This window comes from Ruegeria sp. CDSC054, from assembly GCF_059610645.1.
The window spans coordinates 170114-281752 of the sequence record NZ_JBXWOA010000004.1 but is presented as its reverse complement, the minus strand read 5'-3'; the positions used below and the strand labels follow the sequence as shown (position 1 = coordinate 281752).

The 111639-nt window shown below is 58.2% G+C and carries 116 protein-coding genes, 1 tRNA gene, 1 pseudogene and 1 riboswitch; of the genes and pseudogenes, 49 read left to right on the top strand and 69 right to left on the bottom strand.

The features are described 5' to 3' along the window. Positions 1-187 precede the first annotated feature (187 nt). On the top strand, positions 188-1000 hold the full coding sequence (gene map, locus AC2FGC_RS11215) for a type I methionyl aminopeptidase (RefSeq protein ID WP_058274999.1): 813 nt from the start codon (positions 188-190) through the stop codon (positions 998-1000). Here the strand turns inward: map and AC2FGC_RS11210 are convergent. From AC2FGC_RS11210 to AC2FGC_RS11195, 4 genes are read right to left on the bottom strand one after another with little or no spacing between them, the layout of a single operon-like run. Continuing rightward, the gene (locus AC2FGC_RS11210; protein ID WP_496782342.1) at positions 988-1155 is read right to left on the bottom strand and encodes a hypothetical protein; all 168 of its coding nucleotides are present in this window, start codon (positions 1153-1155) and stop codon (positions 988-990) included. The genes map and AC2FGC_RS11210 overlap by 13 nt on opposite strands. A 35-nt stretch (positions 1156-1190) precedes the next feature. Further along, positions 1191-1826: an HAD family hydrolase gene (locus AC2FGC_RS11205; RefSeq protein WP_496782340.1), complete on the bottom strand. Its 636-nt coding sequence runs from the start codon at positions 1824-1826 to the stop codon at positions 1191-1193. A gap of 1 nt (position 1827) precedes the next feature. Beyond that, the gene (gene rsmD, locus AC2FGC_RS11200; RefSeq protein ID WP_496726397.1) at positions 1828-2385 is read right to left on the bottom strand and encodes a 16S rRNA (guanine(966)-N(2))-methyltransferase RsmD; all 558 of its coding nucleotides are present in this window, start codon (positions 2383-2385) and stop codon (positions 1828-1830) included. Then, on the bottom strand, positions 2382-3593 hold the full coding sequence (locus tag AC2FGC_RS11195; RefSeq protein WP_496726398.1) for an NAD(P)/FAD-dependent oxidoreductase: 1212 nt from the start codon (positions 3591-3593) through the stop codon (positions 2382-2384). Before AC2FGC_RS11195 ends, rsmD begins: the two co-directional genes overlap by 4 nt. Before the next feature lie 99 nt (positions 3594-3692). On the opposite strand from AC2FGC_RS11195, the gene AC2FGC_RS11190 reads away from it, so the two are divergent. From AC2FGC_RS11190 to AC2FGC_RS11175, 4 genes are all read left to right on the top strand, one after another. Beyond that, complete coding sequence (locus tag AC2FGC_RS11190; protein WP_496726399.1) at positions 3693-4178, top strand: peroxiredoxin; 486 nt, start codon at positions 3693-3695, stop codon at positions 4176-4178. A 104-nt stretch (positions 4179-4282) separates the two neighbouring features. Beyond that, positions 4283-4528 carry a glycine zipper 2TM domain-containing protein gene (locus AC2FGC_RS11185; protein WP_496726400.1) on the top strand — a complete coding sequence of 82 codons (246 nt, stop codon included), beginning with the start codon at positions 4283-4285 and terminating at the stop codon, positions 4526-4528. Positions 4529-4538: 10 nt separating this feature from the next. Continuing rightward, on the top strand, positions 4539-4889 hold the full coding sequence (locus AC2FGC_RS11180) for an EF-hand domain-containing protein (protein WP_496726401.1): 351 nt from the start codon (positions 4539-4541) through the stop codon (positions 4887-4889). A 33-nt stretch (positions 4890-4922) separates the two neighbouring features. Then, on the top strand, positions 4923-5231 hold the full coding sequence (locus AC2FGC_RS11175) for a hypothetical protein (protein ID WP_496726402.1): 309 nt from the start codon (positions 4923-4925) through the stop codon (positions 5229-5231). Here AC2FGC_RS11175 and AC2FGC_RS11170 read toward each other — a convergent pair. Genes AC2FGC_RS11170 through AC2FGC_RS11155 form a run of 4 tightly spaced genes read right to left on the bottom strand, consistent with a single transcriptional unit; the run spans position 5228 to position 7970 of the window. Then, positions 5228-5521, bottom strand: coding sequence for a 4a-hydroxytetrahydrobiopterin dehydratase (locus AC2FGC_RS11170; RefSeq protein ID WP_170411625.1), 294 nt, complete (start codon positions 5519-5521; stop codon positions 5228-5230). The two genes, AC2FGC_RS11175 and AC2FGC_RS11170, sit on opposite strands and share 4 nt — an antisense overlap. Continuing rightward, positions 5518-6705 carry a GNAT family N-acetyltransferase gene (locus AC2FGC_RS11165; RefSeq protein WP_496726403.1) on the bottom strand — a complete coding sequence of 396 codons (1188 nt, stop codon included), beginning with the start codon at positions 6703-6705 and terminating at the stop codon, positions 5518-5520. The genes AC2FGC_RS11170 and AC2FGC_RS11165 overlap by 4 nt, the downstream gene beginning before the upstream one ends. Before the next feature lie 45 nt (positions 6706-6750). After that, entirely contained in the window at positions 6751-7518 is a 768-nt protein-coding gene (locus AC2FGC_RS11160; RefSeq protein ID WP_496726404.1) for a glycerophosphodiester phosphodiesterase family protein, read from the bottom strand. Further along, positions 7515-7970, bottom strand: a complete 456-nt coding sequence (locus tag AC2FGC_RS11155; RefSeq protein WP_496721130.1) for a RidA family protein — start codon at positions 7968-7970, stop codon at positions 7515-7517. The genes AC2FGC_RS11160 and AC2FGC_RS11155 overlap by 4 nt, the downstream gene beginning before the upstream one ends. A gap of 291 nt (positions 7971-8261) precedes the next feature. Here AC2FGC_RS11155 and AC2FGC_RS11150 point away from each other — a divergent pair, with 291 nt between their 5' ends. Next, positions 8262-9089, top strand: a complete 828-nt coding sequence (locus AC2FGC_RS11150; protein ID WP_282119606.1) for an MlaA family lipoprotein — start codon at positions 8262-8264, stop codon at positions 9087-9089. Then, on the top strand, positions 9079-9678 hold the full coding sequence (locus tag AC2FGC_RS11145; RefSeq protein WP_496726405.1) for an MlaC/ttg2D family ABC transporter substrate-binding protein: 600 nt from the start codon (positions 9079-9081) through the stop codon (positions 9676-9678). The genes AC2FGC_RS11150 and AC2FGC_RS11145 overlap by 11 nt, the downstream gene beginning before the upstream one ends. Before the next feature lie 71 nt (positions 9679-9749). Here the strand turns inward: AC2FGC_RS11145 and AC2FGC_RS11140 are convergent, their stop codons facing one another. Genes AC2FGC_RS11140 through AC2FGC_RS11125 form a run of 4 tightly spaced genes read right to left on the bottom strand, consistent with a single transcriptional unit; the run spans position 9750 to position 13916 of the window. After that, complete coding sequence (locus AC2FGC_RS11140) at positions 9750-10847, bottom strand: ABC transporter ATP-binding protein (RefSeq protein ID WP_058275012.1); 1098 nt, start codon at positions 10845-10847, stop codon at positions 9750-9752. A 3-nt stretch (positions 10848-10850) separates the two neighbouring features. Continuing rightward, positions 10851-11750: a carbohydrate ABC transporter permease gene (locus AC2FGC_RS11135; protein WP_496726406.1), complete on the bottom strand. Its 900-nt coding sequence runs from the start codon at positions 11748-11750 to the stop codon at positions 10851-10853. Further along, positions 11743-12615, bottom strand: coding sequence for a carbohydrate ABC transporter permease (locus AC2FGC_RS11130; RefSeq protein WP_058275014.1), 873 nt, complete (start codon positions 12613-12615; stop codon positions 11743-11745). Before AC2FGC_RS11130 ends, AC2FGC_RS11135 begins: the two co-directional genes overlap by 8 nt. A 56-nt stretch (positions 12616-12671) precedes the next feature. Continuing rightward, positions 12672-13916: an ABC transporter substrate-binding protein gene (locus tag AC2FGC_RS11125; RefSeq protein ID WP_496726407.1), complete on the bottom strand. Its 1245-nt coding sequence runs from the start codon at positions 13914-13916 to the stop codon at positions 12672-12674. Between the two features lie 217 nt (positions 13917-14133). On the opposite strand from AC2FGC_RS11125, the gene AC2FGC_RS11120 reads away from it, so the two are divergent. Further along, a complete protein-coding gene (locus tag AC2FGC_RS11120; protein ID WP_058275016.1) occupies positions 14134-14865 on the top strand; it encodes a response regulator transcription factor in 732 nt (243 codons plus the stop codon). After that, positions 14862-16304 (top strand): sensor histidine kinase, encoded by a 1443-nt coding sequence (locus AC2FGC_RS11115; protein ID WP_496726408.1) that lies wholly within the window; start codon positions 14862-14864, stop codon positions 16302-16304. Before AC2FGC_RS11120 ends, AC2FGC_RS11115 begins: the two co-directional genes overlap by 4 nt. A 4-nt stretch (positions 16305-16308) precedes the next feature. Here the strand turns inward: AC2FGC_RS11115 and fliP are convergent, their stop codons facing one another. Genes fliP through fliF form a run of 4 tightly spaced genes read right to left on the bottom strand, consistent with a single transcriptional unit; the run spans position 16309 to position 19505 of the window. Next, a complete protein-coding gene (fliP, locus tag AC2FGC_RS11110; protein ID WP_496726409.1) occupies positions 16309-17040 on the bottom strand; it encodes a flagellar type III secretion system pore protein FliP in 732 nt (243 codons plus the stop codon). Continuing rightward, a complete protein-coding gene (locus AC2FGC_RS11105) occupies positions 17040-17327 on the bottom strand; it encodes a FliM/FliN family flagellar motor switch protein (RefSeq protein WP_282119613.1) in 288 nt (95 codons plus the stop codon). The genes fliP and AC2FGC_RS11105 overlap by 1 nt, the downstream gene beginning before the upstream one ends. After that, complete coding sequence (locus AC2FGC_RS11100) at positions 17320-17916, bottom strand: FliH/SctL family protein (RefSeq protein ID WP_496726410.1); 597 nt, start codon at positions 17914-17916, stop codon at positions 17320-17322. The genes AC2FGC_RS11105 and AC2FGC_RS11100 overlap by 8 nt, the downstream gene beginning before the upstream one ends. Next, complete coding sequence (gene fliF / locus AC2FGC_RS11095; protein ID WP_496726411.1) at positions 17916-19505, bottom strand: flagellar basal-body MS-ring/collar protein FliF; 1590 nt, start codon at positions 19503-19505, stop codon at positions 17916-17918. Before fliF ends, AC2FGC_RS11100 begins: the two co-directional genes overlap by 1 nt. A gap of 119 nt (positions 19506-19624) precedes the next feature. On the opposite strand from fliF, the gene AC2FGC_RS11090 reads away from it, so the two are divergent. From AC2FGC_RS11090 to AC2FGC_RS11070, 5 genes are read left to right on the top strand one after another with little or no spacing between them, the layout of a single operon-like run. Next, positions 19625-20122, top strand: coding sequence for a flagellar basal body-associated FliL family protein (locus AC2FGC_RS11090; RefSeq protein WP_496726412.1), 498 nt, complete (start codon positions 19625-19627; stop codon positions 20120-20122). 9 nt (positions 20123-20131) lie between these two features. Next, the gene (locus AC2FGC_RS11085; RefSeq protein ID WP_496726414.1) at positions 20132-20593 is read left to right on the top strand and encodes a hypothetical protein; all 462 of its coding nucleotides are present in this window, start codon (positions 20132-20134) and stop codon (positions 20591-20593) included. Beyond that, complete coding sequence (locus tag AC2FGC_RS11080; protein WP_496726415.1) at positions 20590-21165, top strand: MotE family protein; 576 nt, start codon at positions 20590-20592, stop codon at positions 21163-21165. Before AC2FGC_RS11085 ends, AC2FGC_RS11080 begins: the two co-directional genes overlap by 4 nt. A gap of 46 nt (positions 21166-21211) precedes the next feature. After that, on the top strand, positions 21212-22081 hold the full coding sequence (motA, locus tag AC2FGC_RS11075; RefSeq protein ID WP_496726417.1) for a flagellar motor stator protein MotA: 870 nt from the start codon (positions 21212-21214) through the stop codon (positions 22079-22081). Then, entirely contained in the window at positions 22078-24216 is a 2139-nt protein-coding gene (locus AC2FGC_RS11070; RefSeq protein ID WP_496726418.1) for a hypothetical protein, read from the top strand. The genes motA and AC2FGC_RS11070 overlap by 4 nt, the downstream gene beginning before the upstream one ends. An 87-nt stretch (positions 24217-24303) precedes the next feature. On the opposite strand, the gene AC2FGC_RS11065 is transcribed toward AC2FGC_RS11070, so the two are convergent. The 3 genes from AC2FGC_RS11065 to betB form a co-directional block, all read right to left on the bottom strand. After that, a complete protein-coding gene (locus AC2FGC_RS11065) occupies positions 24304-25647 on the bottom strand; it encodes an MmgE/PrpD family protein (RefSeq protein ID WP_496726419.1) in 1344 nt (447 codons plus the stop codon). Beyond that, entirely contained in the window at positions 25644-28088 is a 2445-nt protein-coding gene (locus AC2FGC_RS11060) for a GcvT family protein (protein WP_496782337.1), read from the bottom strand. Before AC2FGC_RS11060 ends, AC2FGC_RS11065 begins: the two co-directional genes overlap by 4 nt. A gap of 129 nt (positions 28089-28217) precedes the next feature. After that, on the bottom strand, positions 28218-29672 hold the full coding sequence (gene betB / locus AC2FGC_RS11055; RefSeq protein WP_496726421.1) for a betaine-aldehyde dehydrogenase: 1455 nt from the start codon (positions 29670-29672) through the stop codon (positions 28218-28220). Between the two features lie 164 nt (positions 29673-29836). On the opposite strand from betB, the gene AC2FGC_RS11050 reads away from it, so the two are divergent. Continuing rightward, positions 29837-30166, top strand: coding sequence for a hypothetical protein (locus tag AC2FGC_RS11050; RefSeq protein WP_496726422.1), 330 nt, complete (start codon positions 29837-29839; stop codon positions 30164-30166). A 7-nt stretch (positions 30167-30173) separates the two neighbouring features. Here AC2FGC_RS11050 and AC2FGC_RS11045 read toward each other — a convergent pair whose 3' ends face one another. Then, the gene (locus AC2FGC_RS11045) at positions 30174-30674 is read right to left on the bottom strand and encodes a potassium channel family protein (RefSeq protein ID WP_058275022.1); all 501 of its coding nucleotides are present in this window, start codon (positions 30672-30674) and stop codon (positions 30174-30176) included. Positions 30675-30750: 76 nt separating this feature from the next. Further along, positions 30751-31656 (bottom strand): oxygen-dependent tRNA uridine(34) hydroxylase TrhO, encoded by a 906-nt coding sequence (trhO, locus tag AC2FGC_RS11040; RefSeq protein ID WP_496726423.1) that lies wholly within the window; start codon positions 31654-31656, stop codon positions 30751-30753. Positions 31657-31752: 96 nt separating this feature from the next. On the opposite strand from trhO, the gene pncA reads away from it, so the two are divergent. Next, positions 31753-32346 carry a bifunctional nicotinamidase/pyrazinamidase gene (gene pncA, locus AC2FGC_RS11035; RefSeq protein ID WP_496726424.1) on the top strand — a complete coding sequence of 198 codons (594 nt, stop codon included), beginning with the start codon at positions 31753-31755 and terminating at the stop codon, positions 32344-32346. Here pncA and AC2FGC_RS11030 read toward each other — a convergent pair. Next, positions 32343-32867 carry a hypothetical protein gene (locus tag AC2FGC_RS11030; protein WP_496726425.1) on the bottom strand — a complete coding sequence of 175 codons (525 nt, stop codon included), beginning with the start codon at positions 32865-32867 and terminating at the stop codon, positions 32343-32345. The two genes, pncA and AC2FGC_RS11030, sit on opposite strands and share 4 nt — an antisense overlap. A gap of 165 nt (positions 32868-33032) precedes the next feature. Here AC2FGC_RS11030 and pncB point away from each other — a divergent pair, with 165 nt between their 5' ends. After that, a complete protein-coding gene (gene pncB, locus AC2FGC_RS11025) occupies positions 33033-34325 on the top strand; it encodes a nicotinate phosphoribosyltransferase (RefSeq protein ID WP_496726426.1) in 1293 nt (430 codons plus the stop codon). A 3-nt stretch (positions 34326-34328) separates the two neighbouring features. Here pncB and AC2FGC_RS11020 read toward each other — a convergent pair whose 3' ends face one another. Genes AC2FGC_RS11020 through AC2FGC_RS10995 form a run of 6 tightly spaced genes read right to left on the bottom strand, consistent with a single transcriptional unit; the run spans position 34329 to position 41827 of the window. Beyond that, a complete protein-coding gene (locus AC2FGC_RS11020; protein WP_496782335.1) occupies positions 34329-35780 on the bottom strand; it encodes an aldehyde dehydrogenase family protein in 1452 nt (483 codons plus the stop codon). Between the two features lie 33 nt (positions 35781-35813). Continuing rightward, positions 35814-37412: an ABC transporter ATP-binding protein gene (locus AC2FGC_RS11015; protein ID WP_496782333.1), complete on the bottom strand. Its 1599-nt coding sequence runs from the start codon at positions 37410-37412 to the stop codon at positions 35814-35816. Next, complete coding sequence (locus tag AC2FGC_RS11010; protein ID WP_496739501.1) at positions 37409-38224, bottom strand: ABC transporter permease; 816 nt, start codon at positions 38222-38224, stop codon at positions 37409-37411. Before AC2FGC_RS11010 ends, AC2FGC_RS11015 begins: the two co-directional genes overlap by 4 nt. Next, the gene (locus tag AC2FGC_RS11005; protein ID WP_058279087.1) at positions 38221-39168 is read right to left on the bottom strand and encodes an ABC transporter permease; all 948 of its coding nucleotides are present in this window, start codon (positions 39166-39168) and stop codon (positions 38221-38223) included. The genes AC2FGC_RS11010 and AC2FGC_RS11005 overlap by 4 nt, the downstream gene beginning before the upstream one ends. Before the next feature lie 40 nt (positions 39169-39208). Then, the gene (locus AC2FGC_RS11000) at positions 39209-40279 is read right to left on the bottom strand and encodes a ligand-gated ion channel (RefSeq protein WP_496726431.1); all 1071 of its coding nucleotides are present in this window, start codon (positions 40277-40279) and stop codon (positions 39209-39211) included. Positions 40280-40339: 60 nt separating this feature from the next. Beyond that, entirely contained in the window at positions 40340-41827 is a 1488-nt protein-coding gene (locus AC2FGC_RS10995; protein ID WP_496726432.1) for an ABC transporter substrate-binding protein, read from the bottom strand. Between the two features lie 169 nt (positions 41828-41996). On the opposite strand from AC2FGC_RS10995, the gene panB reads away from it, so the two are divergent. The 3 genes from panB (at position 41997) to glpK (ending at position 45220) form a co-directional block, all read left to right on the top strand. Beyond that, the gene (panB, locus tag AC2FGC_RS10990; RefSeq protein ID WP_496726433.1) at positions 41997-42836 is read left to right on the top strand and encodes a 3-methyl-2-oxobutanoate hydroxymethyltransferase; all 840 of its coding nucleotides are present in this window, start codon (positions 41997-41999) and stop codon (positions 42834-42836) included. After that, complete coding sequence (panC, locus tag AC2FGC_RS10985) at positions 42833-43675, top strand: pantoate--beta-alanine ligase (RefSeq protein WP_496782331.1); 843 nt, start codon at positions 42833-42835, stop codon at positions 43673-43675. The genes panB and panC overlap by 4 nt, the downstream gene beginning before the upstream one ends. Positions 43676-43741: 66 nt before the next feature. After that, positions 43742-45220 (top strand): glycerol kinase GlpK, encoded by a 1479-nt coding sequence (glpK, locus tag AC2FGC_RS10980; RefSeq protein WP_496726435.1) that lies wholly within the window; start codon positions 43742-43744, stop codon positions 45218-45220. A gap of 13 nt (positions 45221-45233) precedes the next feature. Here the strand turns inward: glpK and smpB are convergent, their stop codons facing one another. The 10 genes from smpB to AC2FGC_RS10930 all read right to left on the bottom strand — a co-directional run bounded on the left by smpB (position 45234) and on the right by AC2FGC_RS10930 (position 53441). Beyond that, a complete protein-coding gene (gene smpB / locus AC2FGC_RS10975; RefSeq protein WP_058272887.1) occupies positions 45234-45710 on the bottom strand; it encodes an SsrA-binding protein SmpB in 477 nt (158 codons plus the stop codon). A gap of 47 nt (positions 45711-45757) precedes the next feature. After that, positions 45758-46300, bottom strand: a complete 543-nt coding sequence (gene idi, locus AC2FGC_RS10970; RefSeq protein WP_058272886.1) for an isopentenyl-diphosphate Delta-isomerase — start codon at positions 46298-46300, stop codon at positions 45758-45760. Between the two features lie 208 nt (positions 46301-46508). Continuing rightward, positions 46509-46922, bottom strand: a complete 414-nt coding sequence (locus AC2FGC_RS10965) for a c-type cytochrome (protein ID WP_496782327.1) — start codon at positions 46920-46922, stop codon at positions 46509-46511. A 113-nt stretch (positions 46923-47035) separates the two neighbouring features. Next, positions 47036-48049 carry a P1 family peptidase gene (locus AC2FGC_RS10960; protein ID WP_496726437.1) on the bottom strand — a complete coding sequence of 338 codons (1014 nt, stop codon included), beginning with the start codon at positions 48047-48049 and terminating at the stop codon, positions 47036-47038. A gap of 81 nt (positions 48050-48130) precedes the next feature. Then, positions 48131-48877, bottom strand: a complete 747-nt coding sequence (locus AC2FGC_RS10955) for an SDR family oxidoreductase (protein WP_496726438.1) — start codon at positions 48875-48877, stop codon at positions 48131-48133. A 60-nt stretch (positions 48878-48937) separates the two neighbouring features. Then, the gene (gene arfB / locus AC2FGC_RS10950) at positions 48938-49357 is read right to left on the bottom strand and encodes an alternative ribosome rescue aminoacyl-tRNA hydrolase ArfB (RefSeq protein WP_496726439.1); all 420 of its coding nucleotides are present in this window, start codon (positions 49355-49357) and stop codon (positions 48938-48940) included. Between the two features lie 263 nt (positions 49358-49620). Beyond that, a complete protein-coding gene (locus AC2FGC_RS10945) occupies positions 49621-50265 on the bottom strand; it encodes a queuosine precursor transporter (RefSeq protein ID WP_058279096.1) in 645 nt (214 codons plus the stop codon). Between the two features lie 91 nt (positions 50266-50356). After that, positions 50357-51241, bottom strand: a complete 885-nt coding sequence (locus AC2FGC_RS10940) for an esterase-like activity of phytase family protein (RefSeq protein WP_496726440.1) — start codon at positions 51239-51241, stop codon at positions 50357-50359. Then, a complete protein-coding gene (gene mepA / locus AC2FGC_RS10935) occupies positions 51214-52077 on the bottom strand; it encodes a penicillin-insensitive murein endopeptidase (RefSeq protein ID WP_496726441.1) in 864 nt (287 codons plus the stop codon). The genes AC2FGC_RS10940 and mepA overlap by 28 nt, the downstream gene beginning before the upstream one ends. Then, positions 52074-53441 carry an MFS transporter gene (locus AC2FGC_RS10930; RefSeq protein WP_496782324.1) on the bottom strand — a complete coding sequence of 456 codons (1368 nt, stop codon included), beginning with the start codon at positions 53439-53441 and terminating at the stop codon, positions 52074-52076. The genes mepA and AC2FGC_RS10930 overlap by 4 nt, the downstream gene beginning before the upstream one ends. 129 nt (positions 53442-53570) lie before the next feature. Here AC2FGC_RS10930 and AC2FGC_RS10925 point away from each other — a divergent pair, with 129 nt between their 5' ends. The 3 genes from AC2FGC_RS10925 to yaaA all read left to right on the top strand — a co-directional run bounded on the left by AC2FGC_RS10925 (position 53571) and on the right by yaaA (position 56782). After that, positions 53571-53858, top strand: coding sequence for a YggT family protein (locus AC2FGC_RS10925; protein WP_058272877.1), 288 nt, complete (start codon positions 53571-53573; stop codon positions 53856-53858). 78 nt (positions 53859-53936) lie between these two features. After that, positions 53937-55976: a DNA helicase RecQ gene (recQ, locus tag AC2FGC_RS10920; RefSeq protein WP_496782323.1), complete on the top strand. Its 2040-nt coding sequence runs from the start codon at positions 53937-53939 to the stop codon at positions 55974-55976. 35 nt (positions 55977-56011) lie between these two features. After that, on the top strand, positions 56012-56782 hold the full coding sequence (yaaA, locus tag AC2FGC_RS10915; RefSeq protein ID WP_496765650.1) for a peroxide stress protein YaaA: 771 nt from the start codon (positions 56012-56014) through the stop codon (positions 56780-56782). On the opposite strand, the gene AC2FGC_RS10910 is transcribed toward yaaA, so the two are convergent. Further along, positions 56773-57234 carry a VOC family protein gene (locus AC2FGC_RS10910; RefSeq protein ID WP_496782320.1) on the bottom strand — a complete coding sequence of 154 codons (462 nt, stop codon included), beginning with the start codon at positions 57232-57234 and terminating at the stop codon, positions 56773-56775. The two genes, yaaA and AC2FGC_RS10910, sit on opposite strands and share 10 nt — an antisense overlap. A gap of 9 nt (positions 57235-57243) precedes the next feature. Then, positions 57244-59460: a response regulator gene (locus AC2FGC_RS10905; protein ID WP_496782318.1), complete on the bottom strand. Its 2217-nt coding sequence runs from the start codon at positions 59458-59460 to the stop codon at positions 57244-57246. A gap of 115 nt (positions 59461-59575) precedes the next feature. Here AC2FGC_RS10905 and AC2FGC_RS10900 point away from each other — a divergent pair, with 115 nt between their 5' ends. Further along, positions 59576-60421 (top strand): 2-keto-4-pentenoate hydratase, encoded by an 846-nt coding sequence (locus AC2FGC_RS10900; protein WP_496782316.1) that lies wholly within the window; start codon positions 59576-59578, stop codon positions 60419-60421. 4 nt (positions 60422-60425) lie between these two features. On the opposite strand, the gene AC2FGC_RS10895 is transcribed toward AC2FGC_RS10900, so the two are convergent. The 4 genes from AC2FGC_RS10895 to AC2FGC_RS10880 are packed head-to-tail and all read right to left on the bottom strand — an operon-like array spanning position 60426 to position 67100. Further along, the gene (locus tag AC2FGC_RS10895; RefSeq protein ID WP_496782314.1) at positions 60426-62465 is read right to left on the bottom strand and encodes a hypothetical protein; all 2040 of its coding nucleotides are present in this window, start codon (positions 62463-62465) and stop codon (positions 60426-60428) included. Further along, a complete protein-coding gene (locus AC2FGC_RS10890) occupies positions 62462-65224 on the bottom strand; it encodes a DUF4159 domain-containing protein (protein ID WP_496726448.1) in 2763 nt (920 codons plus the stop codon). Before AC2FGC_RS10890 ends, AC2FGC_RS10895 begins: the two co-directional genes overlap by 4 nt. Next, a complete protein-coding gene (locus tag AC2FGC_RS10885; RefSeq protein ID WP_496726449.1) occupies positions 65221-66096 on the bottom strand; it encodes a DUF58 domain-containing protein in 876 nt (291 codons plus the stop codon). Before AC2FGC_RS10885 ends, AC2FGC_RS10890 begins: the two co-directional genes overlap by 4 nt. Then, positions 66093-67100 carry an AAA family ATPase gene (locus AC2FGC_RS10880; RefSeq protein WP_058272869.1) on the bottom strand — a complete coding sequence of 336 codons (1008 nt, stop codon included), beginning with the start codon at positions 67098-67100 and terminating at the stop codon, positions 66093-66095. The genes AC2FGC_RS10885 and AC2FGC_RS10880 overlap by 4 nt, the downstream gene beginning before the upstream one ends. A 64-nt stretch (positions 67101-67164) precedes the next feature. Here AC2FGC_RS10880 and AC2FGC_RS10875 point away from each other — a divergent pair, with 64 nt between their 5' ends. Next, the gene (locus tag AC2FGC_RS10875; RefSeq protein ID WP_496726450.1) at positions 67165-67743 is read left to right on the top strand and encodes a DUF1285 domain-containing protein; all 579 of its coding nucleotides are present in this window, start codon (positions 67165-67167) and stop codon (positions 67741-67743) included. Here the strand turns inward: AC2FGC_RS10875 and AC2FGC_RS10870 are convergent. Beyond that, the gene (locus tag AC2FGC_RS10870; protein ID WP_496782312.1) at positions 67740-68684 is read right to left on the bottom strand and encodes a DMT family transporter; all 945 of its coding nucleotides are present in this window, start codon (positions 68682-68684) and stop codon (positions 67740-67742) included. The two genes, AC2FGC_RS10875 and AC2FGC_RS10870, sit on opposite strands and share 4 nt — an antisense overlap. Before the next feature lie 175 nt (positions 68685-68859). Here AC2FGC_RS10870 and AC2FGC_RS10865 point away from each other — a divergent pair, with 175 nt between their 5' ends. Further along, the gene (locus tag AC2FGC_RS10865; RefSeq protein WP_496726452.1) at positions 68860-69609 is read left to right on the top strand and encodes a hydroxypyruvate isomerase family protein; all 750 of its coding nucleotides are present in this window, start codon (positions 68860-68862) and stop codon (positions 69607-69609) included. A 79-nt stretch (positions 69610-69688) separates the two neighbouring features. Next, positions 69689-69919: a DUF2798 domain-containing protein gene (locus tag AC2FGC_RS10860; RefSeq protein WP_082637211.1), complete on the top strand. Its 231-nt coding sequence runs from the start codon at positions 69689-69691 to the stop codon at positions 69917-69919. A gap of 58 nt (positions 69920-69977) precedes the next feature. Here AC2FGC_RS10860 and polA read toward each other — a convergent pair whose 3' ends face one another. The 3 genes from polA to AC2FGC_RS10845 form a co-directional block, all read right to left on the bottom strand. Further along, the gene (gene polA, locus AC2FGC_RS10855; RefSeq protein ID WP_496782311.1) at positions 69978-72776 is read right to left on the bottom strand and encodes a DNA polymerase I; all 2799 of its coding nucleotides are present in this window, start codon (positions 72774-72776) and stop codon (positions 69978-69980) included. Between the two features lie 124 nt (positions 72777-72900). Continuing rightward, the gene (locus AC2FGC_RS10850) at positions 72901-73563 is read right to left on the bottom strand and encodes a YrbL family protein (RefSeq protein WP_496726454.1); all 663 of its coding nucleotides are present in this window, start codon (positions 73561-73563) and stop codon (positions 72901-72903) included. Positions 73564-73576: 13 nt separating this feature from the next. Next, entirely contained in the window at positions 73577-73753 is a 177-nt protein-coding gene (locus tag AC2FGC_RS10845) for a zinc-finger domain-containing protein (protein WP_108859985.1), read from the bottom strand. Between the two features lie 87 nt (positions 73754-73840). Here AC2FGC_RS10845 and AC2FGC_RS10840 point away from each other — a divergent pair, with 87 nt between their 5' ends. After that, entirely contained in the window at positions 73841-74833 is a 993-nt protein-coding gene (locus AC2FGC_RS10840; protein WP_496726484.1) for an ABC transporter ATP-binding protein, read from the top strand. Here the strand turns inward: AC2FGC_RS10840 and AC2FGC_RS10835 are convergent. After that, complete coding sequence (locus AC2FGC_RS10835) at positions 74830-75294, bottom strand: DUF1203 domain-containing protein (RefSeq protein ID WP_496726455.1); 465 nt, start codon at positions 75292-75294, stop codon at positions 74830-74832. The genes AC2FGC_RS10840 and AC2FGC_RS10835 overlap by 4 nt on opposite strands. A 109-nt stretch (positions 75295-75403) precedes the next feature. Between AC2FGC_RS10835 and AC2FGC_RS10830 the strand changes: the two genes are divergently transcribed. The 3 genes from AC2FGC_RS10830 (at position 75404) to AC2FGC_RS10820 (ending at position 79873) form a co-directional block, all read left to right on the top strand. Continuing rightward, positions 75404-78322 carry an error-prone DNA polymerase gene (locus AC2FGC_RS10830; protein ID WP_496782310.1) on the top strand — a complete coding sequence of 973 codons (2919 nt, stop codon included), beginning with the start codon at positions 75404-75406 and terminating at the stop codon, positions 78320-78322. 50 nt (positions 78323-78372) lie between these two features. Further along, the gene (locus tag AC2FGC_RS10825) at positions 78373-78786 is read left to right on the top strand and encodes a group III truncated hemoglobin (protein WP_496726457.1); all 414 of its coding nucleotides are present in this window, start codon (positions 78373-78375) and stop codon (positions 78784-78786) included. A 148-nt stretch (positions 78787-78934) separates the two neighbouring features. Next, positions 78935-79873: a DMT family transporter gene (locus AC2FGC_RS10820; RefSeq protein ID WP_496726458.1), complete on the top strand. Its 939-nt coding sequence runs from the start codon at positions 78935-78937 to the stop codon at positions 79871-79873. 54 nt (positions 79874-79927) lie between these two features. On the opposite strand, the gene AC2FGC_RS10815 is transcribed toward AC2FGC_RS10820, so the two are convergent. Next, positions 79928-81040: an S-(hydroxymethyl)glutathione dehydrogenase/class III alcohol dehydrogenase gene (locus AC2FGC_RS10815; protein ID WP_496726459.1), complete on the bottom strand. Its 1113-nt coding sequence runs from the start codon at positions 81038-81040 to the stop codon at positions 79928-79930. 130 nt (positions 81041-81170) lie between these two features. On the opposite strand from AC2FGC_RS10815, the gene AC2FGC_RS10810 reads away from it, so the two are divergent. Beyond that, a complete protein-coding gene (locus tag AC2FGC_RS10810; protein WP_496726460.1) occupies positions 81171-81458 on the top strand; it encodes an I78 family peptidase inhibitor in 288 nt (95 codons plus the stop codon). Between the two features lie 42 nt (positions 81459-81500). Here the strand turns inward: AC2FGC_RS10810 and AC2FGC_RS10805 are convergent. Further along, positions 81501-82499, bottom strand: a pseudogene (locus tag AC2FGC_RS10805) (formylglycine-generating enzyme family protein). Positions 82500-82669: 170 nt separating this feature from the next. On the opposite strand from AC2FGC_RS10805, the gene AC2FGC_RS10800 reads away from it, so the two are divergent. Beyond that, positions 82670-84322: a DUF6504 family protein gene (locus AC2FGC_RS10800; protein WP_496726461.1), complete on the top strand. Its 1653-nt coding sequence runs from the start codon at positions 82670-82672 to the stop codon at positions 84320-84322. A gap of 16 nt (positions 84323-84338) precedes the next feature. Here AC2FGC_RS10800 and AC2FGC_RS10795 read toward each other — a convergent pair whose 3' ends face one another. Continuing rightward, positions 84339-85064 (bottom strand): SDR family NAD(P)-dependent oxidoreductase, encoded by a 726-nt coding sequence (locus AC2FGC_RS10795; protein ID WP_496726485.1) that lies wholly within the window; start codon positions 85062-85064, stop codon positions 84339-84341. A gap of 226 nt (positions 85065-85290) precedes the next feature. Between AC2FGC_RS10795 and AC2FGC_RS10790 the strand changes: the two genes are divergently transcribed. Genes AC2FGC_RS10790 through AC2FGC_RS10770 form a run of 5 tightly spaced genes read left to right on the top strand, consistent with a single transcriptional unit; the run spans position 85291 to position 89497 of the window. Then, a complete protein-coding gene (locus AC2FGC_RS10790; protein ID WP_496782308.1) occupies positions 85291-86622 on the top strand; it encodes an NAD(P)/FAD-dependent oxidoreductase in 1332 nt (443 codons plus the stop codon). After that, complete coding sequence (locus tag AC2FGC_RS10785; protein WP_496726463.1) at positions 86576-87121, top strand: hypothetical protein; 546 nt, start codon at positions 86576-86578, stop codon at positions 87119-87121. Before AC2FGC_RS10790 ends, AC2FGC_RS10785 begins: the two co-directional genes overlap by 47 nt. Continuing rightward, complete coding sequence (locus tag AC2FGC_RS10780; protein WP_496726464.1) at positions 87121-88344, top strand: MFS transporter; 1224 nt, start codon at positions 87121-87123, stop codon at positions 88342-88344. The genes AC2FGC_RS10785 and AC2FGC_RS10780 overlap by 1 nt, the downstream gene beginning before the upstream one ends. Then, complete coding sequence (locus AC2FGC_RS10775; RefSeq protein WP_496782307.1) at positions 88341-88958, top strand: DUF3833 domain-containing protein; 618 nt, start codon at positions 88341-88343, stop codon at positions 88956-88958. Before AC2FGC_RS10780 ends, AC2FGC_RS10775 begins: the two co-directional genes overlap by 4 nt. Continuing rightward, positions 88955-89497 carry a DUF3833 family protein gene (locus tag AC2FGC_RS10770; RefSeq protein WP_496726466.1) on the top strand — a complete coding sequence of 181 codons (543 nt, stop codon included), beginning with the start codon at positions 88955-88957 and terminating at the stop codon, positions 89495-89497. The genes AC2FGC_RS10775 and AC2FGC_RS10770 overlap by 4 nt, the downstream gene beginning before the upstream one ends. A gap of 64 nt (positions 89498-89561) precedes the next feature. On the opposite strand, the gene AC2FGC_RS10765 is transcribed toward AC2FGC_RS10770, so the two are convergent. The 7 genes from AC2FGC_RS10765 to AC2FGC_RS10735 form a co-directional block, all read right to left on the bottom strand. After that, complete coding sequence (locus AC2FGC_RS10765; protein ID WP_496726467.1) at positions 89562-90590, bottom strand: porin; 1029 nt, start codon at positions 90588-90590, stop codon at positions 89562-89564. A gap of 379 nt (positions 90591-90969) precedes the next feature. After that, positions 90970-92106: an energy transducer TonB family protein gene (locus AC2FGC_RS10760; RefSeq protein WP_496726468.1), complete on the bottom strand. Its 1137-nt coding sequence runs from the start codon at positions 92104-92106 to the stop codon at positions 90970-90972. Next, a complete protein-coding gene (locus AC2FGC_RS10755; RefSeq protein ID WP_496726469.1) occupies positions 92103-92480 on the bottom strand; it encodes an ExbD/TolR family protein in 378 nt (125 codons plus the stop codon). The genes AC2FGC_RS10760 and AC2FGC_RS10755 overlap by 4 nt, the downstream gene beginning before the upstream one ends. Next, a complete protein-coding gene (locus tag AC2FGC_RS10750; protein ID WP_496726470.1) occupies positions 92477-92842 on the bottom strand; it encodes an ExbD/TolR family protein in 366 nt (121 codons plus the stop codon). The genes AC2FGC_RS10755 and AC2FGC_RS10750 overlap by 4 nt, the downstream gene beginning before the upstream one ends. Next, the gene (locus tag AC2FGC_RS10745) at positions 92835-93500 is read right to left on the bottom strand and encodes a MotA/TolQ/ExbB proton channel family protein (RefSeq protein ID WP_496726471.1); all 666 of its coding nucleotides are present in this window, start codon (positions 93498-93500) and stop codon (positions 92835-92837) included. Before AC2FGC_RS10745 ends, AC2FGC_RS10750 begins: the two co-directional genes overlap by 8 nt. After that, positions 93497-93931 carry a hypothetical protein gene (locus tag AC2FGC_RS10740; RefSeq protein WP_496782305.1) on the bottom strand — a complete coding sequence of 145 codons (435 nt, stop codon included), beginning with the start codon at positions 93929-93931 and terminating at the stop codon, positions 93497-93499. Before AC2FGC_RS10740 ends, AC2FGC_RS10745 begins: the two co-directional genes overlap by 4 nt. Before the next feature lie 708 nt (positions 93932-94639). After that, on the bottom strand, positions 94640-94795 hold the full coding sequence (locus AC2FGC_RS10735; protein ID WP_496726473.1) for a hypothetical protein: 156 nt from the start codon (positions 94793-94795) through the stop codon (positions 94640-94642). A gap of 182 nt (positions 94796-94977) precedes the next feature. Here AC2FGC_RS10735 and AC2FGC_RS10730 point away from each other — a divergent pair, with 182 nt between their 5' ends. Further along, positions 94978-95517, top strand: a complete 540-nt coding sequence (locus tag AC2FGC_RS10730; RefSeq protein ID WP_496726474.1) for an RNA 2'-phosphotransferase — start codon at positions 94978-94980, stop codon at positions 95515-95517. 151 nt (positions 95518-95668) lie between these two features. Here the strand turns inward: AC2FGC_RS10730 and AC2FGC_RS10725 are convergent. After that, a tRNA-Lys gene (locus AC2FGC_RS10725) sits at positions 95669-95744 on the bottom strand. Between the two features lie 211 nt (positions 95745-95955). Between AC2FGC_RS10725 and dapF the strand changes: the two genes are divergently transcribed. After that, entirely contained in the window at positions 95956-96798 is an 843-nt protein-coding gene (gene dapF / locus AC2FGC_RS10720) for a diaminopimelate epimerase (protein ID WP_496726163.1), read from the top strand. Next, positions 96795-98051 (top strand): tRNA (N(6)-L-threonylcarbamoyladenosine(37)-C(2))-methylthiotransferase MtaB, encoded by a 1257-nt coding sequence (gene mtaB / locus AC2FGC_RS10715; RefSeq protein WP_496782302.1) that lies wholly within the window; start codon positions 96795-96797, stop codon positions 98049-98051. Before dapF ends, mtaB begins: the two co-directional genes overlap by 4 nt. Positions 98052-98142: 91 nt before the next feature. Here the strand turns inward: mtaB and AC2FGC_RS10710 are convergent, their stop codons facing one another. From AC2FGC_RS10710 to petA, 3 genes are read right to left on the bottom strand one after another with little or no spacing between them, the layout of a single operon-like run. After that, positions 98143-98928: a cytochrome c1 gene (locus AC2FGC_RS10710; protein WP_108860629.1), complete on the bottom strand. Its 786-nt coding sequence runs from the start codon at positions 98926-98928 to the stop codon at positions 98143-98145. A 17-nt stretch (positions 98929-98945) separates the two neighbouring features. After that, on the bottom strand, positions 98946-100277 hold the full coding sequence (gene petB, locus AC2FGC_RS10705; RefSeq protein ID WP_108860628.1) for a cytochrome b: 1332 nt from the start codon (positions 100275-100277) through the stop codon (positions 98946-98948). A 15-nt stretch (positions 100278-100292) separates the two neighbouring features. Beyond that, positions 100293-100877 (bottom strand): ubiquinol-cytochrome c reductase iron-sulfur subunit, encoded by a 585-nt coding sequence (gene petA / locus AC2FGC_RS10700; protein ID WP_496726165.1) that lies wholly within the window; start codon positions 100875-100877, stop codon positions 100293-100295. A 352-nt stretch (positions 100878-101229) separates the two neighbouring features. Between petA and AC2FGC_RS10695 the strand changes: the two genes are divergently transcribed. The 3 genes from AC2FGC_RS10695 (at position 101230) to AC2FGC_RS10685 (ending at position 102950) form a co-directional block, all read left to right on the top strand. Next, complete coding sequence (locus tag AC2FGC_RS10695) at positions 101230-101790, top strand: helix-turn-helix domain-containing protein (protein ID WP_496782299.1); 561 nt, start codon at positions 101230-101232, stop codon at positions 101788-101790. Continuing rightward, positions 101787-102320, top strand: a complete 534-nt coding sequence (locus tag AC2FGC_RS10690) for a GNAT family N-acetyltransferase (protein ID WP_496782296.1) — start codon at positions 101787-101789, stop codon at positions 102318-102320. The genes AC2FGC_RS10695 and AC2FGC_RS10690 overlap by 4 nt, the downstream gene beginning before the upstream one ends. A 186-nt stretch (positions 102321-102506) precedes the next feature. Continuing rightward, positions 102507-102950: a c-type cytochrome gene (locus tag AC2FGC_RS10685; RefSeq protein ID WP_496726168.1), complete on the top strand. Its 444-nt coding sequence runs from the start codon at positions 102507-102509 to the stop codon at positions 102948-102950. Between the two features lie 52 nt (positions 102951-103002). Here AC2FGC_RS10685 and AC2FGC_RS10680 read toward each other — a convergent pair whose 3' ends face one another. Further along, positions 103003-103611 (bottom strand): glutathione S-transferase, encoded by a 609-nt coding sequence (locus AC2FGC_RS10680; protein ID WP_496726169.1) that lies wholly within the window; start codon positions 103609-103611, stop codon positions 103003-103005. Between the two features lie 74 nt (positions 103612-103685). Beyond that, positions 103686-104297, bottom strand: a complete 612-nt coding sequence (locus tag AC2FGC_RS10675) for an FMN-binding negative transcriptional regulator (RefSeq protein WP_496726170.1) — start codon at positions 104295-104297, stop codon at positions 103686-103688. Between the two features lie 53 nt (positions 104298-104350). Further along, a riboswitch (FMN riboswitch) is annotated at positions 104351-104498 on the top strand. 72 nt (positions 104499-104570) lie between these two features. Here AC2FGC_RS10675 and AC2FGC_RS10670 point away from each other — a divergent pair. The 5 genes from AC2FGC_RS10670 (at position 104571) to cobO (ending at position 108489) form a co-directional block, all read left to right on the top strand. Further along, complete coding sequence (locus tag AC2FGC_RS10670) at positions 104571-105011, top strand: 6,7-dimethyl-8-ribityllumazine synthase (RefSeq protein WP_496726171.1); 441 nt, start codon at positions 104571-104573, stop codon at positions 105009-105011. A gap of 94 nt (positions 105012-105105) precedes the next feature. Next, positions 105106-106206 (top strand): chorismate synthase, encoded by a 1101-nt coding sequence (gene aroC, locus AC2FGC_RS10665; protein ID WP_496782294.1) that lies wholly within the window; start codon positions 105106-105108, stop codon positions 106204-106206. Further along, a complete protein-coding gene (locus AC2FGC_RS10660; protein ID WP_496782292.1) occupies positions 106190-106852 on the top strand; it encodes an HD domain-containing protein in 663 nt (220 codons plus the stop codon). The genes aroC and AC2FGC_RS10660 overlap by 17 nt, the downstream gene beginning before the upstream one ends. Before the next feature lie 44 nt (positions 106853-106896). Next, positions 106897-107832 (top strand): DMT family transporter, encoded by a 936-nt coding sequence (locus AC2FGC_RS10655; protein WP_496726174.1) that lies wholly within the window; start codon positions 106897-106899, stop codon positions 107830-107832. Between the two features lie 57 nt (positions 107833-107889). Then, positions 107890-108489, top strand: a complete 600-nt coding sequence (gene cobO, locus AC2FGC_RS10650) for a cob(I)yrinic acid a,c-diamide adenosyltransferase (protein ID WP_496726175.1) — start codon at positions 107890-107892, stop codon at positions 108487-108489. 33 nt (positions 108490-108522) lie between these two features. On the opposite strand, the gene AC2FGC_RS10645 is transcribed toward cobO, so the two are convergent. The 4 genes from AC2FGC_RS10645 to AC2FGC_RS10630 form a co-directional block, all read right to left on the bottom strand. Continuing rightward, on the bottom strand, positions 108523-108720 hold the full coding sequence (locus tag AC2FGC_RS10645) for a hypothetical protein (protein ID WP_496726176.1): 198 nt from the start codon (positions 108718-108720) through the stop codon (positions 108523-108525). A 374-nt stretch (positions 108721-109094) separates the two neighbouring features. Further along, positions 109095-109460: an SPW repeat domain-containing protein gene (locus AC2FGC_RS10640; protein ID WP_496726177.1), complete on the bottom strand. Its 366-nt coding sequence runs from the start codon at positions 109458-109460 to the stop codon at positions 109095-109097. A 109-nt stretch (positions 109461-109569) separates the two neighbouring features. After that, positions 109570-110520 carry an AraC family transcriptional regulator gene (locus AC2FGC_RS10635; protein WP_496782290.1) on the bottom strand — a complete coding sequence of 317 codons (951 nt, stop codon included), beginning with the start codon at positions 110518-110520 and terminating at the stop codon, positions 109570-109572. Between the two features lie 128 nt (positions 110521-110648). Then, complete coding sequence (locus AC2FGC_RS10630; RefSeq protein ID WP_496726179.1) at positions 110649-111515, bottom strand: branched-chain amino acid aminotransferase; 867 nt, start codon at positions 111513-111515, stop codon at positions 110649-110651. Between the last annotated feature and the right edge of the window lie 124 nt (positions 111516-111639).

Below are 111639 nucleotides of genomic sequence, written 5' to 3'. Positions count from 1 at the left end.
AACGATCTCACTGGGATAAAACAACATTCTATCTGAAATTATGATTTTGAGCGAATTTGATAGACTTTGCAGCCTTGATCCGAGGGCATTCCGCGCCATCTAACACCCGCAAACGCGCACCCTCTGGAACTTTCTGCACAAGCAGCGTAAAAGGCAGGCTGCGCGCAACATTTGGAGCTTAGCGTCGATGAAAGAACATCGTGGCCGCCTGACCAAGGACGGCATCCGCATTTACGAACAGGGTGACTTTGCCGGCATGCATGCGGCAGGGGCTTTGGCCGCGCGGATACTCGACGATATTGCAGAACATGTCTTTCCGGGCCAGACCACTGGCGCGATTGATGGCATGATCACGCAGATGGTCGAGGATGCAGGCGCGACATCGGCAACAATTGGCTACAAGGGCTATCAGCATGCCAGCTGTATCAGCGTGAATCACGTGGTCTGCCATGGCATTCCCGGTGACAAGAAGCTGAAGGATGGCGACATTCTGAACATCGACGTTACGGTCATCGTAGACGGCTGGTTCGGCGATACTTCGCGCATGTATGTTGCGGGCAAACTGCCCCGCAAGGCTGAGCGTCTGGTCCAAGTGACACATGATGCCCTGTTCAAAGGCATCGAGGCGGTCAAGCCCGGCAACACCTTCGGTGATATCGGCCACGCGATTCAGGCATATGTCGAGGCGCATCGGATGAGCGTCGTGCGCGATTTCTGTGGTCACGGCCTGGGCCGAGTGTTCCACGCGCCGCCAAACGTGCTGCACTATGGCCGTCCGGGCACTGGCGCGGTTCTGGAAGAGGGCATGTTCTTCACCATCGAACCGATGGTGAACCTTGGCCGTCCTGAGACGAAAACACTTGCCGATGACTGGACTGCGGTGACCCGCGACAAGTCACTGTCAGCGCAGTTCGAACACTCTGTGGGTGTGACGGCTGATGGTGTCGATATCTTTACCCTGTCACCGGGCAATAAATTCCATCCGACCTATTCGTCCTGATCGGCGGCCTGCTCGCGCAGCAGTTTCAACAGCAATGTCTCCGTGCCCCACGGCGTAATCGCGTCGTGGATGAACACAGGCGCGCGCAGCGGCTTGGGCGCGGGTCCGGTGTGGGTTTCAGCATCGTCTGAAGGGGTCCAGAGCGGTGGGGTCAAAGCGCGGTCCATAGGCCGAACTTATCACGGTCGGGTCAAATTCCCAAAAGGGCTGGAACCTCGGCCATGTCGGTGAAAACCTCTGCTCCGAGGTCCGTCAGAAATGCACCTTTTCCATCAGGCACATAGCCCAGGCAGCGCATATTGGCACGGATTGCTGCGGTGACGCCGCTGGCACTGTCTTCAATTACAACTGGCGCGGTGGCCTCAAATTGACGGGCTGCTGTAAGGAACATGGTGGGGTCAGGCTTACCGACTCCCAAAGTGTAGGCTGAAAACATCACATCCTTGAAGCGATCCCAAAGACCATTCTGCCCCAGCGTGACTCGCATTTTGTCAGGCCCGCCATTGGACGCCACGCAGAAAGGAATTCCGCGTGCATCCAAGAGCGTCAGCAATTCCGCTACACCCGGAACCAAAGGAACACCCTGACGCAGTCGGGCGTCGGTTTCGGCATCGAATTCCATAATCCAGTTCTCGGGCAGGTCGGCCCCCAAATCGCGCGCGATATCTTGCACTTCCGGCATGGTCCTGCCGGTGAAAATCCTGTGGCACTCCTCCGCCGTCAAGGACAGTCCATGTCGGGCAAAGTTCGCGACCATCACCTGATTGGACAGGGGCTCACTGTCGACCAAAACACCATCGCAATCGAAAATGACCAGATCGTGCATGTCAGACCTCTGTCCGCCACATCAGCGAAATATGCGTGTCGCCATATTTTCGCGTATTGTGCAGGTCAAACCCTTCTGGCGCCTCCATGGGGGCGTTTTCTTCCCAGACGATCAAGGCGTCTTTTGCCAGCCATCCCCCTTGAGTGACCGTTGCAAGCGCCTTTTGTCCCAGGCTTTTGCCGTAAGGCGGGTCGAGAAAAATAAGATCACAAGGCGTGCCCGGATTGTCACCCAATCGCGTCGCGTCGCGACGGATCAGATCGGTATGGTCCTTGCTGTGGGTCAGATCAACGTTCTTACGGATCAGCCCCTGCGCCACGCGCCCGTCATCCACGAAAGTCACATGCGCCGCGCCTCGCGATAGCGCCTCAAGCCCCAATGCGCCGGTGCCGGCAAACAGGTCCAGAACACGCAGCCCGTCAAAGTCGATCTGATGGCTCAGTACATTGAACAGGCTTTCACGCACGCGATCCGTGGTGGGACGCAGATGCGCCCCGGCATCGCCTTTGCCGACCGAGGCCAAGGCGCGGCCGCGGAACTCTCCGGCGATGATCCTCACGCTTTGAGCAGCGGCTTCAGGTCCGCGTCTGGGTCGGCCACGACCGCCGGGTCGGCCGTTTTGCCTGCATCGATCAGGCGTTTGCCCACCATATAGGCACGCGGGTCATTCATCGCGTCGACCGCGATCAACTGATCGCCTTTATAGTACCAGAAGGACACCGTCTGCCCGTCACCCTTACGGGTCACCACGCGGTCATAGCCGGTGTTCAGACCTGCGATCTGTAGTTTGACGTCATACTGGTCCGACCAGAACCACGGCGTCGCCACATAGTCTTTGGCGGCACCCAGCATGTTCTGAGCAACAATCTCGGCCTGATCGATGGCATTCGGTACACTTTCCAGCCGGATACGGCCGCCATCATGTGGGAACGACGCGCAATCGCCCGCCGCCCAGATAGCCGGATCAGAGGTGCGGCCATGGGCATCCGTTTTGATGCCGTTGTCCAATTCCAACCCGGCCATCTCGGCCAATTCGGTCGAGGGTGCGATGCCCACGCCTACCACGACAAAATCAACCTCAAGCTTGGTGCCATCGGTCAGGACGGCCCCGGTGACCTTGCCGTCTTCGCCGACCAGACGATCCAGCCCGACGCCTTCACGGATGTCAGCACCGTATTCGGAATGCAGATCACGGAAGTAATCACTGGTTTCCGGTGCCGCGACACGTTGCAAAATCCGATCCGCCATCTCGACCAGAGTGACCTTGACCCCGCGTTTGGCGCAAACGGCAGCCGCTTCAAGCCCGATATAACCACCACCCACAATCAAAGCGCGCGCACCTTCCGTCACGCGGGGCTCCATTTCGTCGATATGGGTCAGGTCGCGCACGACATGGACGCCTTCAAGGTCACCTCCAATGGCCGCAGGCAGGTAACGCGGGTCAGAACCGGTGGTCAGGGCCAGTTCGTCATATGAAATCACCTCGTCACTCAGGGTAACAGTCTTGGCCTTGGGGTCGATCGCGGTCACGCGCTGACCCAGACGCAGGGTGATGTTGTTTTCGGCGTAGAAACTTTCGGGGCGCAGGAACAGGCGTTCAAGCTCCATCTCACCCAGCAGATAAGCTTTGGACAGTGGGGGGCGCTGATAAGGCAGATGCTGCTCGGCACCGATCAGCGTGATATCGCCTTCAAACCCGTCCTTGCGCAGCCTTGCAACAAGAGATGATCCCGCCTGCCCGGCTCCGATCACAACAATATGGCTCATCTTCGTCCTGCCCTGTCAAATTCCCGTGGTTTCATTCTCTGGCTCACCTATATTGCGGCTGAGGCCGACTCTGCAAATCCAATCGACAGGAGGAACAAGATGATTTCAACCGGTGATACGCTTCCCGACGCAACGTTGACTCAAATGGGGGCAGAAGGGCCCGAAGAGGTTCGGATTTCAGACAAGACCAAAGGCCGCAAAGTTGTGATCTTTGCTGTGCCCGGCGCATTCACGCCGACCTGCCACTCGGCCCACGTGCCCAGCTTTATGCGAACCAAGGAACAGTTCGACGCCAAGGGCGTGGACGAGATCATCTGCGTCTCGGTCAACGACCCCTTTGTAATGAGCGCGTGGGGCGAAGCCACTGGCGCGACAGGCGCAGGCCTGACCATGCTGGCCGACGCCGCATCCGAATTCACCAAGGCCATTGGCATGGATTTCGACGCCCCGCCCGTCGGCCTGCTTGCGCGCTCAAAGCGCTATGCGATGTTGGTCGAAGATGGCAAAGTCGTTGCATTGAATCTTGAAGAAAACCCAGGTGCCTGCGAGATTTCCGCGGGCGAAGGTCTGCTTGAGTCCATCTAGGTCACTCGGGCCCCGGTACAACCGGGGCCACGTTAACCCTATTTCACTTGATGCAACTTCCTGATGGGTCGATACTTGCCCCATTCATTCAGGGAGTTTTTTTGATGAAGCTCAAAATCATCACAGTCATTCTGGGTTCGGCAGGTGCACTGGCCGCCTGCGGCCCAGCCCCGACACCTCAGCAACAGCAGGCACGACAGCATGAGATTGCGTGCCTCGGCGGCACACTAGGCGGCGCACTGATCGGCGGGGCCATTGGCAATCAATTCGGCGGTGGGTCCGGCAAGGACATCCTGACCGCAGCGGGGGCCGTCGCGGGCGGTGTCTCGGGCCAGCGTTACGCGTGCTGAGGAGAGAATGATGATAAAAACAGCTATTTTGACGACAGCGGTCATTCTGTTGGCCAGTGCAACCTTGGCGGAAACAGTGGCAGAACTGCACGAAAAGGAACTGAATGCCATTGATTCCAACAACGATGGCTTCCTGTCCAAGGACGAGTTTAACGCCTTTTCGGATTATGCCTTTCAGGCCATGGACGAAGACAAGAACGGAACGCTGGGTCTGGAAGAGGCCAAGCCGTTTCTGGACATAAAGCAGTTTCAAAACGTTGACCGCAACAACGACAGCTTTATCTCACGATCAGAGTATGACCAGCAGATGGGCGATGATTTCCTGGCTGCCGATCAGGACGGAAACGGCCAGTTGGATTGATCGCACGACCGGGCTGAATGATAGGAGTGTGGTATGAAAAAGTGGATGGCCTTCGGCATTTTGGGGCTTCTTGCCGCCTGTGATACGCCGCAGGCCCCCGTGGTGACCGGACCGAACGGACAGCCCCAGATCCAGATCAGTACTTCGGGCCTGACGTGCTATGATACGCGATGTTTGGACATCAATCCGGCGGCGCGCAGCGTTCGTTCGGTTGGGAATCGGACAACCGGTATTCCACGAGACATCGACGTCAGCAACGGCACGGTCACACCCGCCGATTTCCGTCGTCTGGGTGAAATAGCTTCTCTGGCCGGCGGCATGGGATCCAGAGGAGACCGTTAAACGAGGCTGTCCATTTTTCGCGCCAATTTGGCGTCCAGCGACGATAACCCACCGACATCATGTGTGGACAGGACCACTTCGACCGTGCGGTACACGTTTGACCATTCAGGGTGGTGGTTCCACTTCTCGGCAAAGATCGCCACTTGGGTCATCCAGCCAAAGGCGTGGACAAAATCCTCGAAAATGAAGGTCTTGGTGATAGCATCCCGGTCGGTGACCATGGTCCAGCCGTTGTCGAACAGCGGATCAAGAAGAGGGCCGCGAGTTTCGGTCGACAATAGTTCCGTCATTGCTGTTCCTCCGGATTCGATTTTCTGAACGGACCATAATCCGTCAGAATCTCGATCTCTTCTCCCACTGCGGGGGCCTCGGCGTCCAGATATTTCTTGATCGCATCGGCAAAGCCCGGGTCGTTGACCCAATGCAAGCTATGCGTGCGCGTGGGCAAGTAACCGCGCGCCAGCTTATGTTCACCCTGCGCGCCTGCTTCGACCCGCGCCAGACCTTCCGCAATGGCAAAGTCGATCGCCCTATAATAGCACAGTTCGAAATGCAGGCAGGCGTGATGTTCAGTGCAGCCCCAATACCGCCCAAAAAGCGTTTCGCGGCCGATGAAATTCAAAGCCCCGGCGATGGGGTATCCGTCCCGTTCAGCCAGCACCAAGGCCATGTCGTCCGCCATAGTTTCATGTGCGATATCAAAGAATTGGCGGGTCAGATAAGGCACGCCCCATTTACGGGACCCAGTGTCCTGATAAAACTGCCAGAAGGCATCCCAGTGTTCGGGGCGCAGGTCATCCCCGGTCAGAGTGCGGATTTCGCCGCCAAAATCGATGGCCTGCGCGCGTTCTTTGCGAATGTTCTTGCGCTTGCGCGACGATAATGCCGCAAGAAATCCGTCGAAATCTTGGTATTCGTCATTCAGCCAGTGAAACTGCTGCGACTGACGCAGCATAAGCCCCATCTGTTCGCCCGCCAGCGCCTCGGCATCGGTGCAGAACGTCGCGTGGACTGAAGACACCTGATTGTCTGCAGCCAATTGCACCGCCCCCTGCACCAGCGCAGACATGCCAACCGATTCATAGCCGGGGCGCACCAGAAAACGCCGACCTGTTGCGGGTGTGAACGGCACGGCGATCTGCAGCTTGGGATAATAACGACCCCCGGCACCTTCATAGGCATGCGCCCAGTTGTGGTCGAAGATGTATTCGCCCTGACTGTGGGATTTGGCATACATCGGCGCCGCCGCGATCAGCATCCCTTCCAGATAGGCCGTCAGGTATTGCGGTTGCCAGCCCGTTCCGCGCCCGACCGAGCCGCTGTGTTCAAGCGCAAGCAGAAACCGGTGGGTGGTGAACGGATCAAGCGGACGGCCGCCATCGGCAACCTCGGGACAGGCGCAGCTGTCCCATTCCGCCGCAGATATCTGCGACAGCGAGCCCAGCACCCGAACCTCGATCTGTGCCTGATCCATTTGCCCTCCGCCTCTGATCTTTATCTGTGACGTCGCAGGGCTGGTTCAACCCGGTTGTACAGCTAGATACCCTTCGAAGGTCACATTGTCCGCAACTTCGCGGGCCTCTGCCTCTTGTTCAGGCGACCGCACAGTCCAGCACAGGATCGGTACACCGCGTGCCTTCAGTTCGGCCACGCGGGGGCGGTCAAGATCTTCGACCTCATGGCTGATAAAACTGGCCCCGACACGGTCGAAATCCGGAATGTCGCGCAGGTGGTCACAAACGCTCTGAGGTAAAAGTTCGACCTTGGGCTGGTACGATCCCGTCACGATGCCACGCGGCAGATGCGGTGCCAGCCGCGCCAGTTCAGCGACCGAGTTGGGGTTGAACGACATCAACGCCACCGGCCCATCGTAACCTGACAATGCACGCACCGCGTCTTGTTCCAACGGGCCCACGGATGTGCCCATCGCGCCGTCCTGATCCTTGAATTCGATCAGCAGCGGTACTTTGCCTGACACGATTTGCAGCACCTCATCCAGCGTCGGGATACCATCGTCCGCGTGCAACAGCGTGGTGCCTGATGCCTGAACCGACGTGATCAGTTGGATCGGGCCGGGCTGTCCGGTCAGGCGGGTCATGTCATAGTCATGAAACACCATGGCGCGGTTGTCCGAGGTCCGTTGCAGATCAATCTCGATCCCATAACCGGCGTCGACCGCAGCCCGGATGGCCGCCCGGCTGTTTTCCGGGCGGTTGTCCTGTTTGTCGTGCAGCGCGCGATGCGCCAGCGGGACTTGAAGGAATACGTCAGGTAGCGCGGGCGTCATTGAACTTCGAAGATACCTTCGATCTCAACCGCGACACCCAAAGGCAGTGCCGCCGCACTGACGGCCGAACGCGAATGGCGACCTGCATCGCCCAGCGCTTCGACCAAAAAGTCCGACGCGCCGTTGATCACCTGCGGCTGCGCAGTAAAATCTGCCGTCGAGTTCACAAACCCGGTCAGCTTGATGACGCGCACCAACTTTTCGATATCGCCACCGCAGGCCGCCTTGACCTGCGCCAGAAGGTTGATCGCACAAACCTTGGCCGCAGCAGCGCCTGCTTCGACTTCCATGTCGTCGCCCAGCTTGCCAGTGATCAGATCATCCGCCTTCGAGATCTGCCCCGAGACATAGACGATATTGCCCACGCGCACGAAGGGCACGTAGTTGGCCGCCGGCGCAGGCGCGTCCGGTAGGTTGACACCCAGGCTTTCCAGTTTCGCCGCGATGCTCATGAGGTCTCCTCCCAAATTTGAGTCGGGGCGAAGCTAACCGGGAAGGCAAGGATCGAAAAGTGCGAAAACGGTGATGTGACCTGCACCGGTTGTGGGCGTAACTTTTCTTATTCTGAACTGTTGAACCTGTGTCACTTTACGTTGACCTGTTCGGCAGGTTAAACGCTATCTGTTTCATATTGGTGGCGAAACGCCTATGTGACTTTGGGTAGGCCGGGCACAACGGCCAAAGAGAGTATTGATTAAGTGTTCGGGCACGGACTGTCCGAACGTTTTGGAGTGGCAAAGACCGTGTTGAGCAGAATCAACCTAAAACCCCTGATCGTTGTGTCCGTATTGGCAGTTCTCAGCGCCTGCACCACACGCCCTCCGGAGGGTGTTCAGCAGGGTGAAGCATTTGATCCGTACGAACGCAACAACCGGGGTATCCACAAATTCAACCTTGGCGTTGACCGGTTTCTGTTTCGTCCGGCCTCGAAAGGGTACGTAAAGATCGTGCCCGACCCGATGGTGACCAGCTTCAACCATTTTGCCGAAAACCTGACGATGCCGGGCCAAGCCGTGGACTACTTGCTGCAAGGCAACCTCAAGCAGTCGGGCAACGCATTGTTGCAGTTTGTGATCAACACGACCGTTGGTGGTCTGGGGTTGTCAGCCCCTGCCGACGAACTGAACCTTCCGCCTGTGGATACCGATTTCGGTGAAACGCTGCACGTCTGGGGTTTTGGCGAGGGCGCTTATGTCGAGCTGCCGCTCTATGGCCCGTCAACGCAGCGGGACTCGATTGGCGTTATCGTCAACCTGTTCTCGAACCCGATCAACTTCTCTCCGGTCCGTCCGGTCGACAATATCGGTGTCTATGCCGAGGTCGTGCGCCGGATGGGCGATCGGGGGCGTTTTTCGGACACGGTCGACTCGATCCTGTATGAAAGCGCCGACAGTTATGCGCAGGCGCGGACCATTTACCTACAAAATCGCCGCTTCGAACTGGCGAGAGACGACGAAGAAACCTATCTGGGTCTTTACGACGACCCTTATGCAGACAATGGGACCGACCCTGTCAGAGATCCCTATCTAGACCCATACGAGGACCCCTATGAGGACCCCTATGCCGAGTAACCATATGAACCGACGCGGTTTTGTCGCCACTGGCCTTGCCGGTCTGGCACTGACCGCCCTGCCTTTTTCCGCCTTTGCCCAGACTGAAGCCAGCGCCAAGGCTCTGGTCGTCAGTGTCGTGGATGACATCAACCGCATTATCGCCTCGGGCAAATCCGAAAAGGCGATGATCCGCGATTTCGAAAAGGTCTTTGTGCAATATGCCGATGTGCCGATCATGGCACGTTATGTGCTGGGGGCGGACGCCCGTTCGGCCAGCCCGTCGCAATTGAAGCAGTTCACCAAAGCGTTTCAGGGCTATATCTCGAACAAGTATGGCCGACGTTTCCGCGAATTCATTGGTGGGCAAGTCACCGTCCGGAAAGCCCGGAAAATCAAGGCCGGTTACGAGGTACGCACCTCGGTTAAGCTGCAGGGCTCGTCCCCGTTCGAGGTGACATTCCTGGTTTCGGACAAATCAGGCCGCGACAAGTTCTTCAACATGTTCATCGAAGGGGTGAATATGCTGCTGACCGAACGAACCGAGGTTGGCGCTATGCTGGACGCCCGTGGCGGCGACCTGAACCGTTTGATCAAGGACATGGGCTAAACCAAGGTCAGCCAACCCGGTTAAGTATAAGAAAAACGCCGCGCGATAGGGTTCGCGCGGCGTTTTTTAGTTCAATTCAGGCGCTCGCCGGTTTCTTTGGCGAAGTAAGATACTTTGCTCATATCGAAGGCCAGGTTCAGCATCTTGCCCGCCTGAGCACTGGTTTCCGCGTGCAGCCTTGCGGTCACCTGCTTGCCGCCCAGTTCTGAGACGACGTAGGTATCGGCCCCTGCGGGTTCGACCATATCGACCATGCACGCCGCTTCCTGCACGCCATCACCGGCACGGAAACCGGCCTCGGCAATATCCTCGGGGCGCAAACCCAGGATCACATCCTCGGGCAACGCCAGATCGCGCGCATCGTTCAGAACCAGCGTTTCGCCGGCGTCGCGCGAGATGACGATTTGTGTACCCGATCCGTTTTTTGTGACCTGCGCAGGGATCAGATTCATTGCCGGCGAGCCCATGAAATCGGCGACAAACAGATTGGCCGGATTGTTGTAGATCTCGGCCGGGCTGCCGATCTGCTGTACGATACCGCCCTTCAGGACCACGATTTTGGTGGCCAGCGTCATCGCCTCAATCTGATCGTGGGTCACGTAGACGATAGAAGCGTCCAAGGTTTGGTGCAGCTTCTTGATCTCGGTCCGCATCTCAACCCGAAGCTTGGCATCGAGGTTCGACAGCGGCTCATCAAACAGGAACAGCTTGGGGTCACGCACCAGCGCTCGGCCCATCGCCACACGCTGACGCTGACCACCGGATAGCTGGCTGGGACGACGGTTCAGCAGCGGCTCGATCTGCAACAGTGAGGCCACATCGTTCAGCTTGGCCTCCTGCGTTGCCTGATCGACCCCGCGCACCTTCATGCCGAAGGTGATGTTCTTGGCCACACTCATCGTCGGATACAAAGCGTAGGATTGGAACACCATCGCGATGTCGCGGTCCTTGGGGCTGACATGGGTCATGTCTTTGCCGCCAATCGCCAGTGTCCCGTCGGTGATTTCCTCCAACCCCGCAATACAGTTCAGCAAGGTGGATTTACCGCAGCCCGAGGGGCCGACCAGCACCAGGAAATCACCCGGTTCGATCGAGATGTTGATGTCCTTCAGAATCTCGGTTGCACCGTAATTCTTGTAGAGTTTGTTGATATCAAGGATGGGAGCCATGGGTTATCCCTTCACAGAGCCAGCGGTCAGGCCGCGGATGAAATACTTACCGGCAACGACATAGACGAGCAGCGTCGGCAGCCCCGCGATGATCGCGGCGGCCATGTCGACGTTGTACTCTTTGACGCCGGTGGTGGAGTTTACGATGTTGTTGAGCGCCACAGTCACGGGCTGCGTGCCCGCCTGGCTGAACGACACACCGAACAGGAAGTCGTTCCAGATCTGCGTGAACTGCCAGATTACGGTCACAACGATGATGGGCAGTGACAGCGGCAGGAAGATCGACCAGAAAATCCGCAGAAAGCCTGCCCCATCGACCCGGGCGGCTTTGGTCAGCTCGGCCGGAATGGTGACATAGTAGTTGCGGAAGAACAGCGTAGTGAAGCCAAGGCCATAGATCACGTGGACAAAGATCAGGCCCGGAATGGTTCCGGCGATCCCCATCATGCCCAGCAGACGCGCCATTGGCAGCAGGACAACCTGGAACGGGATAAAGCAACCGAACAGCATCAGAGAGAAGATGATGTTCGCCCCTTTGAACCGCCACTGCGCCACGACATAACCGTTCAGCGCACCTATCAGGGTGGACAAAAACACTGCAGGCACCGCGATCAGGACCGAGTTCCAGAAGTAAGGCCGCAGACCTTCGCACTGGATACCGGTACAAGCGCCGGACCATGCGGTTTTCCAGGCGTCGAAGCTGACTTCGCGCGGCAGAGAGATCAGGGACCCGGTGCGGATTTCCTCAAGGCTTTTCAGCGATGTCGTCAACATCACGAACAGCGGCATCAGGTAGTACAGCGCGAACAGGCCCAGCAGGACGTAAAGCAGCCAACGCAGGGCAACCTTGCCGGTGGCGCTCTGCGAGCGGGTTTGGGTTTGGGGCATCGACAGATCAGTCATTTTTCGCCCTCAGCTCTGAATAAAGATATGGAACCACGATGGCAAAGACGACCAGCATCATGATCATTGCGGAAGACGCCGCCTGACCAATATCACCGCGCGAAAACGCCATGGCATACATATATGTGGCTGGCAGATCAGTCGCGTATCCCGGACCACCACCTGTCAGCGCGATGACAAGGTCAAAGCTTTTGATCGCAAGGTGGGCCAGCACGATGAAGGCAGACAGGAAGATCGGTGCCATCGACGGTATGATGATCGCCGTATAGATGCGCCATGTGGGGATACCATCGACTTGTGCGGCCTTGATGATTTCACCATCCACCGAACGAAGCCCGGCCAAAAACAGCGCCATGACAAAGCCCGAGCTCTGCCAGATCGCGGCAATCACGATCGTGTAGATGGCGTAATCGGGGTTCACCAGCCAATCGAATTCGAAATTCGGAAAGCCCCAGCCCTGCACCATGGATTCAATGCCCAGACCTGGGTTCAGGATCCACTTCCATGCGGTGCCGGTCACGATCATCGACAGTGCCATCGGGTACAGGTAGATGGTGCGAATGACCCCTTCGACGCGGATCTTCTGATCCAGCAGGATGGCCAGCAACAGCCCCAGCACCATCGCGATCACGATGAACAGCGCGCCAAAGATATACAGGTTGTTGATTGCCGTATCCCAGCGGGGGGAATCGAACAGGCGTTCATACTGAATGAAGCCATGGATCTCGTATTTCGGCAGTAGTTTCGATCGGGTCAGCGACACCCATGCGGTCCATCCGATAAATCCGTAGACAAAAATCAATACGGCGATGAACGACGGTGCCAGCACCACCTTGGGCAGGTGGTTTTCCAGCCATTCGGACATTTTTTCCTCCGGGGAAAAGTGCTCTGCCCCTCAGCATAGGGGCAGAGCGTTTTGGATCAGTAGCTGTTGGCCACCGCGTCCGCCAGTTGCTGAACCGCGTCAGCCGAGGACATATCCGAGTTGAAGTGCGCGGTCACAACGTCGGTGATCGCACCGGACTGCGACCCGCGCAGCGCCATGCCATGGGCGTAAGACGGCAGCAGGGAACCACCTGCCGAGGTCGTACCCATGTCTTCTGCCGACAGGTTGGCGCAGATGTCGAAGTCTTCCAGTCCAACATCGGTCCGTGCAGGGATCGAGCCTTTGTTCAGGTTGAACACTTTCTGGAAGTTCGGCGCGACGATCAGCTTGGCCAGCAGGTCCTGACCGGCTTTCTTGTCGTCTCCTTCCACGTCAAACATGGCGAAGCTGTCTACGTTATAAAGATATCCGTCGCCGGGGGTCGAGGCGCACAGGAAGTCTTCGCCAGGCTTCTTGCCAGCTGCCAGGAATTCACCCTTGGCCCAGTCACCCATGATCTGGAACGCCGCTTCGCCGTTCATGACCATTGCAGTCGCCAGGTTCCAGTCGCGGCCCGAGAAGTTCTCGTCCACATAACCACGCAGTGTGCGCATCTGGTCAAAGACCTGCACCATCGTATCCGAGGTCAGCGCTTCGGGATCCAGATCAACCAGTGCTTTCTGGAAGAACTCGGGTCCGCCGATGCCCAGGACCACCGTTTCAAACACGGTCGCGTCCTGCCACGCCTGACCACCATGGGCCAGCGGGATTACACCAGCGGCCTGCAGCTTGTCAGCGGCAGCGTTGAATTCGTCCCAGGTGGTCGGCATTTCGATGCCATTTGCCGCCAGAACGTCGGCGTTGGCCCAGATCCAGTCCACGCGGTGCACGTTCACCGGTGCGGCGCACCACGTGCCCTCGCACTGCATATGACCCGCGATGGACGCAGGCAGCACCTCGGCCCAGCCTTCGGCTTCGGCGACAGACGAGATATCGGCCAGAACGCCTTCTTCGTACCATTCCTGAATAGCAGGCCCTTTCAGCTGAACGGCAGTCGGTGCGTTACCGGCCAGAACACGGGCCCGCAGCGCGGTCATGGCTGCATCACCGCCACCACCCGCAACGGGCATGTCAGTCCAGGTACCGCCGTTCGAGGCGAACTCTTCCTGCAGAACGGCAACCGATTTGGCCTCACCACCCGAGGTCCACCAGTGCAGAACTTCTGCCTGCGGCTCGGCCACAACGGACGATCCGGCCACAACGGCCAAAGTCGAAACGGTGGCAAATGCAAAACGCTTCATTTTTTGTCTCCTCCCTGAGAACTCAGTGACTGCCAAAGCAGCGATGGCGCTATTACTGTGGTCAGATTGCCGTCTGGCAAAGCAGAATTCACGCTAAAGCACAGAAACAGCCCAAATTTTCACCACTTCTGTTACAGCGTGTTACGTTGGCATTGAATCTGTTTCCATTCGTTACAATGGACGACGACAGAGGGAAAAGATCGGGAGGAAAGACAGAGTGAGCATTCCGCGGCTTCTGGTGGTGGATGACGACCCTGAGATGCGGTCGATGATGACGCAGCTATTGCAGCAAAACAGCTTCATCGCCCTACCCGCCAGTTCCGAGCGGGAAATCCGGGCGCACCTATCCAATGGCCGGATCGATCTGATTTTGTTGGACGTCATGCTGGGGGACGAGAACGGGATTGATATCTGCGCCCGGTTGCGGCGCGAACAGGACGTCCCGATCATTCTGGTCTCTGCCCTGTCCGCCGACCATCAGCGCATGGCAGGGTACGAAGTTGGGGCAGACGACTACATTGCCAAACCCTTCAACCCCCAATTGATGCTGGCCCGTGTCAGGGCAGTAATGCAGCGCGCTCGGCGGTCGTCTTCGCTGGCGTATCGCCGCAGAACCCGCACCTTCCGTTTTGATGGCTGGGTCTTTGACGGAAAGCGTGATGATTTGCATTCGCCAGAAGGCTATTTGGTCGCGTTGTCACAGCGGGAAACCGCCCTGCTCAAGGTCTTGCTGGCCAATCCACATATTCCGCTGACGCGCGATGAAATCGTCACGGCACTGGATGTCACGGGGGACAGCGACAAGTCCGAAGCGCAAGGCCGCGCCATCGACATGTTGGTCGGTCGCCTGCGATCCAAGATCGAGACCAACCCGAAAGATCCGCAAATGCTGCGCACGGAACGCGGGGTCGGGTATATCTTTGCCGCCGACATTTCGGTCGAAGAATGACACTGCGCCTGCGCAATCTGGGGTGGCTTTGGACCCTTTCGGCCTTTGCCGCCGGTTTGCTGTCTGCAGGGTTATGGTTCGCTTCGGCGCGCGCCTGGAACGAATACCTGCTGCAATCTTTTGTGGCGGGGTTCGCCGTCTACGAAGAGTTGCGAACAGGCATGGCCCCCTCCGAGGGGTTGTCGATAACGCCCTTGCCGCCCCAGGATACGGCCCTTGCCGAAAATGGTGAATTTCAGCGGTTGCCCGGGTTTTCAAACCGCCGTTTCGTCACCAACCTTTCGATCCTGACCGACAGTTCCTCGCCGCTCAGCGGGCGTGAATTAAGCGTAGCGATCCTGTCCGACCGGTTGGTTTATCCGGTTTCGGACATTGTGTCAGGCAGTGATCAAACCGGGCCTGAAAAGATGGGAAACCTGACCCGGTTGCTGGCGACATATTGCAGTGAGCCGATCCTGATTGCGAAATTTGGACGCGAGGCCTGGCATCAGGTCGACGGGACCCCGATCTGGGGCTGTCAGGCGGCCCCAATGGATTTACGTCTGCCCGCAATTCTTATGGGGATCGTCGCAATGGCGGTCATCTTATCCGCAGTCAGTAACGTCTCAGATACCTTCACCCGGTTTGCCCGCGCGTTGCGCGAACGGCAGCGTCTTGGTGGGCCGGAAAGCTATGAGGCGGATGGCCCGGATGAACTGCGCGATATCGTCTCGGCAGTGAACGCCCATCTTGAGGCCGAGCGCGCGCAGCTTGAAAAGCGGGCGACGGTCTTGTCCGGTGTCAGCCACGATCTGGGTACCCCTGCGACCCGCGTTCGCCTGCGTGCCGCTCTGATCCCCGACGATGAACTACGCGAAAAGCTCGAGGCGGACGTGGATCAGATGACGGGCATGATCGAAAGTGTCCTGACCTATACGCGATCCGAACTGGATGTTGAGGAACCGCGCCAGATTTCTCTGACCTCTTTGGTCGAGGCTCTGGTCGCCGATTATCAGGATATGGACCTGCCCGTGACACTAAAAAAGACCGACCCCGTCGCGGTCGATGGGGTTACATCGGTGTTCATGTCCCGGCGCGGACATGGGCAGCTGACCGAAACACGCCGCGTTCTGGTCATGGCACGGCCCATATCGCTTAGGCGTGCGCTGACCAATTTGATCGACAACGCGTTGAAATATGGTCGACACGCCGAAGTGCAGTTGGCGACCGATGCGACCACCGCGACGATCACGGTCGAAGATAAGGGCACCGATCTGTCGGTGGAGGACATCGAAAACCTGATGGCTCCATTTCGTCGTGGGTCCAACACCGGATCGTCCGACGGCTATGGTTTGGGCCTGACAATTGCCGCCACCGTGGCCGAACAGCATGGCGGAGAAATGCGCTTTGAGGCCGGCGACTGCGGCCTGCGCGCCTGTCTGCAAATCGCCCGGCAATAAAAACCTAGGTCGCATAACTGCGCACAAGCGCGCTGGCGATCAGGGACCACCCGTCGGCGATGACAAAAAACGCCAGTTTAAACGGCAAGGACACTGTGGCTGGCGGCACCATCATCATCCCCATCGACATCAGCACCGCCGCAACCACAAGGTCGATGATCAGAAATGGCAGAAAGACCAAAAACCCGATCTGAAAAGCGCGCGCAATTTCGGACAGCATGAAGGATGGCATCAGGATGGACAGCGGCGCGTCGGGCGACAGCGTTGTGGCATCACCACCGGGGCGCAGGGCGGCCATGGCGTGAAACGTATCGGGGTCCAATCGCGCAGCCATGAAACCGCGAAACGGCTGTAATGCACGCTCTAATGCAGGCTCGACCTCCATCGTTTCATCGACCAACGGCCGAATTCCTGTTGTCCAGGCTTCGGAAAAGACCGGCTCCATGATGAAATAAGTCAGAAACAGCGCCAGACTGACAATCAGCATATTGGGAGGAGATTGCTGCAACCCGATACCCTGGCGCAGGATCGCCAAAACAGTGATCAGAAACGGAAAACAGGTGATCATGATCGCCAATCCCGGAGCCAGGCTGAGCACGGTGATCAACAGGATCAACTGAATCGTTCGCGCAGATATCGAACCGCCCTCGCCCAGCGAGACAGACAACTCCTGCGCCGTGGTCAAAGACGGGGTCAAAACCGCAAACGCGACCGCCAGAATTAGAAATCGGCGCATCAGCCGATCCCGTTTTGCAGATCCGCGATTTCAGTCAGTCGCACGGCCAGCTGACCGGCCTGCTCGCCCTCCATCTCCTCTAGCAGACCACGTGCGACAAGCTGGTCGCCGACATAAAGGTCAACCGGATCCTCGATGCGTTTGTCCAGCATCAGCACGGCGTTTTCTCCCATGTTCAGCAAATCGCGGATCAAAGGGCGCGCCCGGCCAACCGATACGGTGACTTCAATCGGAACGGCCTCAAACGGGTTGGGCTTCTCGGATTTCGGGGTTTGCGGATCACTCATTGGTCACTGCCTCTTTTGCCTGAAAAACATACGCCTGAAAGGCTTGATCGATTGCAGCAAGCAAACCGCTGCAATCCACCTCGCGCTGGGAAACCCCGACCTTGAGCCGCGCTTGCCCCGCTTCAAGCGACGGGTCTTCAATCACCTGTACAGGTGATGACAGCTCAGCGGGGATCAGGTCTTCCACCTCGTTCACACGACCTGAGGGTACGAAGATTTGCATGGGCTGTCCGATCTGCCCGCGCGCCATATCGGTGAGCTGCTCGACAAGCCGAACGGCAAACCCTCGGTCCAGCATTTCCGGCAAAACCAGCTGTGTCAGGCTCTGAAACATCGGTACCAGCGACAGGGCCATCCGGTTAACCGCTTCATGGTAGGTAAAAGACATATCTTCGAGCGATTTGGCCAATTCGGCCGAAACCTGCCCCCGGCTCTGCTCTTGCGCCTGGACCGCGTCTTCCCAGCCGGCGCTATAGCCTTGCTCGAACGAGGCCAGCCTTTGTTCCTCTAACGCGTCCTCATCCAGTACGTGCAGCTGTCCACCGCCGGCCTGTAAAGTGAAATCCTCAAGAAGATGGGCAATCGACATCACACACGCTCCTCACCTTCTTCCAGCCAACTGCGCAGGATTTCGACCGTTTCTTCCTGTTTGTCGCCGATCATTGCCCTGAGCCGATCCACCGGGTCCGCCCCGGCATCGGTCGCAAGCGCCGGAACGTTCCCTGTGGGCGCCTGCCCTGGCAAGGTGGTGAATTGCCCGCCCTCTTCCGTCGCAATTTCGCCGGTCAGGTATGCGTCAGGTTCCTGAGCCGAACCTGCGGACAACAGCGCCGGAACGGTCGCCGGCTGCGTCAAAATGGGGCGGATGACAAACATACCAAGCACCAACGAAACCAGCGCCAGCACTGCCATTTGAATTAGCGACATCGCGTCAATATGAAATTTCTGCCACAGCGAGGCGGTTGCCAAACTGCCCTGCGGCTCCACCACCGGAAGATCCAGCGATTTCAGCGTAATAACGTCGCCCCGCTCGGCATCGTAGCCCACTGCCGAGGCCACAAGCTCTTGCAGTGCATCCATCTCGGCCTGCGGCATCGGCGTGAATGTTTCACTGCCGTTTGCGTCCACGGATCGCGTTCCGTTTACCAGAACAGCCACCGTCAGTCGCTTGATCGCGCCGGGACCGTTGTGAACCTCAAGCTCGGTTTCGGAAACCTCGTAGTTGACCCGTTCTCGGGTCTGGGTTGCGTTCGAATTGGATTCGTCCCCGCCCGCGCCATCGCCATCGGGCAGGTTTGACGCAACCGTCACATCCCCGGATTGGTTGCGAGCACTGTCCGAACGCTCTTCGACATCGGTGCTGATGGCCACACGGCCATTGGGATCAAAACGCCGTTCGCGGATTGATTCTGTCTTGGTCACCGTATCGACACTCACCTCGACGACAGCATTTCCAGCTCCGACCCGGGCTTCGACCAGACGCAGAACCCGCTCGCGCAGCTGGCGCGATTTATCGTCAGCGGTATCTGCGGACACCGGGTTGTCCTGTGCCCCGATCACTGCGCCATTCGAATCGATGACGGTGACGTTCTCGGGCGCCAGTCCGCTGACTGCGGACGACACCAGGAACCGGATCGCCTTTGCCTGATCCGACGTGATGTCCGTGCCCGATGCGACCAGATAGACCGATGCGGTTGGTGCAACACTGCGCTGAAACGGATTGGCTGATCCATTGGCAATATGCACGCGCGCCTGACTGATATGGGGGCTGCCTACAATGGTTCGGGCCAATTCACCTTCCTTGGCGCGCCAATATGCGGCGTCAAACATCTGCGATGTTGTGCCAAACCCGCTGAGCGAATCCAGCAGCTCGTAGCCCCGGTTTCCCGTTGCAGGCAGGCCTTCGCTGGCCAGCGTCAGGCGCAATTCATCCCGTTGTGATCCCGGCACATAAATTGAGCCACCGCGAATCTCATACTGCACCCCGCGCTGATCCAATGAACGGACGATATCCCCCGCAGCGCCGCTTTCTAATCCGGCGTAAAGCAGGGTCATCGACGGCGTTGTCACTAGGCGCGACATCGCAAGGACCCCCAAAAACACCAGCACGACTGCACCCGCGACAATGAATTGTTTACGCCTGTCCAAACTTGCCCAGACAGTTCCGATCTGCTGCACGATCACCTCCGACTCGCCGACATTCTGTGCGACGCATCCCTTGTTTGGACGATTGCCCTTAACAATCGGTTAGTCCCTGCCGGGTTATGACGATTGCAGATTGTAGGAATGAGGACGTCATGACCGACGCGACTGCAGAACAGGCAGAAGTCCCAGTAAAATATGGGAAAAAGGGAATGATAATAGGCGCGATTCTGGCGATAGCCGGTGCTGCGGGCGGGTATTTCCTGACCACCACCGGCCTGTTGCCAATAGGTGGAAAACCCGTTGTACAAAACGCCGAGGAAACAGAGAAAAGCAAGCCTGCCAAGGCTCTGCCAAAGGTCGGATTCGTTGACCTTGCCCCAGTCGTCGTTTCGGTAAACACCAGCGATTCGCGACATCTGAAGTTTCATGCCCAGCTCGAGGTGAACGCGCCGTACATGGCGGATGTGGAAAAGATGCAACCGCGAATCATGGACGTGCTGAACGCATATCTGCGCGCGATTGAGGTAACGGATCTTGAGGATTCGCTCGCGCTTATGCGCATCCGAGGACATCTGTTACGGCGTATCGAAATCGTCGTCGGTGAAGGCCGTGTGCGTGATGTTCTCGTCATGGAATTCGTACTGAACTAGGAGGCGAAGTTGGAGCTGATTGCAGATATTTTGCTGGTGGCAGGTGCCTTGGGTGCGGGTCTTTATTGTTTCGTCCTGTCCAGGCGGTTGAAACGCTTTACCGACCTTGAAAGAGGCGTCGGTGGTGCCGTGAGCGTGCTGTCATCGCAAGCGGAAGAGTTGAAACGGTCACTGGATTCAGCGCGCGACGCCTCGGATCAATCTGGCGTTGCGCTGAAGGATTTAACCGAGCGCGCCGAAACAGTGGCGCAGCGGCTTGAGCTGATGATGGCCTCGATGCATGACGTAGTGCCGGACGATGAAGAGACGACCGAGTCCCCTATACCAGAGCCTGTGCCATTTGTTTCCGAAGAACAATCCCAAACCACCTCAGTGCCCGTTATTGAAGAAGACGCGCCAGCCGAGACTCAGGTCAAACGTCTAGGTGGGTTGATGTTCCTGCGTCACAACCGCAGCGAGGCCGCGACATGAGGCGGAAGCGGGCGGAAAATCGCCCCAAAGGCGGCGTTCTTGCGGTGATCGCGATGCTTATGATCGGTTCCGCCGCGATCAGAATAGGATTCGAGGCCGGCCCCGCGCTGGCTAAAGGATCCGATCCCGCCCCATCGCTGGCGAGGGGCAGCCAACCCGAACAGCCCGGTGCGCAAGAATTGTTGACCGAATTGCTACGCCGCGAAGACGCACTCAAAAAACGAGAGGCCGCTTTGGAAGACAAGGAAAAGGCGCTCGATATCGCGGATCAGGCGATTGAAACGCGCCTGGCTGCCTTGCAGGAGGCCGAAGAGTCGCTGCGACAGACACTGGCCTTCGCCGAAAAAGCCGCCGAGACCGATCTGACGCGCCTGACGGATGTGTATCAGAGCATGAAGCCCAAGGACGCAGCCGCCCTGTTCGAAACCATGGACCCCGGCTTTGCGGCTGGCTTTCTGTCGCGGATGCCACCTGACGCAGCAGCAGGTGTTCTGGCCGGTCTCAGCCCCGAAGCCGCCTATACGATCAGTGTGATCATCGCCGGTCGCAATGCTGCGGCTCCGCAGGAGTAGCGCACATGTACTTTACGCCCGCATCTGACATTGCAGGAGACCGCTCATGATCGGAATCATCGGAATCGTCGTCATTTTCGCCATGGTGTTTGGCGGTTATCTTGCCGCCGGGGGCAAGATGACGATCATTATGAAATCGCTCCCTTTCGAGATGATGATGATCGGCGGCGCGGCCGTTGGCGCATTCATGATCAGCAACGACTTGAGCGCGGTCAAACATACGATCAAGGACATGGGTAAAGTTTTTAAAGGCCCGAAATGGAAACCCGAAGACTACCGCGATCTGCTGTGCCTTTTGTTTTCTCTGATCCGCATTGCCAAGGCCAACCCGGTCGAGGTGGAACAGCATATCGAAGACCCCGAGAATTCGACCCTATTCTCGGCCTATCCGAAGATTCAGAAGGACAAGGAAGCCGTCGATCTGATCTGCGACACGATGCGATCCGCGTCGATGAATTACGACGATCCACATCAAGTTGAAGAAGTGCTGGAAAAGCGGATGGAGACCAATTTTCACCACGCCATGCATTCCAGCCACGCACTGCAAACCGTCGCCGATGGTTTGCCCGCACTTGGTATCGTGGCCGCCGTTTTAGGCGTAATCAAAACGATGGGGTCCATCGACCAGCCGCCCGAAGTACTGGGCAAATTGATCGGCGGCGCTTTGGTCGGGACGTTCCTGGGCGTGTTTCTCGCCTATGGCCTGGTTGGCCCGTTCGCTGGCAAGCTGAAAGCGGTGGTCGAAGAGGACAACCATTTTTATCAGCTGATCAAAGAGGTTCTGGTCGCCAACCTGCACAACCATAACGCAGCCATGTGTATTGAAGTTGGCCGCCAGAACACGCCGACACATAACCGACCCGGATTTTCTGAGCTGGAAGATGCGTTGAAGGAACTCAAACAGGCAGCGGCATGATCCGGACAGTTTTTCTTGCTTTGGCGCTAACCGCCGCGGCAGCGCAGGTTCAAGCACAAAATGTGCAGGTAAGCTCGGGCGAACATGATGGGTATACGCGACTGGTCGCACAGGTTCCGCCGGGCACTAAATGGGTGCTGTCGCACAAGAAAAATGGTGCGCGTCTGAGTGTCCAACTGGAAAAGGTTAACTTTGACACAGCAGCCGTTTTCCAGCGTTTGACGCAAAACCGCTTGGCCGCGATCTCTCAGTTCGAACCGGGCGCGGCACTTGATATGCAATTTGGCTGCGACTGTGTTGCCAATGCCTTTCTGTTTAAGGGCACGATGATCGTGGTGGATATTGCACCAGGCTCGGCGCCACCCACAATCAGCACTGATGTACCGTCGCCTGTTTTGCCCAAAGCGTCCAAAGAGAAAGACCCGTTGGTCGCGCAAAATCTGCAGAGTCTCGAATTGCCACTGCTAAGCCTGAACACAAAACGATTTGAAGAACAGCTCTCTACCCTGCTACTGCGCGGTTCTGACCGGGAAGTCGTTGATTTGAGGCTTGCTCCGGTTGGACCAAGGCTGTCGGTCCCCAAGAACGATCCCTTTAGCCCCTCAGATCTTAATGCGAATATTCATGTGACATCCGTTCTGGACGGCTTGAATGAACTTTTAGGGCCATCCCTGCCGCAGCTTGAACAACGCCCACCCTGCATCTCAAGCGCTGAGCTTGGGTTTGACCGTTGGTCTGGGGCAACTCCCTTTCCGGAACAGGTGGCTTCGTTGCGCGCCGCTTTGTTCAAAGAATTCGATCATCTCGACGAAGATGAAACGCTGAAGCTGGCGCAGCTATACGCCTATTTCGGGTTCGGCGCAGAGGCTCTTCGGACGCTTGAATTGCTTGGGCGGCATGCGCCGGACACAGATCGGGTTGCCGCCATAGCCCGGTACCTTGATGGCGCACAGCCGTCCCATCCGAACCCGTTTACCAGTCTTCAGCGGTGTGAAAGCGACGCCGCGCTTTGGGCTCTTTTGATCGAAGGAGTGCTGCAGGAAGAGGCCCATTTGCAATCGATCGAACAGTCTTTTGCGCGCTTGCCCGCCCATCTGCGCCGTCATGTTGGGCCGACATTGGCGGAAATTCTGACAGAAGCTGGGAAACTTGAACCAGCAAGGCGCGTGTTGCGCGCGGTCGACCGCGTTGCGACTGAGGACAGCGCCGATACGTCCCAAGCCAAAGCCAAGGTCGCGGCTGCCGAAGGCGACGGCCCGAAGTCAGAAGCTCTGTTGAACGAGATCATCGCCGCGTCGAGTGCAGAGTTGGAGGCACCGATTGCGCTTGCGCGACTGGTCGACAAGCGATGGTCGGAACGTGGGGCAATATCTCCGCAAGAACTTGATCTTACGGCCTCTTACGTCGTGGAGTTTCGCCGGTCTGAAATCGGGCCGCGCATGCTGCAAACACAGATCGTTGCGTTAAGCTTAAGCCATGAGTTCGACATGGCGATGGATCTGCTGAGCGCCCAAGATACACAGGCCAATGCCATCGAAACGTTGAACCGCGTCGCCCAGATCCTGACCGAACGCGCCGACGACGCGACATTCCTTAGACTGGTCGTTACCCTGACACCCGAGCAGAAACTGGCGCTAGTCACAGATACAAGCGTGGCGATGGCCGAGCGTTTGGTCACCCTTGGTTTTGCGGACGCGGCGATGGAGTTGGCCAGCCGGCCACAGGACAAGGTCCGACGCGCAGAAAGGGCACGGTTACGCGCGCGCGCTGCCTTACTGCAACGCCGACCACATCAAGCGATGTTGGAGCTGGCCGACGATCCATCAGACGCGGCCCAGCTTTTGCGAGGGCAAGCATTGCAGATGACGGACGATTACGTGGCAGCTGGTCAGCTTTTGCGGGCTGTGGGTGCAGACGAAAAAGCCGATCGGTTCTTTTGGTTGGCCGATCATCCGGAAACGGTCGAGCCCGAACGCGACACAAAGTTCCTCGCAGTTCAGCAAACAACGCAGCTCCTGTCCGTTCCGCCAACACGAATGCAGGATAAACCTTTAGCTGACGCAAAGGGCTTGTTGGATGACAGCGCAAAAACACGCCAGCACATTCTGGATTTGCTTGCGGAGGTGGACCAATAGCGGATCAGGTCGGCGCCACCTGCAACCACGGTTTGTCTTTCAATAGGTGCCCACTGAGCGTCGGCCCGCAGCCCGCACCGGCCGCTTTTACGGATCAAAGACCAACGGCATCAGGTCCGACAATCTGGATGTAGGTTCGACCCAACCCAATATGGCCGCGCGGATCGCGTCCGCGCGGTCTGAACCGACAATTGGCGCGGCAAACTCGGTGTACTTGGCGATCACATCTCCTCTGCTGAGCGGGGCCTCCGGCCCTCCGCGCGCGTGAGTGTCGCCGGATTCGAACACACGCCCATCGGTCGATTTCAAGGTGACATCGGCCCACCGCCACTGCGGGAAGCGTGCACTGTGGCGCGCATCTTCCTGAACGTGAATACGCGGTACCAACTCTGCCACTGCCGGATCAGACAGACCCGCACCCGAGATATGTTCGACCCCGATCCGACCATGGATCGCCTGAACCGCCACAGCAAAAGGCAGAGAGTATTGGGCCTGAGACGTGGTATCAGGCATCCCGCCATACAGGCAGGCCGCTTCGTGAAAACTGTTGATATGGATGGATCCGATCTGGTCGTGCGCCAGGTTATTCTCCATCATCACTGTCCGAACGCCATCAATGGCCGCATGGGCCCAGCGACATATCGGATAGGGTTTTACGTATTGGTGTTCGACCTGCCAGAACTGACCCAAATCATTCCAAAACGACGCAACATCGGCATCTTCGATTGTGATGGCCGGGGCGCCCGTGAAACCACGTTCGGCCAGAATCGCAGATGATATACCAACCATCGCGCCCCAACCCGATCCGTCATGCAGCATCGTCGGATTTGCAATCTCGCGCATCATCTGACTTCGAGGTCCGTGGTATTCCGCGATTCCCAATGCTTGTCGAAACTGGTCGGGCATATGCCTGCGCATGCGCGCGGCCATGGCCACCACACCCAGTGCGTTCCACGCGCCGGACGTGTGATAATCGCTGACCGATGCGTGCAGCGACAGCCCCGCACGTCCCGCGATTTCATATCCTGTGACGACGGCAGCCAGGGCTTCGGGGCCGGACAAATCAGGGCAATGCGCACCAAGTGAAACTAACGCAGGCAGGACGACGACACCGATATGCCCCTTAGTCGGGTTGTAGCCGTCATGCCCATCCAGATTGTCGGTTTGCGTGGCTGCCGCGTAGGCAGCGCCTGCCATGCTGACGGGGCGGCCATCAAACATCATCGGAACGCTGAATGCCGCATCACTACTGGCATAGAGCAACGCGGCAGTATCGCGGGCGATCACGCCGGCCTCCATCGGGCCGGAGGCGATCAGGATGCCCATTGTGTCCAGCATCATCAGGGCGGCGGCCTCTTTCGCGCTGTCAGGCATTTCCTGCGCTGAAAGGTTCAGTGCAAAATCCGTGACCCGATCAAGCGTGCCGGTCATTTGGCTGCCTCCATCACCTTGGATGGGACATCGCGCAGCCGGAGACCCGATGGATCAAAGGGCGGTTCGGCCAAAACTCTGGCTTTATGCGGTTTGCCGAGGATGAAGATTTCCACCATGTCCCCCGGCTGTACGACCGCCGGATTCGCATAGCCGATGGCCAGGGACTTGCCGACTGAATAGCCATAGGCGCCTGACGTTACACGTCCGACCGGTGCGCCATCTGGTGTAAAGATAGTTTCGCCACCGGACGCGTCGGCATCCGTCGCCTCGACCTCAAAAATCGACAGAACCTCGCGCGCGGCGTTGTCCTTGATCTGCAGATAGGCGTCTTTGTGCAGGAAGTCCTTGTCCAGCTTGATCAGACCCGCCAGTCCGACTTCCTGCGGCCAGTATTCCTGAGAATACTCGCGGCCCCACGAGCCATAGCCCTTCTCGATCCGCAGTGACCCCAACGCGCGGCCGCCCACTGGACCACCGTCGCACTCCTTCGCAGCCTCAAGAAGTGCGGAATAGAGCCTGATTTGATCTACTTCCGCGCAGTGCAACTCCCACCCCAGATCGCCGGTAAAGCTGACGCGGATGGCAAGGCAGGTGACGCCCGCCACCTCGATCGTTTGTGAGCGCATAAAACGGAACGCTTCGTTCGACAGGTCGGCATTTGTCAGTCGTTGCAACAGGTCACGCGACTTGGGACCCGCTACATTGAAACCCGCGATGCGATCTGTTGCCACTTCGAGTGTTGTGCCGTCGGGCAGATCGACCATGTTGAAGAACCGCTGATGATAGCGCTCGGCCATACCCGAGCCGATCATCATGTATTCGTCCTCGGCCACCTTGGTGATGGTGAAATCCCCGGCAACGCCGCCCCGGACTGAGATCAGCGGTGTCAGGCACGACCGCCCAATCTCGGTCGGCACCCTATTCGCGACCAAACGGTCCAGCCACTCATAGGCACCCGAGCCCTTAATGACGTAGTTGGCAAAGTTCGAGATGTCGATCACACCGACCTTCTCGCGCAGCACTCTGACCTCTCGCCCGACCGATTCCCACCAGTTCTGGCGCGTGAACCCGTTTGTCTCGGTGGTGCCGGGCTGATCCGCGAACCAGAGCGGGTGTTCCCATCCGCAGTTCAGACCAAAGACGCAGCCCATGTCCTTTTGCATCTCATACGCCGGGCGCACGCGGGCCGGGCGGCCAGCGCTGCGTTCCTCGTTTGGGAAATGGATGGCGAAACGGTGAGTATACTGGTCTTCAACCCGCGCCTTGGTGAATTTCTTGTCCGCCCAGTCGCCAAACCGGGCGAGATCCCAGGCGAACATGTCGTATTGCGGCTCGCCCTCGATCATCCATTGCGCCGCCAGCAAACCCAAACCACCCGACTGCGAAAAGCCCGGGATCAGACCACCGCAGAGGAAATAATTCTTCAGCTCGGGAACCGGACCCCACAGGGCGGAACTGTCCGGGGACCAGATCATTGGGCCGTTGATAACCCGTTTCACGCCAGCCGTCGCCGCCGCGGGCACACGTTCGGTTGCGCGGATCACGTTCTCCATAATCCGGTCCAGATCGTCGGGGAACAGATCATGGGCAAAGTCCAACGGCGTGCCCTCTTCGGCCCAGAACTTCATGTCCTTTTCATAGGCCCCGATCAGCAGCCCGTTGCCTTCCTGTCGGAAGTAGTACTCACCGTCCCGATCGGCGATCGACGGTAAACGGCGACCCAGTTTGGCAACCTCATCAATGGAATCGGTTACGAAATATTGGTGTTCGGTCGGTTGCAGCGGCAGGTTCAAACCCGCCAATGCCGCTACTTCGCGGCCCCAAAGACCTGCGGCATTCACAACCCATTGCGTATGGATATCCCCCTTTTCCGTGCGCACAATCCATGACCCATCTGGCTGCTGATCAGTGCCTAACACGGGGCAAAACCGCTCAATCGTTGCACCCATTGCCCGCGCACCTGCGGCATAGGCGTGCGGCACACCGGATGGATCCACGTTGCCACCATCGGGTTCAAACATAATGCAGCGGATATCGTCGAACTGCGCCAGCGGGTGAAGCTCCATCGCCTGTTCGCGGCTGACTTCGTAGAAGTTCAGGCCATAGAACCGGGCTTTTGCTTCTTGCAGGCGTAACTGATGTTCGCGGTTTTCAGTCTGGGCCAGATAGAGGGAACCGGGCTGGAACACTCCGCAGCTCTGGCCGGTTTCCTGCTCCAGCTCTTTATACAGATTCATCGTGTAATGCTGGATGCGGGTGATGTTGTTGTTGTCGTGCAGTCCGTGAATGTTGGCCGCCGCGTGCCAGGTTGATCCGCTGGTCAGTTCATCCCGCTCAAGCAGGACAACGTCCCGCCAACCGAGTTTGGCCAAATGGTAAAGGATTGAACAGCCAGCCAATCCTCCGCCGATGACTACGGCCTGCGCGTGCGTTTTCATGAAATTGACCTCCCGCCGACGGTGCCGAAAACGGCACCCTTTGGAGGAAGTCAGCCACATGTCTTATGTGGCTTATGCTCTGTTCCCGACGCGAAATGTCGGGAACAGAGCTTGAATGGCCGGTTTTGATTAGTAAGGCGCTTCGACGTCGTTCATCGAAACGTAGACCGTCTTCATTTCACTGAAGTGATTGATCGCCAGTTTCGAGTTTTCGCGCCCGACACCTGACATTTTAGATCCGCCAAATGGGGCCTCGACCGGAGCCAGATTATAGGTGTTGATATAGCATGTGCCCGCCTCGAACCCGGCCACAATGCGGTGCGCGCGGGTCAGGTCGTTGGTGAAGACACCGGCGGCCAATCCAAACTCGGTGTCGTTGGCGCGGGCAATAACCTCTTCTTCGGTGTCAAAGTCCAGCACGGACATCACCGGGCCAAAGATTTCCTCGCGCGCGATGGCCATATCGTCGGTTACATCCGCAAAAACGGTGGGCTGCATGTAGAAACCGTCGCCTTCGATCCGCTTGCCGCCGAATACCAGACGTGCGCCCTCCGCCGTGCCCTTTTCAACGTAGCTTAGTGCGATATTCATCTGGTTTTCGCTGACCATAGGGCCAAAATTCACATCCTCATCCAGCGGATCACCGATTTTTGCAGTCGCCAAACGTTCAGAGAGTCGCTTGAGGAATGCCTCTTTGACGCCTTTCTGCACAAAGACACGGGTGCCGTTCGAACAGACCTGACCCGAAGAATAGAAGTTGCCCAGGATCGCACCGGACACGGCGTTTTCAATATCCGCGTCATCGAACACAATCATCGGGGACTTTCCACCCAGCTCCATCGTCACATGCTTCATGCCGTCGGCGGCCGCGGCATAGACCTTGCGACCGGTCGGCACGGACCCGGTTAGCGAAACCTTGGCCACGCGCGGATCCGTCACAAGCGATGCGCCAACATCGCCATAGCCCTGAACCACGTTATAGACGCCCTTAGGCGCGCCCGCCTCGATCAAGATCTCGGCCACCTGAAGCGCCGACAGGGGCGTGGTCTCGGACGGCTTGAAGACCATCGTGTTGCCACAGGCCAGTGCCGGGGCCCCTTTCCAGCAAGCGATCTGGGTCGGGTAGTTCCATGCGCCGATACCGACGCAAACGCCCAGCGCCTCGCGGATGGTGTAGACAAAGTCTCCGCGGCCCAGCGGGATGTGCTCGCCCGTCAATGACGCGGCCAACCCACCGAAATACTCCAGCGCATCCGCCCCCGATGTGGCGTCGGCCACCAGGGTTTCCTGCAAGGGTTTACCGGTGTCGTGGGTTTCGAGGATCGAAAGCGCGCGATTGCGGTCACGCATGATGTCAGATGCCCGTCTCAGGATGCGCCCACGCTCGGTCCCGGACATTGCCGCCCACTCTGCCTGAGCGTTTTTAGCACTTGTTAGAGCCTGATCAACAATATCCGACGTGGCAGAATGCAGCCGAGCGATGACTTCACCGGTGGCCGGGTAGATCACGTCTATCGGGGTTCCGCCGGTATCTTCGACATATGCGCCGTCGATAAAATGGCTCGCCTTAGGCTGGAATTTCATGCCGATTTCCTTCTCAGAAGTCCTTTCCTTCGCGTCTATATTTTATTGACTGGTCAGTCAACAAAAGTGAATCACGGCGGACTCCCGCTGATGTGAATCGGCCCCCTCTTGAATAAAAAGCTTAATGTTCCATTTATGTTCTACATAGTCAGAGGAACAATCCGATGTCTTACCACGCCCGCAACCCGGCCAAGGATGGCCCATCGAACGACTATCACCTGTTGCCCGTCACAGACCGGCAAATGCGATACGCTCGTGCAATTGCCCAGCAGTCAGCCTTGGAAATCCCGGTCGAGGCACAACGGGATCGCAAGTCGATGTCTGCCTGGATTTCGGCGCACAAGCCAGCCGATCCATCGCCCTTTGCGGACTATCCAACCGGTAAGCAGGTTGCCTTTGCCGAACGCATTTCCCGTAGCAAGCGCAGGCCTATCCCGTCCGAGTGTTTCCGCGACAAACAGATGATGTCCCGCTGGATTGATCAGAACAAATGATGGCCGTCTAATGTTTATGGTGGCGGGTATAGAGCGCAACCGTAGCAGCAACAAACATACCCAAGAGGATGTAGCCGGTAACAGCCTCAGCGACGGCCAGCCCGCGACATAAACCTGTTGGGATCATGTCGCCATATCCCACAGTGGTGAAGGTGACGTATGAAAAATACAGAAAATCAGCTGGAGCATCTGCACCCACCACGCAATTGTCGGCGTAGCCGAACGCGCCATACGCCGCCGCGAACAAGAACGGCACGACCTGAATGAAGGACACACCCATCAGAAACAAGCGTCGATGCGGCAGTTTCACCTGTGTCATGTAGTACCAGGATTGCGATGCGACCCAAACCACCAGGCAGACCGACACAATAGTACCAATGGTTTCGCCTGCGGCCGCCTCGCTCAGGCGCGACAGACCATACCACGCGAAAAAACTGGCAATAACCAGTCCGACCGCTGCGATAAGCGTCGATTTCCACTCTTCCAGTGTTGTAGGTTCGCGGTGCATAAAACCTCCGATGACCTAGGTTTTTCCGCGATCATCAGGGTTCCGGCCTGTACCCGCAACCCAAATCATTCGCCTGTCATTCAGCGCCCAGATGCTCTTGCCCGCGCTGACGCGACAACAGGATCTGTTTCTGACGTTCCCTGAAACGCGTCTTGTCCGCATCCGAAGTCTCATTGATGCACCGATGGCAGGACACGCCGTGCTCGTATTCCGCGCGCTTCATATCCTCTGGCAGAATCGGGCGGCGGCAGCCGTGGCACAGGTTGTGTGGTCCTTCGACCAACCCATGTCCGACCGAGACGCGATTATCGAAAACAAAGCACTCACCCTGCCAGCTGCTGTCCTCGGCGGGCATCTCTTCGAGATACCGCAGGATGCCGCCTTTCAGGTGGTACACATCCTCGACCCCCTGCCCCAACAGGTAGTTGGTGGATTTCTCACAACGGATGCCGCCGGTGCAGAACATGGCAACCCGCTTGTTGTGAAAGCGGTCTTTGTTTTCTTCCCACCAGGCCGGGAAATCACGAAAACTGGCTGTTTCAGGGTCTATTGCGCCCTCAAAAGTACCAATCGCCACTTCGTAATCGTTGCGAGTGTCGATCACGACCACGTCGTCAGAGCGGATCAGATCATTCCAGTCTTCAGGCTCGACATAATTGCCGACGCGGGCACGCGGATCGACGTCCGGCTGGCCCATGGTCACGATCTCTTTTTTCAGACGCACCTTCATTTTGCCAAAGGGCGGGTGATCGGATGTGGCCTCTTTCCACTCAAGATCCGCACAACCGGGCAAAGCCTTGATATGGGCCAGCACCGCATCGATCCCGCCACGCGGGCCTGCGATGGTTCCGTTGATCCCTTCGGCAGCCAGCAACAAGGTGCCCTTGACTGACTGCGCGCGACAAAGGTCCAGCAGCGGGTCGCGCAGGGACACGTGATCCGAAAAACGGGTGAAGTGATAGAGAGCAGCGATCGTATACATGCGCGCGGTCTAAACCCGCTGGGCCAGAGTCGCAAGGGACCGGATTGACGCCCCCCGCCCAGCCCCCTACCGATAGGGCAATGTGAGGAGACCCTGATGACCCATGCCCTGATTGTAGTTGACGTTCAGAACGATTTTTGCCCCGGTGGTGCGCTGGCTGTGCCTGGAGGTGACGAGATCGTGGCCCACATCAACGCTATGATGGCTGAGTTTGACACCGTGATCCTGACACAGGACTGGCACCCTGAGGGGCATTCGTCCTTTGCTAGCGGACATGACGGCAAGTCCCCATTTGAAACAACCGACATGCATTACGGGCCTCAAGTCTTGTGGCCAGATCACTGTGTGCAGGGCACCGAAGGTGCGGAATTCCACCCGGACCTGAAGACCCATGCCGATCTTGTCATTCGCAAGGGCTTTCGACGCGGTATCGACAGCTATTCCGCATTTTTTGAGAACGACCAAAAGACACCGACCGGTTTAGAAGGTTACTTGAAATCACGCGGGATCACCAAACTGACCCTAGTTGGGCTTGCCACAGATTTCTGTGTTCATTTTTCGGCTGTTGACGCTGCCCGCTTGGGATTTGATGTCACCGTGCGCATGGACGCATGTCGGGCGATCGACATGGATGGATCATTGGCAGCCGCCAAGGCCGCGATGCGTGACGCCGGTGTTGCGCTGATCTAAGGCGTAGCGCCTTTTTCGGCAAGATACCTGAGCACTGCGAACAAGATCACCGCCAGTCCCAATGCAACGCCAATTCGTCCGGGCAATGTGCGGCGCTCGGGCGTTGCGGGTGATTTGTAGCGCGGGTTCGGCGTCCAATTCTCGACTTTTGGGCGCTGATCGTTGCGCGGTTTGGCCGTTTTGACATTGTCCAAAAAGCGATGAAAATCGAACTCACCGCAATATTCGCCACTGATGCCAAGTTCCCGAATATTCGTGAACAACGCGCGCAAAATCCGCTCGCGTTCGGCTACATCCCGTGTAGGGTAATACCCGTGCATCATGTCGCTGTCAGTCGAATCCAGATCGAACCCGGCTTCCTGAAAAATCAAACGAATCTTAGGTGACGCCGATCTGAGCGCGTCAGCCGTTTTCACATGACGGAATCGCGCGCGTGTGGCGCACTGGTCCAATTGCTCGGAACCGGTTTCCTCATCCGCTTTTTCGTTAACAACGATGTCAAAATCGTACTCGAGAACCATTCACCAAATTAACCTCGTTCAACCATCCCTTCCTTTTCACTAAACTGTGAAAAGAACACACAATATGCTCGCAATGTGACCTGACCTTGTCATTGTCATCATTCCAGCGACTCTTGCCATTCCACGCACTGATTGATCTAACAACGGAAATCGCAGGAGTTCCCCATGGTCGATATTGCGACACGCGTGTACAATCATAAATGGAAGATTGACCCGATTGTACGGTCTTTGATCGACACGGACTTCTACAAACTGCTGATGTGCCAGTCAGTGTTTCGAAATAAGCCCCAAACAGATGTGGCTTTTTCCCTGATCAACCGGTCGAATCACATCCCATTGGCAAAACTTATCGATGAAGGCGAACTGCGCGAGCAATTGGATCATATCCGGTCGCTTAGCCTCAGCCGGGGCGAAAGCACGTGGCTGCGGGGCAATACATTCTATGGCAAACGCCAGATGTTCCGTTCGGATTTCATGGAATGGTTCGAAAACATGCGCCTGCCGCCCTATCACCTGGAACGGAAGGGCGATCAGTACGAGCTGACCTTTGAGGGCAAATGGCACGAGGTCATGCTGTGGGAAATCCCGGCGCTTGCGGTTCTGATGGAACTGCGCTCGCGCGCGGTGCTGAACAACATGCGGCGGTTTGAGCTGCAAGTGCTATATGCCCAGGCCATGACCCGCGTTTGGAAGAAGATCGAACAACTGCGGGATATTGACGGGCTTGGGATCGCTGACTTCGGAACCCGGCGTCGACACAGCTTTCTTTGGCAGGACTGGTGCGTGCAGGCCATGATCGAGGGTCTGGGACCGTCCTTTACTGGTACATCTAACTGTCTGATCGCCATGCGGCGCGAAGTTGAGGCCATCGGCACCAACGCGCACGAACTGCCGATGGTCTACAGCGCCCTTGCCAAAGACGATGCCGAACTGGCGCAAGCGCCTTATGACGTGCTGAGCGACTGGCACGACGAACATGACGGCAATCTGCGCATCATACTGCCGGACACCTATGGCACGCAGGGCTTTCTGGATCGCGCGCCCGATTGGCTGGCCGGATGGACCGGCATTCGCATCGACAGCGGTGATCCCGCAACAGGCGCGGAAACCGCTATCAAGTGGTGGCAGTCTCGAGGAGAAGACCCCCTGGAAAAGCGTGTGATTTTCTCGGATGGTCTGGATGTCGACAAAATTCGGGAACTGCACACTCAATTCGCCCACAGAACCAAAGTCTCGTTCGGGTGGGGCACTTTGCTGACCAACGACTTCCGCGGACTCGTGCCAAACGACGCGTTGGCGCCGTTCTCGCTGGTCTGCAAGGCTGTGTCCGCCAATAGCCAGCCGACCGTGAAACTGTCGGACAACCCGGAAAAGGCGATGGGACCGAAGGATCAGATCGAACGCTACAAACGAGTGTTCGGCGTAGGCGCGCAAGAGGCAATCGAGGTGATCGTTTAGGCTCTAACCATGGCACGCCGCGACCGTTTTCAACTGTGAAAAGCCATAAAGGGCCTCGAACCCTTTCTCGCGGCCGTGTCCGGATTTTCCGACACCACCAAAGGGCAGCTCTACGCCACCACCCGCACCGTAGTTGTTGATGAACACCTGACCGGAGCGAAGTTGCTTTGCCAGCCGCATCTGTCGTGCCCCGTCGCGGGTCCAGATGCTCGCAACCAACCCGTATTCGGTGCTGTTGGCGATCTTTACCGCGTCTTCCTCAGTGCTGAATGGGATCAGCACCTGAACCGGGCCGAAAATCTCATCCTTGGCCAGACCGTGATCGGGCGGAACGTCCGCAAACAGCGTCGGCACAACATAGGCCCCCTCAGACGGGGCACCGTCTACAATCCGACCTTGCCCTGCGACAGTCAGGTCTGCGCCCCTGGCCAGAAAGCCCGACACGATCTCTTTTTGACGGCCCGATATTAGCGGGCCAACGCGCAGATCATCCTGCGCGGGACCAACGGTCAAATCTGCATAAGCCGCTGCCATGCGTTGCTTGACCTGATCATAAACCCCGCGCTGTACCAAAATACGTGACGAGGCAGAGCAGGTTTGTCCGGCATTCTGAACCCCCGCATTGACCAAAAACGGCAGGGCAGCATCCAGGTCAGCATCGTCAAACACCAGTTGAGGTGATTTCCCCCCAAGCTCCAGCGTCACAGGAACCACGTTTTGCCCCGCTGCCTGCTGCACCAGCGCCCCAGTGGCAACTGACCCGGTAAACGAGACATGGTGCACGCCTGAATGGCCCGACAGGGCAGCCCCCGCTTCGGCCCCCAACCCGGGTACGACGTTCAGGGCACCGGCGGGTAAACCGGCCTCTTGCGCCAGATGCGCAAAGGCCAGCGCGGTCAGGCAAGCTTCTTCCGCAGGTTTCAGAACGCAGGCATTGCCCATCGCCAGCGCAGCCCCAACCGACCGCCCGATGATCTGCATCGGATAGTTCCACGGAACGATATGCCCCGTCACGCCGTGCGGTTCCCGTAAAGTATAGACGGTGTAGCCATCCAGATACGGGATGGTCTCGCCCATGACCTTGTCCGCGGCCCCACCATAGAATTCGCAATACCGTGCCAACGCAACCGCATCCGCCCGTGCCTGCGTCAGGGGCTTGCCGACATCCTTGGCCTCTAGCGTGGCCAGGTCTTCAACACGCTCCAAAATCATCCTTCCCATCCGCGTAAGGATACGGCCCCGTTCCAGCGCAGTCTTTCGTCCCCAATCCCCGTCAATCGCAGTCTGAGCAGCCTTGACCGCAGCATCAACATCATGCGCGCCACCCCTTGCGATCTGGCAGATCTCTGAGCCGTCAGAAGGATTGATCAAAGGCAATGTTTGTTCGGAGGTTGGCGGCACCCAATTGCCGCCGATCAGACACAGGCTTGGATCAAACCAAAGGGGGCTGGACATGGGATACTCCTATATTCGGCTCTAATATGCGGTTCACGCCACATCCCGACCAATGTCTGGCAGCGTTGGCGCGGCATTGATCAGGTCTTTCGTGTATTGATGTTTCGGGTCAGAGAAGACGCTTTCGGTATCGCCTTCTTCGACGATCTTTCCGGCCCGCATCACCATAACGCGGTCAGTGATGGTGCGCACGACGCTCAGATCATGGCTGATGAATAGATAGGTCAGATCATAGGCCTCACATAGTTCGGCCAACAGGTCGAGAATCTGGGCCCGGACCGACACATCAAGGGCCGAAACAGCCTCGTCAAACAAGATCAGTTCGGGCCGGATGATCAAGGCACGGGCGATGGCGATGCGCTGTCTCTGACCGCCCGAGAATTCATGGATGTACTTACCAGCGTCATCCGGGCTGAGACCCACCGCTGTCAACATTTCAGCGATCCGGTCCTGCCTCTCGGACCCCATTACAGGAGCATCGAGCAGATGGAACGGTTCAGTGATCAACCGGGCCACGCGGTGACGTGGATTGAAGCTACCATAGGGGTCCTGAAAGACCACCTGCATCTTGCGCCGCACGGCGAGGTTGGGTTTGTGACCCGAAAAGACAGGCTGGCCATCCAGACGAATGTCACCACCCTGAACTTCTTCAAGGCCCAGAATTGCTTTTGTTAGGGTCGATTTTCCACACCCCGACTCGCCGACCAGGCCCAGACGTTCTCCGCTATTGAGCGTAAAGCTGACTTGGTCCACTGCCCTGTGATGCCCCGGTGAATCGAACAGCCCCTTGCGGGGCAGACGATAGTCGCGAATGACTTTTTCTACCTCAAGCAAGGGACGGGAATGCGTGGTTTCGGGCAGGGACACCTGATGCCCCGAAGCCTTGAACAGCATACGGGTATATGGATGTTGCATGTGGTGTAGCAGGTAGTCAGTGGCCCCGGATTCGACGACTTCGCCATGGCGCATGACAACAATTTGGTCGGCCATATCTGCGACTACCGCAAGATCATGGGTGATCATCAACAGCCCCATGTCGTATTCCGACACCAGCCCTTTTAGAAGCTTGAGGATTTGCGCCTGCGTTGTCACATCTAGCGCTGTGGTCGGCTCATCCGCGATCAACAGCTTGGGACGCAACGCAATCGCCATCGCAATCACGACACGCTGACGCTGCCCCCCGGACAGTTCGTGCGGAAAGCGGGACAGCGGGAAACGATCCGGCGGCAGGCCAACACGGGTCAGAACTTCCTCCGCCCGGTCTCGCGCCTGTCTGGGCGGCATGGCCTTGTGAATCAGGATGGTCTCCATCACCTGATCGCCGATGGTTTTGACTGGGTTCAGTGCGGTCATAGGTTCTTGGAACACCATACCGATCGCGGCACCGCGCAAGGCACACATATCGTTTTCGTCGCGGTCCAGCAGATCTGAACCGTTCAGCCGGATGACCCCGGTTGTCTTGGCCCCGTCCGGCAAAAGCTGCATCACGGCGAGCGCGGTCATCGATTTGCCCGATCCGCTTTCCCCGGTCACGGCCACGATCTGACCGGGCGCGATGGACAGATTGACCTGTTTCAGGATGTCCGTGCCGTGAATGGACAGCGACAGGTTTTCGATCTCAAGTAAACTCATGTGCGCGCCACCCTGATCCGGGGGTCCAGCCAATCGCGCAACCCATCTCCCAGCAGGTTCAACCCAAGCACCGTGACAATGATCGCCAGACCCGGAATCAGAGCCAAATGCGGGGCAAAACTGACCATTGTCTGCGAATCTGCCAGCATCCGACCCCAACTTGGCGTGGGCGGTTGCGCGCCCAGGCCGACATAGGACAGGCCAGCCTCAGCCAGGATGCCCAGAGAGAACTGGATGGTGCCCTGAACGATCAGAAGATTGGCGACGTTAGGCAGGATATGCTCAGCCGATATCCGTGCCGCACCTTTGCCCGAAACGCGCGCGGCCAGGATGAACTCCCGCTCCCACAGTGAAAGCGCCGCGCCGCGAGTGATGCGTGCAAAAACCGGGATGTTGAAAATGCCAATGGCGATGATCGCATTTATCGCGCCAGCACCAAAAACAGCAGTGATCAGGATGGCGATGACCAGAGACGGGAAGGCAAAGACCAGATCGTTGCCGCGCATGATCAGCTCGTCCAGCGCCGACCCTTTGCGCGCAGCCGCTGTCAGGCCCAAAGGCACGCCCAGCGCCATACCAATCCCCACCGCCACCAAAGCCACGGCTATCGAGGTACGGGCACCGACCATGATCATCGAAAACATGTCACGTCCGAAATGATCCGTGCCAAACCAATTTTGAGCATTTGGTGGCTGCAGTTTGTCGGGGATGTTCAGTGCGGCGTAGTCATAGGGCGTCCAGACAAATGAAACCGCCGCCGCCAGCAGCACCAGCGAGGACAGACAAGCCCCAAGGATCAGGCTCCGGCTCATGTCCGGCTCCTTAACCTTGGATCAACGGCTGCATAGGCCAGATCGACCAGAAAGTTCACGGTAATGACCGCAAAGACCAGCAGCATTACCACGGATTCCACTACAATCAGATCGCGGGCCGAGATTGCCTGAAACACCAATCGTCCAAGACCCGGCAGGTAGAACACCTGTTCGATGATGATTGAACCGGCTAGCAGGAACGAAAACTGTAACCCGATGATTGTCAGAACCGGGATCAGCGCGTTGCGCACCCCGTGCCGCCACAGGGCCTGACGCCGCGATAACCCCTTGGCACGTGCGGTGCGCATGAAGTCTTCGCCCAATATATCCAACAAAGACGACCGCATGACTCGCGCCAGAATGGCCGCCTGCGGCAGGGCCAGCGCGATGGCCGGAAGGGTCAAGGAGTGTAATCCCGTCCAAAGTCCCTTATCCCAGCCTGCGAACCCTCCGGCATTGAACCAGCGCAGATTGATGGCGAAGACCAGAACCAGCATCATGGCGAACCAGAAATTCGGAACCGCAATGCCCAGCTGTGTTGCCCCCATTACCGTCAGATCGCCCGGTTTGCCCCGGCGCGCGGCGGCGTAGATGCCTACAGGAAACGCTATCGCGGTGGACAGAGTTAGCGCATACAGCGCCAAGGGCAGCGAGACCCACAGCCGATCCGCGATCATCTGCGACACGGGCGTGCGATAGGTGTAAGAGGTTCCGAAATCCCCCACCATCATCCCGCCAACCCAATTGAAATACCGCTGCACCTTGGATACATCCAAACCCAACTCGGCCCGCAGAGCGGCAAGCGTATCCTCTTGCGCATTGACGCCCAGCATGAATGACGCAGGATCGCCGGGCGCCACCTCAATCACGGCAAATATGACCACCGAGGCGACGGCGAGGCTGATCACCAGCGATATCAGTCGTTTGAGGGCATAGCGAAGCATCGAGGCCACGTTAGGGATGCGCGCCCTGCGGGTCCAGCACCTATGGAACCAGAAGATAGGCAAAAACCGCATAGCCAACGATTGCGGCGTAGCCCAGCGGGTAAATCCACTTGATGGCGTAGTTATCCAACTTGCGCGCCCCGGATTCGCGACCCGAGACTTTGAGCCTGCGCAAGGCGACATTGAACACAATCAAAGCCCCGGTCATCAGGAACATGCATTGCAGAACGAAATCCAGAAATGTCAGGTATCCAAGCTTTGGCAGATCAGCAGAAATCGCCCAGTTGAAAGCTACGAATACCAGCAAGTTTCCTCCGGCAATTTCGATCCTTTTGCGGTATTCATCAAGAAAGAACAGTGCCCAGCCAACCGAGATCAGCACCAGCATCGGCAGAAACACCCGAATGACATAGTAGGTCAGATGCCGGTGGCCTTCGAAGATCAGCGCAACCTGATCGCTGTCCTGACCGGAAAGGCCCGTGACCTGAGAGGTTTCAAGCCGCGCATTGTCCAGAATCCACTCTTCTTCGCCCAGCAGGTCACCAAGGCCCGAGAACTCGTTCATCGGATGATAGGACACATATTGGGATGGAAAGATCGAAACGACCTCGAAATGAAACTCCTGTGTGTCGAAAGGGTATCTCCGAAAATCGAAATGTGGGGCCTGTAATGTCAGCGAGGATTTCTCGACATACAACACCCGCCCGTCATATCGCAGAGAGGCGGCGGCTTCGTGAATCCACTTGTTGGATTGTTGGTTGTGAATGACGAATGCTGGTACCACCGTCCCAATCTCAGCGGCATGATCGGCCAGCGCCGGGGGGTTGAAAACCCGGAAATCGCGCCCCAGCTCTTGCCGGTCAAAAGCCAACGCAGGGTCGGTCCACTCAACTCGCAGCACAACCACGGCACCGTAGTTTTCGGCCTTCTGGTCAACGCTGGTGATCTGATCTATTCGAATACCGATACCAACATCCAGCGGGTTCTCTGGCGTCCCGATGGGCGTGTCCAACCGACTGTCCAGAATGTTCTGCGCCACAACCGGTTCCACAGTCGTTGCCGCCAGGGCAACGGTCACAAAAACCAGAAACAGGACACGAAACAAAATCATCCTTGGCTCACTCGACAACATTAAATGCAAGGGCCGTGAACCAGCGGCCCCTGCCTTGAGTCACTCGGACCAGCTGATCTGCGTCAGATCGATTGCGGCCGTGGGCGCGTTTTCCCACAGGCCCTGAACTCCGGCTTTGGCCACACCCAGCTTGGCCAGTTGAAACAGGTACCCGTTGACGTAGTCGTCTGCGATCAGGCGCTGAGCCTCACCCAGCAGACGGGTGCGTTCTTCGGGGTCTGTCGTCGAATTCAGCGTGTCCATCAGTGCCTGGAAATCGGTACTGTCATATTGGAAGTAATAGTCAGGACGCGCATAGATCCCGATATCCATAGGCTCGGTATGACTGACGATAGTCAGGCCAAAGTCCTTGCCTTTGAACACCGTTTCCAGCCACTGAGCCCATTCAACGTTGATGATATTGGCCGTGATCCCGACCTCGGCCAGTTGGGCGGCCACAATCTCACCCCCGCGGCGGGCATAGGATGGGGGCGGCAAATGCAGCGTCGTTTCAAACCCTTCTGCATATCCAGCATCGGCCAACATCTTGGCGGCCTTTTTGGGGTCGTAGGCCGAGTTCCCGGTCAGATCGACATAAGCGGGATTGTGTGGCGCGAAATGCGTGCCAATGGGCGTGCCGTAGCCAAACATCGCTCCATCGATGATCGCCTGACGGTCAATCGCGTGGGCCAATGCCTGACGCACTTGGATATCATCGAAGGGTGGCATCTTGTTATTGGTGGAAAGAATGGTTTCCCCTTCGGTCGAACCGACAAGCACCTGAAAGCGCGGATCAGCTTCAAATTGCGGCAGGTTCTCTGGCGCAGGGAAGTTGTCGAACACGTCGATATCCTCGGCCATCATAGCCGCAAAAGCCGCCGTCGGGTCGGAGATAAATTTGAACGTAGCAGTCTCTAATGCGGGCTGATTACCCCAATAGTCCGGGTTGCGGTTCAGGGTGATACTGTCGCCCTGCACCCATTCACCAAAGGTAAAAGCGCCGGTTCCGACGGGGTTGGTCTTGATGCCCTCGATACTATCGGGCGCGACAATAACCGCATCACCCCAGGCTAGGTTGAACAGGAAGTTCCCGTTTGGCTCAGACAGGGTCACCTTGACGGTCAGCGGGTCGACCACCTCGATGTTTTCAATCCCGGCAAACAGGGCCTTTTGCGCATTTGCGCTGTCCTCGGATCGGGCGCGGTCCAGGCTGAACTTGACGTCCTCAGCATCCATCGTGGTGCCGTCGTGGAAGGTAACCCCATCGTGCAGTTTGAAGGTATAGACCTTGCCATCTTCCGAGATTTCCCAACTTTCAGCCAGACCAGGAACCACCGATCCGTCACCCATAAACCGGGTCAGGCCTTCGAAGATATTGGTGTAAACCACCGAATCGATAGCCTGTGCTGCTGCACTGGTCGGGTCCAGATGCGGCGGCTCTAGTTGCAACGCTATGGTAATGTCGGATTTAGCGAAAACCTGTGTACCAAACAGGCTGGCGCTAACCGCCAGCACCGAAGCAAAGGACCGAAATGTCTGCTTTGTCATGTAAATTACTCCCCACTGAAAATGGAAACCTGCGTTTTTTTGGGCCGTACTGCACCCAACTTCCCTTTAAACCTTAGGTCATTCAAGGAAATGTTCGCGCAACCGGGGTTTCTATAGCCCGCTCCCATCTGTTATGCCGCGCTGCAACATGACAACCGGAGGAGCGACAATGAGCGCCACCGCCCGCAAAAAAGCCCCGAATGCACAGGATATTCGCGCCCGCAAAGGCGGCGAGCCGCTGGTCAGTCTGACAGCCTACACCACGCCGATGGCGCGGTTGATGGATGATCATTGTGATTTCGTTTTGGTGGGCGACAGCGTCGGCATGGTGTTGCACGGGCTGGAATCAACGCTGGGCGTGACGATGGAGATGATGGTGATGCATGGTCAGGCCGTCGCACGCGGTCTTGAAAGTGCGATGATGGTCATCGACATGCCCTTTGCCAGTTACGAGCACTCACCCTCTGAGGCGTTCCGCAACGCGGCCCGGCTGATGTCCGAAACCAGCGCAGGCGCGGTCAAGCTGGAAGGCGGCGTCGAGATGGCTGAGACTATCCGCTTTCTGGTCAAGCGCGGGATTCCGGTGATGGCGCATATCGGACTGACCCCGCAGTCGATCAACACACTTGGCGGCTACAAGGTTCAGGGTCGGGACGAACAGGCCGAGGCTGTACTGGAAGATGCCCGCGCCGTGGCCGAGGCGGGCGCGTTCTCGGTCGTTCTTGAAAAAGTACCGCAGAAGCTGGCCGATCAGATTACCGGTGAAATCACGATCCCGACCATCGGAATCGGCGCCTCGGCTGGGTGCGACGGTCAGATTCTTGTTGTCGACGACATGGTTGGCTTTTTCACCGCCTTCAAACCGAAATTCGTCAAACGCTATGCTGAGCTTGGCCCATTGGCCGAAGCCGCCATTGCCGAATACGCGGCCGAGGTGCGCGCACGAACATTTCCAGCGAACGAACACGTCTTTTCCGATCAGGCCCCGAGCAAAGGACCAAAGACATGACCGCCCCAATATTTCGCCGTCTGGCCGACCTGCGTGCCTTGACCTCGGAATGGGCGCGGAAAGGTGAAGAGATCGGCGTGGTTCCGACTATGGGCGCGCTGCATCAGGGGCATCTGTCGCTGGTTGAGGCCGCCAAGTCGGGTTGTGAGCGGGTGATCGTCACGATCTTTGTGAACCCCAAACAGTTCAACAACCCCGAGGATCTGGCAAAATACCCGCGCACCGAGAACGAGGATGCGCAGAAATTGGCCCCATACGGCGTTGATGCGATCTATGTCCCGGAACCCGAAGAGATTTATCCGCAGGGCTTTGCCACCACCGTTTCCGTCGCGGGCCTGACCGATGTGATGGAGGGCGAGTTCCGCCCCGGCCATTTCGACGGCGTTGCCACAGTTGTGGCCAAACTGTTCCTGCAAACGCAGGCAGATCGAGCCTATTTCGGAGAAAAAGACTATCAACAGCTGATGATTGTGACCCGAATGGCGCGCGATCTGAACATTCCGACCGAAGTTGTCGGATGCCTCACAGTGCGCGAGCCCTCGGGTCTGGCCATGTCATCGCGCAATCTGCGACTGACGCCCGAGGGGCTGGATATTGCCGCCCACAAAAACCGGATCATGCGGGAATTGGCAGCCGCCCTGAAAGACGGGGCGCCGTTTGATCCTTTGGCTGCTCAGGCCGAGATCGACCTACTGGCCGCGGGCTTCAAGCAGGTAGAATATATTCAACTGCGATGTGCCGAAACGCTGGAACCTCTCACCCACGCAAACCGCCCTGCACGCCTGTTTGCTGCGGCCTGGGCAGATGGCGTGAGACTGATCGACAACATTCCTGTCTGAACGTACTGGCACGTTCGTCATTGTTTGCGCTAAAGTCCCGCAAAACCAAAAGAGGGGGCATGAGGCGTGACCTACATTCTTGCCATTGATCAGGGCACCACATCATCGCGGGCAATTCTGTTCGACGCAGAGATGCAGCCCGCAGGCACCGCGCAGCACGAATTCACCCAGCACTTCCCGCAGGAAGGCTGGGTCGAACACGACGCAGAGGAAATCTGGAACAGCGTTCTGCGGGTTTGCCGCGAAGTTATGGACAGTGTCGGGGTAACCTCTGATCAGATCGCGGGTATCGGCATCACCAACCAGCGCGAAACAACTGTTGTCTGGGACCGCGCTACTGGCGCGCCCATCCATAACGCGATCGTCTGGCAGGACCGTCGTACCGCCGAGATATGCGCGCGTTACAAACAAGCCGGGTGCGAGGATGACGTGACCGCCCAGACCGGGCTGCTGCTGGACCCCTATTTCTCGGGCACCAAGGTTAAATGGTTGCTGGACACCGTGCCGGGAGCGCGGGACCGGGCCGAGGCCGGAGAGCTGATGTTCGGCACCATCGACAGTTTCTTGATCTGGCGCCTGACAGAAGGGCGCAACCACGCGACGGATGCCACCAACGCGGCGCGCACGCTTCTGTTCGACATCCACAAGGGCGAATGGAGCGCCGAAATCTGTGATCTGCTGGACGTGCCGATGAACATGCTGCCCGAGGTGCATGATTGCGCCTCGGATTTTGGAAATACGACCCTGTTTGGGGGAAATATCCCGATTCTTGGTGTTGCCGGTGATCAACAGGCCGCCACCATCGGTCAGGCCTGCTTCCAACCCGGCATGATGAAATCCACTTATGGCACCGGTTGTTTTGCTCTTCTGAACACAGGGGATAAGCCGGTCGAGTCGAAGAACCGCCTGTTGACCACCATCGCCTATCAATTGGACGGTAAAAGAACCTATGCGCTGGAAGGGTCAATCTTTGTGGCCGGGGCTGCCGTGCAATGGCTGCGCGATGCATTGCAGATCATCGAGAGCGCCCCGGAAAGTGGCGAGCTGGCCCAAAAGGCAGACCCGAACCAGCATGTCGTGCTGGTGCCCGCCTTTACCGGCCTCGGCGCGCCTTACTGGAAACCCAATTGCCGTGGCGCGGTGTTCGGTCTGACCCGGAATTCAGGTCGTGCCGAGTTTGCTAAGGCCACGCTGGAAAGTATCGCATATCAGACACGCGATCTGTGGCACGCCATGCAGGGCGACTGGGGTGCAGATACCGACGTCATCCTGCGTGTAGACGGTGGGGCCAGTGCATCGAACTGGGCGATGCAGGGATTGTCGGACTACCTTGGCGCCGAGGTCGACAGACCGGTTATGCAGGAAACCACCGCATTGGGCGCGGCCTGGCTGGCCGGTATGCGCGCAGGCGTTTATCCGGATCAACAGGGATTTGCGGAAACCTGGGCGCTGGATCGCCGGTTCGAACCGGAACTTTCTGCCAAAGAGCGTGATGCCGCCTATGACCGCTGGAAACGTGCGGTGTCAGCTGCGATGGCGTTCTGAGAAGTATGAAGGATCAGCTATGATCCTTCATCAACCGCTGCTTTTGACGTGACCAGTCACGCTTGGCCTGAGTTTCGCGCTTGTCGTGGTTTTTCTTACCCTTGGCGATACCGATTTTGATCTTGGCCTTGCCCTTGTGGTTGAAATACAGAACCAGCGGCACCAGTGTCATGCCTTTGCGCTGGGTCGCGTTCCACAGGTTCGACAATTCCTTACGTGACACCAGCAGTTTGCGCCGACGGCGTTCCTCGTGTTTGAACGATTTCGCTTGCTCATAGGGGGCGATATAGCTGTTGACCAGCCACAGCTCGCCATCATCGACCGAGGCATAGCTTTCGGCGATGTTCGTCCCACCTACACGCAGGGATTTGACCTCGGACCCTTCCAGCATGATGCCACACTCAAGATCGTCCTCGATTGCGTAATCGAAGCGTGCGCGCCGGTTTTCGGCGATGACTTTGTAATTCGGGTCTGTCTTTTGCTTAGCCATGACGCGTTGATCTATGCGGCTTGGGCGGCCCTTGCAAGGCGTAGCCGTCAGGAGGTGGCCGAGATAATCAGATCAGGTCCGAAAATCGTGTCGGCGTGATTGTGCAAATAGATCTTGAGCCACGGTGTAAATCGCTCGGGATAGCGCTGCACTTCGGCCAGAAGATCGTGGTAATCGACCCAGCGAATTTCCATGACCTCTTCCGGGTTGGGCTCAATCTTCAGCGGGCCGCGCACATGGGCCAGAAAGATGTCGACCACTTCATGCTCGATCATATTGTTGCCAACATCAGCGTGATATTCCAGCCGGTGACGGTATTCCGGGTAAAGCCCGGTAATTCCCAATTCCTCGCGCAGTCGGCGCACGGCGCAGACAGACGGTGTCTCGCCCCAATCGGGGTGGGTGCAGCAAGTATTCGCCCAAAGGCCAGGGGTGTGATATTTTCCTAAAGCCCGACGCTGCATCAAAATTTCGGTCCCGCGCACGACAAAGACCGACACCGCCTTGTGCCGCAGGCCTTTTTCATGCGCCTCAAGCTTGTCCACTGGGGTCAACTCGCCATCAACCCAGGCCGGGATCATGATTCCCATCTGTCGTCTCCTGCTGCCGATCCACCCGAAGGGCCGGAAATTCGAAATTGGCTGCCACCGGGTCGGCTTGGCTCTGCGAATTTATGCATGCAATGCATGAAAAACCGCGCGCTTTCAAATTGGCGCTGTTCAACGCGGTTATCAATCGCACGAAAGGCCGCAGGGGCTGCGGCCTTTTGTAACCTCAAACGGTGTTTGGTCTGCGGCTTTATTCGCCAGACACGCTTACGATATAGGCGTAAACATCCTCGGCACCCTTCTTCAGCTTGAAGGTCATTTTGGATTTGGCCGAGGTTTCACCCAGATAATCTTTCAGAAACGCCTTGGGGTCCTTTGCGTATTCAACGAATGTCGTTTCGTCCCAGACCAGACCGTTTTCACCAGCGGCAACGATGCTATCGCCATATTTGAAGTCTTCGACGGTGCCTGCGGTCCGGCCTGCAATCCCATACAGGTTCGGACCGGTTTTACCGCCCTTTACGATGACTTCACCCTCAGAGTCGGCAATCTGGTGACAGGATTTGCACTTGTTAAAGGTCTTCTTGCCGGCTTCGGCGTCGCCTTCGGCATATACGGGAAGGGCCAGAAGGCCGACGATTACGGTCGCGAGAATGCGATTCATAGCTTTTGCTCCGATACGAATTGGCTGCACCGAATGGACCGTCGGCGCAAAAAAAAGTCAACGCGCAGATTGCCGCGCGAGGGCACTGTGCCACTGCGGCATATAGGCCGTCCTTAACTTAAGTCATGTATGTCGGACCAACAGGGCAATAGATCTCTTGGTGCGGGGACCGCCAAAAACACGGCTCGTGCAATCGCCCGCGCCAGACAGATCGAAGCCACGTGGCCGAGAAGCCCCAGTTCGCCCTCAGACAGTTGGTGATTGCCCGTGCTGACGCCGAACACCAGATCGCCATCTCCCGGCGTGTGCGCGGGGACAATCGCCCGCGCGATCCCGTCATGTGCCGCAACCGCCATCCGTTTGCATTGCGACTTGGACAGCGCGGCATCTGTCGCAACAATTGCGATGGTGGTATTGCCCTTGCCCGGTTCGGTCGGCCTCATTGCCTTGGCTTTTCGGCTAGTCATGCTGCGACCGAGGCCAGTACTGGTATCAGGCCCTAATCCGCCGAATTCATCGCCCATTTCAAACGTTGCTGCCCAGAAATGACGGTCACCGGGCGTGGTGACACTGCCGAGCGGATTGGCGGCAACCAAGGCGCCAACCGTGACCCCGTTTTCCATCACAAACGAGGCAGATCCCAGCCCGCCCTTGTGCATGGCAGCCAAGGCACCAGTCCCCGCACCAGCGGTGCCCAGATCGAACTGATCGGATACGCCTTCAAATGCTCGACGCCCCAGCGCGCGATAGGGGTTCTCGGCCCAGGTTTTGTCGCCGCCGTTGAGAAGGTCAAACAGGATCGCCCCCGGAACGATGGGGACGACGACATTGCCAACCTCAAAACCGCGGTGTTGCGTGCGCAGGGCGTCGGTCACCCCGGAACAGGCGTCCAGACCAAAGGCCGACCCGCCGGACAAAACGATCGCATCCACACGCGACACCGACTTATCGGGCGCCAACAGGTCAGTTTCCCGCGTACCTGGCGCGCCGCCCATCACATGAACGGAGGCCGTGAAGGGATCAGCGGCCGTCAGGACTGTTGCGCCGGATTTGAGTGCATCATCCTGAGCGTTTCCAACCAAAAGGCCAGGGACATCGGTGATCAGGTTTCTGGGTCCGGGGTTCATTGGTTTTTAAGATGTTGGAGCAGAAGAGCGCGCAACCGCGCTGCCTCCGGTCGAGATATTTTTTGCCAAATGAAGAGCGGATCAGATGCAGCGGCCACCGTCGACCTCCAATGCAGTGCCGGTGATCATGCTGGCCTCGTCGGAACACAGAAAACAGGCCGCGTTGGCCATGTCCTCAGGCGTTGAGAATCGGCCCAGCGGTATGGTCGACAGGAACTTGGCCCGCATCTCGGGCGTGTCCTCTCCCATGAAGGATTTGAGCAGAGGTGTCTCGCCCGCCACCGGGCAGATGGCATTCACCCGGACGCCTGATGGTGCCAGTTCGACTGCCATCGTCTTGGTCGCGGTGATCATCCAACCTTTGGAGGCGTTGTACCAGTTGAGGTTCGGTCGTGGCGACAGCCCCGCTGTCGAGGCCACGTTCAGGATCGCGCCAGTACCACGCGATTTCATATGCGGAACAAGGGCGCGCGCCGTCAGATAAACGGACTTCATATTTATGTTGAAAACGCGGTCGAAATCTTCTTCGCTGACTTCCTCTAACGGGGTAGGCATATGAGTGACCCCCGCGTTGTTGACCAGAATATCGAGATGACCCAGACGATCAAAAGCCACGTCTGCCATCGACTGAACCGATGCGCCGTTGGCCAGATCGACTTGATGGGCAAAAGCGTTCGGGCCCAGTTGATTGGCTTGAACCTCTGCCGCATCGCCGTTGATATCGGCAATCATGACCCGCGCACCTTCGGACAGGAATTTCCGCGCGATACCGGCACCAAAGCCTGATGCGCTGCCGGTTACAATGGCGGTTTTTCCCTCTAACCTCATGATCTTGTCCTCTTGCAACTGCGCCGGGTCAGAGTAGCGATGCGCCGCAAAGATACCAGATCAATCTTCGGAAACTTTACCGCGCAGGGATTTGACGCCCGACCGTGCTTTCTTGGCCGCCAGACGTCGTTTGACCGAGCCATAGGTGGGTTTGGTGGCGATACGGCGCTTGGGTTTAATCATAGCGCGGGTGATCAGCTCGGCCAGCCGGTTGCGCGCGATTTCGCGGTTGCGCGCCTGGCTGCGGGTTTCGTCGCATTGAATGATGATCGCGCCCTCTTTGGTCCAGCGTCGCCCCGCCAGCCGCTTGAGCCGCGATTTGACGGGATCAGGCAAAGAAGGTGAGCGCGCCGCCTCGAACCGCAATTCGACGGCGGTGGACACCTTGTTCACGTTCTGCCCGCCGGGACCGGATGAGCGAACAAAGCTTTCGGTCATTTCCCAGTCTTGCAGGGTGATATCGTCGGTGATGCGCAACATGAGGCTGACCTTACAGGCCTGATCCGAAAACAAAAAGGGCCGCCCCGTATGGGACGGCCCTTCGAAAGCTCAGGAGGTTGGGTCGGTTAGATCAATCGACCAGCCGGAGCGAGCGCTCCGCCAAGGGCTGCCTTAACAGGCGATCCCCCCGGTTGTTCCAACACCTCTCTCCAATCCCTTTCTCGACATTGGATCACCTCCTTTCAAACTGTTTCGGTTACTGGAATCGTGCCACGAGTTGCACGAAACTCAAAACGTTTTTTTTACGCCGGCTGAGCGGTCAGTCGCGCCACGATCACCTTGAACGGGATCAGCGCGATCATCGCCAGCGACAATTTCACCAGCCAATCCGCAAAGGCCAGCGTTACCCACAGGGGCGCCATCGGACCGGTCAGCATGAAGGGTACAGGCTCCCACGCCCAGCTGATTGCGGCGTCGGCGTCGGCACCAAAGAGAGTAATCGAAGCCGAGAATGCGATGGTGAAGAACAAAGTGGTGTCCAACGCCGATCCGATCAGGGTCGAGACCAGCGGCGCGCGCCACCAACGGCCGCCACGCAATGAGTTGAACACGGTGACGTCCGTAAGCTGCGCGAGCAGGAAAGCGGTCCCGGACGCAACGGCGATTCGCAGCGGCACAGCGGCATAAGTGAAACCGTCACCTTGCAGCATGATCTGGCTGCCGATCAGCGAGCAGATGATACCGGTGATAAACCCGGCAAACACGACTTTGCGGGCGGTCGCCACGCCATAGACGCGGTTCATGATGTCGGTGACCAGAAAGGCCAGCGGATAGGTGAAAGCACCCCAGGTAAGCAGCCCGTCAAAGATCAGGAACTGAACCAGAAAATTCGAGGCCACAACAATGGCAGCCATGGCAATAATGCCGGGTATATAAGCGCGTTGCATTTTCAGATGCCCGTTTTGACAAGGTAGCGGCGACTTGGCCAAGGGACCGTCCCAAGGCAAGCCGCGCTTCTAGACCTTTGCTTTGGACGTGTCAATCGGGCAGAGCATACTCGACCAGTTCAGTACGCTGAAGCGCCAGAAAATTGTCATCTGACACCATAGTGGCCCGCAAGCGGCCCTCGTCGTCGCGCCAGACAGACAAACCCTCGAGGTTGTCATGTGCACCGGTCCCAGTTTGGAAAAGAATCTCTTCGGCGCTTGGGGTGTCACCGTCCAACTCCCATCGCCGCAGACGCGAACGGAACCCGATCCAACCGACATCCCGTTCCAAAACGTAAAGCCTGCTATCCGGTCCGAAATCTGCTGCAACCGGCAGAAAATCCCCCCGTTGTGGCAAGGCGAAAGGCGTCGACCACGCCTGACCGTCCCACCGATAGACAGGGATATCACCCGTCGCTGTTCGGTTTTCCTCGGGCATTGTGAAAATGTGGCCGCGCCGATCAATGGCCAACGCCTCAAGCGAGCCGTTGACCTCAAAGCCGTCGAACGCCTTGGGTCGCGGCAGAACCTGCGCTTTGGTCCCTGGCGCGGGGTAATATACCACGCGGTGGATACCTTCGAACGAGACGAACAGGGCGCCATCAGGGGCAATGGCTATGCCTTCGGAATCCCCGGCCCCACCAGTCAGAGGGCGTCCTCTGCTGGAAATGAGAGGCCAATTTTCAGTGATCTGAATGTCGATAATTTCGTCATCATTACGCTCGACCCGTGCGGCAATCAGTGTCGAACGATCTGTAATTCCAATCAAATGGCGGCCATCATCCGAGATGTGGATGGCAGAAATCCCGCCAAACCACTCGGCCGTGTGACGCCATGTAAAACTGCCAAGGTGGTTGGGTGTCTTGAGATCAACTGCCCAAGCCGCCCCGGCCAGCAATACTGCGACGATCAGTTGGATTGCAGAACTTGTGTGCATTGCTGAGGTAGATCGGCCAATCGATATTCACGCCGTTTCTTGGGCGCTGGGGCATTTGGGTCGGGTGGGGGTGGGTTAAGGATATTATTCACCCATTGCTGCGCCTCGGCACAGCCATCCCCTTTTGGCGGAGGATCCTGATTAACGCAACCTTTAGAGCCGCGCGGGCATTTCAGACGGACATGGAAATGATAATGATGTCCCCACCAGGGCCTGATCTTGCGCAAATAGGCACGATTGCCCTTCTCGTTTTTGCACATTTCCGCCTTGGCACCGGGAAAGACAAAAATACGCGCAACGCGTTTGTCCTTGGCCGCCGCACGCAGCACAGCATGGTGTTGTTTTGTCCAGTTACCGTTGACAAACGCGCCATTCGATCGGCGCAATGAAATCGACGAGATATTCTCACGCGCCTTGCGGCTTAAGCGCATGTTGTCGCCGGGCAGCATCCAGATATCGATGTCCAGACCCAGTTGATGGCTGCGGTGCCCGGATGTCATCGGCCCACCGCGCGGCTGGCTGATATCGCCGACATATAGCCCGTTCCACCCGGGCTGCTTTGCCGCAAACCTGCTGAGGTCCTGCACATAATCAATCGCCTCAGGATGTCCCCAATTGCGATTGCGTGACAGCCGCATCGCCTGCCATGTCGGTCCCGTCTCGGGCAATTGCACCGACCCAGCTGCGCACCCGCGCGAATAACTGCCGAAGGCGGCGGATTTCTGCTGCGAACTTACTTTTTGCGCCCCGAACAACTGCTTTGCCAGAGGCTGCGCCGTAGCAGTGTTCGTCAGAACTATCGCGGCCAGTATCGTCAAAAAACGTAATAAAATCATCTGCTCTGATCCCCTTCCGGTTTCACCCAGCGCATCAGTATTAGGCCCAGAATAAACAACAGAACGATGGGTGACACCCCCAGTCTTGCACTGCCGGTTACAGTTGTGGCTATTCCGATCAGCAAGGGGGCGGCAAAGGCTGTGGCACGACCCGACAAACCGTAAAGCCCAAAGCTTTCGACCGGGGCTTTGGGGTCGGTGTGTCGCACCATCATCGAACGGCTGGCGGATTGCAGAATACCGCCCATACCGCCGATCAGAACCCCACAGCCAAAGAACACCAGATCAGGCAGGCCGGATCCTTCGGGTAAAGACATGCCAAAGATCTGTGTGCGGTCCATCGACACGATGGTGATGCAAACAAAGATCAGCACCCAGATAGCCACTAAAATTACTGGTTTAGGGCCGTATTTCTTGTCCAGCTTACCGCCGATCCACGAAAACGCAGCCGCAGCCAGAACGCTGACGATACCAAAGACACCGATCTTGATCAGGTCCCATTCCAGCACCAGTCGCGCATAAACACCGCCAAAGGTGTAAAGCCCGTTCAACGCGTCACGGTAGAACATGGATGATCCAAGGTAGGTGGCCAGGCTGACCCGGTGACGCAGATTGGAAATCGACTTGACCAGAAGGCGCAGGGCGTCGCCCACATTGCCTTTTTTGTCGGTCGGCGCATCATCCCGGACCCAAAGGAAGTAGGGGATCATGAACAGAACGAACCAAACCGCCGTGAATGGCCCCACGAAACGTGTGCCCTGCTGCATTGAGGCATCCAGCCCAAACAGCGGATCCATCCCGATCAGGGTCTTGCCGTTGGCCTGCTCGACGAACAGCGCCAGCATGATCGCAAGTGAGATCAGCCCACCAAAATAGCCAAAGGCAAATCCTGACCCCGAAATCTCACCAACCTCATTTTCGTCCCCCAAATCGGGCAGCTGCGAATTGATGAAGATCAGAGCGTATTCCGCGCCAACAAAGCCCAGACCAAAGGCCGACAACATCAGCCACATATTCGACCCGTCGGGCATCGTGCACCAAAGCGCGGCGGACCCCACCGCATACATCACCGAAAACGCGAAAATCCATGGCATTCGGCGACCCGAAACATCCGCCATGGCCCCCATCAACGGTGCGCCAAAGGCGATGATCAACCCAATGATGGTCATGCAATTCGCCCACACCGTCTGCGCCCGCGCATCGGCCGCATCAGCATCCAGACCGGACGTCAGATAATACTCTGCCGCCACCCCGGCAAAGTAGGGACCAAAAACAAAGGTTACCAAAAGCGTGTGATACGGTTGACTGGCCCAGTCGAAAAACCACCAACCCCAAATGCGCTTGCGCTTGGAAATTTCTGCCATAACTGCCCCTGTTTATCGTTGTCTTCATAAGACGGGGCTTTGGCCTAATTCGCAAGGGTTCTGTTGGCTTACACTTGCTCTTTGCCGCAGGGGCGCTTACGTCTCAGCAAATGTGAAAACGGAGTGCCCATGCTGTCGCTGATCCAAATCCTTCTGCTGATCCTGGACATTGTCTGGTTCATCATCCTGGCCCATGTGATCATGAGCTGGCTGATCAACTTTCAGGTGCTTAATTTGCATCAACAGCTGGTCGCACAAATCTGGTACGGCCTGAATCGCATATTAGAGCCTATTTATGGTCCGATCCGTCGCATTCTGCCCAATATGGGCGGACTCGATCTGACACCCTTGGTGGTACTGATCGGCGTTTATGCCTTGCGGATTATTCTGATCAACAATGTGGGCTATTTTGTCTGAGGCCTTGTTCACCGAATCTTAGTATGTGATTGTCCTGTCTTAAGAGCAGATAAACCTTAAAACAGGGCAACCCCGCACATGTTCGACGCCGCACCGATGCTGCGAGATGTCTTTGGATTCGACGACTTCCGCCCCGGGCAGGAAGAGATCGTCGATGCCGTGACCGCAGGTGAAAACGTGCTGGCGATCATGCCGACGGGTGGCGGTAAATCCCTTTGTTTCCAACTACCTGCGTTGATGCGGGATGGCGTGACGGTGGTGATTTCCCCGCTGATCGCCCTGATGCGCGATCAGGTTCGCGGGCTGCAAGAGGCCGGCGTTGAAGCAGGTGCTCTGACCTCGGGCAACACGCCCGAAGAAACGGATGCCGTGTGGGAAGCGCTGGAGGCCGGGCGGCTCAAGCTGCTTTACATGGCCCCCGAACGTCTGGCGGCAGGATCGGCGCTGGGGATGCTGCGCCGGATCAACGTCAGTCTGATTGCCGTGGATGAAGCCCATTGCGTCAGCCAGTGGGGCCATGATTTCCGCCCCGACTACCTGCGGATCGGTGAGCTGCGGCGCGCGCTGGGCGTCCCCCTCGCCGCCTTCACCGCCACCGCGGATGCCGAAACGCAGGACGAGATTGTCGAAAAACTGTTCGACGGCACGCCCCCCAACAAGTTTTTGCGCGGGTTCGACCGGCCCAATATCCACCTTGCCTTTGGGGCCAAGGATGGCCCCCGCAAACAGATCCTAGACTTTGCCAGTGCCCGAAAAGGGCAATCTGGCATCGTCTATTGCGGCACTCGCAACAAAACCGAAGTGCTCGCGCAAGCCTTACGCGCGGAAGGTCACTCTGCCTGCCACTATCATGGCGGAATGGAGGCCGAGGATCGTCGTATCGTCGAAACCCGCTTTGCCCGCGAAGACGGGTTGATCGTGGTTGCCACCGTCGCTTTTGGCATGGGCATCGACAAACCCGACATTCGATGGGTCGCCCATGCCGACCTGCCCAAATCCATCGAGGCCTATTATCAGGAAATCGGCCGTGCGGGCCGCGACGGTGGCCCTGCCGAGACGCTGACTCTGTTCGGCCCCGACGATATCCGCCTGCGCCGCTCGCAAATCGACGAAGGGTTGGCCCCGCCAGAACGTCGCATGGCCGACCATGCACGCCTGAATTCTCTATTGGGTCTGGCCGAAGCATTGTTATGCCGCCGTCAGACTCTCTTGGGCTACTTCGGTGAACAGGCAGAACCTTGCGGCAAGTGCGATCTGTGTGACGCCCCGCCCGAAGTGTTCGATGGGACCACGCCCGTCCGCATGGCCTTGTCTGCAATCCTGCGCACCGAGGAATGGTTCGGCGCCGGCCACCTGATCGACATCCTGCTGGGCAATGAAACCGACAAGATCCGCGCGCGACGTCATGACCAACTGTCGACCTATGGGATCGGCAATGAGTGGTCGCGCCCGCAATGGCAGGCCATTTTCCGACAGATGATGGGGCATGATCTGGTCCGCCCGGACCCCGAACGCCACGGCGCACTGCAAATGACCGAGGCTGCCAAGCCCATCCTGAAGGGTGAGGCCCGGATCAACCTGCGCAAGGACACATTGCGCAAGGCCGGACGCCGCCCGGCGGTCAAAATGATGGTGTCCGAGGAAGACGCGCCGCTGCTATCGGCCCTGAAGGCCAAACGGCGCGCTTTGGCCGAATCCGCACGGGTACCGGCCTATGTCATCTTCCCTGACCGCACGCTAATCGAAATGGCTGAGAAACGCCCCCTGTCTCTGGACGATATGGCCCGAATTGGCGGGGTCGGCGCAAAAAAGCTGGAACGTTATGGTGACACGTTTCTTGAAGTCGTCGCCGGTGAGGTTGAAGCCGTTCATCCCGCGCGCCGCAAATTGGCTGGCCGGGATCAGGGCGATATCTATGACCAGTTGCTTGAAGTGCAGTCGCAGCTGTCACGCGGTCCGGAGGGGATCGACAAGCCGCTAACCTGCTCGGCCTCGCAACTGGCCAAGGTCGCACAATTGCGGTCAGATGACCCGCGCGCAATGGAACATGTTCTGGGCGACCGCCGTCACGAAAGGTTTGGAGCCGCCTTTCTGGACGTGCTGCGACAGACGGACTAGATACGGCCCAGTACAGGCAAGGAAAGAGAGCGGATATGCTGGTAGTTATTTCCCCGGCCAAGCGGCTGGACTGGGCGGAACGGGATGTCGAAGTCACGCAGCCAGACTTTCAGGACGATGCCATCCGTCTGTCAAAAACCGCCCGAAATCTGACGTTGGGTGATCTGAAAAAGCTGATGGACCTAAGCGATGATCTCGCGCGCCTGAACCGCGACCGGTATCGCGCATTCTCAGACGCGCCCGAGGCGGATGTGACACGCCCCGCCGCGCTGGCCTTTGCGGGCGACACCTATCAGGGGCTCGAAGCTGCGTCGCTGGATGCCGAGGAGATGGCCTGGGCGCAGGATCATCTTCGCATTCTGTCCGGTCTTTACGGTGTGCTGCGCCCGCTGGATTCCATTCAGGCTTATCGGCTTGAGATGGGCAGCAAGCTAAAAACCCGCCGCGGAAAGAACCTGTATGAATATTGGCGCGATCAACTGAGCAAAGCGCTTAATGCGCAAGGTGCTGAGGTTGGATCGGACGTTCTGGTCAACTGCGCCAGCCAGGAATATTTCGGCGCAGTAGACCTTAAAGCACTGAAGCTGCGCGTTATCACCCCTGTTTTCATGGAAGACAAAGCAGGCACGCCTAAGATCGTGAGCTTTTTTGCCAAAAAAGCGCGCGGTGCGATGGCACGGTATGTCATTCAGCACAGGCTGGACGACCCCAAAGGACTGCTGGACTTTGACTCAGGTGGCTATAAATACCGCCCCGATTTGTCAGAAGAAAACAAACCCGTCTTTGTGCGGCCCTATCAGGCTTGATCTAACATCGACGGGTCATAGGCGACCAGTTCGACCGTATTGCCTTCGGGGTCTTCGGTGAAAATACCGCGCCAACCGATCCATCCGAACTGTTCGACCCGGTAGGGCTGGCCAAGGTGGTCATACCATCGCATCACAGCGTCTTGTTCGTCGAATGGCAGCGACAAAGCGATGTGATGCAGGGATGACGTGCCACCCGTCACCGGTTTTTGCGACCCGGTCGGGTGCAACCCTGGTCGCGGGGCAGCAGTGTGGTGAAACAGGGCCAGAACCTGCGTGTGGCCACCATATCCGGGCGCGATTTGGAAAAAGGTGATCGCGCTGTTGTGGTCACCGCTGAGACGCTCTAACCCGATCACGTTTTCATAAAACGCGACCATGGCGGCCATATCCGCGCAGCGGATGGCAATTTCACCCAGCGCGCGGGGCTGAAATCCACGATCTTCAGACATGGGTTCAATCTAGTCAGCCTGGATTTCCTCTGCAACAACCGGGCAACAATCATCCGGCCTATGGGTCAGAACCATCTGGTGAATCGTTTGCTTTTGCAGCGGTTTGGTCAGGTAGTGATCCAGCCCGGCAGACAAGACCCCCTGATCATCACCAGCCATCGCATGAGCCGTCAGAGCGACAATGGGAACATGTCGGCCGGTCTCAATCTCGCGGCGCCGGATTTCGGCTGTGGCCTGTTTGCCGTCCATTTTAGGCATCGAGATATCCATAAAGATAAGGTCTGGGTCAAACTCCTGATACGCCTGCACCGCTTCGATCCCGTTGCCGGCAAAGCGCAGGTCGATGTTCAGATCTTTGACCATCTTCTTAAGGATCAGTTGATTGGTCCGGTTATCTTCGGCCGCCAGAACACGCATGATACGCTGCGTTCCTTCACATGCGGGTTGGTTAGGTGCCTGATTGATCGGTGCGGTCTCCGAAAGCGACTCAACGCCCTGTGGGTGGCCAAGCGCTTTCAGGCGCGCGTATAGCTCAGCCCTGGGGATCGGCTTTTGTAGAACGCCTTCGATCAGGTGGCGCGCGGGGTGGGCGTGAATGACACCGGGATTGGCCGACATCACGACAATCGGCAGAGCGCCCCACCCCCTGTCTTTCAGCAGGACAGCCAGCTCAAGCCCGTCCATGTCGGGCAGGTCATGATCGCACAGCAGAAGGTCCACACTGTCGTTCAGCGCCGTCAGCGCCTCTCGCCCCGACGTGCAAACGGTGACCTGAACCCCCAGCCGCCCTAGCTGTTTGGACAGGATCGCGCAGTTGGCGGCCAAATCCTCGACGATCATCACATGGCGCAGGCGCCCGTCAAGATCGGGCGGGGCAGGTTGCGGGCCTTCAGCGGTCGGCAGTGAGACACGAAAGCCAAAGCAGGACCCCTGCCCCGGCTCGCTAACCACCCAGATAGCACCGCCCATTAATGTGATCAGTCGCTTGGTAATGGCAAGGCCCAGACCGGTCCCCTCAAAGGCCCTGTTCCGTTCGTCTTCGACCTGATTGAATTCACCAAAAATGTGCCCGATCTTGTCTTCGTCGATGCCGATACCGGTATCTTCGATCGCGACATGCACATCGCAGGATTGGGCATCCGGGTTCGGCACGCCGGTGACACGGATCAGGACATGGCCCTCGGACGTGAACTTGACCGCATTGCCGACAAGATTGGTCAAAACCTGCCGGACCCGCCCCGGATCGCCGACAAACAATGTGGGCAGGAACAGATCGTAATCCACCAATAGCGTCAGACCTTTATCGCGCACGCTGGGTTGCAGCAGCATCGCGACTTCAAGAATGCAGCGTTCAAAGTCGAACTGTTCCGGGTGCAGGGTCAGCTTGTCCGCCTCGATCTTGGAATAGTCCAGGACGTCGTTGATAATCACCAATAGCGCCTCGCCCGAGTTGCGGATGGTGTTCAAATACAGCCGTTGTTCTTCATCCAAAGGTGTTTCAGTCAGCAATTCAGTCATGCCCACGATACCGTTCATCGGGGTTCGGATTTCATGGCTCATATTGGCCAGAAAGGCCGATTTGGCGCGGTTTGCCGCCTCGGCCCGTTCACGAGCAGAGGTCAATTCGGCCTCATGGCGCACGGATGCGGATATGTTCAGGGCCAGACTCACCACGTCGCCACCATGACCGCGCTGGTCGATTAGCTTGATGTAATGGCCGTTCCACAGCCGGATAACTTCGGGCTGTGGATGCGGCATGGCCCATCTCTGCAGCATTCTATCGCGCCAGCCGGGCGTCGGCTCGGACCCAAGATCAATCAGCCCCTCGGTCGTCAGAATCTCAAGAATCCTAGGATAGGTTACACCCGGCGCAACCTCTTCCAGCCCGTCAAAGACGCTTAAGTAAGCCGCGTTTGCCCCGATCAGGCGACTTTCCTCGTCAAAGAACGCGAATCCATCCTGAATAGTTTGGATTGAATGCCACAAGCGGCGCTCGGCCACCTCGATCTTGGCGTTGGCGACCGTCAGATCGGACTTGACCTTTTCATTTTCACCCCGGACCGTTTCAACCTCGGCCTGGGTTTCGCCGATCCGCTTGGTCAATGCCATTGCATGCAGGCCCAGTTTGCGATTCGCCGCCGACAGCTCTGCCTGTTTCATTTCCAACAACCGCTCGGCCGCCAGACGTGCGCGCCGTTCCTGTGACAGTTTTCCTGCAAGACTCATCTTTGGTGTTTCCGAAACAATCTGCGTCCAGCATCCGGGCAGAGAGTGAAGAACTGTTTAAGCCGTTGCCCAATGATCGAACCTCATGCCACTCTTGCCAAAACGGAGGTGTGATATGCGGTGTTTCTTCGGCGCGTTGTTGGCCTGTGGCGTATTTGCTCATCCTGTGGCGGCGGGCTGCGCAACGGATGATCAGATCGATCGGTTCATCGCGGATTACCTCTCAGCTTCGCCCACACCTGCCCTTTCATCTGATGGCACAATGAATGACGCGCTGTGCACGCAAGCGCTCATAGTGTCTGCATTAGAGCCACATTTAGGGCCGATCATCGGCTACAAGGCCGGTTTGACCAGCGCACCGGCACAAGAAAGATTTGGCGCATCCGAACCGGTTCAGGGCGTATTGTTCCGCGACATGATGCTGGATGACGGCGCGACCGTTCCATCAGACTGGGGTGCGCGACCGGTATTTGAGGCCGATCTGGTGCTAGTTGTTGGCACAGCGGATATCAATCAGGCCACGTCGCCAGAGGAGGTGCTGCAAGGCATCTCAGCCATTCGCCCGTTTATCGAGCTACCGGACCTGACCTTTGCCGAGGGTGAACCGATCACCCCGGTCACGCTGACAGCAATTGGCGTTGCTCCGAAGCTGGGTGTTTTGGGAGCAGAAATCCCTGTGTCCGATCCGGCAGCTATGGTGCAGGCCTTGGCTGATATGACCGTCACCCTCCGCGCCGCAGATGACGAGATTTTGGCGCAGGCACCGGGCACAGCGGTACTGGGGCATCCGGCCAATGCCGCCCTTTGGCTGATGTCCAAAGGGATTGAATTTCAACCGGGGGACCTGATTTCCGTCGGATCATTCGGGCCATTATTCCCGCCTGCAAAGGGTAAAGGCGGGGCATCAGTGGCTTACGACGGCTTGCCAGGCAATCCCACGGTCAGCGTGGTGTTTGACTGACCTGTCACCGTCCCTCGCGCAGCCAGCCCGCCAGAAGGAACCCGCCCGCCAGCAGCAATACAAGCCAAGGTGGCAATAGCCCGGCCTGCGTCACGTCACGTGTTTCATAGGCGTCGCGCGGGGTCAGACCGATCCATCCGCGCCCTGATGCGGGACGCCCGGCACGTACGTTGCGGACCGACGGCAAACCCTCCTCCAAACGCACTGTACCGCCGCGCAATTCTGCCGTCACAGGTTCCAGTACCTCGGCCGTTGCGATCGTGCGTTCGAATTCCTTGGGGGCAGCAGGGCCAAGCCCGATGACAGTGGACTGTTCCCCTTCCTGAAGGCGATAGAGGCCGATTTCCGGCCCGAAATATTGTGCTTCGAACCGCCCCGGCGAGACTTCATCCAAGGTAATCTCGACCGTCTCACCATTCGGGCGGGTTACGGTTACCGGCCCAACCTCATCCCCCAGCGTCTGCCGGATGATGCGCATCACCTGACCATTGGCCTCGGCCCACAGCGCTTCTTCCTCGAGCTCGGGCTCTTTCATCATCCAATGCGCCAATCGGCGCAGCAATTCCAGCTGCGGTCCGCCACCTTCGAATCCCCGGCTCCACAACCAGGCATGGTCCGAGGCCAGCAGCGCCACGCGCCCTTCGCCAACACGGTTGAGCACCAACAGGGGCCGGTCATCCACGCCCGTCATTAACACCTCACCAGTGCGGTGATTGACGTCGATCTGGCGCAGCCAAGCACCCCAGTTATCCGAGTCGCCCAGGTCCGTCGTGACCGGATGGCGATGCCCCAGGTCGGTGACCATCGGTACATAGCGTTCCTCGATCACCCGCGCAGTGGGTTGCGCAGGCAGGATCGGTGCCAAGGGTGAGCGGAAGATACTGTCGGCGCTGGCGAAATCCGGTCCGGCGGCAACAAGAACGGCACCACCCTCGTTGATATAGTTGGTGACATTGTCCAGATAGATCGCAGGCAGGATGCCGCGCCGCTTGTAGCGGTCAAAGATGATCAGGTCGAAATCGTTGATCTTTTCCAGAAACAGCTCGCGCGTCGGGAAGGCGATCAGCGAAAGCTCGTCCACCGGCACCCCGTCCTGCTTTTCAGGGGGGCGCAGAATGGTGAAATGCACCAGATCCACGGAACTGTCAGATTTTAGCAGGTTGCGCCATGTCCGCCCGCCCGGATGCGGCTCTCCGGACACCAGCAACACGCGCAGCCGGTCCCGAACCCCGTTCATCTGGATCAGCGCGGTGTTGTTGCGATCGGTCAGCTCGCCCTCAGCCTCTGGCACGGTGAACTGAATCACGTTGCGCCCGCCATGGGGCAGCGTGATCGGCAGCTCAACATCAACACCAATGGGGATCGTGAATTGCTCGGCTTCGGCCCCGTCGACCGAAATTTCGAGCGGCGCGGTCGAGGCCCCAGTGGGTGCTGCTCCGCTATCTTCAACTCTTAGGGTCAAGGTGACGGGTTCATCAATAATGGCAAAGGCAGGCGCATTGCGGACGATCAGACGGCGATCCCAATCCGTTTTGCGCCCTGTCTGCAAAAGATGCATGGGCGCGGGCAGATCGGGGGCCTGATCGGCATCATGCACGATGCCGTCCGACACCACTAAAATGCCCGCGATCCGCGCGCGTGGTTCTTCGGCCAACGCTTCGTTCAGGGCCGCCATAACTTGGGTGCCTTCGTCCCCGTCTCCGTCACCTACGCGAATGCGGCGCAGTTCAGTATTGTCACGGGATTCAATCTCGGCCGCCAATTCCTTTGTGGCCTGTGCAGTCTGGTCCGCCCGGTCCGAAAGAGTCTGACTTGCGCTTTCATCCTCGATCATCAGAACGATATCGGTCAGCGGCGCGCGATCTTCGATCTGATAGACCGGACCCGACAGCGCAGCGATCAAAACCAGCGCCGCCAAACCGCGCAAAGCCCAGCCAGACAAACCGCGCCACAGGGCCAGAACAACCCCAGCAACAGCAATCGCCACCACGATGGCGAGAATGGGCCAAGGGATCATCGGATCGAAGATGACGGTTCCTGTCATTGTCCCAACCTGTCCAGCAAGGCAGGCACGTGCACCTGATCTGATTTATAGTTCCCGGTCAGCACATGCATCACCAGATTGACACCAAAGCGGTTTGCAAGCTCACGCTGCCGCTCACCCGCATACCCACGGCCGACCGGCAGCAGCGCCTGGCCGTTGCGATCAATGGCCCATGCCGCGCCCCAGTCATTGCCGCCGATCACCACCGGTGTCACATTGTCATTGAGGTTGCGGAAGGGCATGCCTTCGATCTGCTCGGCATCCATGGGTGCGGCCTCGACCCACACTTCGGTGCCCGCGTAGCGGCCTGGGAAATCCTGCAGCAGATAGAAGGCACGGGTCAGAACATGGTCACGCGGAACAGGCTCTAACGAAGGGATATTCAGCGGGGCCGCGATCTGTTGCAACTTGCGCCCATTTGGGCTGGCGGCCCCGAAGCGCGCTACATCCGCGTCTCGCGTGTCGAACAGGATCATTCCGCCCGAACGCAGGTAAGCGTTGAGCTTGGCATAAGCCTCAGCCGACGGTTGCGGCTGGTCGGGTGCGATCGGCCAATAAAGCAACGGAAAAAACGCCAACTCGTCCCGCTCCAGATCTACGCCAATGGGTTCAGCAGGTTCTACCGAGGTTCGGAAAAACAACGTCTGAGCCAATCCGCGCATTCCTGCAGCCGCAATATCGTCAACCTGCTGATCACCCGTCAGAACATGCGCCAGAACCAATTCCTGTGTGGCGTTCAACGCGAAATCTGTACTTTCGGGCGTTTGCGCCTGTACTTCGGGCACCAGCAAAACCGCCCCCAGTGCGACAGCAGCCGCCCTGGCCAGACCCAGGCGACCGGATAGTGCCAGCGAGGCGATGACGTCAATCGTCAGTAACAACAATGCAAGGCTCAGCAGGATGCCCCCAATGGGTGTTTCGGTGCTGACCTCCTGGCCCTTGATCGGAACATCCGACGGCCAGACCGCTGGGCTGAGAACCGTTTCATCGGACAGAACGTTGCGTGCCAATTTCTGTTTGCCGCTTTCGTAAAGGCCGGGTCGCAGATCGGGACCGATCTGACCGGCCACAAGCTCAACACCATCGACGCCCGGTAGATTTCCGGCATCAGACAGAACACCAAAGCCATCCATAACCTGAATCGGTTCCCACGTGGTGCCTTGCAACTGTGACTCCTGCCGCGATTTCGCCGCTGATGACACCGCCAGCCGGTCCAACATTTCAACAAAAAGCCCAGACAAGGGAAGGCTGGACCATTCTGCATCTGCCGTCACATGGAACAGTACCACCTGCCCCAATCCCAACGCTTTGCGCGTCACCAAGGGCGTGCCATCCGAAAGTGAGGCAATGACCCGATCCGCCAAATTAGGGTCTGGTTGCGCCATGACCTGCGTGGTCACTGTGACATCTTCCGGTACCTTCAACCCATAAAAGGGCGAGTTCTCCGGGAAAGGTGCCAGCCCTTTGGCTTCGCCCCAACTCATCGCGCCACCGACCGAGCGTCCGCCGCTGCGCAGGCGCACCGGCAACAGGGTATCCTCAGCATCCCGGCCAAGATCACTGGCCGCCATCCGCGGCCCTGCAAAGCGCAGCAGCAAACCGCCCTGTTCCACCCATTCGACCAGCGCCGCCTGTTCGGACCCGGCCAGTTTCGCCACATCGGCCAGCACGATCACATCTGGATTGGCGGGCAGGACTTCCAGCAATCCGCCATCGACGAAGTCCGCCGTAGGGGTCAGAACTTGCGTCAGGTAATGCAACGGCGACAACAGCTCTAACCCTTCGCGGTTCAGCGATCCGGCAATCAGGGCGACTTCGCGTCGCCGCAAGCTGTCATCGGTCAGCGTGACGGCCCCTGCCGAACGCTCACCCTGAATCTCGAACCGGGTGATGCGCGCGCGCAGTTCGGAAGGCAGCGACAGTTCTACCTGCGCCTGTGTCTCGCCGCCGGCAAACTCCATCTCGGCCGATTGCAGAACACGCATTGCACCGGCGGGGTCACGCCCCTGAGCCAGTATCGTGACGCGATCTGCCGGACCGGGTTCCGCCCGTTGCGCGGACAATTGAATGACCCCGTCCTGGTATGTAGCAGGCAGAATCGCAACCGCAGGCGACGGGGCCTGATAGACTGTCACATCACCGCGCGCGCGCAGGGCAGACAGGATCGCCTCGTGCCCCTGGTAGGTTAAGCGATCGCTGAACCAATGGGTGTCAAACCCTCCGTCCACCTGATCCATGGCAGCCAGCGCCATATCGACTTGCGCCGGGGTCGGTTGCCACGGTGTCGGGGTCAGCCCGGGTAAACGGCCGCGCCATGCTTCGGCGGCTTGAAAAACGGGGGTTTCAGGTTCGGTCAGGCGCAGGATGGCCACGGTGCGACCCGCGCGCCCGGCCTCGGTCAGCTGCACATCGATCTGATCCAGCGTCGTTGACCAGCGGGTCGCCCCGGCCCAGCTGGCATCCAGAACCAGCAGCAACGGACCTGAACCTGCCTGATCGCGCGAGGGGTTCAGGACCGGTCCGGCCAATCCAATGATAATCGCCGCCGCCGCCAGCATGCGCAGCAACAACAGCCACCATGGGGTGCGGTCAGAAACGCTTTCGTCATCCCTCAACCCCAGCAGCAGCGTCACCGCCGGGAACAACCGACGGATCGGCGCGGGTGGCACGGCACGCAGGATTAGCCACAGGACCGGCAGGGTCAAAAGACCCATCAACACCCACGGTGCGGTAAAGCCAATTCCCGCCAAAACCGTCATCCCGTTCCCCCATCCAGCGCACGATAGAGCCACAACAGAGCTGCTTGCGCACTGTCACCGGTGTGATGCAGCCCCAGCTGCCAGCCCGTTGCGCGGCACAAATGGGTCAGCGCATCCTTGCGTTTCGCAAGTCGTTCCAGATACCGCTCGCGCAGTTCTCCGGCCTTTAGGGTTTCGTGTCGGACAGACCCGCCGACGCTTTCAAAGATCGTGCGCCCCCGGTACGGAAAGGTCTCTTCTCCGGGATCGAGAACCTGCAGGACCAAGCCCCGCACCCCCCGGTCGGCGGCTTTGGTGAGGGCCAGTTCGACCTCGTCCAGCGGACCAAGGAAATCGGAAATGAAAACGGCGCGGGCATGCGGGATCATGGCGCGGTGTTCGGGTGGCGCATAGTCGCTCTCAGCATCCTCGGACCACGCTTCTGCCAGTCGGATGATCTGAGCATTACCGCGTCGCGGCGGCAGGGTCGTACCAGTCAAACCGACACGCTCACCCCCGCGCACCAGCAGGATCGCGGTTGCCAACCCCAGCAGACGAGCGCGGTCGGCCTTGGTAGGCAGGTTCTTGTCAGACGCAAACCGCATCGACGCGCCCTGATCGACCCACAGCATTACCGATTGTGCAATCTGCCACTCGCGTTCACGCACAAATTGCTGATCGCCCCTGGCAGAGCGCCGATGGTCGATCATCCGGCGGCTGTCGCCGATCTGAGCAGGGCGATATTGCCAGAAATCGTCACCAAGCCCCGCGCGGCGTCGACCGTGATCGCCCAGCAGAACCGTACCGGCCAGCTGCTCGGCCCGCGCCAAGAGCGGCGGCAGCCGGGACGCCTCGGCCTCAGATCTTTCTCGAAGGGTCAGCGCCGCATTCACGCCGCAGCCTCGGTGCGGACAAGACCAGCGGCAGTCGAGTCGATCAGGTCAGCCAAACTGTCACCGCGCGCCCGCGCCGCAAAGTTCAACGCCATCCGGTGGCTGAGCACCGGACGCGCCATGTCCAGCACATCCTCGGAATTTGGGGCCAAACGCCCCTGCAGCATCGCCCGGGCGCGCACTGTCATCATCAGCGCTTGTGCAGCACGGGGGCCGGGGCCCCAGGCGACGGTTTCAGCCACCCGCTCAGATACACCCGCCTCTTCGGGGCGGAAGGCGCGGACAAGATCGAGGATCAGTTCCACAACCGAGTCCCCGACCGGCATCCGGCGCAACAGGGTCTGAGCGGCCAACAGCTCTTCCTTGCTGAAAATCTCGTGCGCTTCGTCCTCTTCCACGCCAGTCGTGGCCAAAAGAATATCGCGCTCGGTCTGGCGATCGGGATAATCCACGTCTATCCGCACCAAAAAGCGGTCCAGCTGCGCCTCGGGCAGTGGATAAGTACCCTCTTGCTCGATCGGGTTTTGCGTCGCCAATACGTGGAATGGTTCACCCAGATCGCGGTCTTCGCCAGCCACAGTCACAGTGCGTTCCTGCATCGCCTGCAAAAGCGCTGATTGAGTCCGGGGGCTGGCGCGGTTGATTTCGTCCGCCATCAGCAGCTGGCAGAAGATCGGACCGGAAATAAAGCGAAAGTGGCGGCTGCCATCCTCGGCTGTGTCCAGAACCTCGGACCCCAGAATATCGGCGGGCATCAGATCAGGCGTGAACTGGATGCGGTTACCGTGCAGACCCATCACGGTCGACAGCGTTTCAACCAGCCGCGTCTTGCCAAGCCCAGGCAGGCCGATCAGCAGGGCGTGCCCACCGCACAATAGCGCGGTCAGCGTCAGGTCCACGACCCTTTCCTGTCCGATAAAGCGACGGGTGATCGAGGCCTTGGCCTCTTGCAGTTTGATTTCCAGCGCTTCGATCTCGGACACGAGGTCGGCAGGTTCGGTCATGACTTTCCCTTCCGTGGACTATTATGGTTGAAGTGTATCGCGCGAAAAGGAAATGGCAAAAGCAATGAGCGGACAAAAACCTGTGACCCCCTCTCCGGACGGGCTGGCGGCCTCGGTCAAAGCGGCCAAAACCAGGGGTTTACCCCCTGTTCACCTGTGGAATCCTCCGTTTTGCGGCGATCTGGACATCCATATCGCAAAAGATGGGTCTTGGACTTATTTAGGGTCGCCGATCAACCGGTTCGAGCTTGTGAAGCTTTTTTCCTCAATTCTTAAGGAAGAAGACGGGAAATACTACCTTGTGACCCCGGTGGAAAAGGTGGGAATCACTGTCGAGGATGCGCCCTTTGTGGCCGTGGATTTTGACGCGGCAGGCGAGGGTCAGGCCCAAGTACTGACATTTACGACCCGTGTTGGTGATACCGCGATAGCTGGTCCTGATCACCCGATCCGGATTGTCATCAATCCCGAAACAGACGAGCCGTCACCTTACGTATTGGTTCGCGCAAATCTTGAGGCGCGCATAGATCGCAAAAGCTTTTATCGTCTTGTGGACATCGCAACGCACAAAGATGGCTGGTTTGGCGTCTGGTCCAGTGGGCAGTTTTTCCCGCTTATCCGGTCGGACAGCCTGACCGACTAGGCCGGTTTTGCGACCCGACGATCCTGTGCCAGAACAACAGCCATTGCCACGACCCCTGCACCCAGCGCTCGGGTCCAGTTCCACTCTTCGCCCAGCACCAGCATGATCAGCATCACGTAGAAGGGGGCGACATTGATGTGAAAGGACGTAAGCGCGACGCCCAGTTTGCCAATCGATGCGACAAACAGGATCTGGCTGAGCGCCATGGAAATCAGCGAATAGATCGCCAGCATCCCAATTTGACGCGTGTCGATAGAAATGGACGGCACGATATCCATGCCCAGATGATGTGCGCCGGCCATCAGGATGGTTGCCATGAAGAACCCGCCAACAAATGTGACCGCTGCGCGCCCGGTCTGGCTTAATTCGGGGAAATCTCGCGAGGTTGCCTGGCTACCCCAGCAAAACAGGGCTGTCGCTGCAACGGCACAGGCCGCGCCCAAACCCAACTGTGCCGGGGCTACCGCGCTGGTGGCGATCAATCCACCCACTACCGAGATCAGAACCCCAACAGCAAAATTCCACTTGAGTCGCCGAGTACCAGACGCAAGTTCCAGCAATGTCGCAATCAATGGCGCGCATGAGGCAATGATGGCCGTTGTGACCGGGTCCATCAGTTTTTGCGCCACGATCAGCAGAAACATCCCCAGACCGATGCCAAACCCGCCGACAACAAACGCATGTCCCCAACGGGCGCGCAGAACCCGTTCCGGGCCATCTATCATGACCCAAATCGGGAGTAGAAACGCAACAGCCATGGCCATGCGCGCAACCAACAGCGCAACTGGCGGCCATGTCTGCAACAGCACCTCGGCCGCCGGAAACCCAGCCGCCCACGTCAGCATGGATGCCACTGCCAAGCCGTTGCCGGACAAGGCCGAATTTTGCCCGGCAGACGCAGAAAGGGCGTTCCCGCGCGCGGGGTTTGGGCTCATCGCCATAATGTTCGAACCTTTTGTTGGCACGGCGTTCTGAAATGATTCGCCGCGTTGCCCAGACCCTCGCTGATTCAGTCAGGCCGATCTGGTCGAATTTCGACAAACTGTCGTTTTCGGTCTCTTTCGTTAAAAACGCCTCGCGGATAAGATCAGCGCACCAGCTATCAAAAGGCTTCCGATGCCAAAATTCGCGGCCAATATCTCCCTGCTCTTTGCCGAGCTTCCCTACCTGGACCGGTTTCAGGCCGCCGCAGAGGCCGGGTTCATGGCGGTTGAAATTCTGTTTCCCTACGACCTGGCCGCCAAAGAGACACACCGCGCGTTGCTGGCCAACGGTTTGGATCTGGTGCTGATCAATGCGCCTCCACCCAATTACACCGGCGGCGATCCCGGTTATGCCGCTGTTCCCGGTGGTGAAGGCCGGTTCCAGTCGGATATCCGCCGCGTTTTGCGCTATGCTCAGGTTCTGCGCCCGGGGCTGATCCACATCATGTCAGGTTATTCCTCGGGACCGGACGCGTTTGAATGCATGGTGCACAACCTGCAATGGACGGCCGACCTTGCACCGCACCAACAATTTACGATTGAACCGCTCAACCCCGTGTCTCAGCCCGATTACTTCCTCAACGATTACAACCTGGCTGCTGACATCCTGGACCGTGTGGATCGCCCGAATGTCGGCCTGCAATACGACAGCTTTCACGCCCATATGATCCATGGAGATGCGCTGGCTGTTTGGGAACAGTTTCATCCAAGGGTCGTACATGCCCAGGTCGGAGCCGCCCCGGACCGCTCTGAACCGGGACGCGGTCCGACGGATTTCGCTCAGCTTTTTAACGCTATGACGGCGTCGGGATATTCCGGTTGGGTTAGCGCCGAATACACACCGTCAACATCCAGAACCGTGCACTCATTGGGCTGGATGTGACGCCAGATTCCCTATTCCGTCTGGCAATCAGGGGGAAAATATCTAAAACCGGGGCATCGCGACCTTAAGGATGCCCGAAATGATCCCTGCCCGCTTGGCCCACGCTGTATTCGGACTGATCATGTCCGGCCTCATGTCCTGTATCGTCACTGGCATCGCCACGGTCAAAGCTGTCGGTTTCGGACCGTCCACATTTGGTGACTGGATGGGTTCCTGGGCTTTTTGCTGGCCCATCGCCTTCGCCGTCATCCTAACCCTTGGACCAACAGTAAAACGTATGGTCGAGGGGTGGGTCAGACCGCAGGACTGACCCGCTGCAAAGAGGGCCCGCCGGGCCTGATGAGCAGCGCCGCCCGCTTGATGAATTTCTAGTGCGCCTCGGCCCAGTTCGCACCCTGCCCGGCATCCACGCTCAGCTTGACGTCCAGCTTCACAGCTGGATCAGATGCGCCTTCCATCACGTCGCGTGCGGCATCGATCAAAGGGTCCACCGCATCCTCGGCGACTTCGAACAGCAATTCGTCATGCACCTGCAGCAGCATCTTGGCGGGCAGACCATTGATCGCATCTGGCATCCGCACCATCGCGCGCCGGATCACATCCGCCGCCGTTCCTTGAATCGGCGCATTGATCGCCGCCCGGCGCGAGAAGCCCGCATGAGGCCCTTTGGCGTTAATCTCAGGTGTATGAATTTTACGTCCGAACAAAGTCTGCACATAGCCATGCTCTTTGGCAAAGGCGACAGTGTCGTCCATATACTTGCGAATACCGGGGAAGCGTTCGAAATAACGGTCGATGAACCCCTGTGCCTCGGCCCGCGGGATGCGCAGATTGCGCGCCAGCCCAAAGCCTGAGATGCCGTAGATTACACCAAAGTTGATCGCCTTGGCCTGACGGCGGATATCCGGCGTCATCTCATCCAGCGGCACATCGAACATCTCGGACGCGGTCATGGCGTGAATGTCCAGCCCGTCGGAAAACGCCTGTTTCAGAGCCGAAATATCGGCGATATGTGCCAGAATGCGCAGCTCGATCTGGCTGTAGTCGAGGCTGACCAGCACATTGCCCGGTTCGGCTATGAACGCCTCGCGAATGCGCCGACCCTCCTCGGTACGCACCGGAATGTTCTGCAGGTTCGGATCGGTCGAGGCCAGACGCCCCGTATTCGCCCCCGTGATGGAATAAGACGTATGCACCCGGCCCGTATCTGGATTGATATGGGTCTGCAGCGCATCGGTGTAGGTCGATTTCAGCTTGGACAGTTGCCGCCAGTCCAGTACTCGGCGTGGCAATTCATGCTCGGTCGCGAGGTCTTCGAGAATGTCAGCCCCGGTCGAGTATTTTCCGGTTTTCCCCTTCTTGCCGCCTTCCAGCCCCATCTTGTCGAACAGAATCTCACCAAGCTGGGCAGGAGAGCCAACATTGAAATTCTCGCCCGCCAATTCGTGGATATCAGCCTCTAACCCTGCCATTTTCTGGGCAAATGCGTTGGACATCCGGCTCAGAACATCGCGGTCGACCTTGATGCCGTGCATCTCCATCTCGGCCAGAACCGGCACCAGCGGACGTTCGAGCGTTTCATATACCGTTGTCACCTGCACCTGATGCAGTTGCGGTTTGAACAGCTTCCATAGGCGCAGAGTGATGTCGGCATCTTCAGCGGCATAGGCGGTCGCCTCATCAATCGGCACCTTGTCGAAAGTGATCGCCGATTTACCCGAACCCAGCAGCGGTTTGATCGGGATCGGCGTGTGATTCAGATAGCGTTCGGACAAAGTATCCATACCATGCCCATGCTCACCCCCATGCATCGCGTAGGACATCAGCATCGTGTCATCGATCGGCGCAACATTCACGCCATAGCGGGCGAAAATCTTGGCGTCGTATTTCATGTTCTGCCCGATTTTCAGGATCGACGGGTCCTCGAGAATCGGCTTCAGCAGCGTCAGCGCCTCTTCCAACGGTAGCTGCCCCTCGGCCAGCGCGTCTGAACCGAACAGATCGTCGCTGGCGCTTTCCCGGTGGATCAGCGGGATGTAACACGCCTCGCCCGGCTCAACCGACAGGGAGATGCCGACAAGATCAGCTATCATTTCATTTAGGCCGGTGGTTTCCGTATCCACGGCGATCCAGCCGCGCTCATACGCCTGATCTATCCATTTCTGCAGCGCACCCGCATCTCGCACGCATTCATATTTGGACGCGTCGAACGGGATGGTCTCGGCCTCGACCTCCTCAGCAGCCGGCGCAGGCGCGTCGGCGATTACCGGGGCTTCGGCTCCCAACTTGTCTGCGATCCGCTTGGTGAGCGTGCGAAACTCCATATCGGCCAGAAAGCCCAACAAAGTGTCCGGCTCGGGGTCTTTCACCTCAAGATCGTCGAGGGTGAAGTCCAGCGGTGTGTTCTCGTCCAGTTGCACCAGTTTCTTCGACAGCTCGATCTGGTCGCGCTTTTCAATCAGGGTCTGGCGACGCTTGGGCTGTTTGATCTCTTCTGCGCGGTCCAGCAGCGTTTCCAGATCACCGTATTCGTTGATCAACAGGGCGGCCGTCTTGACCCCAATGCCTGGAGCCCCGGGAACGTTATCGACGCTGTCGCCAGCCAGTGCCTGTACATCAACCACGCGTTCAGGGCCGACACCGAATTTCTCAATCACGCCATCGCGGTCGATGCGCTTGTTCTTCATCGCATCCAGCATTTCGACACCGCCGCCAACCAGCTGCATCAGGTCCTTATCCGAGCTTACGATGGTCACACGCCCGCCCGCCTCACGCGCCTGCACCGCAAGGGTCGCGATGATGTCGTCGGCCTCGTACCCCTCCAACTCTTTACAAGCGATGTTGAAGGCTTTCGTCGCTTCGCGTGTCAGGGGCATCTGCGGGCGCAGGTCCTCGGGCATCGCTTCGCGGTTGGCCTTGTAGAGGTCATACATATCGTTGCGGAACGTGTGCGAGCCTTTGTCGAAGATCACCGCCACATGGGTCGGTGCGTCCGGGCCGGCGTTCCCTTCAACATATTTCTGCAACATGTTGCAAAAGCCAGAAACTGCACCAATCGGCAGTCCGTCCGACTTTCGCGTTAGTGGCGGCAGCGCGTGGTAGGCCCTGAAAATAAAGGCCGATCCGTCAATCAGATGCAGGTGACACCCTTTTCCGAAATTGCTCATGCGCGCGCTCCGTTCTGGTTGGAAACGGTTCTGCCACAGGCCCGCGCGGGTGGCCAGCAAAGAAGGTGGTCAATCCACACAAGAGGCCGGAAAACTGTTCCGGAACGTCAACGCAGGCCGTCAATCACGCGACGCGGAATTCCTGCCCGGTTCTGTCCCAGATCAGTCCCACACGCTCGGCGATGCCGTTCATCTGCTTGTGCAGCGACCGGTCGTTCAATCTGCGGCTCAATGTACGCAATGGAATTAGATTGCGCTCTCCGTAACCATCGATCAGCAGAAACATCCGGGTTTGATTGCGCAGCCCGTAGACAATGTTGGTCTCGTGAATATCGCGGGCAACAATTTGAAGCTTAAACAGTTTTTGGGCAAAGCTGTTCAATTCACTCAGAACATCAGCGCTCAGCGTTCCATCCTCGCACAGCTTCGCAAGGGGACGTGCGAGCTGTCCGTCATCGGATTCGATCCGTTCCACAATTATCGCCGGGCCAATGTCGGTTTGCGCTATGCCAAAACATCGCGCCAAGGGCAGGTGCTCGATGTCGGTGCCGCTTTTCAACGACGCCTTCATCTCACCCTCGATTTCCTTCAGCGCATTGCGAAAAACAGAATCGGGCAGAAGCCGCCGGATCAGCCGTTTTGAAAAAGATCGGTTGGGCCGTTTGCGCGGGCGCGTCACCTTTATCAATAAGTGCGATTGCCCTGGACAGGCATACACGTCTCGATGTCCGCCGCTGGCAATCGGGTCCTGATCGGACACCCGCAAAAGCTGCACTGCAAAAAGCATCCGGCCTCCGAATTTATTGCGCGTCGTGCTCCGACAGTACGTATTTGCAATCGCAATACGGGCACTCGACCCAGCCGGTATCTTCGGGGATCTGCAACCAAACGCGCGGATGACCCAATGCGCCTTCGCCGCCGTCACAGGCGACACGTGCGGTTTCGACGAACTTGGTTTCCGGTGCATCAAGTGTCACGGCTGGCGATCCTTCATTGGTTGTCGGCCTCGCGGGCATGCATTAGGTGCGTTTATGAGCGATGAGCAAACCGGGGGCAAGGGTCTCATGACCGATGCGGCAATCAGGATCGATGGACTGCGCAAGACCTATCGCGGCGGCAAGGGCCAGCCCGAGAAACAGGCACTGAAGGGCATTGACCTGAGCATTCCACGAGGTTCGGTGTTTGGCCTGCTGGGCCCGAACGGGGCCGGTAAATCGACCCTGATCAACATTCTGGCTGGTCTGGTGGTGAAATCGGCCGGGTCAGTGTCGATCTGGGGGTATGATCAGGACCGCAACCCACGCCAGTCCCGTTCCGCGATTGGCGTGATGCCACAAGAGCTGAACCTTGACCCGTTTTTTACCCCCCGCGGCGCGTTGGAGGTGCAGGCCGGTTTGTACGGCGTACCCAAATCCGAGCGCCGTAGCGATGAGATCCTTGAACTGGTCGGCCTCAGCGACAAGGCCGAAGCCTATGCCCGTACCCTGTCGGGTGGCATGCGGCGGCGGTTGCTGCTGGCCAAGGCGCTGGTGCATCACCCCAAGATTCTGGTGCTGGATGAACCGACGGCAGGCGTGGATATCGAACTGCGCCAGATGCTCTGGACAAATGTGCGCAAGCTGAACGATCAGGGCATGACCATCATCCTGACCACGCATTACCTGGAAGAAGCGCAGGAAATGTGTGACGAGATTGCCATCATCAATCACGGTGAGAAAATCGCGCAGGACAGCACCGCCAACCTGCTGGGCCGAATGGACAGCCGTACCATGGTCATCGTGCCCGACAGCCCGGTCATCGATCTACCCGCAACCGAAGGGGTCGAGGCCGCCTTGCGCGACGATGGCAACCTAGTGCTGCAATATCGCAGCGCCCAAACCAACGCCGAGCAAGTTCTGGAATCCGTCCGCGCAGCCAATATCCGCATTAGCGACGTCCGCACTGAAGAGGCTGATCTAGAGGATGTGTTCCTCGCCTTGACGTCCAGCCGCACAGGGGACACCCCGGCGGCTGATCCGGATCAGCCGCGCCGGGGGATGCATAGGGTTAAGCTTTAGTCTCGGTCGATTCGGGCCTGATAGCAGTTGTTTCGCGCGGATCGGACGTGGATGTAGGCCACATCTGGTCGGGCAAAGATATCTCTGACTTTTGCACCGATCTGATCCGTGGGCGTGATCGCCCCGGTGCCATAGACGATGCGATTATCTGTGCCATAGCCCTTAATAAGGTAGTCGGGCGACGAGGTCAGAATCTCGGGCAGGTCTTGCCCTTCGTATCGCTCACAGAGTGCCGCACACAGAAAGATCGGCCCGGTTTCAGCATATGGATGTGTCTCTAAAAAGGGCCTGTGGGCCAAGACCAGCATTTCTTCGCCCTCGGGAATATTCTGCAAACAATGGCGACACGGGTTTCCGGCACCCGTGGAAACGGCCCGTTCTGGCGTTGCGCCATAAGCATCCGGGTGACCGGCCTGAAGGGCGCGTACGTCGTCGGTGGGTAATGCGGTGATTTTGAACATTTTGGGTCTCCTTTTTCCCGACACTGCCCATCGGACCAAACCCAATCGACCCGTTTCCTGCGCAAAGGACTCGAAAAAGAACAAAACGTGAATATAATACGGATTCGTCATGTATGCCGAGCTGTCGATCACGTCGAACTTCACCTTCCTCACCGGGGCGTCCCACCCCGAGGAGTATATGGAGCGTGCCGTGACCCTGGGCCTGCCCGCCATCGCCATCGCTGATGACAACTCGGTCGCCGGGATCGTCCGCGCCCATACGCAGGCGCGCGAGATCACCCGCAAGGTGCGCGAACGGCTTGAGTGGGAGGCGCAGAACACGTCCGTAGGCCCACCCTGCCCCGATCACATCCCCAAACCGCCCTCGTACCCGATCCACGCGGTGCCCCGTCTGATACCGGCGGCACGGCTGATCTTTACCGACGCACCCACGGTTACCGCCCTGCCCCTGAACCGGCAGGGCTGGGCCAATCTATGCCGCATCCTGTCCAAGGGCCGTCTACGCGCCGAAAAGGGCGACTGCATCCTGCACTTGTCCGACCTGCTGGAGTTTTCTGACGGTCTCCACCTACTGCTGTGGCCACAAACGGCCCGGTCTCAGGGCGGCGCGGGCGGCTGGCGGATACAAGCGCAACAGCTGACGCGCCGCTTTGCCGGGCGGGTGCATCTGTTGATGCATCCCCGGTATGACGGCACAGATGGCGTATATTTCTCTTTATTAGAGACTGAATCAAAACAACTCGGCATCCCCACACTCGCCAGCGCCACGCCGATGATGCATCACGGCACGCGCCGCAAACTGGGGGATGTGCTGACCGCCATCCGCCTGCGCCGCAAGGTCGATGAGCTGGGCCGCGAGGCGCTGGCCAATGGCGAACAACGCCTGCGGTCCGAGGCCGAGATGCTGCGCATCTTCAAAGGTTATGAGGGGGCCGTTGCCCGCGCGCATGAACTCAGCGAACAGCTCACATTCTCGCTGGACGAGCTGCGCTATGAATATCCCAGCGAGGGTAGCGAACAGGAAACCCCAACCCAGCGCTTGCATCGGCTGGCGCATGAAGGGTTGAAATGGCGCTATCCGGCAGGCGCCTCCGCGAAAGCGCAAAAGATGTTGGCGCATGAGCTCACCCTGATCGGTAAGCTGAAATACGAACCCTATTTCCTGACCGTCCGCGACATCGTTCATTTTGCCCGCTCGCGCGACATCCTCTGCCAGGGGCGCGGGTCGGCGGCCAATTCGGTGGTCTGTTTCTGCCTCGGCATCACTGAGGTCAGCCCCGAGATGGGCACCATGGTTTTTGAGCGCTTCGTGTCCGAGGCGCGGGATGAGCCCCCTGATATCGACGTCGATTTCGAACATGAACGCCGCGAAGAGGTGATTCAGCACATCTATGACCGCTATGGCCGCGAACGCGCCGGCCTTTGTGCCACGGTCGTGCATTATCGCGGCAAACGCGCCATCCGCGAGGTTGGCCGCGCGATGGGGCTGACCGAAGACACGATCTCGGCTCTGTCTTCGCAGCTCTGGGGGTTCTTTTCCGCCTCTGGCCTTGAAGCCCAGCGCATGCGTGAAATCGGCCTCGATCCCGAGGATCGCCGTCTGAAACAGACTCTAATGCTGGTCTATGAGATCGATGGTTTCCCCCGTCACCTGTCGCAGCATGTCGGCGGTTTCATCATCACCGAGGGGCGCTTGGACGAGCTTGTCCCCATCGAGAACGCCACGATGGAGGACCGCACGGTCATCTGCTGGGACAAGGACGACATCGACTCTTTGGGTATTCTGAAGGTCGATGTCCTCAGCCTCGGGATGCTGACCTGCATCCGCAAGGCGTTCGACCTGATCGGCCAGCACCATCAGACCAGCTATACGCTGGCCACCCTGCCGCCCGAGGACCCGGTGGTCTATGACATGCTCTGCAAAGCAGACTCTGTTGGGGTGTTTCAGGTGGAATCGCGGGCACAGATGAACTTTCTGCCCCGGATGCGACCCCGCAATTTCTATGATCTGGTGATCGAGGTCGCCATCATCCGCCCCGGCCCCATTCAGGGCGACATGGTCCACCCCTATATTCGGCGGCGAAATGGTGAGGAGGAGGTCAGCTTCCCCTCGGACGAACTGGGCGAGGTGTTGGGCAAAACGCTGGGCGTGCCGCTGTTTCAGGAACAGGCGATGCAGATCGCCATCGTCGGTGCGGGTTTCACCCCGGAACAGGCGGACCGGCTGCGCCGTTCGCTGGCGACGTTCAAGAAACACGGCAATGTCAGCGAATTCCGCGCGCTGTTCCTGCGCGGGATGAAGCGTAACGGGTATGAACAGGACTTTGCCGAACGCTGCTTCTCGCAAATCGAAGGGTTCGGGTCCTATGGTTTCCCCGAAAGCCACGCGGCCAGCTTTGCGCTGCTGGTCTATGCCTCGGCCTGGATCAAATGCCACCACCCGGGCATCTTCGCCTGCGCCCTGCTGAATTCGCAGCCAATGGGGTTCTATGCCCCCGCCCAGATCGTGCGGGATGCGCGCGAGCATGGGGTTCAAGTGCGCCCGGTCTGCATCAATGCCAGCTTTTGGGACAATGTGATGGAACCTGACGGTCAGGGCGGGCTGGCGCTGCGGCTGGGCTTCCGCCAGATCAAGGGCCTCAGCGAGGAAGATGCCAGCTGGCTGACAGCCGCGCGCGGTAATGGCTACCATCAGGTCGACGATGTCTGGCGCCGCGCTGGGCTGGGACCATCGGTGATCGAACGGCTGGCCGAGGCGGATGCCTTCGCCGCCTGCGACCTGACACGGCGCGAGGCGTTGTGGCAGGCCAAGGCGATCGCCACAGCCAAACCCCTGCCGCTGTTCTCGCAGGATCTGGAGGGCGAGGCACTGGACGAGCCCCAAGCCTACCTGCCGAAAATGACATTGGGCGAGCAGGTGGTCGAGGATTACGTCGCCACCCGCCTCAGCCTCAAGGCGCATCCCGTCGCCCTGCTGCGGCATCTGCTGACGCCCAAGCAGCGCGACAAAACCACGCCTGTCGCATGACTGCAGAACGGGATATTGCCCCGGAACAGAGTCAAAATCGGACCAATCCAATGAGCAGACCCACCCTGCCCCCACGCTTTCCCGCGACGCCAGATCAGATCAACGCGCAGGTCCGCACCTTTTACGCCCGCGTGCGTGAGGACGCGACACTGGGACCGGTCTTCAACAAACATGTCCACGATTGGCCCGCACATGAGGAGAAGATCGCCGCGTTCTGGCGCAACGCGATTTTGTTCGAGCGCAGTTATGACGGCAACCCGCAACGAGTCCATATCGAGCGGCCCGACGTAAAGCCCGAGTTCTTCGCCCATTGGCTGGACCTGTTCGAAGAGGTCGCAACCCAAACGCTGCCCTCTGAAACCGCGACTCCTTGGGTCGCGCTGGCCCGTCGCATCGGGGTGGGAATGAAAGCGGGCGTGCAATCCGCACGCCAACCCAAGGACGCACCACCGATCCTGCGATGATCCCGCGTCATGGCGGCCATGCAATGTTAGCGGTAAATTAGGGGCTATGCGCGCCACCAAAATGGGTTTACTCAAAGGCAAGCCACCCGCAACATACGCGGTGTGATGGCACAGTCACAACACCGAGACATCACCCGAGGCCACAAAGATGAGCACTCAGAACTCCACCCTTCGGGGACTTGGCTATGCGTTTTTGGGCTTTGCGGTCTTTGCCAGCCATGACGCGCTGATCAAGGCGCTTGGCGGCGTCTACTCGGTGATGCAGATCATCTTTTTCGCCACGCTGTTCTCGTTTGTGCCGATGGCCGTCACGATTCTGACCGACCGGACAACCGGGAACTTTCTGCCCCATCACCCATGGCTGGTGTTGCTGCGATCTGGCCTGATGGTCACCGCGATGTCCTGCGCGTTTTACTCCTTTTCCGTATTGCCGCTGGCCGAGGTTTACTCGCTGCTATTTTCCTTCCCGCTGATCGTGACAGTCCTGTCGATCCCCATTCTCGGCGAAGTGGTCCGCGCCCAGCGTTGGGCCGCCGTAGGCGTGGGCTTGATCGGCGTTCTGATTGTCCTGCGTCCAGGCGCAACGGATATCACGCTGGGCCATCTGGCCGCCCTGACAGCTGCCTTTTGCAGCGCCTTTGCATCCGTACTGGTACGCAAGATCGGAAATGAAGAACGTTCGGCGGTGCTGATCCTGTACCCCATGCTGTTGGCAATCGCCGTGATGAGCCTTGCACAACCCGTTGTCTATCAACCGCCATCCTTGCTGCATCTGGCGATGATGGCATTGGTAGGCGTATTCTCGGTCATCGCCCAGCACCTGATCATTCTGGCCTATCGCGCGGCACCCGCCGGAGTTATTGCCCCCAGCCAGTATAGCCAGATCATCTGGGCTACGATCTTTGGCATGGTCTTCTTTGGTGAACGCCCGGATATCTGGGTTGCGGTGGGCGCCAGCATCATCATCGCATCCGGCATCTATGTGGTCTGGCGCGAAAGCCGGATCAACACCACCTCGGCCAACACCCCGGTTCTGCGCGTGCGATCACCTCGGTCAGATACCGGGGCAACGCGGCCGGGGGAATAAGAAACGGCGCGCTGTTTAGCGCGCCGTAATAGCGTTTTCCGAAGGTTTAGACCCTTAGTAAAGGACCACAGACCGGATGCTTTCGCCTTTGTGCATCAGGTCGAATCCGTGGTTGATGTCGTCCAGACCCATTGTATGAGTGATCATCGGGTCGATCTCGATCTTGCCCTCCATGTACCAGTCGACAATCTTGGGCACATCGGTCCGGCCCCGCGCGCCGCCAAATGCAGTGCCGCGCCACGAGCGGCCAGTGACCAGCTGGAATGGGCGGGTCGAGATTTCGGCCCCAGCCGGCGCCACGCCGATAATGATCGATTCACCCCACCCTTTATGTGCCGACTCCAGTGCTGCGCGCATCACGCCGACATTGCCGGTGGCGTCAAAGGTGTAGTCCGCGCCGCCTTTGGTTAGGTTGACCAGATAAGGCACCAGATCGCCTTCAACCTCGGACGGGTTGACGAAATCGGTCATGCCGAACTTGGTAGCCATTTCGACCTTTGACGGGTTCAGGTCGACGCCGACGATCTGGTCCGCTCCGGCCAGACGCAGGCCTTGAATGACGTTCAGGCCGATGCCGCCCAGACCAAACACGATGGCACGGCTACCGATCTCAACCTTGGCAGTGTTGATGACGGCACCGATGCCGGTGGTGACGCCACAACCGATGTAGCAGATCTTGTCGAAGGGCGCGTCCTCACGCACTTTGGCCAGCGCGATTTCCGGCAGAACCGTGTGGTTCGCGAAGGTTGAACAACCCATGTAGTGCAGGATCGGATCGCCATCCAAGGTCGAAAACCGCGAGGTTCCGTCGGGCATCAAGCCCCGGCCTTGGGTTTCGCGGATCGCCTGACACAGGTTGGTCTTGGGGTGCAAACAGTATTCGCACTCACGACATTCAGGCGTGTAGAGCGGGATCACGTGATCACCCGGTTTCAGGCTGGTCACACCTGGGCCCACTTCAACCACAACGCCTGCGCCTTCATGGCCCAGAATCGCCGGAAACAGGCCTTCGGGGTCAGCGCCCGATCGGGTGAATTCGTCGGTGTGGCAGAGGCCGGTGGCTTTGATCTCGACAAGAACCTCGCCCGCCTTGGGGCCTTCGAGGTTCACATCCATCACTTCCAAAGGTTTGCCCGCCTGGACGGCGACGGCGGCACGGGTACGCATGGTTGTTGTCTCCCTGTCTTATTTGCCCCGACCCTGCGTCAATTGCAGGGCATTTTCAACTGCGCTTTGGTGACAGGTTGGCTAATTGTTTGATATTGCAGTAACGACATTGTCAGAAGGAGAAACGCCAATGCACCGATTTATTCCCGCTCTGGTCCTGCTGGCAGCCTGCGCCGAGACGACCGCGCCTGTTGCAACACCTGCGTCGACGGACGCCGCCTCGGTTGATCTGGCCTTTTGCCAGGGCGAAGCTTTTGCCGATTCCATTGGCCAACCGGTGTCGACCATTCAGGGCCAGCTGCCCGAACGCTCGCGCGTTCTGGGCCCCGATGACATCGCCACACAGGATTACCGCATCGACCGGCTGAACGTTTATGTGACCGGTTCGGGGATCATTCAGCGCCTGACCTGCGGGTAGTACACATTTTGGCAGTGCCTCATCAGCTCTGAACGGAGTTCTTTACTTCTCCGCTTCGAAGATGCGAACAACCCGAATACCTAGGTAAGGTCTCCTGCGATCCAAAGTCGGGCGTATACGAGACGCTGGACGCAACCCATCCATGGCGGTATTGAACGCCCCGCCTTTGGCGACCACGCGCTCGCAAGAACTTTGCTGTTTTGAGAGCGACAGGTAGGCACTACTTGTTGGCAAGCCTAAATGCTCTTCCGTCCACCAAGACAGGGTAATCTCATCAACATTGCCCGACATATGGCGAACACCCCACGCATTGGCGGCGTCAAGGTCTTCAACCGGAACCAGAATTCGTCGGTTCTTGAGCGCAGGTAGTGTTACTTCGCGCCCGCGCAGATGCTCTGTCGTCCTTCTCGAAAAGTTCGCCTGATCAGCAGTCAGTTCGTCCCCTTGCGCGAACCTAGTTTCCGTCCCGGCGCGGGCGGCGTATTCCCATTGTGCCTCGGTTGGTTAACGATAAACCTCCTCGCCAACCAGCGAGTTCAACCACGCCGTGTATTCCAGCGCATCCAGATACGACACATTAATCACCGGATGACTCGGACCCAGTTTCTTATGACCGGACAGCGTAAGCGCGCTGTGCTCTTGCACGTGAGAGCAACCACCATCGTCAACACAGGCCATCCACTCCGCGTGCGTGATTTCGTTTCGACCAATCGCATAGGGAATATCCATCTCGACCCGATGGCGAGGATGCTCATGGGGTATAATGTTGACCTCATCCGGTCCGCGCACACCGATATAGCCGTCCTCGCCATAAAACGTGAACCGGTTACGGGATTCGCCGGGGATGGCCCCCATCATGAATGAACCAGGAGGCATGACGATCATTTCGGGGCAATCTTCACATTCCTGAAAACGCTCAAGCGGATTTCCGATAGGCCCTCTCGTCGGCGTGGCACTTTCTGCCGCGGCCTTCGCGGTACATACCGCTCCCCAGATCACAAGCAATGAAACGGAAAGAAATGCCGCACGATAGAAAATCATCTCTTTTTTAAGTTCCTGAACGGGGGTGAACTGCGCCCATTGGCTGGCAAATTTGAATCACGCCATAGGGAAAATTGCAACTTGATCACCGCCTTTTTCGGCTGGGTCGCTCTCGACTCAATAGGCGATTCTGCGATAAGAACAAAGTGAGAACATTTTGATGTCTGCCGATGCCGAAACGCCGAATACTCTCATTGTGGTTCCCCCGTCTGGGGGCTGAACGGCTGATCCGTGCTGCGCGGGGGCTGCATGCTGGCCCTCTGGCCGTGGTTGCGGAACAGTCAAACATGCAGGTGATTACCTCGCTGAACGTGGAAGCGCAGGCCGCCGGTCTGCGTGTGGGTCAACCCGTGCGTGATGCCCACGCCATGTGTGCAGCCCTGATCACGCGACACCGCAACGCCCCGGGTGAGGCCGCGTTTCTAACCGCGCTGCGCCGTTGGGCCGGCAAGTTCAGCCCCTGGGTGGCCGAAGAGGCCCCGGACGGGCTGGTCGTCGATCTGTCAGGCTGCACGCATCTGTTCGGCGGGGAAGAGGCACTACTGAGCGTCATTGAAACCGACTGTGCAGATATGGGGCTAAGCGTGCAGATGGGCATCGCCGACACGCTGGGCGCGGCCTGGGCGCTGGCGCGGTATGCAGGGCAAGAGGCCACATCAGATCGCAACGGTGACGCCATCAGCCAAGAGGCCCGTGCAACCCGCGCGCGTGCAGGGAAACGGCGGCACTGGACCAAGGGCGGGGCCGCGCCGCAAGTGATGGCTCTGGGCGGTGGCGCGCGGATCGCAGCACCAGGGCAATCTTATGGCGCGCTCAGCCCCCTGCCGATTGCGGCGCTGCGCCTTGAGGATCAGGTAGTCGCACAACTAAACCGACTGGGTCTGCGCCGGATCGGCGATCTACTGGGCCAGCCGCGCGCAAGTTTGGCGCGGCGATTTGGGCGAGGGTTAGTTCTGCGATTGGATCAGGCGATGGGCAGCGCCCCCGAGCCGGTCTCGCCCGCACGTCCGCCCCATCACTTTGCGGTGCGGATGACCCTGCCCAATCCGATCGGCCTGATCGAGGACGTGATGGCCGCCATCGACCGAGTCTTGCCCACGCTGTGCGCGAAGCTGGAAGAGAAGGCGCGTGGCGTCCGCACCCTGCGGCTTGAGGCACATCGCGCCGATCAGGCGGCTGAGATCATCGAGGTTGGTTTGGCTCGGCCCACTTACGACAAACACCGCATTCGTCCTTTGTTAGAGATGAAAATTGATAAGATCGACGCAGGCTATGGCATCGACATGCTGCGGCTTGAGGCGATCCAGACCGAGCCCATCCACACCCGCACAGTGGCCGGTCACGCCGAGGCGCGCCGCGTGGCCCGCAATCGGCTGGAGGGCAACACAGCCGTGGATGACCTGATCGGCAAGCTAGGCGCACGTGTCGGGCTGGACGTGATCACCCGGCGGCACCCGGCAGCCTCACATATCCCCGAAAAAACCGCGCAGACGTTGGCGGCGGCGTGGTCGGAACCCGCCCGTGACTGGCCTGCCCCGTCGCGCCCGCGTCCGTTGCAGATGTGGCAGCCCGAGCCGGTGATGGCCGCTGAAGCCCCGGATGTTCCAGCCGCCTTTCGGTGGCGCGGGCGCGACTGGCAGTTGGCACAGGCCACCGGTCCGGAACGGATCGCACCCGAATGGTGGCTGGACGATCCCAACTGGCGCAGCGGCGTGCGGGACTACTGGGTGGTTGTCACCGAACAGGGTGAGCGGCTGTGGCTGTTTTACGGCCATGGCGGCACGATGTCGGCAGGCTGGTTCTGTCACGGGCAGTTTGGGTAGAACGCCAGATCAGAGTCTATTTTCCGCGGTAAATCAGCCAATCCGGCAGGTAATCCAGCAAACGGATAACCCAAGAGAACGGTGCCGGGAAATCGGTGCGGAACCGGCGACGTGACATCGCCCTGACCACCCGGTCCGCCGCGTCCTCGGGTGTCATCAGCATCGGCATCTTGAAAGCGTTCTTTTCGGTCAGCCGGGTCTTAATGAAGCCTGGATTGACGATCCGCACGGTTACCCCCGTGCCGGCCAGATCAAATCGCATCGTTTCAGCCAGAGAGACCAGCGCCGCCTTGCTCGCCGCATACCCAACCGCAGCCGGAAGCCCGCGATAACCAGACAAAGACCCGATCAGCGTGATGTCACCCCGACCCGCGCGCACAAACCCGGGCACCGTCTCGCCCAAAACGCGCAGCGCGCCAAGATAATTCACGTCTGTCATCGACAGAACAGCATCGGTGTCCCAATCGGCTGATTTCATCGGCTCATAGGCCCCGGCATTGTAAACCAGACCATCCACACCCCCGACCTCTGCCACGGCGCTGCGCACAGCCTTCAGGTCGGTCACGTCGAACGGCACCGCCCGCGCATTCGGAAGGGTTTCGCAGATCTCGGCCAGTCGTGCCGCATTGCGCGCCGACAGGACCAGATGTGCCCCCTGACGGCTTAGCGCCTGAGCCAAGGATCGGCCCAGGCCCTCGCTGGCGCCAACAATCCAAATAGTTTTTCCGTCAAAACTGTTCATGCTTGGGCTATCCGCACTGTCGGGAACACATGATCCGGACATTGGTTTCGTGTTTTTAAGACATGTTAGGGATTCTACGATCAGGTACCAAAGCTGGATCACGTGACTGCACCAAAAATCGGGCAGACTTTACGAAGTAACGCACGTTCAAAAAAAGTCCAACGTGATTGATCCGTACCCGCAACTAGTACGTAATCCTTTTTAAATGTCTCACTAAGGGGATCACATGTTCGACGAACCACGGGGCTCACGCAAGAAAATCGCAATTGTAGGTGCAGGCATTTCGGGTCTATCCGCCGCTTACTATTTATCCGAAGACAACGACGTAACGATCTATGAGGCCCAGCCCCGGCTGGGCGGTCATGCCCGGACGGTGATGGCGGGCAAGAACGGTGATCAGCCGGTCGACACCGGGTTTATCGTGTTCAACTATGCCACCTACCCGAACCTGACAAAATTGTTCGACGAACTGAACGTCCCCGTCATTCAAAGTGAGATGAGCTTTGGCGCGACGATCGACAATGGTCGCCTCGAATACGGGCTGAACAATCTGCGCACTCTGACCGCGCAAAAGCGTAACCTGATGCGGCCGGCCTATTACAAGATGATCTCTGACATCCTGCGCTTTGGCAAAGAGGCGCCAGGGGCAGCCAAGGACGATGACACCACAATTGGGGAACTGATTGATCAACTGAGACTGGGCCACTGGTTCCGCCACAACTATCTGATGCCCATGTGCGGGGCGATCTGGTCCACCCCCGTTGAATTCATTGACCGTTTTCCCGCGCGGTCGCTGGTACAGTTCTTTCAAAACCATGCTTTGCTGGCCGGTGATCGAACCAAACAACACCAGTGGTGGACGGTCAAAGGCGGCAGCATCGAATATGTCCGCCGCATCGAGGCCTCTCTGCGCGCCCGCGGTTGTGAAATCCGCGTTGCTGCTCCGGTTCAGAACGTTCAGCGGAATGAGTTGGGCGTAACTGTACATAGCGAAGGTCAGGCCGATCTGTATGATGAGATCATCCTCGCCACCCATTCCGACCAGTCACTGGCCATTCTAGGCGACAGCGCCACACCCGAGGAAAAAGCCGCCCTCGGTGCAATCAAATACCAACCTAACAAGGCCGTTTTGCATTGCGACCCGGGCCAGATGCCCAAAAGGCGGGCCTGCTGGTCCAGCTGGACCTATCGGTCGCAAGCCGGAAATGTCGGCGTCACCTATTGGATGAACAGGTTGCAGAACATTCCGGACAGCGATCCGATGTTTGTGACGCTCAATGTCTCGGCAGATATTCCCGCGGACAAAATCTATGACGAGGTCGAGTTTGCCCACCCGGTATTCGATCAGGCAGCCCTGAAGGCACAAGGCCAAATTCGCGAGATGCAGGGACAGAACAAAACGTGGTTTGCCGGCGCATACAACCGGCACGGTTTTCACGAGGACGGGATTGCCAGCGCGATGCATGTTGTCGAGCGATTGAATGGCACCCCGCAAACCATCGGAGCTGACAATGGCGTTCTGGATAAAGACCAGGTCATCCCTGTCGCGGCAGAATAGTCCATTCTGGCGCGCAATTCTTCTTTCATTGACTTTGCTGGCCCCAAGCGGGCTGGCAGCGTCAACCGTATCGAATGCTTTGCCGAGTGCCGAATTGCGCGGCTCGGCAACGTTCCGGTATCTGGGCCTGCCGATTTATGACGCCAAGCTGTTTACGCCCGGTGGCGCCCCGTTCAGCTGGAGTGAGGATTTCGGTTTGCAGCTGACCTACCGCAGGAACATCAAGCAGAAGGCTTTGATCGAATCCACGCTTGATGAAATGACACGGCAGGGCAACAGCGGGCTTACACAGGCCAATCTGGGACAGTGCTTTGAGGCCGTCAGCAAAGGTGATGTTTATCTGGCTGTTTCGGATGGGCCGAACAAGGTTGGTTTCTGGCTCAACGGGCGCAAAACCTGCAACCTGACTGGGCAGGGCATCAAAAATACATTCATGTCGATCTTTCTTGGCGACAGCACTAGATCGGCAAGCTTTACGCGCCAGTTGAAGGGGCAATGATGCTGTATCCACGGGTCAGCCTCTATGCGCTGATGCTCGCGGCAGCGGGTATCCCCCTCTATATCCACCTGCCGCGCTTTGCAGCCGTCAACCTTGGGATCAGCCTTGGCGTCATCGGCACCGTTCTGCTGGTGATCCGACTGGTGGATCTGGTGCAGGACCCGCTGATTGGCTGGGCGATTGACCGCTGGCCGGGTGGCCAGCTGGCATTCGCCGCTGTGGCCGCAATTGGGCTGGCCATGGGCTTCCCGCTGCTCTTTGCTCTTCCAGAAGGCGCAAGCGTGACATCGCTGATCCTGATCCTAATCCTGCTGTTCTCGGCCTATAGCCTTGGAACCATTCTGCTTTATGGGCGCAGCGCGACACTGGCTAAAGCACCGGACACGAAAGAGTTGATGACACTGGCAGCCTTCCGTGAAGGTGGACAACTGGCCGGGGTTGTCATCGCCGCCAGCGCGCCCGCGCTGTTTGTGGCTTTCGGGGCCGGTGCGCAGGGATATCCAGCCTTTGGCCTGTTCCTGGGCGTCCTGTCGATCGTCACCATCGCGGTGACCTTTCCGATGTGGCGGCGGACACCGATTACGGGTGCGGGCCTGTCTTTCACCGGATTGGGTCAGGCCGGGGCGCTGCGCCTTCTGGCGCTGGCTCTGGTCAACAGCCTGCCGGTCGCCATCACCTCGACCCTGTTTCTGTTTTTCGTCGAGGACCGGTTGCAACTTCCGGGCAAGGCGGGTCCCTTGCTGATCCTGTTCTTCCTCAGCGCCGGGGCCAGTGTGCCGCTTTGGGCCAAGCTCAGTAATCGCATTGGCCCAAAACAGACCCTAATTATTGCAATGCCGCTGTCTATTGCCAGCTTCATAGGTGCCGCGATGTTGCCGTCAGGCGAACTTCTGGGCTTTGCCCTGATTTGTCTTGCCTCTGGCGCGGCGCTCGGGGCTGACATGGTGGTCCTGCCTGCCATGTTCTCGGTCGTTTTGACCCGCGCTGGCCTGAATGCGTCAGCTGCGTTCGGTATCTGGTCCTTTGCTGGCAAACTGGGCCTTGCGCTGGCCGCCTTCTTTACATTGCCCCTGCTGGAACGCAGCGGTTTTACACCTGGTCAATCGAATACCGCCCAAGCCCTGGACACACTCAATCTGGCTTATGCGGTACTACCCTGCATCCTGAAATTTGGTGCGTTTGGCATGGTCCTGACGTTGCCCACGGAGGTCTCAGCCAAATGAAAACGCTTGTTGTTTTACTGTTCGCCGCTCTCGCTTTGTTTATCGCCAAGAACCGGTTCCTGAGCTTCCGGTCGCAAACACCGGCCGACTACGCCGGCACTGGGCCTGCATTCAAAATGAAAGAGGTACTGAGCGGAGAGATCCTGTCCGAAGGGCTGATCTATGGGCCGAACGGCAAGATGTCGAACAGTTTTGTCGCCCGTATGGTTGGGAAATGGGATGGAAACACCGGCACGTTGGCCGAGCATTTCACCTATTCCAACGGCAAACAGATGACACGCAAGTGGTATCTGACGCTGGGCACCGGCAATACGTTCACCGCCACGGCGGATGACATCGTCGGCGAAGGTCATGGAACAATTTCAGGATCAACTGTCAAACTTACCTACCGCATTATTCTTCCCGAGGATGCCGGTGGGCACACTTTGGACGTCACCGACTGGATGTACCTGACCGAAAACGGTATAATCATGAACCGGTCCGAGATGCGCAAGTTCGGCATTAAGGTCGCTGAATTGATTGCCACGATGCGTCCCGCGCCCGAGGTCAAATCCGCTCATGTCCCCGGCTCAAACGGCTATGATGCGGACGCAGAGCAAAGGCCGCTGCAATGATCTCGCGCCGGGTTATTGTCGCTGGTCTGGCAGTCATCGGTCTTGCGGTTCTAACCGCCTGTTCTGCCAAACCGCGTATTCCCAAGACCTTTCTGTCAGACCGGCTGCTGAACCTTGAAGAGTTTTTTGAAGGGAAAACCGTCGCTTATGGTCAGTTTCAGGATGTTCTGGGCAACGTACCGCGCCGATTTACGGTGGATATCGACGGAACGTGGGATGGTGAAACCCTGACCCTGGTTGAGGATTTCGTCTATGATGACGGCGCCACCGAACAGCGTGTCTGGACGCTAACCAAGGCGGGCGAGGACACCTGGACCGGCACGGCCCCCGGCGTTCTTGGAACCGCCAGCGGTGTCGAACGCGGCGATACGTTCAACTGGACATACAAGATCGACCTACCGATCAAAGAAGGCACCATGCGGGTCAACTTTGACGACTGGATGTGGCTGCTGGACGATGACCGTCTGCTGAACCGAGCCTATGTCTCGCGTTATGGCGTCCGGCTGGGCGAGGTCATTCTGTTCTTTGAGAAGAAATAAGCTAGCATCTAAAGAAAAGGGCAGGTCCGAAGACCTGCCCTTAAACTTTGTGGTTTAGCTCAACTTAGAAGTTGAACTGCGCACCGAAGTCAGCGCGGATGCGCCCGTCCTCGTCACCCGTTTTGATTTCGCCGATACCACCACGCAGCGATGCACCGCCGCCCAGGTCGTAGATGGCGCCAATTCCGATATTGCGGGTATCGTTGTCAGCGGAACCGTCACCGTAAGCAAACTGCAGGGTGGTTGCAGCGCCGAGGTCGTATGCCAGCGACAGACCGTATGCGGTGCCGTTCTCGGCGTCATCAACAACGTCATCGTCAGCTACGAACAGTGTACCCGAGAAGTCACCGAATTCTGCGCCCAGGGTCAGAACGGTCAGCGACTGCTTTTCGCTGCTGCTGTTCACGTTCGCCTTGGTCTGACCATAAGCCAGAGCGGCAGTGATGTTGTTGAATGTGTAGGTTGCGCTGATGTCCCAACGGTCTGCGTCTTGCGGAACACCGTCCAGAGCAACAGTTGCCTGGTCATATGACGCGCCAAATGCGAAATCGCCAATTGCGTACTGGAAGAACACGGCATTCGCGCCCGAACCGGTCGAGGTGTACTCCAGGAAGCTGTAGTCAACGCCCGAATACTGACCTAGGAACTCTTCCAGGCCCGGTTCGTTACCGAAGTAGTTTGCCAGGTTGTCGAAAGAACCCGCAACGTTGCCGGCGTCAACACGCAGACCACCGTAGATGACAGAGAAGCGTGCGCCGTTCAGGCCCGCGCTGTTCTGTTCGCCGTTGCCGGAATCGTCATCAGCCTGCAGACGAACACGTGCCTGGAACTCAACGCCGCCATCGGTTTCTGCGGTGCCGTCGATGTTCAGACGGAAGCGCGAGACCAGGATGGTGTTGTCGGTGTCGACGGTCGCGGTGCCGGCGCTGGTAACTGCGCCGGTTGCCGGATCAACGGTGAAGTTGTCAACAGTACCGGTACGGTCTTCCTGATATCCAATACCAAAACGGCCGTAGCCGCTGAATTTAACATCCGCGGCAGCAACGCTTGCGGTTGCGATCAACGCGGTCGATGCAATGAGGAGATTTTTCATGGTAAACCCATAAGATTTGAGAGGAGTGTAGCCGCCAAAGCGACTGTTGGCCTATTCGAACAATTTCCGAGCACACGCAACGATTTCGCAGCATTTCTCGTGGCGCACACTGGGCACTTGTTGCATCTTTGCAAATGCAGAAAATGCCGACAGTCCAATTTCCCGAGCATTTACGTGTGTTTTCGTATTCAGTCGTATTTTATTACAAAGATTTGATCACAGAAATGCGGCGATACCTCTTTAAATGGCAAAAATCGTTCAGGTTTGCAAATGAGACTTCCGGAGTTGTTAACCGGCATGTCCGGAAATGGTGGATTCGGGCGAAATCCCGCCCAAAACTGGCCCTGGTTTGGACGGATGGAGCGCTTAAACCCGCCAATCAATTGCTGGTGTAGAAGAAGGACAACTTGCGGCTGACCCCACCTGGCGGCAGCGGAAAGGGCGAGGCCGCCTGCACTTGCGCCCTTGCGGCCCGGTCAACATCGGACGACCCTGAACTGTCGATGACATCGACCCAGGCCAGCGTGCCATCGGGATTGATTTCGAAAAACACCTTGGCAAATCCCCGGGCAGCAACAAATACCGGCGGCGCGCGGTTCAGGTGGACCAAGACTTCACCCGCATAATTGGTGGTGTCCGAATTGCCGGGGCCACGCCCGCCCGAGCGGCTGCCACTGCTGCCAGTCGTGAAGGCATCCAGACCTTCGCGCCTGTAGGCGTAAAGGGGCGATTCAACCACCTCTGACGGGAACTGCAACTCGCTGAAGTCGCGCGCGCCGTTCAGTGTGCCCCGCCTTTCGGGCGCTGGTTGCCGGTCGGGGCGCTGCGGCCGGATCGAAGACGTCACGGCCAGTTCTGTCACGTCCTCCGTCGCATCCTGGTCGGTCGGTTCAACCGGGTCATCCGGCTCAATCGCCTCAGACTCCAACGGGACAACGGGAATCGCGGCCTCGGGCGACGGGGTGACCGGCAGCGCCGCCAGCTCTTGCGGTTGGGGTGATACGGGCTGGACTTCGGTCGCGACCTCTGGCTCGACGACCTCTGCCTCGGGAATTCCTTCGGGCACCTCGGTTGCTGTTTCCGCCTCGACCGGCGGTGTTTCATTGAAATTTTCGCTGGCGGCGGCATCGCCTTCGGATGTGTTTTCGGTCTCTGCCACATCAGGCTCAACCGGTTCCGTGGCAGTCGGCTGAACCACTTCTGCTTCGCCGATATCGGGCGCGTAAACCTCCTGCGGGTTTTCCGACGCGACAAGCGCCTCACTGACCGGGATTTCCGGTTCCTCAGGCGGTGTTTCAACCGGAGGCTCTGGTGCCTCGGCCGGTTCGGGTTCAACCGGCTCGGCGGCAACCTCGGCAAGATCCTCGAATGTCGTGCTTAGTTCGATTGATTCAGGCGCTTGGCCGCCTGGCGCGTCTTCTGCAAGCCGCTGCCCGGTCACGCTGAGCCCCATCAGGTGCAGGAACAGCGACACCAGAATGGCCGCCGCCGCAATCAAAACCGACCGGCGGATCATTCCAGCGCCTTCTCGGTCACAACAAAGACGGATGACGCGCCTAGACGGCGTAACGCGCCGGTCACCTCGATCAGACGCGGGCCCGGTGCATTTCGGTCGGGGACGATGCGCACGCCATCGGCCCCTTGGTCACGCATATGCATTTCAGGGTCGGTTGGAATTCCACGATAGCTCAGCGAGCCGTCGGCGTGCAGGATCAGCGCATCAGGAGGCTCGCGCCCTTCTAGGTCTGCAGTGTTCACCAGCTCAAGATCCGGATCAAGCGGCGGAGCCAGCGTGCCGGTGAGCAGGAAAAAGATCAGCATCAGGAAGACGACGTTGATCAGCGCAATAGTTGAGTCGCGTCTGCGTTTGGGGCGCCTGTACTTGATCATTCCAGCACCAGAACGCTTAATCCGTCACGCCCGCGCAGCCGGACCAGGACGTCGATGACGCGCTGCGCCGTTGTATCCGGGTCCAAACTGACCAGAACCTGCCCGGCCTCCAGTTGCGTTTCCAGATCACTAAGAGAGACCGTTTGCCCGTTCAGCACCAGTCGTTCTGCCCCCAACTGCAGGAACAACCGCTCGGTCGGCGTGTCCGAGGTCGCACTGCCGCCCACTGCGTTGCTCAGTTCGATCTCGCCATATTTGGAAAAGGTCGAGGACAGCATGAAGAACAGCAACAGCAGGAAAATCACGTCGATGAGCGGAGTCATCGACATGGGGCGCCGTACGAAGGGTGCGGTGTTACGCATGTCCGGGGGCGGTCGCCACAGCCCGGGTATCGTCGGCCTGCGGAACGGCCTGCCCCGGCACCAGAATTGTCCGCAGCGCCTTGTCTGCAAAGACCCGTTCGCGCGCGGTGCGGCTTTCGAACCAGGACAACAGCATCGAGGTCGGCATCGCCACGGCAAGCCCCACAGCCGTTGTCAGCAGGGCGACCCAGATACCACCGGCAAGCAATGATGGATCGACCGACGACCCGGCGGATTGCAGGCTGCGAAACGCCTCAATCATCCCTAGGACGGTGCCAAACAGACCCAGCAGCGGCGCAAGTTGCGCCACGGTGTCCATCAGTCGGAAGCCGCGCTCAAGCCCCGCAAGCGCCAGACCGGCCTCGGCATCCAGCCTTTGGTCCAAACCCGGCGTATCTGAGGCCTGCATCGCGGCCCGTACCAGGGGGGCAAGATAACTGCGGCTTCTGTCCAGGCGGGCGTGGGCGGTTTGCGGATCGCCTGCATCCCAAGCCGCCAGCGCCTCGGACAACACTCGGTGACGCCCGACGCCGGATGCGGCAAACTGCCAAAGCTTATAAAGCGTGACCGCAACGGTCACCACCGACATCGCGATCAGGATCGCAACAACAGGCCCGCCCAGATCAAGGATTTCGCGCAGCGCATCAAAGGGGCTCATCCAATCAACTCCACATCTATTCGGCTTTGCAGTTTCAGACTGTCTTCACATATCGAACTCTCCTCCCCGGCCACCTTGCAGGTGTTTGTGCCGTTGATCAGGGCTTTTCCAATCGAACTGCAGTCTCTGTCGCGCAAGACGAATTGGCGCACACGCAGGCGATCTTCCGGTAGGTCACGGAAATTGAAGAGCGTCAGGCTGACTACGCTGCCGGAAGCATCAAAGATCACCGTCTCAAAGCTGGCTTCGTCAATGGCTGTCCCGGTTTGGTTTTCCGCCACAAACGTCAGTCGACATGCGTTTTCGACATCCTGAACCGAATTCAGCTCGATTTGCAGGCCGCCCGAAACAGTTGCTTCGGTCTGTGCCATTGCGGTTGCAGGTAATGTGCATGCGCAAAATGCAGCAAGTGCCGGACGGAGAAAGAACATTGGCGCGCTCCCGATTGTTCAAGGCAGACATCAAGGGCCGGCGACGCTCCGCTGGCGTTCAGCTACACATAGTCAATGCAAGGGGTTGGCGAAAGGGGGACCTTTGGGTTTGTGAATAGGGATCACGCCAGCGTTCATGTGCGGTTGCAAGCGCAGAGGTGATCAGCCACTCAGGGGTGTTTGATTTCATACCGTGTTCAGCTGAAATCACGATACTTTGGCTTTCAAAAATCTGTGCCTAAACAAGCCGGTTTTCCTGGATCGTCGGGTAGACCGAACTGTCGGCCTTTCTGAATTCCCACTCATGCATCTTTCCGCCAGTTTCACCAAAACTGACTTGACTGGGAATATGCGAAGTTCGCCAAGCAATCCACGGTCAACAAGGCTGGGGAGATACTCGATCGGAACACAGCCTGAAACATTCGATGGCTCCGATAATGGCCCTGTATAAAGTTGCTGTACTGTCACAGGAGGTCAATTGACCTTCAGGGCGCCAAATTTTGTGTCAGTAACGCATAAGAGTGCGATTTTTGCAGCCAATCTAAGTGAAGCAAAATTAGCCATCTGATAATATATAGAAGATCCCCGAACCATCAGTTATTCAACCATATGCGTGCAGGCGAAACTCGTAACCTTGCAGAAACACATGCGGGCCGACAAAAAAACACCCGCTGAAAGCAGGTGTCGCAGCATAACTTCTGGAAGTGCTTAGTCTTGATCGCGCAACCACGTCTCCAAGATAGCTTCGCGACGGAAGAACTCTTCATATTGCTCTACCGAAACGGTGAATGGTTCGCGAGTACAGCGAATGGCCGGTTCGACGCCCACAACGCGGCGATCCAACTCCGTGATCAAAGGCAGCAAAGGGCCGCCTCATTCGAGCGAACTGCGACTGGTGCCCAGATGCTTTTGCTAAATTGAGTTCTGGAGCAAGCTCAAATCGACGGGTTTTACCATGGGATCAAACGAGCGCTTTATATGTAATTCCTAGGCGACTGCGTTCGTGTTAATCACCAACAAGGGTAGCGCGCACTTGCAGTTTGGGTATGAGTAGAGAAAGCAATTTTTTAAGCCTGGTGCTTAGGCACAAACCTGAAGAGATTGGTCTTCAGCTTGATAAGCAAGGGTGGGTTCGGGTTGATGAGCTGCTGCGGAAGCTGAAAAAGGCAAGCCGCAAGCTAAGCCGCGACGAGCTCATTCGGCTTGTGGAAAGCAGCGACAAAAGACGGTTCACTTTGTCTGAGGATGGCTCCCGGATTAGGGCAGCACAGGGCCATTCGGTTGATGTGGACCTTGGCTTAGAACCTCGGCACCCACCAGACGAGTTATACCACGGAACCGCCAGCACAAATTTAGATGCAATTTTCTCCGATGGGTTAAACCCTGGGCGACGCCGTCAAGTGCACCTCTCAACCAACCCTGAAACCGCCGAGCGCGTTGGCCAGCGTCACGGCAAGCCAGTTGTACTACGCGTCGAAGCTAAGCAAATGTTCGACGATGGCTTTGAGTTCTTCTGTGCAGATAATGGTGTTTGGCTCACAGATAAGGTGCCGGCAAGCTATCTCGGATTCGGACAAACTGCCTGACAAAAAGCTTAAAACTGAGCCCGCTTGTTATGAAATTTGTCCAAAACGATCGCGCTGCTTTGCGCTGACATCTACCGCTAAACACGGCACTTGCACGCTTATGCATTCCAAACGCACTCTTATGCATTAATGACATCACATTTGAAAAAAGTGGTGAGCCGTGCAGGATTCGAACCTGCGACCCACTGATTAAAAGTCAGTTGCTCTACCAACTGAGCTAACGGCCCACTCTTTTGCTGGATCTTGTCGATCCGTGGCGCTCTTTAAGTCATTTTCCCGACCGGGTTCAAGACCTTATTTGCACCTCGTATCGCCAGAGTAATCAGTGTTTCCGGCGACCCGATAGGCGGCCTAATTAGGCAGGTGGCGCTGGGGGGTCAACCCCCTTTTTTAAGGAATCTGCGTCGCAGGGTGGATTCCTTTCGGGTGCAGGGTTATATGCGCGCCATGCAAGGATTACAGAACACTGGTTTGCCCTTCATGAAGATGCACGGGCTGGGCAATGACTTTGTCATTGTGGACGCGCGCGCGTCTGCCGCGTGGATTAGTCCGGCACTTGCGCGGGGAATCGGGCACCGTCAATTCGGAGTCGGGTTCGATCAGCTCGCCGTCATCGAGAACGGCGAAGCGGATGCACACTTGGTGTTCTACAACTCGGACGGATCCACCTCGGCTGCGTGTGGAAATGCCACCCGTTGCATCGCCCGGTTCCTGATGGAGGAATCGGATAGATCCGACCTGACACTGACGACAGAACGCGGCACTCTTTACGCCAAGGACGCCGGAGACGGCCTGACCTCGGTCAATATGGGGCACCCCCAACTAAATTGGAACGAGGTTCCGTTGTCTGAGGAAGTCGACACACTGGAACTGCCCATCGAGGGAGCGCCGACGGCCACCGGGATGGGCAATCCGCATTGCACCTTTTTTGTCGACGATGCCGAAGCCATCCCTCTGACCGAGTTTGGTTCGCGTTACGAGCACCATCCGCTCTATCCTGAGCGTACCAATGTCCAAATTGCGCAGATCATTGCACCGGACCACATCCGCATGCGCGTGTGGGAGCGTGGCGTAGGCATCACCCTGGCTTCGGGATCATCCTCATGCGCCACGGCCGTTGCTGCTGCGCGTCGCGGCCTGACTGGGCGCAAAATACAAATTGAGCTGGACGGCGGGACGATCTGGATCGACTGGCGCGACGATGGCGTTTGGATGACCGGGCCCACTTGTCACGTGTTCTCGGGCACACTGACACCGGAATTTTTGGAATCACTGGCATGAGCGCGCCGAAGTTCACCACCCTGGGCTGCCGCCTGAACGCCTATGAGACCGAGGCGATGAAAGAGCTGTCGGCGCAGGCCGGACTCACCGACGCGGTGATCGTGAACACCTGCGCCGTCACGGCAGAAGCGGTGCGCAAAGCCCGGCAAGAGATTCGTAAGCTACGGCGGGAAAATCCTGACGCGCGGCTGATCGTGACAGGCTGTGCGGCCCAGACCGAGCCTGACACCTTTGCTCGAATGGATGAGGTCGACGCGGTCATTGGCAATACCGAGAAGATGCAGCCCGAGACCTGGAAAGGCATGGCGGCGGACTTTATCGGCCAGACCGAGACGGTGCAGGTCGATGACATCATGTCCGTCACCGAAACCGCAGGCCACCTGATCGACGGTTTTGGCACCCGATCGCGCGCCTATGTTCAGGTCCAAAACGGCTGTGACCATCGCTGCACTTTCTGCATTATCCCCTACGGCCGTGGAAACTCGCGCAGCGTCCCAGCAGGTGTTGTGGTGGATCAGATCAAGCGGCTGGTGGATCGGGGCTATAACGAAGTCGTCCTGACCGGCGTTGATCTGACCTCGTGGGGCGCCGATCTACCGGCGCAACCCAAGCTGGGTGATCTGGTGATGCGCATTCTGAAACTGGTGCCCGATCTGCCACGCCTGCGGATCAGCTCGATCGACTCGATCGAAGTGGATGAGAATCTGATGCAGGCCATCGCGACAGAATCTCGCCTGATGCCGCATCTGCACTTGTCCTTGCAGCACGGCGACGATCTGATCCTGAAGCGGATGAAACGACGTCACCTGCGCGATGACGCCATCCGCTTTACTGAAGAAGCCCGTAAACTGCGCCCCGAGATGACCTTTGGCGCTGATATCATCGCAGGCTTCCCAACCGAAACGGATGATCATTTCGAAAACTCGCTGAAACTGGTGACGGATTGCGATCTGACCTGGCTGCACGTGTTCCCTTATTCCAAACGCGACGGCACGCCGGCCGCCCGCATACCGCAGCAGGTGAACGGGAACATCATCAGGGACCGTGCCGCCCGCCTGCGCGCGGCCGGAGAGGCGCAGGTCACAAAACACCTGCAGACCCAAATTGGCAAAACCCATCACATCCTGATGGAAAACCCGCATATGGGCCGCACCGAACAATTCACTGAGGTCGCTTTTGAGGCACTACAGGCCGAAGGGCAGATTGTCACGGCAACAATCACAGGTGCCACTGGCACGCAACTAACAGCCTGATCCGTCCTTCATCTGGCCCCCTGACCGATTGCAACAAAAAAACCCCCGCAGCCGGTGGCGCGGGGGTTCAAACATTGCGGGGCTGTGAAACTCAGTCTCGTTTCTTGCCTTTGACACCTGCCCACAGGCGCTTGTTCACAAGGTACAGAAGCACCGACAACAGCGACAGGAACAGCACGCCGACGAAGCCCGAGTACTTGCGCTCCATCATTTTTGGCTCGGCAGTCCACATCAGGAAGGCAGCGATGTCTTCGGACAAGGCTTCGACAGTGGCCGGGTGGCCATCGGCGAATTCAACCTGATCTTCGGACAGCGGGGGCGCCATCGAAATCCAGCCTCCGGGGAAAGCTTTGTTCTCATACAGGATGGTGCCTGCTTCTTCTTTTTCTTCACCGGTATAGCCGTCCAGCAGCGAGGCGATGTATTCCGCGCCACCCATGCCTTTGAAGAACTGGTTGATGCCCAGACCATAAGGCCCGTGGAATCCGGCGCGGGCCTTGGCCATCAGGCTCAGGTCCGGTGCGCCAACACCGTCATTGACCGGGAAGTGGTCGGTCGGGATGGCCGGACGGAAATCGTCCAGCTCGGGATCGAACACTTCGAAGTTGTCTGCCGAGTAGGCGATGACTTCTTCTTCCGAATAGCCCAGCGCTTCGAGATCACGCAGAGGCACATAGCGCAGGCCGTGGCAGGCTGCACAGACCTCGGTATAGATCTGAAGGCCGCGCTGCAGCTGGTTTTGATCCCAGGTGCCAAAGGGGCCTTCAAACGAGAAGTGGAAGTCTTCGATGTGCTGCTCGCCCCCACCTGCTGCGAAGGACGCAGCAGGGGTAAGGGCCAAAGCAAACGCGGCACCGATTGCAAGTTTCTTGAACATGTTTCCGGTCCCTCTTCTTACTCGGCCGGCGTGGCGTCAGCGTCAGCCTTGCCATAATGCGCGTTGAAGTCTTCTTCGATGGTCTCTGGCTGTGGCAGCGGTTTTTCGATGACACCCAGGATCGGCAGGATCACGAAGAAATAGGCGAACCAGTAGGCGGACGCGATCAGCGAGAAGGTCGCATAGGGCTCTTCCGCGGGCATCGCACCCAGCCACATCAGGGCAAAGAAGTCGATGATCAGCAGGTAGAACCACCATTTGAACATCGGGCGGTATTTGCCCGAACGCACGGTCGACGTGTCCAGCCAGGGCGCCAGCGCCATTGCCAGGATCGCACCGAACATCGCAATCACACCAAAGAACTTGGCGTCAACGATGCCACCGGTGATGAAGCTGGCAAATTGTACAACCCAGACTTCACCGGTAAAGGCGCGCAAGATCGCGTAGAATGGCAGGAAGTACCATTCGGGAACGATGTGTGCTGGCGTTACCAACGGGTTGGCTTCGATGTAGTTGTCCGGGTGGCCCAGATAGTTCGGCATGTAGCCGACGATGGCCCAGAACACGACCAGGATCACGGCCAGAGCGAACAGGTCCTTGATCACGAAGTACGGCCAGAATGGCAGGGTGTCTTTCTCGGCATCGGCTTTCGACGTGCGGCGAACTTCAACACCCGTGGGGTTGTTGTTGCCGGTGGTGTGGAAGGCCCAGATATGCACAATGACCAGAGCCGCGATAACAAACGGCAGCAGATAGTGTAGCGAGAAGAAGCGGTTCAGCGTGGCATTGTCCACCGCGGGTCCGCCCAGCAGCCAGGTCTGGATCGCGTCACCCACAAACGGGATCGCGCCAAACAGGCCGGTGATCACGGTCGCACCCCAGAAGGACATCTGACCCCAAGGCAGAACATAGCCCATGAAGGCAGTACCCATCATCATCAGATAGATAAGCATACCGATGATCCACGTGATCTCACGCGGGGCTTTGTATGAGCCGTAGAACAGGCCACGGAAGATGTGGATGTAGACCGCAACAAAGAACAGCGACGCGCCGTTCATGTGAATGTAGCGCAGCATATAGCCGCCATTCACGTTGCGCATGATGTGTTCGATGCTGGCAAAGGCCAGATCGACATGCGGGGTGTAGTGCATCACCAGAACGATACCGGTGACAATCTGCAACGCCAGGCAGAACGCCAGGACGATGCCCCAGATCCACCACCAGTTCAGGTTCTTGGGGGTGGGGATCATGATGGTGTCGTAAATCAGGCCGACGATGGGCAAGCGGCTGTTCAGCCACTTCTCGCCGTTTGTCTTCGGCTCGTAATGATCGTGGGGAATTCCGGACATAAGTTTGGGTCTCCCTTAGCCGAGTTTGATGGTGCTGGCGTCGGTCCACTCTGCAGGCGGAACGGGCAGGTTTTCAGGCGCGGGGCCCTTACGAATACGTCCGGCCAGATCGTAGTGCGATCCGTGGCAGGGGCAGAACCAGCCGCCAAAGTCGCCAGCATCGCCCAGCGGCACACAGCCAAGGTGCGTACATACGCCCATCTGAACGATCCAAGCGCCCGGTGCTTCGCCCTCGGGCGACGGCATCACGCGGTTGGCGTCGGTCGCAGGAGCATCCGCGTTCAGGTTGAAGTTGCGGGCCAGCGGATCAGGCAGTGCGTCGACGCCGTCGGCGTCCTGTTCCTGTGCTTCTTGAATTTCGGCACCTGTGCGGTGGCGAACAAACACCGGTTTACCCAGCCATTTCACGGTCAGCTGCGTACCGGGTTCAACGCCGCTCACATCCACGCGGATCGAGGACAGCGCCTGAACGTCTGCCGAAGGGTTCATTTGATTGATCAGGGGCCATACGGCTGCACCCGTCGCGACGACACCTGCGCCGCCTGCGACGTAGTAGAGGAAATCTCTGCGGGTGCCTTCGTGGTCTTCTGCGTGGGACACGAGGTTTTCTCCGATTCCGGCGCCCGGGGGTAACCCGAGCAAACATGCATCAGCACCGCATCAAAGCGGCGTCTCATCGCGGCTATCTATCCGGGAGAATTCGGTTCGTCCAGCGGTCATAGGCGCGCAGTGCGCCACAACAGGGCATTCATGTCACAACGAGGGGCGAAAGTTTCAAGATACGGACCTGTTTTTTGGCAAAAAACACTCCGATCCCCCGACTTTTCCATATGTGATTCGATTCGTTTTGACAGGGTAGAACGGTGCCAAACAGACCCAGCCCCACAATGATTTACAGAATACCGGTCCCCGTAGCTTGAATTTTTCACCATATTCGAGAATATTCCCTTATATGGGAAAACCTATAGAAACCACGTCTGACAAACTGGCCTCGCATTTGCGTGGATTGCGAGAGCAGTACAGCATGACCCTCGATACTTTGGCTGGAAGAACCGGGTTAAGCCGCGCCACCCTGTCGCGGATCGAGAAAAACGAAGTCAGCCCAACCGCCGAGACGCTAGGCCGTCTGGCATCAGTCTATGCAGTGCCGATCTCGCAGCTACTTGCCCCGCTGGAGCAAGGTTTCCAGCCGATCGTCCGGCGGCACGACCAGCCGTTCTGGACGGATCGTGAGCACGGGTTTCAACGTCGCAGCGTTTCGCCCCCCAGCGGGCAACTTTCGGTTGAATTGATCGAAGGAACCCTGACCGCGCGGCAGCGCATTGCCTATGATGCGCCCGCAGTTCCGGGGCAAGAGCATCACCTGTATGTCCTGTCCGGGCAGATCGAAATCACGGTCGAGGGGAAAGCGTATGACCTTCGACAAGGGGATTGCCTGCGGTACATTTTGTTTGGCGAGACCGTATTTGAAACGACCCATAGTCCCTGCACTTACGTGATCGCATTGTCATGACCGTTCAGACACCCAACGTCGCCCGCCTTACCCCGGCGGATATCGACAACAATCTGACAGACCTGTGCCGCACGCTTGTTGACAGCGTTGCCGACGGTGCCGCGATCAGCTTCATGATACCGCTCGACCATGAAAGCGCCGCGCGGTTCTGGACGGATGACGTCAAACCCTCTGTCGAAACTGGCGAGCGGCACTTGTTTGGCGCATTTTATCAGCGTCGCCTGATCGGTACGGTCCAACTGTTGCTTGCCATGCCCCCAAATCAGCCCCACCGGGCAGAAATCTCGAAGATGATCGTTCACCCCGATGCCAGACGTCGCGGTTTGGGCAGGGCCTTGATGCAAGAGGCCCTGAAATCCGCACAAGAAGCCGGGAAGACACTCATCACACTAGACACGCGCACCGGAGACGTCTCGGAATCCCTTTACAGGTCTGTCGGATTCCAACCGGCAGGTGTCATCCCCGATTTCGCATTCGACCCGGACGGAATATCCCGTCACGCGACGACCTATATGTACCGATACCTTTGACTTAAGCTCGAATTTACGGTGACGCCCGACGTAGCAAGACGCGCCTTTTCTGAAGGGCATATCGATGTAGAAAATCTGAGTTAAAAATAGATATTTTACAAAGGCTTAGTCGCGTCTGATTTCGATTGAACTTTGGACGCAAATGATCGAAATGCGGGAAATCCCAATCTCTGCAGGACGTCCCCAATGTCAAAGCTCTTTGCAACTATTCTGACCGTCACACTAGCCGTTTCCTCTCAGGCGACAGCGGCCGGTGATCCGGCGAAAGGCGAGAAACTCTACAATCGCTGCTCTTCGTGCCACGCAATCATCAAAGATGGCCAAGTTCTGGTCAAAGGCGGCATCACTGGCCCGAATCTGTACGGCGTCGTGGGGCGCGTCGCCGGAACAGAATCGGACTACCTGAACGGAAGCGCGCGTTTGCCCGTCGGAATGTTCACTGACGACATGATCCGCGCCGGTCAGGAAGGGCTGGTCTGGACGCAAGAGAACATCGCCACGTATTCCAAAAACCCGATCGCATTCATCCAGGAATACCTGGATGACGAAACCGCGCGCCCAAACATGAGCGTCAAACTGAAAAAGGGCGCCGATGACATCGCGGCCTATCTGGCGACGTTCAACGAGTGATGACTGCCGCTGGCCGTTCTGCCGTCAGAGCAGCCAGCGCATTAATCCCCGATCAGGCCGGCGGTTGCGTTGCGACCATGCTGGGACGCTCGGCAAACTTCTCGTACCAGGCGGCCAGCACGTCATTTCCCTTGCGCCACCCGCGCGCATCGTGACGGAAATCGACATAGCCCAGCGCGCAGGCCACTGCGACTTGCCCCATATCCAACGGTCCCGACAGATGCGCCATCCACCGCTGGTTCAACGCGGCGCAGGCGCGTTCTATCTTGTCCCATTGCGCATCGGCCCAGCCCTCCCATTGCTTGTCTTCGGGCCGCATCCGAGCCTCATAGGTGATCAGCAATGCCGCATCCAGAATACCATCCGCCAGCGCCTCGAGCGTCAGCACATCCCAATGCCGGGCACCGTCCTGATAAAGACCTGCCTGCGCGCGCGCGTCCAGAAACGCGCAGATAACACGGCTGTCGAACAGGGTCGGTCCATCTGGGCGCTCTAACGCGGGCACCTTTGTCAGCGGAGCCTTGGCCAATAGCGGCTCGGCCGGGGACATTGGCGTTGTTGCAACATTCAGCAGTTCGACATCCTGTAATTGGTCTGTTTCATACAACAAAACCATAACCTTACGGACATAGGGCGAAGTGGGGCTGAAATAGAGTTTCATTAGTGATCTCCCTGAATTGCCGGAACTCTACAGCACCATTTGCAAAACAAAACCCGTCAATTGGTGTGCCACCCTCACCCTCTCATCAACTTTTGCAGAGCATCAAGCTCGGACCCGATCCCGTCGTTTGCGATATGTTCTGCCGCGCTCAGGCGGACTGCATCGGGCTTGTTCTGGTTTAGCTTCCAGGTGCCTTGAATGTCGTCAATGCGAAACTGAAACGGCACGACCATACGCATCATCTTATCCAACGCGTCCGAACTCATCTTGCCGGTGGTCCAAGGGGGTTTGGGCAGCAAGCGTGCCTCATAAAAGGCGGACTGGCGATTTAACAGGTCCAGCAACTCTTCTTGCGGGCGCTGTTCCAACTGACCGATCAGATGCACAGCGACATAGTTCCATGTCGGAACCTGATCGTCGATCCCGTACCAATCCGGCGACACGTAGCCATCTGGCCCGGTGACAGCGATTCTGGCTGGTTTAGGGTCTTTCAGCATGCGGACGATCGAGTTCGATCGGACAAGATGCAGCTCGGCCAGCGTGCCATCCTCAGACAGCAGAAACGGCACGTGGCTAATCAGCGGTGCCTCATCCGTCGACACCGCAAGAACCCCGAACGCTCGGTCACGCGCAAAGGCGATGTGGCGCGCAGTCTCTTCTGCGCGGAAGGCTGGATTGGGGTGCATGGCTGTCCTCCTGCGAAATCTCTTGCAGAACCGGCCGCACCTTGGCAAGGTCCGCCCGTTCTCAGGGCGGGGTGAAATTCCCCACCGGCGGTATGCGGGCGATGGTCCGTAAGCCCGCGAGCGGCTCCGGTGTGCGGAGTGTCAGCAGATCTGGTGAGATGCCAGAGCCGACGGTTAAAGTCCGGATGAAAGAGAACGTGCAGCGCGTCGGCCCTAGCTTGCGCCTGCCCGTGATCGCCTTGGGTGACGTGTCTGTTGCGAAAGGAGATCATGATGACACACACCCGCTATGCTTTTGTAAAAGCCAACTGGCATTCCGATATCGTTGATCAAGCCCTAGAAGGGTTTCTGGAACTCATCCCCGCCGATCAGGTTGACGTTTTTGACGTCCCCGGCGCGTTCGAAATGCCGCTGCTGGCCCGCGATCTGGCCCAGACCGGTCACTACGCCGCGGTCGCCTGCGCGGCGTTTGTCGTGGATGGCGGTATTTACCGGCACGATTTTGTGGCTCAGGCCGTTGTCGATGGGTTGATGCGTGCTGGCATGGATACAGGGGTACCGGTCCTGTCTGTTTCCTTGACGCCGCACCAGTATCAGGAAACCGATCACCACAATGCTATCTACCGGGCGCATTTTGTAGAGAAAGGCCGCGAAGCCGCTCAAGCCGCGCTGAAAATTGCAGCCACGCGTGCCCAACTGGCCGCGGCAGCATAAGCACGACAGGTTGGGGCAAACACGCCCCAACCGCAAATCCGCTTGAGGCCAATGGCCTTGCCAGCTAATCACGACGCGCAAAGGAGCATGCCCCATGTCAATGAACAGTTTTGGCCACCTTTTCCGCGTCACCACCTGGGGTGAAAGCCACGGGCCCGCGTTGGGTGCGACCGTCGATGGCTGCCCTCCGGGTGTCACAATCGACGAGGCGATGATTCAGCAATGGCTGGACAAGCGCAAACCGGGTCAGAATAAGTTCACCACCCAGCGGCGCGAGCCAGATCAGGTCAAAATCCTGTCGGGCGTGTTCGAAGGGCAAACCACGGGTACTCCGGTGCAGCTGATGATCGAGAACACGGATCAGCGCTCGAAAGACTACGGCGATATCATGGACAAGTTCCGTCCCGGGCACGCCGATATCACCTACTGGCAGAAGTACGGCATCCGCGATTATCGCGGCGGCGGGCGCAGCTCGGCCCGGGAAACCGCATCGCGTGTGGCAGCGGGCGGGCTGGCGCGAGAAGCCATCAAGCAGATCGCACCAAACGTGCAGATTACCGGCTACATGACGCAGATCGGCCCACACAAGATTGACCGAGGCAATTTCGACTGGTCGCAGATCGAACAGAACCCGTTCTGGACCCCGGATGCCCAAGCGGCCAAGGATTGGGCGGCTTACTTGGACGATCTGCGCAAGTCCGGAAACTCGGTTGGTGCGATTGTCGAGGTTGTGGCCCGTGGCGTCCCAGCAGGCATCGGTGCGCCGGTTTACGCCAAGTTAGACACTGATTTGGCCGCTGCGATGATGTCCATCAACGCCGTCAAAGGTGTCGAGATCGGCGAAGGCATGGCCGCCGCCGAACTGACGGGCGAAGGCAATGCGGACGAGATTTTCATGGGCCAGAACGGTCCGCAATACAGCTCGAACCACGCGGGCGGTATCTTGGGCGGTATCTCGACTGGACAAGACGTTGTTGTGCGGTTTGCTGTCAAACCTACCTCATCCATTCTGACCACACGCAAAACCATCACCAAATCCGGTGAAGAGACCGAGATCATCACCAAGGGCCGTCACGACCCCTGCGTAGGCATCCGCGCCGTTCCGGTGGGTGAGGCGATGATGGCTTGCGTGATCCTCGACCACCTGCTGCTGCATCGCGGCCAGATCGGAGAGAACCGTGGACGGATCGGCTGATCTGCGCATGCGCCTGCGCGCCGTCGTTGCGCAGCGTATGGAAACCGACCCCGCGCATGATCTGGCCCACTTGGACCGGGTCTGGGTGAACGCGCAGGCCATTGCAAACGACCAGACCGACATGCCCGTGCTGCTGGCTGCGGCGTACCTGCATGATCTGGTCAACCTGTCGAAGGACGACCCCGACCGCCACTTGGCATCGCGCCGATCGGCTGAGGAATCAGAGTCTATTCTGGCTAATCTGGTCTATTCCGAGGACCAGATTCAGGCGATCAAACACGCGATTGAAGCGCACAGCTTTTCGGCCAACATTACACCGGAAACGCCCGAGGCCTGCATCTTGCGCGATGCGGACAGGTTGGATGCGCTGGGGGCGATTGGCGTTGCCCGGAACTTCTCGGTTTCCGGCGCGTTGGGACGGTCGCTTTATGATCCGGCGGATCCCTTTGCCGCCAACCGTCCACTGGACGACCTGCATTTTTCGATCGACCACTGGAAGGTCAAACTGCTGGGCTTGCCTGGTGATATGTTGACCGAGGGTGGTCGAGAAATTGCACAGCGCAGAATCGCGCGCATGATCCGGTTTCTGGAAGAGTTCGCCCAAGAGATCGGCAGTCCCCTGCCTGCCGATTGGTCCAATCTGTAAACAACACGTTGATCTTTCCCTACCAAAAGCGCAGGTTCGCGCCGATGGCAAAACCCTTAACATCGCATCGACCTTTGCTGGCCGTCGCTCTGAAAACGAGCGCGGTGTTTCTGTTCACCGTCATGGCGGCGATAGTCAAAGCGCAGTCCGATCACTTCCCACCTGGCGAGATGGTATTTTTCCGATCCCTTTTTGCCATTCCGGTGATTGTCATCTGGCTGATGGCGCGTGGAGAATTGGCGCAAGGGTTCAAAGTCCGTAAACCCTCGGGCCATTTTTGGCGCGGCGTGCTGGGCACCACGGCGATGGGGCTTACTTTCACCGGCCTTGGCTTGATCCCGCTGCCCGAAGCCACAGCGATTGGCTATGCCACCCCGATTTTCACCCTGATCCTTGCCGCGGTAATGCTAGGCGAACGCATCCGAAGAATCAGAATCGCCGCCGTTTCCATCGGGCTGTTGGGTGTCCTGATCATGATCTGGCCCAGACTGGGTGGCAACAACATGGAAGCTGCCGCCACCTTCGGCGCAATGTGTATTCTGGGTGCGACCGTTGCACGGGCCTTTGTGCAGATCCACATCCGGCAGTTGGTGCAGGTCGACCATCCTGCGGCCATTGTCTTCTATTTCTCGATGACGGCGACCATCCTGTCCGGGCTGACCATCTTTTGGGGGTGGGTCATGCCGACATGGGAACAGGCGGGCTTTTTGATTCTGGCTGGTCTGATCGGAGGTGTTGCCCAGATTCTGGTGACTTCGTCCTATCGCTTTGGGCAGGCTTCGATGCTGGCGCCCTACGATTATACCTCGATGCTGTTTGCAATCGTCATCGGTTATGTCTGGTTCAGTGAACTGCCAACGCTGGTCATGCTGGCCGGTGCGGCGCTGGTGATTGTCGGTAACGTCGTGGTGATCTGGCGCGAACATCAACTGGGCTTGGAGCGCGGCAAGGCACGCGCGGTCACGGATCCCAAAGCCTGACCTTTACCTTTGCAGAACTTCCCCTAGGGTGTGCCCAACACAAGATGAGGGTTTCCCATGAGCGACGCGCAGGATCACAAGGAAAAGATGCAAAAGGTGCAGGCCCAGCACCGCAAGAAAGTGTCCGAGGCAGTTGATCCGGACCGCGGGCTGGTACTTATCAACACTGGCAAGGGTAAGGGTAAGTCCTCGGCCGCGTTCGGGGTCGTGATCCGTGCGCTGGGTTGGGGTCAGAAGGTCGCCGTTGTTCAATTCATCAAGGGTAAATGGAAAACCGGCGAGCGTCGCTTCTTTGAAGAACGCGATCTGGTGACATGGCACACAATGGGTGAAGGCTTCACCTGGGATACTCAGGACCGCGAGCGTGACATCGCCGCCGCAAACTCTGCCTTTGACAAGGCACGCGCCCTCATGTCCAGCGGCGAATACGATCTGGTCGTGCTGGACGAGATCAACATCGCGCTTCGCTACGAATACCTGTCGGTCGAACAGGTGATCGATGGGCTGAAAGAACGGTCTGACAAGACCAGCGTGTTCCTGACGGGTCGGGATGCGCCACAGGCGCTTCGCGATTATGCCGATCTGGTCACCGAAATGACCGAGGAAAAGCACCCGTTTCAGGCCGGAATCAAAGCCCAGCGCGGCGTGGATTTCTGAACATCAGAGTCTAAACAGCCCCCTCAGGGGCTGTTACGCAGGCGGGTTTTCGTTGAGAAACCTTACCGATCCGCGTCGGCAGGCGGCGCTGTCCGGCAACGGTTGTGCAGCCCCGTCGCCCTGGGCTGACTTGGGTTTATCGACATAGGCGCAATAATCGTCGTCACAGCAACATCCGCAAGCGGTGGCCGCTTCGTGCCGTGCCATGATTTCGTCAAGTGAGTCACCCATCGTCATTTCCTGTTGCGCGTGTCGTTTCCGAGGCGGTGGCGCGCTCTCACCAGGCTATACGCTAAGCCCGCAGACCGCCTCGAAACCCCGTGCTGGATGATAGCACATCTGGCCTTAATCTTTATCTGATTATTTTTGTCGGAATTTGCAAGATCAAAAAAACACATCCTGAGTAACCCCGAAGTTAACTGGCTTGGAGCGGAACTATTTCAGGCGTTTTGAGGAAACCAATTTCCTAAATTCTTACTTATTAGGCTCACATATGTTGATACACAGCGCGAACAAACAGATCAGCAAGCCGCCTGTCGGTGGGACAAGCGGCTTTGGTTTTTTGAGAATTCACCTTGTTGCGATGCATCCAAGGTGCGTCAGGTTCAAGCCGTAACACCCTGCTCTGGCGCGCTAAGCGAGATGACGGCGACCACCGCAGCCCCGTTCAGCCAGTAAAAGATCGCATCCATTCCCGAAAACCCAAATAGGCTGGGCGCGGCCAGGAAAACGACGCCGACCAGAAGATCGACCGCCAAGTGAAAGTTGTAGGGAAGAATGCGCCAGATCCCCAAATGGTGATCCGTCAACACCGTCAGGACAAACGCCGCGACGCCGGTGACCACCGACAGCCACAACGCCATCGGGTTGGATTGCCCCAGTCCAAGCAAAAAGGGCAGCCCCATCAGCGCAAAGGCAACAGGGTAGTCCAGACAGGCGTGAATATTGCGGGTGACAAAGCGGAGAGACATGAGAGTTCCTTTCCTGATATGGGATGACCTCAAACTAGGAAAGAAACTCCGAACGTTTAATTCTGGATCGTTCGTGAAACGTTGCAGATCGTCCAGAGTTTCAATTCGATCAGTGCATTGATCGATAGGCGGCTGGCGATACGCCAACCTGCTTTTTGAACACCCGCGAAAAGGCGGCTTCCGAGGCATAGCCGACCTCGGCCGCGGCATCGGCCACGTTCCAGCGGGCCTCAGTCAATCCGTGACACGCAATCTGCATGCGCCAATCGGTCAGATACTGCATGGGCGTTGTCCCCATCTTGTCTGCGAATAGCTGTGCGAACGCAGTGCGAGACATTCCGGCCTCACGTGCTAGGTACTCGACGCTCCACTCTTGCGCGGGCGAATGGTGAAACGCAGTCAATGCACGCGAAATGCGGGAATCGGCGAACCCGGCAAGCGCGGTTTCGCTGGGGCTTTGATGTTCAAGATGGGCCCGAATGGCCTGCGCAAACAGGACCTCGGACAGTTTCAACGCTATGAGGTCACCACCGATCCGCGCGCCGTTGATCTCGGACCCGATCATACGCAGGGTGGCTTCGATCCAAGCCCCGGCTTCTTCGCCATAGTTTTCGATCAGGATGTACGGGGGAAGCCGGTCAATCAGCATATGCCCGGTTCCCTGTCGCCCCGGAGGTCCGGTGAAAGAGAAATGACCGCAGATCAATTGCGTATCGCGGCTTTTGTCTTCGCCGCCATAAATCAAAACCCCGTCGCCTTTGTACCCGGCCTCTTCCAACACCTGTTCAAGCGGCAGGGCATCCAGCGGTTGAACCTCATTGCACAGTAACGCATGGGCGGATCCGTGCGGGATCACGATCAGGTCGCCTTGCTTCAATCGCAAGGTTTGCCCTGTGTTAGAGACGAATACTTTCAGCTCTCCGCGTTGTACAAAGTGAAATCTGGCCACATTTTGATAGGCCGGTACCTGTATGCCAAAGGGCGGTGTGAAAGAGGTTCGAAAGTAAAACGTGCCCTTCAACGACAGGCGGGTAAGTATATCGCTAAGCAGATCCAACATTGGATTAAGATAGCCGCGGCTGCGCGTTCGTCCACCCGCGCGGACGATCTGCAATTCTTTATGAACAAGCGGCAATAAAAAAGCCCCCGCGATAGCGCGAGGGCTTCTGTCAATGCATCTGAGTGTTATCAGGCGCGGACAAGCGCCTCATAATCGGCGGCGATCTCGCGGGTCAGGTCTCCGACCTCAAACGTATAATCGCCGATCTGGCCCACCGGGGTCACCTCGGCTGCGGTGCCGGTCAGCCAGCACTGCTCGAAATCCGCCATTTCCTCGGGCTTGATGCGGCGCTCGTGAACGGTGATGCCTTTGTCTTTCAGCATCTGAATGACGGTCTGACGGGTGATCCCGTTCAGGAAGCAATCGGCCAGAGGTGTATGAACCTCACCATCTTTTACGAAGAACACGTTTGCGCCTGTCGCCTCGGCCACGTAACCGCGCCAATCCATGAACAGCGCGTCCGAGCAGCCCTTGGCCTCGGCCTTATGTTTCGAGATGGTGCAGATCATGTACAGACCCGCTGCCTTGGCGTGCACCGGGATGGTTTCCGGGCTGGGGCGCTTCCATTCCGCGATATCCAGCTTGGCGCCCTGCATCTTGGCGTCGCCGTAATAGGCGCCCCAGGGCCAGACCGCGACGGCCATCCGGACCGGGTTCTTGGCCGATGCCACACCCATGTCTTCCCCCGAGCCACGCCAGACCAGCGCACGGACATAGGCGTCCTGCAAGCCGCTGGCTTTCAGTGCTTCTTCCTTGGCGGCCTCGATATCGTCCACCGAAAAGGGCATCGGCATGTCTAGCGCTTCGGCCGAGGCAATTAGGCGCTCAGAATGTTCGCGACTTTTGAAAATCTTGCCGTTATAAGCACGCTCACCTTCGAACACCGAAGACGCATAGTGCATCGCATGGGTCAGGATGTGCACATTGGCTTCGCGCCAGGGCACCAGTTTGCCATCCAACCAGATGACACCGTCACGATCATCATACCCCGCCATGCGAAACCTCCTGACCTGGGAAAAATTTCCGATTATTGCGCTGATTAAGTCCGTTTCGGACATAAAGTTACGCAAAAACTGCGATTCGATACCTGTCCACTCTTGGAATGTCAATAACGCTGAC

Excerpts from the sequence above, each read along its gene's own strand:
- AC2FGC_RS10830 (WP_496782310.1), top strand. The coding sequence starts at position 75,404 with ATGTATGCCGAGCTGTCGATCACGTCGAACTTCACCTTCCTCACCGGG.
- AC2FGC_RS11185 (WP_496726400.1), top strand. The coding sequence starts at position 4,283 with ATGAAGCTCAAAATCATCACAGTCATTCTGGGTTCGGCAGGTGCACTG.
- AC2FGC_RS10820 (WP_496726458.1), top strand. The coding sequence starts at position 78,935 with ATGAGCACTCAGAACTCCACCCTTCGGGGACTTGGCTATGCGTTTTTG.
- AC2FGC_RS10785 (WP_496726463.1), top strand. The coding sequence starts at position 86,576 with ATGGCGTTCTGGATAAAGACCAGGTCATCCCTGTCGCGGCAGAATAGT.
- AC2FGC_RS10640 (WP_496726177.1), bottom strand. The coding sequence starts at position 109,460 with ATGTCTCTCCGCTTTGTCACCCGCAATATTCACGCCTGTCTGGACTAC.
- AC2FGC_RS11000 (WP_496726431.1), bottom strand. The coding sequence starts at position 40,279 with ATGATTTTGTTTCGTGTCCTGTTTCTGGTTTTTGTGACCGTTGCCCTG.
- AC2FGC_RS11170 (WP_170411625.1), bottom strand. The coding sequence starts at position 5,521 with ATGACGGAACTATTGTCGACCGAAACTCGCGGCCCTCTTCTTGATCCG.
- AC2FGC_RS11045 (WP_058275022.1), bottom strand. The coding sequence starts at position 30,674 with ATGCACCGCGAACCTACAACACTGGAAGAGTGGAAATCGACGCTTATC.
- motA (WP_496726417.1), top strand. The coding sequence starts at position 21,212 with ATGATCGGAATCATCGGAATCGTCGTCATTTTCGCCATGGTGTTTGGC.
- AC2FGC_RS10870 (WP_496782312.1), bottom strand. The coding sequence starts at position 68,684 with ATGGCGATGAGCCCAAACCCCGCGCGCGGGAACGCCCTTTCTGCGTCT.
- mtaB (WP_496782302.1), top strand. The coding sequence starts at position 96,795 with ATGAGCGCGCCGAAGTTCACCACCCTGGGCTGCCGCCTGAACGCCTAT.
- AC2FGC_RS11155 (WP_496721130.1), bottom strand. The coding sequence starts at position 7,970 with ATGAGCATCGCGGCGAAACTGGAAAGCCTGGGTGTCAACCTACCGGAC.
- AC2FGC_RS10645 (WP_496726176.1), bottom strand. The coding sequence starts at position 108,720 with ATGGGTGACTCACTTGACGAAATCATGGCACGGCACGAAGCGGCCACC.
- AC2FGC_RS10900 (WP_496782316.1), top strand. The coding sequence starts at position 59,576 with ATGCGGTGTTTCTTCGGCGCGTTGTTGGCCTGTGGCGTATTTGCTCAT.
- AC2FGC_RS10770 (WP_496726466.1), top strand. The coding sequence starts at position 88,955 with ATGATCTCGCGCCGGGTTATTGTCGCTGGTCTGGCAGTCATCGGTCTT.
- AC2FGC_RS10655 (WP_496726174.1), top strand. The coding sequence starts at position 106,897 with ATGGCAAAACCCTTAACATCGCATCGACCTTTGCTGGCCGTCGCTCTG.
- AC2FGC_RS10755 (WP_496726469.1), bottom strand. The coding sequence starts at position 92,480 with ATGATCAAGTACAGGCGCCCCAAACGCAGACGCGACTCAACTATTGCG.
- AC2FGC_RS10635 (WP_496782290.1), bottom strand. The coding sequence starts at position 110,520 with ATGTTGGATCTGCTTAGCGATATACTTACCCGCCTGTCGTTGAAGGGC.
- AC2FGC_RS11030 (WP_496726425.1), bottom strand. The coding sequence starts at position 32,867 with ATGGTTCTCGAGTACGATTTTGACATCGTTGTTAACGAAAAAGCGGAT.
- AC2FGC_RS11100 (WP_496726410.1), bottom strand. The coding sequence starts at position 17,916 with ATGTCGATTGCCCATCTTCTTGAGGATTTCACTTTACAGGCCGGCGGT.
- AC2FGC_RS11065 (WP_496726419.1), bottom strand. The coding sequence starts at position 25,647 with ATGACCGGCACGCTTGATCGGGTCACGGATTTTGCACTGAACCTTTCA.
- yaaA (WP_496765650.1), top strand. The coding sequence starts at position 56,012 with ATGCTGGTAGTTATTTCCCCGGCCAAGCGGCTGGACTGGGCGGAACGG.
- petB (WP_108860628.1), bottom strand. The coding sequence starts at position 100,277 with ATGTCCGGAATTCCCCACGATCATTACGAGCCGAAGACAAACGGCGAG.
- AC2FGC_RS10865 (WP_496726452.1), top strand. The coding sequence starts at position 68,860 with ATGCCAAAATTCGCGGCCAATATCTCCCTGCTCTTTGCCGAGCTTCCC.
- AC2FGC_RS10795 (WP_496726485.1), bottom strand. The coding sequence starts at position 85,064 with ATGAACAGTTTTGACGGAAAAACTATTTGGATTGTTGGCGCCAGCGAG.
- AC2FGC_RS10670 (WP_496726171.1), top strand. The coding sequence starts at position 104,571 with ATGACACACACCCGCTATGCTTTTGTAAAAGCCAACTGGCATTCCGAT.
- trhO (WP_496726423.1), bottom strand. The coding sequence starts at position 31,656 with ATGTATACGATCGCTGCTCTCTATCACTTCACCCGTTTTTCGGATCAC.
- betB (WP_496726421.1), bottom strand. The coding sequence starts at position 29,672 with ATGAAATTCCAGCCTAAGGCGAGCCATTTTATCGACGGCGCATATGTC.
- cobO (WP_496726175.1), top strand. The coding sequence starts at position 107,890 with ATGAGCGACGCGCAGGATCACAAGGAAAAGATGCAAAAGGTGCAGGCC.
- AC2FGC_RS11140 (WP_058275012.1), bottom strand. The coding sequence starts at position 10,847 with ATGGCTCCCATCCTTGATATCAACAAACTCTACAAGAATTACGGTGCA.
- AC2FGC_RS11115 (WP_496726408.1), top strand. The coding sequence starts at position 14,862 with ATGACACTGCGCCTGCGCAATCTGGGGTGGCTTTGGACCCTTTCGGCC.
- AC2FGC_RS10955 (WP_496726438.1), bottom strand. The coding sequence starts at position 48,877 with ATGAGGTTAGAGGGAAAAACCGCCATTGTAACCGGCAGCGCATCAGGC.
- AC2FGC_RS10675 (WP_496726170.1), bottom strand. The coding sequence starts at position 104,297 with ATGCACCCCAATCCAGCCTTCCGCGCAGAAGAGACTGCGCGCCACATC.
- AC2FGC_RS10780 (WP_496726464.1), top strand. The coding sequence starts at position 87,121 with ATGCTGTATCCACGGGTCAGCCTCTATGCGCTGATGCTCGCGGCAGCG.
- AC2FGC_RS10960 (WP_496726437.1), bottom strand. The coding sequence starts at position 48,049 with ATGAACCCCGGACCCAGAAACCTGATCACCGATGTCCCTGGCCTTTTG.
- AC2FGC_RS11090 (WP_496726412.1), top strand. The coding sequence starts at position 19,625 with ATGACCGACGCGACTGCAGAACAGGCAGAAGTCCCAGTAAAATATGGG.
- idi (WP_058272886.1), bottom strand. The coding sequence starts at position 46,300 with ATGGGAATCATGATCCCGGCCTGGGTTGATGGCGAGTTGACCCCAGTG.
- AC2FGC_RS11050 (WP_496726422.1), top strand. The coding sequence starts at position 29,837 with ATGTCTTACCACGCCCGCAACCCGGCCAAGGATGGCCCATCGAACGAC.
- smpB (WP_058272887.1), bottom strand. The coding sequence starts at position 45,710 with ATGGCTAAGCAAAAGACAGACCCGAATTACAAAGTCATCGCCGAAAAC.
- AC2FGC_RS10750 (WP_496726470.1), bottom strand. The coding sequence starts at position 92,842 with ATGCGTAACACCGCACCCTTCGTACGGCGCCCCATGTCGATGACTCCG.
- AC2FGC_RS11135 (WP_496726406.1), bottom strand. The coding sequence starts at position 11,750 with ATGACTGATCTGTCGATGCCCCAAACCCAAACCCGCTCGCAGAGCGCC.
- AC2FGC_RS11005 (WP_058279087.1), bottom strand. The coding sequence starts at position 39,168 with ATGCTTCGCTATGCCCTCAAACGACTGATATCGCTGGTGATCAGCCTC.
- panC (WP_496782331.1), top strand. The coding sequence starts at position 42,833 with ATGACCGCCCCAATATTTCGCCGTCTGGCCGACCTGCGTGCCTTGACC.
- AC2FGC_RS10710 (WP_108860629.1), bottom strand. The coding sequence starts at position 98,928 with ATGTTCAAGAAACTTGCAATCGGTGCCGCGTTTGCTTTGGCCCTTACC.
- AC2FGC_RS10890 (WP_496726448.1), bottom strand. The coding sequence starts at position 65,224 with ATGACGGTTTTGGCGGGAATTGGCTTTACCGCACCGTGGGTGTTGATG.
- AC2FGC_RS10995 (WP_496726432.1), bottom strand. The coding sequence starts at position 41,827 with ATGACAAAGCAGACATTTCGGTCCTTTGCTTCGGTGCTGGCGGTTAGC.
- AC2FGC_RS10775 (WP_496782307.1), top strand. The coding sequence starts at position 88,341 with ATGAAAACGCTTGTTGTTTTACTGTTCGCCGCTCTCGCTTTGTTTATC.
- AC2FGC_RS10680 (WP_496726169.1), bottom strand. The coding sequence starts at position 103,611 with ATGAAACTCTATTTCAGCCCCACTTCGCCCTATGTCCGTAAGGTTATG.
- AC2FGC_RS11015 (WP_496782333.1), bottom strand. The coding sequence starts at position 37,412 with ATGAGTTTACTTGAGATCGAAAACCTGTCGCTGTCCATTCACGGCACG.
- AC2FGC_RS10835 (WP_496726455.1), bottom strand. The coding sequence starts at position 75,294 with ATGTTCAAAATCACCGCATTACCCACCGACGACGTACGCGCCCTTCAG.
- AC2FGC_RS10945 (WP_058279096.1), bottom strand. The coding sequence starts at position 50,265 with ATGCAACGCGCTTATATACCCGGCATTATTGCCATGGCTGCCATTGTT.
- mepA (WP_496726441.1), bottom strand. The coding sequence starts at position 52,077 with ATGATTTTATTACGTTTTTTGACGATACTGGCCGCGATAGTTCTGACG.
- arfB (WP_496726439.1), bottom strand. The coding sequence starts at position 49,357 with ATGTTGCGCATCACCGACGATATCACCCTGCAAGACTGGGAAATGACC.
- AC2FGC_RS10690 (WP_496782296.1), top strand. The coding sequence starts at position 101,787 with ATGACCGTTCAGACACCCAACGTCGCCCGCCTTACCCCGGCGGATATC.
- recQ (WP_496782323.1), top strand. The coding sequence starts at position 53,937 with ATGTTCGACGCCGCACCGATGCTGCGAGATGTCTTTGGATTCGACGAC.
- AC2FGC_RS10940 (WP_496726440.1), bottom strand. The coding sequence starts at position 51,241 with ATGCACACAAGTTCTGCAATCCAACTGATCGTCGCAGTATTGCTGGCC.
- AC2FGC_RS10730 (WP_496726474.1), top strand. The coding sequence starts at position 94,978 with ATGAGTAGAGAAAGCAATTTTTTAAGCCTGGTGCTTAGGCACAAACCT.
- AC2FGC_RS10860 (WP_082637211.1), top strand. The coding sequence starts at position 69,689 with ATGATCCCTGCCCGCTTGGCCCACGCTGTATTCGGACTGATCATGTCC.
- AC2FGC_RS10790 (WP_496782308.1), top strand. The coding sequence starts at position 85,291 with ATGTTCGACGAACCACGGGGCTCACGCAAGAAAATCGCAATTGTAGGT.
- AC2FGC_RS11190 (WP_496726399.1), top strand. The coding sequence starts at position 3,693 with ATGATTTCAACCGGTGATACGCTTCCCGACGCAACGTTGACTCAAATG.
- pncB (WP_496726426.1), top strand. The coding sequence starts at position 33,033 with ATGGTCGATATTGCGACACGCGTGTACAATCATAAATGGAAGATTGAC.
- AC2FGC_RS10850 (WP_496726454.1), bottom strand. The coding sequence starts at position 73,563 with ATGCTTTTTGCAGTGCAGCTTTTGCGGGTGTCCGATCAGGACCCGATT.
- dapF (WP_496726163.1), top strand. The coding sequence starts at position 95,956 with ATGCGCGCCATGCAAGGATTACAGAACACTGGTTTGCCCTTCATGAAG.
- AC2FGC_RS10930 (WP_496782324.1), bottom strand. The coding sequence starts at position 53,441 with ATGGCAGAAATTTCCAAGCGCAAGCGCATTTGGGGTTGGTGGTTTTTC.
- AC2FGC_RS11070 (WP_496726418.1), top strand. The coding sequence starts at position 22,078 with ATGATCCGGACAGTTTTTCTTGCTTTGGCGCTAACCGCCGCGGCAGCG.
- AC2FGC_RS11165 (WP_496726403.1), bottom strand. The coding sequence starts at position 6,705 with ATGGATCAGGCACAGATCGAGGTTCGGGTGCTGGGCTCGCTGTCGCAG.
- AC2FGC_RS10905 (WP_496782318.1), bottom strand. The coding sequence starts at position 59,460 with ATGAGTCTTGCAGGAAAACTGTCACAGGAACGGCGCGCACGTCTGGCG.
- pncA (WP_496726424.1), top strand. The coding sequence starts at position 31,753 with ATGACCCATGCCCTGATTGTAGTTGACGTTCAGAACGATTTTTGCCCC.
- AC2FGC_RS11145 (WP_496726405.1), top strand. The coding sequence starts at position 9,079 with ATGCCGAGTAACCATATGAACCGACGCGGTTTTGTCGCCACTGGCCTT.
- AC2FGC_RS10740 (WP_496782305.1), bottom strand. The coding sequence starts at position 93,931 with ATGTTCTTTCTCCGTCCGGCACTTGCTGCATTTTGCGCATGCACATTA.
- AC2FGC_RS11105 (WP_282119613.1), bottom strand. The coding sequence starts at position 17,327 with ATGAGTGATCCGCAAACCCCGAAATCCGAGAAGCCCAACCCGTTTGAG.
- AC2FGC_RS11010 (WP_496739501.1), bottom strand. The coding sequence starts at position 38,224 with ATGAGCCGGAGCCTGATCCTTGGGGCTTGTCTGTCCTCGCTGGTGCTG.
- AC2FGC_RS10810 (WP_496726460.1), top strand. The coding sequence starts at position 81,171 with ATGCACCGATTTATTCCCGCTCTGGTCCTGCTGGCAGCCTGCGCCGAG.
- AC2FGC_RS11195 (WP_496726398.1), bottom strand. The coding sequence starts at position 3,593 with ATGAGCCATATTGTTGTGATCGGAGCCGGGCAGGCGGGATCATCTCTT.
- AC2FGC_RS10875 (WP_496726450.1), top strand. The coding sequence starts at position 67,165 with ATGAGCGGACAAAAACCTGTGACCCCCTCTCCGGACGGGCTGGCGGCC.
- AC2FGC_RS10760 (WP_496726468.1), bottom strand. The coding sequence starts at position 92,106 with ATGATCCGCCGGTCGGTTTTGATTGCGGCGGCGGCCATTCTGGTGTCG.
- AC2FGC_RS10800 (WP_496726461.1), top strand. The coding sequence starts at position 82,670 with ATGCCGAAACGCCGAATACTCTCATTGTGGTTCCCCCGTCTGGGGGCT.
- AC2FGC_RS10695 (WP_496782299.1), top strand. The coding sequence starts at position 101,230 with ATGGGAAAACCTATAGAAACCACGTCTGACAAACTGGCCTCGCATTTG.
- AC2FGC_RS10685 (WP_496726168.1), top strand. The coding sequence starts at position 102,507 with ATGTCAAAGCTCTTTGCAACTATTCTGACCGTCACACTAGCCGTTTCC.
- AC2FGC_RS10815 (WP_496726459.1), bottom strand. The coding sequence starts at position 81,040 with ATGCGTACCCGTGCCGCCGTCGCCGTCCAGGCGGGCAAACCTTTGGAA.
- AC2FGC_RS11130 (WP_058275014.1), bottom strand. The coding sequence starts at position 12,615 with ATGTCCGAATGGCTGGAAAACCACCTGCCCAAGGTGGTGCTGGCACCG.
- AC2FGC_RS11125 (WP_496726407.1), bottom strand. The coding sequence starts at position 13,916 with ATGAAGCGTTTTGCATTTGCCACCGTTTCGACTTTGGCCGTTGTGGCC.
- AC2FGC_RS10825 (WP_496726457.1), top strand. The coding sequence starts at position 78,373 with ATGAGCAGACCCACCCTGCCCCCACGCTTTCCCGCGACGCCAGATCAG.
- AC2FGC_RS10880 (WP_058272869.1), bottom strand. The coding sequence starts at position 67,100 with ATGACCGAACCTGCCGACCTCGTGTCCGAGATCGAAGCGCTGGAAATC.
- aroC (WP_496782294.1), top strand. The coding sequence starts at position 105,106 with ATGTCAATGAACAGTTTTGGCCACCTTTTCCGCGTCACCACCTGGGGT.
- fliP (WP_496726409.1), bottom strand. The coding sequence starts at position 17,040 with ATGCGCCGATTTCTAATTCTGGCGGTCGCGTTTGCGGTTTTGACCCCG.
- panB (WP_496726433.1), top strand. The coding sequence starts at position 41,997 with ATGAGCGCCACCGCCCGCAAAAAAGCCCCGAATGCACAGGATATTCGC.
- AC2FGC_RS11205 (WP_496782340.1), bottom strand. The coding sequence starts at position 1,826 with ATGCACGATCTGGTCATTTTCGATTGCGATGGTGTTTTGGTCGACAGT.
- AC2FGC_RS10895 (WP_496782314.1), bottom strand. The coding sequence starts at position 62,465 with ATGACAGGAACCGTCATCTTCGATCCGATGATCCCTTGGCCCATTCTC.
- AC2FGC_RS10910 (WP_496782320.1), bottom strand. The coding sequence starts at position 57,234 with ATGTCTGAAGATCGTGGATTTCAGCCCCGCGCGCTGGGTGAAATTGCC.
- AC2FGC_RS10965 (WP_496782327.1), bottom strand. The coding sequence starts at position 46,922 with ATGAATCGCATTCTCGCGACCGTAATCGTCGGCCTTCTGGCCCTTCCC.
- AC2FGC_RS11060 (WP_496782337.1), bottom strand. The coding sequence starts at position 28,088 with ATGAAAACGCACGCGCAGGCCGTAGTCATCGGCGGAGGATTGGCTGGC.
- AC2FGC_RS10840 (WP_496726484.1), top strand. The coding sequence starts at position 73,841 with ATGACCGATGCGGCAATCAGGATCGATGGACTGCGCAAGACCTATCGC.
- AC2FGC_RS11020 (WP_496782335.1), bottom strand. The coding sequence starts at position 35,780 with ATGTCCAGCCCCCTTTGGTTTGATCCAAGCCTGTGTCTGATCGGCGGC.
- AC2FGC_RS11080 (WP_496726415.1), top strand. The coding sequence starts at position 20,590 with ATGAGGCGGAAGCGGGCGGAAAATCGCCCCAAAGGCGGCGTTCTTGCG.
- AC2FGC_RS10745 (WP_496726471.1), bottom strand. The coding sequence starts at position 93,500 with ATGAGCCCCTTTGATGCGCTGCGCGAAATCCTTGATCTGGGCGGGCCT.
- AC2FGC_RS11180 (WP_496726401.1), top strand. The coding sequence starts at position 4,539 with ATGATAAAAACAGCTATTTTGACGACAGCGGTCATTCTGTTGGCCAGT.
- AC2FGC_RS11160 (WP_496726404.1), bottom strand. The coding sequence starts at position 7,518 with ATGACGCCCGCGCTACCTGACGTATTCCTTCAAGTCCCGCTGGCGCAT.
- map (WP_058274999.1), top strand. The coding sequence starts at position 188 with ATGAAAGAACATCGTGGCCGCCTGACCAAGGACGGCATCCGCATTTAC.
- polA (WP_496782311.1), bottom strand. The coding sequence starts at position 72,776 with ATGAGCAATTTCGGAAAAGGGTGTCACCTGCATCTGATTGACGGATCG.
- AC2FGC_RS10765 (WP_496726467.1), bottom strand. The coding sequence starts at position 90,590 with ATGAAAAATCTCCTCATTGCATCGACCGCGTTGATCGCAACCGCAAGC.
- AC2FGC_RS11175 (WP_496726402.1), top strand. The coding sequence starts at position 4,923 with ATGAAAAAGTGGATGGCCTTCGGCATTTTGGGGCTTCTTGCCGCCTGT.
- AC2FGC_RS10925 (WP_058272877.1), top strand. The coding sequence starts at position 53,571 with ATGCTGTCGCTGATCCAAATCCTTCTGCTGATCCTGGACATTGTCTGG.
- AC2FGC_RS10630 (WP_496726179.1), bottom strand. The coding sequence starts at position 111,515 with ATGGCGGGGTATGATGATCGTGACGGTGTCATCTGGTTGGATGGCAAA.